This is a genomic window from Mesorhizobium sp. M0870 (genome assembly GCF_040319775.1).
Classification (GTDB): Bacteria; Pseudomonadota; Alphaproteobacteria; order Rhizobiales; family Rhizobiaceae; genus Mesorhizobium.
Window position 1 is genome coordinate 1 of sequence record NZ_JAMYOI010000008.1, and the last position, 115343, is coordinate 115343.

Sequence of the window (115343 nt, forward strand, 5' to 3'; positions counted from 1 at the left end):
GATTGCTCCGCAAGCCCGGCCTCGCCATGGGCGCGATACCGCGCGATCAACTTGTGACCACAGGTTCGGCCAATCCCGAAACGACAAAAAAGCGCACTGACATTGCTGCCATCCTGCACCGCAAACGCACAAACTCCAACTTCCCATCCATCACGCTGGTGTTCCCAAATGGCATCGCGAACCTCCCGGCGCAAAGCACGCCAAACTGTTCGCGATGTTCTCGCACACCTGTTCGCGATGTCTCCGGTCCAAACAGGGGGGAGATAGGCAGCTTCCGCGCTCCGCTCTCCTTGCATGGTGATTGGCGAAAGCCAAGGTGACGTCCGATCTCCCCCCTTGCGGGGGAGATGCCCGGTAGGGCAGAGGGGGGTGCTGTCCCGCCGACCTTTACTGGCTACGCCAGTCCCTTAAGCCGGTAAAGCGCCTCCAGCGCCTCGCGCGGCGTCATCTCGTCGGGATTGATCGCGCCGAGCGCGTCGCCGAGCGCATCGTTTTTCGCCGGCTTTGGCGCTTCGCGCTTCACCGCCACCGAAAACAGCGGCAGGTCATCCACCAGCCGGTTGGTCTTGCCGGAGACTTCGCCTTCTTCGAGCTGATGCAGCACTTCCTTAGCCCGGTCGACCACCGCCTCCGGCAGGCCGGCCAGCCGCGCCACCTGCACGCCGTAGGAGCGGTCGGCGGCACCCTTGCCGACCTCGTGCAGGAAGACGACGTCGTTTTCCCATTCCTTGACCCGCATGGTGACGTTGGAGAGCCGCGCCAGCTTGCCGGCCAGCGAGGTCATTTCGTGAAAGTGAGTAGCGAAGATCGCCCGGCAGCGGTTCTTCTCGTGCAGGTATTCGACCGCCGCCCAGGCGATCGACAGGCCGTCGAAAGTGGCGGTGCCGCGGCCGATCTCGTCGAGGATCACCAGCGCGCGTTCGCCGGCCTGGTTGAGGATCGCCGCCGTCTCGACCATCTCGACCATGAAGGTCGAGCGGCCGCGCGCCAGATCGTCCGAGGCGCCGACACGCGAGAACAGCCGGTCGACGACGCCGATATGGGCCGATGTCGCCGGCACGAACGAGCCGGTCTGGGCGAGGATGGCGATCAGTGCGTTCTGCCTGAGGAACGTCGACTTGCCGCCCATATTGGGGCCGGTCAGAAGCCAGATCGCGCCATTCTTGGCGCTGCCCTCCGGCGACAGGTCGCAATCATTGGCGACGAACGGGCCTTCGCCCGAACGGCGCAAGGCCTGCTCGACCACCGGATGCCGGCCCCCCAAAATGTCGAAAGCAAGGCTCGAATCCACCACCGGCCGGCACCAGGCTTCGCTTTCCGAGAGAAGCGCAAGTGCCGCCGAGACATCGAGCACGGCCAGCGCGTCCGCACCGGCGCGGATCTTCTCCGCTTCGCCGACCGCTTCCGCCGTCAGCGCGTCGAAGGCGGCAAGCTCGATGCTGAGCGCCCGGTCGGCGGCATTGGCGATCTTGGTCTCGAGTTCGGCAAGCTCGGTCGTGGTGAAGCGCATGGCGTTTGCCATGGTCTGGCGGTGGATGAAGCGCGCCTTGGCGCCGTCGCTGCCGGTCATGATCGCGTGGTGATTGGCGGTCACCTCGATGTAGTAGCCAAGCACATTGTTGTGGCGGATCTTCAGCGAGCGGATGCCGGTCTCGTCGATCAGCGAGCGCTCCAGCCCGGCGATCACTTTGCGCGACTCATCGCGCAGCGCCCGCATCTCGTCGAGATCGGCATGGTAGCCGCCGCGCACGAAGCCGCCGTCACGCTTGAGCAGCGGCAGCTCGTCGCCGAGCGCCTGCGTCAGATGCTGCGAAAGCGCTTGGGGCAGTGCATGGATGGCGGCGAGTGCGGCCGTCAATTCCTGCGGCAGGGCGGTCGCCGCGAAAATCTCGGCGATCGCGCCTGCCGCCTCGAAGGCGGCGCGCAGCGCGCCGAGGTCGCGCGGCCCGCCCCGGTTGAGCGCCAGCCTAGACAGCGCGCGCGGCATGTCGGCGACGCTCTTCAGGCTCGACCGCACCGCCTGGCAGAGCCGGGTCTCGGAACGGAAGAACGAAACCGAGTCCAGCCTGCCGCCGATCGCCACCGGGTCGGTCAGCGGCGCCATCAGCCGGTCGGCGAGCAGCCTTGCGCCGCCGCCGGTGACCGTGCGGTCGATCGCCTTGAACAGCGAGCCTTCGCGGCTGCCCGACAGCGTGCGTAAGAGTTCGAGATTGCCGCGTGTTGCCGGGTCGATGAACAGGGTCGATCCCTGCTCCTCGCGCTCCGGCCGCGACAGCGGCGGACGCTCGGCTTTCTGCGTCTTCTCGACATAGGCGATGGCGCCCGAGATCGCCGATAGCTCGGCGCGCGAAAAGGCGCCAAAGCTATCCGGCGTCGCCACATCGAAGAAACGGGCGATGCGTCCCGTGGCCGAGGCCGAATCAAACAGCGACGGCGGTTGCGGGCTGGCGACGCGGCCGAGCACGTCGAACACCGGCTTCAGCTCCGGATCATGGAACACCGGCTCGGCGACGATCAGCTCGCGCGGATCGACGCGGAAAATGTCGGCCAAAAGCCGGTCGGCGGTGGTGTCGGTGACGCGGAAGGCGCCGGTCGAGATGTCGATCCAGGCCAGCGCAAAGGAGTGGTCCGCTCCGCCTTTCACCCGCCCCAGCGCCATCAGGAAACTCGATTCCGACGGCGCCAGCAATTTGTCCTCGGTGATGGTGCCCGGTGTCACCAGCCGCACCACGTCGCGGCGCACCACCGATTTGCCGCCGCGTTTCTTGGCCTCGGCCGGATCCTCGATCTGTTCGCAGACGGCAACGCGGAAACCCTGGCCGATCAGCTTTTGCAGATAATCGTCGGCGGCATGCACCGGCACGCCGCACATCGGAATGTCGAGCCCTTGATACTTGCCGCGTTTGGTCAGCACGATGCCCAACGCCCGGCTCGCCTTCTCGGCATCGTCGAAGAACAGCTCGTAGAAATCGCCCATGCGATAGAACAGCAGCGAATCGGGGTTCGCCGCCTTGATCTCGATGAATTGCTCGATCATCGGCGTGGCGCCGGCGTGGGCGGTCGGCACCGGCGTCATCGCCTCGGGGGCGTCTGGCTCGTTCGGGCTGTGCATGTTCATGCGCGGCACGCTAGCAGATGTGATGATGCGGTTTAATGCCAGAGCTTCGAAAAACAGGGGACGACGGGACGGCAGCTTGTCCGCAATTGCCGATGCGGACGGCGATTCCAGCGCGCTGGCGGTTTACACGCGGCGGCGCGTGGTCTTAATTCGGTCCGACACAAAGCACCCGCTTCAACGAGGTGCTGCACCGGTGAGGAAATCAAGAACATCATGGCCAGGAAAACCGAGAACAACGGTCCGTCCGTCAGTGCGCAGGAAGCGCTCGAATTCCACGCCATGGGTCGCCCCGGCAAGCTGGAGGTCGTTGCCACCAAGCCGATGGCGACGCAACGCGACCTCAGCCTCGCCTATTCGCCTGGCGTCGCGGTTCCTGTTCTGGCCATCGCCGAAGACCCCTCGCGCGCCTTCGACTACACGACGCGCGGCAATATGGTCGCCGTCATCTCCAACGGCACCGCCATTCTCGGCCTTGGCAATCTCGGCGCGCTGGCCTCCAAGCCGGTGATGGAGGGCAAGGCGGTGCTGTTCAAGCGCTTCGCCGATGTCGATTCCATCGACCTCGAGGTCGATACCGAGGACGCCGACGAGTTCATCAACTGTGTGCGTTTCCTCGGGCCCTCTTTCGGCGGCATCAATCTCGAGGACATCAAGGCGCCGGAATGCTTCATCATCGAGCAGCGCCTGCGCGAATTGATGGACATCCCGGTCTTCCATGACGACCAGCACGGCACTGCGATCATCTCGGCCGCCGGCCTGATCAACGCGCTGGAAATCACCGGCCGCGACATGAAGACCACAAAAATGGTCTGCAACGGCGCCGGTGCAGCCGGCATCGCCTGTATCGAGCTGATGAAGGCGATGGGTTTTGCGCCGGAAAACATCACTTTGTGCGACACCAAGGGCGTGGTCTTTCAAGGCCGCACCGAAGGCATGAACCAGTGGAAGTCGGCGCATGCGGTCAAGACCGAGGCGCGCAGCCTCGCCGAGGCACTCGATGGCGCCGACGTCTTCCTCGGCCTCTCCGCCAAGGGCGCGCTGACCACCGCCATGGTGCAGTCGATGGCCAAGAACCCGATCATCTTCGCCATGGCCAATCCCGATCCGGAAATCACGCCGGAGGAGGTCGCCGAGATCCGCACCGACGCCATCATGGCCACCGGTCGTTCTGATTACCCCAACCAGGTCAACAACGTGCTCGGCTTTCCCTACATCTTCCGCGGCGCGCTGGATGTCAGGGCAACCACCATCAATGACGACATGAAGATCGCCGCCGCCCAGGCGCTGGCGGCATTGGCACGCCAGGATGTGCCCGACGACGTCGCCGCCGCCTATCAGGGCAACCGGCCGAAATTCGGCCCCAACTACATCATCCCGGTGCCGTTCGACCCGCGCCTGATCTCGGCCATCCCGATTGCGGTGGCCAAGGCGGCGATGGATTCCGGCGTCGCCCGCAAGCCGATCCTCGATCTCGACCGTTATGCGCAGGAGCTGTCGGCCCGCCGCGACCCGATCGCCTCGACCCTGCAGCGCATCTACGACCGCGTGCGGCGCCAGCCCAAGCGCATCGTCTTCGCCGAGGGCGAAGAGGAGCAGGTCATGCGCGCCGCCGTCTCCTATGTGAATCAGCGGCTCGGCACCGCCATCCTGCTCGGACGCGACGACGTCATCAAGGAAAACGCCAAGCACGCCGGCATCGACCTCAACAAGCAAGGCATCGAGATCATCAATGCAAGGCTGTCGCGCCGCAACGGCATCTACACCGACTATCTCTACGAGCGCATGCAGCGCAAAGGCTTCCTGTTCCGCGACTGCCAGCGGCTGATCAACAACGACCGCAACCATTTTGCCGCCTGCATGGTGGCGCTGGGCGACGCCGACGGCATCGTGACGGGCGTCACCCGCAACTATTCGACAGCACTCGACGACATCCGCCGCGTCATCGACGCCAAGCCCGGCCATCGCGTCATCGGCGTCTCGATCGTGCTGGCGCGGGGCAAGACCGTGCTGGTCGCCGACACCGCCGTGCACGATATGCCGAACGCCGAGCAGATCGCCGACATCGCCGAGGAGGCCGCAGGCTTTGCCCGCCGCATGGGTTATGAGCCGAGGCTCGCCATGCTCGCCTATTCGACCTTCGGCCATCCGCAGGGCGAGCGCTCCGAGCGCGTCCAGGAAGCGGTGCGCATCCTCGACAAGCGCCGCGTCGACTTCGAGTATGACGGCGAAATGGCCGCCGACGTCGCCCTCAACGCCCGCGCCATGGCGCAATATCCGTTCATAAGGCTGACCGGCCCGGCCAATGTGTTGATCATGCCGGCGTTCCACTCGGCCTCGATCTCGACCAAGATGCTGCAGGAACTCGGCGGCTCCACGGTCATCGGTCCTCTGCTGGTCGGCCTGAACAAGCCGGTTCAGATCGTGTCGCTCAACGCCAAGGACAGCGACATCGTCAACATGGCGGCGATCGCGGCGTATACGGCGGGGACTTGAGGGGCGAGCCTGAGCGGTGAGGTCGCGAGGCGTTCAGCGCGGCGCGAATACGCGCGCGGCCTCAACGACCTCGTCGACCTGATCCTGCCGAAGCAGGTCGACGGGAATGCGGCCGTCGAGCTGCGCCGAGGGCCGCGTCAGCCACAGCCATGCGAGCCTTGGATTGGTGATCAGCGACAGCACGTCGCGAATGCCTGCAACCGGCCGGCCGTCGACGAACTGCGCCAGCGGGAAGACATGTTTGCGGCCGCCCTTGCGCAAGGCGATGACCTCACCCCGTCTCTGCCAACGGTGCAGGGTCGAGCGGGCGATGCGCAAATGCTCTTCCAGATAGGTCGAGCCGGCGACGCGGCCCGCCCAGTCCTCGATCAGCATCGATTCGAGATCGTCGGACTTTGGCAGCGAGGGGGGCTCGACATCGGTCAACGGGGTCATCGGCGGATTGATCACGCCGGCAATACCGGCTTCGCTGCGGCGCGCGGCTTCCGCCGCCAGCGCGCGCACGAATTTCGAGGCCAGGCCGGGCAGGTCGGCATGGATGGCGTCGATGGCGCGCTGGTGCTTCGGCGACAGCAAGGTGACGGCGGACGCTATGCTGCCGGCGATCTTGCCGACCGAGACCATGGTTGGCTTGTTGATGGCCTCATCATAGTGGGCAAGCGCGCGTTCGACCTCCTCCGCGACCATCTCCGCGAAGTCGTCCTGCCTGAGGGCCTGGATCTGAAATCTGTTCATGCATCTGTCTTCCGGGCCGCGCTCCCCTCAGCTGCGGCCGATTGTTGAATCTCTAGAGCGGAAAGCGGAAATCGCGGCGGCAATGAATCCGGCCGCCCGACAGCATGCTGTCTAGCATTTCTTGACACCCCAACTGACTGAGGGCGCACCGAAATGTCAGTCGCGGGACGCCCAGATTGCGTGTAGGTGCGATGTATGACAGCCGCGCGACGGTGAGAAGCGGACGGCCAAGCTGCCGATCTCCCCCCTCGTGGGGGAGATGCCCGGCAGGGCAGAGGGGCGCGCGAAGGATCGCTACGGAACGATGTTTTGCGCCCGCGCTCCAGGTCCTTCTGACGACGTCAACGTCGCGCAAGAATCCAGGAATTCATGCCGTCTATTTCGGGGTCGGCGGCAGTGTAAAGCCTTGAAGATGCTGGCGGGACGGTGCCCCCCTCTGGCCTGCCGGCCATCTCCCCCACGAGGGGGGAGATCGGCAGCTTGATGGCTGCTAAAGCAACCCCGCCTGCTCAGCCTCTCGGCGCAGATTCTGCCGTGGCCTGGGGCCGATCTGCTGGATCACCAGTCCGGCCGCCAGTGAGCCAAGGTCGCCGCAGGTCTGCAGGTCGCGGCCTTGCGTGTAGCCATGCAGGAAGCCCGCGGCATAGAGATCGCCGGCGCCGGTCGTGTCGACCAGTTCCTTGATGGCGGTCGCCTTGATCACCACGGTTTCGTCGCCGCGTACGATCACCGAGCCTTTTTCCGAGCGGGTGACGGCGGCGATCCGGCAATCCTTGCGGATCTGGGCCAGCGCCTCGTCGAACGACGACGTCTGGTAGAGCGACTTGATCTCGTGGCTGTTGGCAAAGACGATATCGACCGTGCCCGAGCGCATCAGGTCGAGGAATTCGTCGCGGTAGCGGTCGACGCAAAACGAATCCGACAGTGTCATGGAGACTTCGCGGCCTGCCGCGTGCGCCAGCTTCGCCGTCTGGCGGATTGCCTCCTTGGCGCGCGGCGGGTCCCACAGATACCCTTCGAAATAGGTGACCTTGGCGCCAGACGCCTTGTCGGCTTCGACATCCTCAGGGCCAAGCTCGACGCAGGCGCCGAGATAGGTGTTCATCGAGCGCTCGCCGTCGGGCGTGACGAAGATCATCGAGCGCGCCGTCGGCGGCTCACCCTTGAGCGGCGTGGTGTCGAAGGCGACGCCCTGCGCATGGATGTCGTGGGCGTAGATTTCGCCGAGCGCATCGTTGGAGACCTTGCCGAAGAAGGCGGCGCGGCCGCCGAAGCTGGCGACACCGGCCGCCGTGTTGCCGGCACTGCCGCCGGACGCCTCGATCGCCGGACCCATGCGGCTGTAGAGCAGTTCGGCGCGTTGTGTGTCGATGAGGTTCATCGCGCCCTTGATGATGCCGTTGGTCTCGAGGAATTCCTCGTCGCACTGGGCGATGATGTCGACAATGGCATTGCCGATGCAAAGCACGTCATAATCCGGCATCAAAATCTCCGCCAAAACCCGAGCCGGCTTCTTGCCACGCCGGTCCGGCGCGGGTCTAGCGATTTGAAACCGGTTTGCCTAGGGCGTGAGACGCAACTTTGGCGGAACAGGCAAAAGGCGCATCAGCCGGGAGGCGCTATGACAATTCGACCGTGGCCGAAGCATTTCGTCGCCGCACCGCCTACAAGCCTGGTTCAGCCGATCCCGTTTCGAAGGCGAGCCAGCCCCATGTCTACAAAGAAGATCTCGACAAAGAACGAGCCTGCAAAGAACGACATGACCACCGACCTGACACTGCTCGTCGTGCTGGCAGTGCTCTGGGGCGCCTCCTACACCTTCATCAAGATCGGCGTCGAAACCATCCCGCCGGTCACCTTCATAGCCGCCCGCACCCTGATCGCCGGCGGTATCCTGTTCGCCATCATCCGCTGGCGCGGGCTCGCCATGCCGGGCGATGCGGCAAGCTGGCGCCGCTTTGCCTTCCAGGCATGCCTCAACAGCGTCATACCATTCACCCTGATCGCCGCCGCCGAGCGCTCGGTCGATGCAGGCCTCGCCACCATCCTGAACGCGACCTCACCGATCTTCACCTTCCTGTTCACCGCGCTCATCACCCGCCATGAGCCGGTCACGGTGCGCAAGCTGATTGGCGTCGGCGCCGGTATAGCTGGAATATGCCTGATCATCGGAACCCAGGCGCTTGATGGCATCGGTCACCAATTGTGGGCGCAGCTTGCCATCGTCGCAGCGACAATCTGCTATGCCGGTGCGGCCATTTTCGGCCGTGGCTTCAAGGGCCTCGACCCGATGCTGCCGGCCGCCGGATCGATGCTGTGCGGCGCAATCATCCTGGTGCCGCTCAGTCTTGTGTTCGACCAGCCGTGGACGCTGGCGCCGTCGACCGCATCGATCCTGGCCTTGCTCGGCCTGTCGGTGTTTTCGACCGCACTGGCTTTCGTCATCTATTTCCGCCTCATCCACACGCTGGGCTCGGTCGGCACCACTTCGCAGGCCTATCTGCGCGTGCCGATCGGCGTCGGCATCGGCGCCGTCTTCCTCGGTGAAAGCCTTGGTTCGACGGCATGGCTGGGCATGGCGTTTGTCGTGGCTGGGGTCGCTGCCATGGCCATCCCGGTTCGCAGGCCGGCGCTTGCGCGGTAGGCGCCCGCCGCTTGTGCTGGCGACCTGCACTGCTTATCTCGGGGGCGTCCGTCTTTCGGCGGTATCCGCTAACCCTTGGTTGAAGCACGGTGATTTTCGACGCTGCCCGCACTGCGGCCCTTGAGCTGCTCTCGCCTCCGTTTCGTGCCGTGTTCCTCAAGACGCTGGGCTTGACCCTGCTGGCGCTGGTGGCGCTGTGGTTCGGTCTGACCAGCCTTGTCGAGTGGCTGGCCCTGCCATGGTTGCAGACGCTGTTGCCCGGCATGCCGTCCTGGGCCGGCTGGCTGGGCGGCATCATCGCGGCAATAGCGCTTGCCTTCGGTATGGCGTTGCTCATCGCGCCGGTAACGGCTGTTGTCGCCGGCCTGTTCCTCGACGATATCGCCGAGGTGGTCGAGCGCACCGACTATCCCGGCGATCCATCCGGCCGCGCCATGCCAGCGCTGCGCTCGCTGGTGCTATCGATGCGATTTCTCGGCGTCGTCATTCTTGGCAACATCGTCGCCCTGCTGCTTCTCTTGGTGCCGGGCGTCAACATCGCCGCCTTCTTCATCGTCAACGGCTATCTGCTCGGGCGCGAGTTCTTCGAATTCGCTGCCATGCGCTTTCGCGACGAAGAAGAGGCCAGAGCCTTGCGCAGACACTATGCCGGCACGGTGTTTCTCGCCGGCCTGCTCATCGCTGCCTTCCTCGCCGTGCCGCTGCTCAATCTGGTGACGCCGCTCTTCGCCGCCGCCATGATGGTGCATCTGCACAAGGCGATTTCGGTGCGGGAAGTGGCTCGCTCCTCACGCGGCTGAGCATTTTCGTCAGCGCAACAGGAAACCGCGTCCCAGTTCGTCGTCGGCCTCGACAATGAACTCGGCCCGCCCGGAATAGTAGGCGCGGCCGCCGACGCGGGCGATGATCGCCTCGTGCGGGCCAGCCTTCGCCGTCCGCACCACGGACCCGGAAAAACGCGAGCCGGCGATGCTCTCGAACATGCGTGTCTGCCCGATCGCGATCTCGCCCTTGGCATGCATGGCCGCCAACCGCGCGGTCACGCCGGAGCCGGTCGGCGAGCGGTCGACCTCGGCCTCGGCGAAGACGCAGATGTTCTTAGTCACCTCGCTGGAAAACGCGTCGCGGCCATCGGTCAGGATGGTGCCGTAGAGGAAGGCAAGGTCGGCATGGTCGGGATGCGACAGCGGCAATTCGGCCTTGAGCCTGTCCGTCAGCGCGGTTGCCGCATCGACGAAATCGCGCACCCGGCTTCTGCCGAATTCAAGCCCGAATTGGTGACAATCGGCCAGCGCGTAGAAGGCGCCGCCATAGGCGACGTCGAAGCCGATCGTGCCATGACCCGCCAGCTCTATCGTCTGCCCGCCGGCGAACAGGAAGGCCGGCACGCTTTCGAACGACACCGCACCGGCCTTGCCGTCCCTGACCTCGACCGAGGCGACGACCAGCCCGCACGGCGCCTCGATATTGACTGTCGTGATTGGTTCCTGTTTCGCCACCAATCCCTCATCTACGGCGTAGCGGCCGAGCGCGACGATGGCGTGGCCGCACATCGTCGAGTAACCCTCATTGTGCATGAACAGCACGGCGAGGTCGGCGCCGGGCAGGTCCGGCTCGACCAGCAAGGCGCCATACATGTCGTAATGGCCGCGCGGCTCGAACATCAGGATTTTCCTGAGATGATCGAGATGGTCGCGCACATAGGCGCGCTTTTCTAGGATCGTGCCCTTGGGAATACCGGGATAGCCGCCGGTGACGATCCTGAGCGGCTCGCCGCCTGTATGCATGTCGACGACGGTCAGCGTCATGCGATGGGCCCCGTTCAAGCTGAAGACTTGCCGAAGAGGGCCTGCAATTTGCCGAACGGCATGGCGGCGCGGGTGAAGCCGAAGGTGCCGTCCTGCTGGATCTCGCGTGCCGCCGTTTCCAGCATGCCATAGGCGAAATTGGTCAGCCACGGCCCGAGCGAGATGCGCTTGACGCCGGCCATGGCGAGGTCGGCGATGGTGAAGCCAGGCTTTGCCATGACATTGACCGGCTTGCTGACCGCCGAGCAGAGCGTGCGGATCATCTCGACGTCGCCGATGCCTGGCGCATAGAGCACGTCGGCGCCGGCCTTCTCGAACGCCTGCAGCCGCTTGATGGTATCGTCGAGGTCGGACTTGCCCCACAGGAAATTCTCGGCCCGCGCCGTGAAGACGAAATCGCGCTTCAGCGCCCGCGCCGCCTCCACCGCCGCCGCAACGCGCTCGACAGCGTGCGCGAAATCATAGATTGGCTTGTCGGGGTCGCCGGTGTGGTCTTCGATCGAGCAGCCGGCAAGACCGGCCGCTTCGGCCGCGAAGATGGTTTCGGCGGCCTGCTCGGCGCTGTCGCCCTTGCCTTTCTCGAGGTCGGCCGAGACCGGCAGGCTGGTCGCCCCCGACACCTCGCGGCAATGGTGGATCATCTGGTCGAAGGTCACCGCGCCGTCCGGCAAGCCGCGCGAAAAGGCAAAGCCGGCGCTGGTTGTCGCCAGCGCCGTGAAGCCGAACGAGCCGAGCAGCTTCGTCGTGCCGATATCCCAGGGATTGGGCATGACGAAGGTCGAGGCATGCAGGTCGCGGAAGATCTTGCCCTTGTCCATGGTAGTACCCCCATATGCGGTGTGGCTAAGTGGATTTTATCCTGCCCCATTTGGCCGGGCAAACGAATGCGGTTGGTTCAGAAGCGTTTGGCGTTCTCTCCTGCCAATTTGTCCAGCGTGTCGGAATCCTTGATGTAGCGCGATGTCTTCTTGTCCCAGTGATAGATGACGGAAATCGCGTGGGACTCTGGTCGGGGCGGAGTGTCGTCGCAGCTTTCGCCGTTGAGCACCGTGGCATCGGTCACCGTCACTTTGATGGCAGCATAGGACTTCCCCTCCGCGATGGCCTGAAAAGCTACATCCTGCTTGCGGCTGTAGGCGCACAGGTTTTCGTCGAACGTATAGATCATGTCGATCAGTTCGAATTTGTCGTCGCGGACCATGATCAGCGGCGTGATCACATAGTTCTGGCTCGAGTTGAAATGCGCGCTCATGGTGATCAGGACGTCATCGTTGGCGCTGACCGAAAGCTTGCCCGGTTCGCGGAAGTAGGTGCCGCGGTCGAGCGCGACATTGACGGCGTCGAGCAATTTTGGCTTGGCCGTGACGTCGTAGAGCGCCAGCACCGCATAGCCTTCGGCGCTGTCGGGAGAGTCACCGAGGTCGAACAGCATGGCCAGCCGGTCCTTGCCGCCGGCCTTGATCGCAAGCACCGCGGCATTGGAAAAGCCCGAAGTTTCGGGCGGCGAACCGCCGCCGTCCGGTCGCTCGATATGTCGCATCTCGATCGGTAACCCGCCCCTGTAGAAGCCGTCCTGGTCCGCGGCGAGATCTGGAATGACCATCCTCGCGAGGTCGAGATAGGTGGCATCCGTGCGGCCGGGCAAAGCACTGCCGAGTTCCGGGAAGCCGACGGCTTGCGCGCCGGCCGCAGTCCACAAAAACGGCAGCAGCGTCAAGGTAAGGAAGAAGCGGAACAGGGCGGGTTTCATGCGTGGCCTCGAATTGGCGGGGCCAAGCTAGCACGGACGATCGAGGCGTACAGCCGCGGGCTGCAGATCAGCTTAGTGGATCGGCACCAGCCCGGCCAGTTCGCGCATGTCGTCGAACAGGATGCCGCCGGCCTGGATCAGGCCAGCGCGGTCGGAATAGGGATCGGCATGATAGGAAAACACCCGCATGCCGGCGGCGATCCCGGCCTGCGTGCCGGCGACGCTGTCCTCGATGACGATGCAGTCGGCGGGCGCGAAGCCCATGGTCTTGACCGCATGCAGGAACAGGTCCGGGAACGGCTTGCCACGGCTGACCATGGTCGAGGAAAACATCGCGTGTTCGAACAGCGGCAACAGCCCGGTCTGGCCGAGCGTGATGTGCATCTTCGACACTCGGGCCGAGGTGGCGACGCAATAGGCGATACCGGCTGAACGCACGGCTTCGACGAACTCGCGGACGTAGGGGATCGCTTCGACGCCGTGGGCAAACAGATCCGGCAGGCCGGCGTTCCAGCGATCGACGAAATCGACGCCGAGCCTGACGCTGGTCTCTGCTTCGATCTCTTTCTGCACCGACGCCATGCTGCGGCCGGAGAAATTCTTGCGGCAATATTCGAAGCTTGTCGGATAGCCGGCAGCGGTCAGCCATTCGGCGAGGCGCCGATTGGCGAGGTTCTCGGTGTCGACCAGGATCCCGTCGCAGTCGAAGATGACAAGTTTAGGCAGTTCAGGCATCAGGCGGTGCCGGTCGACCCGAACCCGCCCGCGCCGCGCGCCGTGCCGCCAGCTAGGTTGCGCTCTTCCACGGCGGCTTGCGTCACCGCGGCAAAAACGATCTGGGCGATGCGCATGCCGCGCGTCACCGCGAAGTCCTCGTCGCCGAGATTGATCAGCAGCACCTTCACCTCGCCGCGATAATCGCTGTCGATGGTGCCGGGCGTGTTGAGGACAGTCAGGCCGTGCTTGAAAGCAAGTCCGGAGCGCGGCCGCACCTGGCCCTCCATGCCTTCCGGAATTTCCAGGATCAGCCCGGTCGGCACCAAAGTACGCTTGCCAGGCAGGATCAGCAGCGGCCGGTCGTCGGGCACGGCGGCGCGCAGATCCATGCCGGCAGCACCGGTGCTTTCATAAGCAGGAAGGGGAAGTCCTTCAGCATGCGGCAACCTGACGAAGCCGACGGTCGGACCGATGACGGAGGGAGTTTGAAGGGCTGCGCGCATAAAATCGATCCTATCGGCGCGAACGGCGATTCGGTCAACTCGACTGTAATTCTATCAACGGCTTTCTTTTGGGCGGCACTGTGACCACCCAACGCTTCGTCATCCACGGGCGAAGCAAGGAGCGAAGCGACGCAGCGCAGAACATAGGATCCATGCCGCGACTTTAAAGCGTTGCTGCGGTGCAGAATTCTGCTCCGCTGCACTCCTCGGCCAAGGTCACGGCATGGATCCTCGGGTCTTCGCGACGGAACTTCGCTCCTGCTCCGCCCGTGGACGACGAAGTTGGGAGGCTTCAGCTAATCTACCTCAGTTCCATCGGAACGACGGTGGTCTCCTTGATCTCCTCCATCACGAAGGACGCGGACACATCCGACAGCGCCACCTTGGCGATCAGCCGCTGGTAGAGCCGGTCATAGGCCTTCACGTCGGCGACGCGGGCGCGCAAGACATAGTCGAGGTCGCCCGACATGCGGTAGACGCCGGTGATCTCGGGAAAGCCGGTCACTGCCGCGCGGAATTTCTGCAGCCACTCCGGGTCGTGGTTGGACGTGCGGATCAGGATGAAGACGGAAAGGCCAAGTCCGAGCTTTTCGGCATCGACCAGCGCCACGCGGCCGGTGATGACGCCATCCTCCTCCAGCCGCTTCACCCGGCGCCAGCAGGCATTGCGCGACAGCGCCACCCGTTCCGACAGCTGGTCGACCGACAGCGTGCCGTCGCGTTGCAATTCGGCAAGCAATTTCCGGTCAATTTCGTCGATTTCCAACGCCATGTGGGATGTTTGTCCCATCAACGGGTCAAATACAAGGATATTTTGAGACCGATGAACCGGCGAAGCGTGTCAGGATACTCATATCAGGAACTTCAAGCGCTGAAGGGGACCAGCATGTCGGTCGCAAGGATTTTCACCTCTCATCCGGCCAAGGTCGGCGAAACCTATTTCACTCATATGGCCTTTGCCGGCTGGTTCTCGTCGCGGCTGCTGATGGCGGCTGGCGCCGCGCTCGTTCACGCTTTCTTGCCATTTCTGTTTGAGACTACCGCCAGCCGAATCGTTCGTGAGCTTTACGAGCGGACGCACAACAGAGGCACACACGCGATCAAGGAGCCTGCGGCTCTTATGGATCGCGCCTAGAGGGCGACAGAAGCGATGTGCCGGTGGGCGGCCTATCTCGGTGAAGCAGTCTTTCTCGAAGACATGCTCACCGCGCCCTGTCACTCGCTGATCGCCCAGAGCCATTGCGCCCAGGAAGCGAAATCGCCGACCAATGGTGACGGTTTTGGCCTTGCCTGGTATGGCGACCGCCCGGAGCCGGGTCTCTACCGAGACATCCTGCCGGCATGGTCGGATCCCAATCTGAAGAGCCTGTGCCGGCAGATCAAATCCGGCCTGTTCCTCGCCCATGTGCGGGCGTCCACCGGCGGCGCCACCAGCCGCATGAATTGCCATCCGTTCATCTCCAGCTCTTGGTCGTTCATGCACAACGGCCAGATCGGCGGCTTCGAAAAAATCCGCCGCGCGCTGGAGAATTCGCTGTCCGACGCTGTCTTCGACCAGCGCGAAGGCACCACCGATTCCGAATTGTTTTTCCTGCTGATGATCGACGAGGGATTGACCGGCGATCCGCAAGGCGCCGTCTCCCGCGCCACCAGCCGCGTGCTCGAAGCCTCGCGCCGCGCCGGCCTCGAACCGGCGCTGAAACTCACCGCCGCCTTCTCCGACGGGCAGGCGCTGCATGCGGTGCGCTACGCCACCGACGCTCACGCACCGACGCTCTACACGTCTGTCCTGCGCAAGGGCGGCGGCCGCTGCATCGTTTCCGAGCCGTTCGACCGCGAGGGCGGCGACTGGCAGGCGATCCCGCCGTCGAATTTTGTGACGATCACTGGCGATGGCATGGTCATTCGCCCTTTCGCACCCGCATCGGCCAGGCTGGCACTGGCCGTCTAGTTGCAAAAGTGCGGCAACGCCGCGGGACAGCCCCCCCTCTGTCCTGCCGGACATCTCCCCCACACGGGGGGAGATTGGCACCTGCGACTGCCGCGCTATTCCTTGCAACGTCCGAGATTGGCGAAAGCTGTCGTGACATCCAATCTCCCCACCTGTGGGGGAGATGTCCGGCAGGACAGAGGGGGGCGCCGTAGAGTGCAGACTTGGACAGTCCAGTCTGCACAATTTCGATCAAACGCAGCCAATCCTCGAATGCTCAACTCCATTTGAAGCAGCGCCGCTGTCCGCCATCCGATCAGGCGAACGCGGCCAAGCCGGAGCATTGTCAATGGACCTCGTCTTTTCCTCAACCATCGAGCTGGCCACTGCCATCGCCGCGCGGAAGATCTCCGCCGTCGAGGCACTCGACGCGCATCTGGCGCAGATCGATGCGCACAACGATGCGGTCAACGCCGTCATCTCGCTCGACAGGGAAGGGGCTCGCGAGTGCGCCAAGAAGGCCGACGCGGCCCAGGCGCGCGGCGAGGCCCTCGGCCCGCTGCACGGCGTACCGTTCACGCTGAAGGACATGCACGATACATCCGGCATGAAGACCACGGTCGGCTTTCCGCCCTTTGCCGACTATGTCGCCAAACAGGACAGTCCGGTCGTCGCCCGCTTGCGTGCGGCTGGCGGCGTGCTGATGGCCAAGACCAATGTCGCGACCATGCTTTCGGACTGGCAGTCGAACAATCCGCTGTTTGGTCGCACCAGCAATCCCTGGAATCTCCAGCGCACGGCGGGCGGTTCCAGCGGCGGCGCGGCGGCTGCACTTTGCTCGGGGATGACGCCGTTCGATGTCGGCACCGACATGCAGGACTCAATCCGGCTGCCGGCCAGTTTCTGCGGTGTCTATGGCCTGAAGCCGACGGAGCACCGCGTCTCGCTGGCCGGCGTCTTTCCCGATCCCGGCGGTACTGCGCGCAGCGTGCGGCTGATGTCCTGCCTTGGGCCGCTGGCGCGCAGTGTGGAAGATTTGGCGCTGATCTATCAAATCATTGCCGGTCCTAATGGAAGCGACACCGATCTTGCGCCGGTGCCGGTCGAGGATATGCCAAGCCTCGACCTCAAGACATTGCGCATTGCCTTCGCGCCGTTCTTTCCCGGGTTTCCAGTGGCGGGCGACGTCAGCGCCGCGGTCGAAAGTCTCGCAAGGCAGTTACAATCCGCAGGAGCGGTCGTCGAAGAAGCAAAACTGCCGAAACTCGACCTGCATGACGATCTGGAGCAGGGCGGCGCGCTGATCGGCATGATGCTGGAGGCCGCTCAGCCTGAGCCGCCGGAGGAACCGACACCGGTCTCGCGCTGGTTCGAGGCACTCGCCCGCCGCGACAAATCCATTCTCGCCTGGGACCGGTTTTTCGAGGCCTACGACGCGTTGATCTGCCCGGTCGCCATGACCACCGCCTTCCCGCATTGCGAGCCGGGCACGCCGATCAAGGTCGACGGCAAGGAGCAGAGCTACTGGATGCTGCCGGCCTATGGCGCCGTGTTCAACTACAGCGGCCATCCAGCGCTTTCCATGCCGTGCGGACTGGACAGCACCGGCCTGCCGATCGGCCTGCAACTGGTCGGCAAACGCTGGTCGGAGTCACGGCTGCTCGGCATCGCCAAGGCAATCGAACCACTCACCGGCGGCTTTCGCCGTCCGCCCGCCTATTGAGCGAAGCGCGACAATCCATAAGGGGCAAGTAAGGGGTCGCGCTCGCCGTCGAGAATTTCCCTTGTGGCGAACAGGCTGACGGCCGGCGCCAGCGTGATGCCGGAATGCATAACGGCGACATAGACACCGTCCACGCCCTCGGCGCGGCTGATGATCGGAAAGCCGTCGATCGGCGTCGGCCGGTAGCCGACCGTGTGGAAATCGAGTTCCAACCCGTCGCTGTCGCGCAGCATGGCTTTCATGGCCGCAAACAGCGCGTGGGCGGTGGCTTCGGCATTCATACCCGGATCGGCGCCGCCAAAATCCGAGCCGGCGATGATGCGGCCTTCCGCCGTCTGGCGCATGTGCAGCCGCTCGGCCAGAACCAGACCGTTGAGCAGCTTTTTGTAAGGCCGTGAGTGGACGATCAGGCCGGGCGGCGTTTCGATCGGCAGGTTGATCCCGGCGGTCGCGGCGATCTCCGGCGAGCCGACGCCGGCCGCGACCACCACCTCGTCTGATGCAATCAATCCGTGCGAAGTGTCGACACCGGTGATCCTGCCGCCGGTCTGGACCAGGGCCGTCACCGTGCTGGAGATGGTCTTCGCGCCATGTCGCTTCGCGTCTGCCAATAGGGCATGGGCGGCGGCCACGGGCTCTGCGACACCTTCCTCAGCCACATGCAGGGCAAAGTCGGGAAGCTCGGCGAGATTGGGCTCGATGCGCGCGGCACCGGCGCGGTCGACGCGTTCGATGCCGTAGCCCCAGGCGGAATGCTCCGTGGCGTAGATTTCCATGTCGGTGGCCGACAGATCCCAGCACAGGCCACCGCACCAGCTGAGCGGCAGGCCGGGTAGGTCCTGCGCCAGCCGCGACCATTCGGCCATCGCGCGGGTGCGCAGCCGGAAATAGGGCTCCGGATTGCCCCAGCTGGCATTGATCCAGGCAAACGAGTTTGGGGTGGCGATTCCACCGACGGGGCTGTCGGAAATGACCGTGACCTGTGCTCCCGCCTTGCTCAGATGCCAGGCGATGGACGCGCCGATGATGCCGGCGCCGATGACGATCACTTGTTTCGCCGCAGTCATGTCTTGCTCCTCTGCCTCGCCATCCGGAGGGATGTTCATCCAGTGCCATCCCGGCAGCCGCTTGCCAACATCGCGCAGCGCAAAATATGCGGCAATGCACTGGCCGGAGCCACAGCACGACTGAGCTGTATGCTCTGATGGTGAGGCGGCGATCAGCAGCTTCCGAGCCGTCGGACCGGTCGACAGCCCGGCACTGCGCTGCTAGAAGCCCGGCCTGTCACACGGAAATCCCAGAGAATGCCCGAAGCAATAGAAGAAGAAGTGGCGCGCCGCCGCACCTTCGCGATCATCGCGCACCCGGACGCCGGCAAGACCACGCTCACCGAAAAGCTGCTGCTGTTCGGCGGCGCCATCCAGCTTGCCGGCGAGGTCAAGGCCAAGAAGGACAAGATTCAGACGCGGTCCGACTGGATGAAGATCGAGCGTGAGCGCGGCATCTCGGTCGTCACCTCGGTGATGACCTTCGAGTATGAAGACAATGTCTTCAACCTGCTCGACACGCCCGGCCACGAGGATTTCGCCGACGACACCTACCGCACGCTGTCGGCGGTCGACTCGGCGGTCATGGTCATCGATGCCGCCAAGGGCATCGAGCCGCGCACACTGAAGCTGTTCGAAGTCTGCCGGCTGCGCGACATTCCGATCATCACCTTCATCAACAAGATGGACCGCGAAAGCCGCGATCCGTTCGAGATTTTGGACGAGATCGAGCAGAAGCTGGCGCTGGATACTGCCCCCGTCACCTGGCCGATCGGCCGCGGCAAGAATTTTGCCGGCACCTATCATCTGGCGCTGAATGCCGTGCGCAGGGGCGACGCGGAGAAAGAACGCACGCCGGTTAATGGTCCCGATTCCAACCGCGTTGCTGGCCTTTTGCCAGAAAACGAACGCGAAGCCTTCATCGAGGAACTGGAGCTCGCGCGGGAAGCGTGCAGACCCCTTGATATAGAAGCCTTCCGAGAGGGCCATCTGACGCCGGTCTATTTCGGCTCGGCGCTGCGCAATTATGGCGTGCGCGACCTGATCGAGGCGCTTGGCGCTTTTGGACCGCCGCCGCGCGCGCAGGAGGCCGACACCCGCAAGGTCGAGGCAACCGAGGAGAAGATGACGTCCTTCGTCTTCAAGATCCAGGCCAACATGGATCCCAACCACCGCGACCGCATTGCCTTCGTCCGCGTCTGTTCGGGCAAGCTCGAGCGCGGCATGAAGGCCAAGCTGGTGCGTACGGGAAAGCCTATGTCGCTGTCGGCGCCGCAATTCTTCTTTGCCCGCACCCGCGTCACCGCCGACGAGGCGTTCGCCGGCGATGTCGTCGGCATTCCCAACCACGGCACGCTGCGTATTGGCGATACGCTGACCGAGGGCGAGGAAATCCTGTTCCGCGGCGTGCCGAATTTCGCACCGGAAATCCTGCGCCGCGTTCGCCTCGGCGACGCGATGAAAGCGAAAAAACTCAAGGAAGCGCTGCACCAGATGGCCGAAGAGGGCGTCGTGCAGCTGTTTTCGCCGGAGGACGGCTCGCCTGCCATCGTCGGCGTCGTCGGCGCCCTGCAGCTCGACGTGTTGAAGGAGCGGCTGAACTTCGAATACACGCTGCCGGTCGAATTCGAGATGTCTCGGTTTTCGGTCTGCCGCTGGATATCGGCCGACGACAAAGCCGAGACGCTTCGCTTCATCGAGGCGCATCGCGGCGACATCGCCCGCGACCTCGACAATGATCCAGTGTTCCTCGCCCAGCACGCTTTCTCGCTGAACTACGAAGCGGAACGCTGGAAGGCGATCAGATTTGCCACGATCAAGGACTATCAGGTCCGCGACAGAGCGGCGTAAGTCGCGCTTTTTCCTCCTCTCCGCTCACGGGGAGAAGGTGCCCGAAGGACGGATGAGGGGCGGCGCGACCTGGGGCTGATAGACTCCAACTTCCCCCGGCCCGTCGCAGGCTCCGGGCGTTCGAAGCTCGAAAAGCCAAGCATTTGGCTTTCCGTCCGCTACGCGGACCGCTTCTCACCCTCTGGCCGCTTCCTCGATCCTTGCGATGTCGATCTTGCTCATCTGCATCATCGCCGACATCACGCGGCCGGCCTTGGCCCGGTCCGGATCCAGCAGCAGGTGCGGCAGCTGCTCCGGCACAACTTGCCAGGAGACGCCGAATTTATCCTTCAGCCAGCTGCATTGCGACGGTTGGCCGCCACCTTCGATGAGCTTGTCCCAGAAGTCATCCACCTCTTCCTGCGTCTTGCAGTCGATCGACTGCGACATCGCCTCGGTGTGCTTGAACTGCGGTCCACCATTGAGCGCCTGGAACTGCACCCCGTCGAGTTCGAACGTGGTCACCAGCACCTTGCCTTCATCGGCGTGGCCTTCGGGCCAGCGCATTACGCTCAGCACCTTCGAATTCTTGAAGATGGAGACGTAGAAATTCATGGCCTCTTCGGCCTGGCCGTCGAACCACAGGCAGGTGGTGATCTTTTGCATGTCGTGCTCCTCGGGTTGTTTTGGTTGCGTTACGGCGAAACGGCTGACTCCGAACGCGGTGCCATTTCCATGCCGTCTGCCCAAGGACGGGCATGCAGTGCGCCATCCGACAGTGCCACGCATTTTTTTGAGAGAATCTGGCGCATTGCAAAATTGTGGCCAGACCGAGCTTGCGCGTCTATAACGCCTGCGGTCCGAATTCAGCTCCGCCGCGCCATGCCTGGCTGTGGCCAGCCACCAAGGAAAAAACATGCCTGCCTATCGCTCCCGCACCACCACCCATGGCCGCAACATGGCCGGCGCTCGCGGCCTCTGGCGCGCCACCGGCATGAAGGACAGCGATTTCGGCAAGCCGATCATCGCGGTGGTCAACTCCTTCACCCAGTTCGTGCCGGGCCATGTCCATCTGAAGGATCTCGGCCAGTTGGTCGCGCGCGAGATCGAGAAGGCCGGCGGCGTCGCCAAGGAATTCAACACCATCGCCGTCGACGACGGCATCGCCATGGGCCATGACGGCATGCTCTATTCGCTGCCGTCGCGCGAGCTGATCGCCGATTCCGTCGAATACATGGTCAACGCTCACTGTGCCGACGCCATGGTCTGCATCTCCAATTGCGACAAGATCACGCCCGGCATGCTGATGGCATCGTTGCGCCTCAACATCCCTACCGTCTTCGTTTCCGGCGGCCCGATGGAAGCCGGCAAGGTGGTGCTCGCCGGCAAGACGCAGGCTCTCGACCTGGTCGATGCCATGGTGGCGGCCGCCGACGACAGAATTTCCGACGAGGACGTCAAGGTCATCGAGCGCTCGGCCTGCCCGACCTGCGGCTCCTGCTCGGGCATGTTCACCGCCAATTCGATGAATTGCCTGACCGAGGCGCTTGGCCTTTCATTGCCCGGCAACGGCTCGACGCTGGCCACGCATGCCGACCGCAAGCGGCTGTTCGTCGAGGCCGGCCACCTGATCGTCGATCTCGCCCAGCGCTATTACGAGCAGGACGACGAAACCGCGCTGCCACGCAACATCGCCTCCAAAGGTGCGTTCGAGAACGCTATGACGCTCGACATCGCCATGGGCGGCTCGACCAACACCGTGCTGCACATTCTCGCCGCCGCGCATGAGGGCGAAATCGATTTCGATCAGGACGACATCGACGCGCTGTCGCGCAAGGTGCCGGTGCTGTGCAAGGTTGCTCCGGCCAAGTCCGACGTGCACATGGAAGACGTGCACCGCGCCGGCGGCATCATGGCCATCCTCGGCCAGCTCGACAATGCCGGCCTGCTCAACCGCGACCTGCCGACGGTGCACACGCGAACGCTGGGCGAAGCGCTCGACCATTGGGATATTTCTCGCACGACCAGCCAGAGTGTGCGCGATTTCTTCCTCGCCGCCCCTGGTGGCGTGCCGACACAGGTCGCTTTCAGCCAGGACCGCCGCTGGGACGAACTCGATCTCGACCGCGAGAAAGGCGTCATCCGCTCGACCGAACATCCCTTTTCCAAGGATGGCGGCCTCGCCGTGCTGAAAGGCAATCTGGCGCTCGACGGCTGCATCGTGAAGACGGCCGGCGTCGATGAATCGATCCTGAAGTTCACCGGCCCGGCCCGCGTGTTCGAAAGCCAGGATTCCAGCGTCAAGGCGATCCTGTCGAACGAGATCAAGGCCGGCGATGTGGTCGTCATCCGCTATGAAGGGCCGCGCGGCGGCCCAGGCATGCAGGAAATGCTTTATCCAACCAGCTATCTGAAGTCGAAAGGGCTCGGCAAGGCCTGCGCTCTGGTCACCGACGGCCGCTTCTCCGGCGGCACCTCGGGCCTGTCGATCGGCCACGCATCGCCGGAAGCCGCCGAAGGCGGGCTGATCGGGCTCGTGCAGGAGGGCGATACGATCGAGATCGACATCCCCAACCGCAGCATCCGCCTGGCTGTCGACGATGCCGAACTGGCAGCGCGCCGTGCTGCTATGGAGGCCAGGGGCGCCCTGGCCTGGAAGCCCGAGGAAAAGCGCAAGCGCAAGGTGACGACCGCCTTGCGCGCCTATGCCGCGATGGCGACCAGCGCGGCCAAGGGCGCGGTCAGGTTTGTGCCGGAATAAGGTTCGCGCCCAGGCCCCCTCATCCGGCCGCTACGCGGCCACCTTCTCCCCGCAGGGGAGAAGAGGCTGGCGCCGGCGCTGACGATCTCTTCTCCCCTCGGGGAGAAGGTGGCCCGAAGGGCCGGATAAGGGGGGCTGGCTCCAACATCCGGAACACCATCACGGCATCAACTGATACTCATAAAGCTTCTGGTAAAGCCCGCCCTGCTTGAGCAAGGTCTTGTGCGGGCCGCTTTCCACCACCTTGCCGGCTTCGAGCACCACGATCGTGTCTGCCTGGTGCACGGTTGACAGACGGTGCGCGATAACGACCGTCGTGCGGCCTTCCGTCAATTGCTGCAGCGCGTCTCGGAACAGTGCTTCCGATTCGGCATCGAGCGCGCTGGTCGCTTCGTCCAGAAGCAGGATCTCGGCATTGCGCAGCATGGCGCGTGCGATCGAGATCCGTTGGCGTTGGCCGCCCGACAGCAGGCCGCCATTCTCGCCGACATCCGTCTCGTAGCCTTTCGCCTGCGCGCTGATGAAGTCATGGGCGTTGGCCGCCTTGGCGGCGGCGATCACCTCTTCGTCGGTCGCACCCTCGCGCCCAAGCCGGATGTTGTGCATGATGGTGCCGGCAAACAGGAACGTGTCCTGGCTGACATAGGCGATCTTTTCCCGCAGCGATGCGAGCGTCGCATGGGAAATATCCTGACCATCGAACAGCACCTTGCCGCTCTTCGGGTCGTACATGCGCATGATCAGGTTTAGAATCGTCGACTTGCCGCCGCCGGAAGGCCCGACCAGCGCCGTCATCTTGCCGGGCGCAAGCGTCAGATCGAACCTGTCCAGCACCGGCGGCCCGTTCTGATAAGCGAAGTCGACGGCGTCGAACCGGATCTCGCCCGGTCCGGCCAGAAGCGGCTTCGCGTCCGGCTTCTCGACCAGAGTCAGCGGCTGGTCGGCGAGCTCGAACATCATGCGCACGCCGACAATGCCGCTTTCCAGCGATATGCGCACGCGCGCAAGGCGCTTTGCCGGCTCATAGGCGAACAGGAGCGCCCCGATGAAGGCCATGATGTTTCCAGGCATCTGGCCGCCTTGCAAGACCAGGAAGCCGCTGACGAAGATGGCCCCGGCAATTGCCAGTCCGGCCAGCGTCTCCATCACCGGGCTTGTCGCAGCCTCCAGCGTCGCGATGTTGTTGGCCCGGTTCTCGACGTCCGACACGGCCTTGTACATGCGGTTGCGCATTGCGCCTTCGAGGTTGAAGGATTTGACGACGCGCACGCCGATTGCCGTTTCCTGCATCACCTGCACGATCTGGCCGACCGAGCGAAACTCCATCGCGGCGAACTTGCGAACACGTTTGAGGATGCGGTTGACCCCGTAGATAGCCAAGGGGCCGACGACAAAGCAGATTATGGACAAGGCTGGCTGCTGCCAGACCATGACTCCTACCAGGACAACCAGCGACAACAGGTCGCGCACATAGGACGTGACAACGAGGTCGAGCACGTTGCGCGCAGCCTGCGCATTGTTGGTCATGCGTGTGATCAGGTCGGACGACGAGGTCGAATGGTAGAATTCGATGCCTTGCGCCAGGATGCGGTCGTAGATCTTGCGCTGGCGATCGGCGATAATGGCGTTGCCGACCCGGCTCATGAAATAAGCCTGGATGAAGTTGGCGAGACCCTTGAGAATGAAGATCGTGGCGACCCCCGCCGCAATCAGGTTGACGCGGTCAATCCGCTTGAAGACCACGAATTCGTCGGTGATCTCTTTGAGAATCCAGGCGCTGGCGCCGGTCGTGGCGGCCACCACAAGCATCGACAAGATCGCGGCGCCGTAGCCAAACCTGTGCTGGTAAAAGGATTCCCGGATCAACCTCGCAACGAGGCGCTGGTTTTCCGTCGAGCGGAAGAAACGAAACAAACGGCGGATCCTTGAAACCGGGACAACGAAGGCGGCTTATAGAGGGAGTTGCGGCCGGATGGAACCATCCGCGGCCGCTGCGGACAAACCGCTGTTGCAAGCGGCATCGACGGGATGCGATTTTCAGCCTCGGCTATATCAGATGATTCTTTTGACGGGATGACGACAGATGGATTTCGACCTTATCGTTCGCGGCGGCACGCTGCCTGATGGCAGGGTTGCCGACATAGGCATCAGCGGTGAGACGATCGCAGCGATCGAGCCCGTTATGCAGGGTTCCGCGCGAACCGAGATCGACGCCCGTGGCAATCTGGTCTCGCCGCCCTTCGTCGATCCGCATTTCCACATGGACGCGACGCTCTCATACGGCATTCCGCGCATCAACGCGTCGGGTACGCTGCTCGAAGGCATTTCGCTATGGGGCGAGTTGAAGCCGCTTTTGACGCATGAGGCGGTGCGTGATCGCGCATTGGCCTATTGCGACTGGGCGGTGTCGATGGGCCTGCTCGCAATCCGCACCCATGTCGATGTCTGCGATGACAGGCTGCTGGCGGTCGAGGCGCTGCTCGAGGTCAAGAAGACGGTCGCCCCCTATATCGACCTGCAACTGGTCGCCTTCCCGCAGGACGGGTTCTACCGCTCGCCGACGGCACGTGAGAACACCATCCGCGCATTGGACATGGGCGTCGACATTGTCGGCGGCATCCCCCATTTCGAGCGCACCATGGCCGACGGCACGCGTTCGGTAACGGAGCTGTGCGAGATCGCGGCCAAACGCGGCCTGATGGTCGACCTGCATTGCGACGAGACCGACGACCCGCTGTCGCGTCACATCGAACAGCTTGCCTATGAGACGCAGCGCCTTGGTCTGCAAAACAGGGTGGCCGGCTCGCATCTCACATCGATGCATTCGATGGACAATTACTACGTCTCGAAGCTGCTGCCGCTGATCGCCGAGGCCGGCGTCTCGGTCATTCCCAATCCGCTGATCAACATCATGCTGCAGGGCCGCCACGACACCTTCCCGAAGCGCCGCGGCCTGACTCGGGTCAAGGAGATGCTGGCGCTCGGCATTCGCGTCGGCTGGGGCCAGGATTGCGTGCTCGATCCCTGGTATTCGCTTGGCACCGCCGACATGCTCGATGTCGCCTTCATGGGTCTGCACGTTGCTCAGATGTCGAGCCCGGCCGAGATGGCGCGCTGCTTCGACATGGTCACCAACGTCAATGCCGCGATCATGGGCCTCGATCATCTCGGCCTGGCGGTCGGCAAGCGCGCCAGCCTTGTCGTCCTCGATGCCGGCAATCCGGTCGAAGCCCTGCGCTTGCGCGCCGAGCGCCTGTGCGTCATCGCCAGGGGCAAGGTGGTGGCGGAGCGGACGAAGCAGGAAACCAGGCTGTCCATCGACGGAAGGCCGGGAATGGTGAACCGGCGGCACATATCCAGCTAGATACAGCCGATTCCTGGCGCTGGTCTTACCCATTGCCCGAATTCTCCTCGTCAAAGCCGCCGCTTCCGTCTACGACGCGGCTTACCAGGGAGGAATCGGGATCGGCATGACGCAGCCCGTGGCGCAGAATTCGACGATCAGGAATGTGCTTCTGGCCGGCATTCTGCTGATGCTGGCCGGCGACTTCCTGTTTGCGCTGAACGACGCCATGGGCAAGTGGCTGGTCGCCAGCTTCTCCGTCGGTCAGGTGGTGCTGATCCGCTCCATCGGCGCCTTTTTCGTGCTTGGCCCGATGATTGCCCATCAAGGCACGGCCAAGCTGTTTCGCATGGAGCGCTTGGAGCTGCAGCTGCTGCGCGTTGTCATGACCACGCTCGACACCGCGCTCTTTTATGCCGCCGTGGTCTATCTGCCGCTTGCCGATGTCATGAGTTTCTACATGGCCGGGCCGATCTACGTTGCGGCGCTCTCGCACCTCTTGCTTGGCGAAAAGGTCGGTTGGCGCCGCTGGATGGCGATCCTGCTCGGCTTCTGCGGCGTTTTGATCATGCTGAAACCGTCCTCGGCGGCGTTCTCGCTGTCGTCGGGCTTTGCGCTGGTGGGCAGCATCTCCTTCGCCTTCGCCATCATCCTCAACCGCCGGCTGCGCGGCACCAGCGACACCAATCTGGTGACATGGCAGACTATCGGCACGCTGCTGGTCGGGGGTGTGCTGACCATCGGCGCCTGGCAGACGCCGTCGGCGCTCGATCTCGGCGCCATGCTGCTGCTCGGCATCGTCTCCTGCGGCGCGCATCTGATGATCACCAGGGCGCTCAAGCTGGCGCCGGCTTCGACATTGGCGCCGCTGCACTACACGCTGCTGCTGTGGGCGGTGGTGTTCGGACTGGCATTCTTCGGCGACGTGCCAGGCCCGCGCATACTGATCGGCTCGGGCATCGTCGTTCTGGCCGGCCTGTTCATCTTCCACCGCCAGAAAGTGGTCGAGACTGCGGTGCCGCCCGAAAACGTGCCGAAGGGCGTGAATTAGTAGGCTCAGCCCTGACGTATCGCCGCCAGGTGCCGTGAAAACTCCGTCGTCTCCATCAGCGCCTTGCAGCGCGCGAACCGACCGTCGGCATAGGCGCGAAAATCATCGACCGGATTGTTGTTGGCGAGCTGGATCAGCCCCCACAGCGTCCACAACAGGTCGCACATCGCCTTGTAGATGACGATGCGGCCGCGCTCCGCCGGCTTGGCCTCGCCGCCGAAATAGGCGCGCATCATCTCCTCATCCTGCCCCGTGTCGAATTTGCCTTCCACGCTGAGGTCGCCAAGGTCCCAGAGTGGGTCATTCATGCCCGAATACTCCCAGTCGACGATCCACATCCGCTCGCCGGTATCGAGAAAGTTCTCGCACAGCGGATCGCAGTGGCAGGCAACGAGCGGCAGCGGATAGGCGGCCAGCGCCGAGCGCACGCTCTCGGCGTCGCGCACCACGTCATGATAACCGGCGGGCAGGGCGACCTCCTTGGTGGACAGCACCTTGAGGTAATCGTCGATCATCGCGAACAATTCGAAGCGGAAGGGAAACACCGCGCCTGAATCGTGCAGCTTGCGAAAGGCCTCGCCGGCGCGGGCCGGACTGCCCGGACGTGTCCGGAATTTCTCCGGCGACATCGTTTCGGCGCCGGCGATGTAGCGTGTCACCATCACCCCGGTGCCGGGGTCGACATGCAGCACCTCGGGACTGACCCCTGCCTTTGCCGCTTCGCGTGCAGCCACTGCTTCGTTGGCCCGGTTGATGTATTCCTCGGTGCCCTTGCCGGGAATGCGCAGGCAGAAGTCGCCGGCCTTGAAGACGAGGTTGGTGAGGCCGCCCAGCCGTTCCAGCGGCCCGCTGTAGCCGGCCAGCATGGGAATGGCGTCCAGTGCCGCACGCGCCTCGTCAGTCACCATGCCTGCGCCCCCACGCCGTTATTTGTCGCAGCGACGGTTCCACAATTTTCGCGCTTTGGCTATCATCACTGCGAGATCAAAAATTGGCGGACTGGATAAAAGTGGCGGACAGCAAACATCATGGCGCGCTCGGCGCGGCCTACGCGGCAAAGCGGCCCGAAGAGGTGGCCGCACTCTATGATCGCTGGTCGGAAACCTATGACGCCGACATGTCGGCCGCCGGCTATCGCCATCCGACGATCTGCCTTGCCTTGCTGGCCCGCCATCTGCCGCGCGGTTCAGCACCGCTGCTCGATGCCGGGGCCGGCACCGGGCTCATCGGCGAATGGCTTGATATTGCTGGTTACCCGCAAGTCGAGGCACTCGATATTTCACAAGGCATGCTGGATCAGGCGGCCCGCAAGGGCGTCTATTCCGCGCTCCATTGCCTGGCGCTCGGCGGTCATCTGCCCTTTGCCGATGATGCCTATGCCGGGATCATCTCGGCCGGCGTCTTCACCTCGGGCCATGTCGGCGTCGAGGGGCTGGACGAGCTAATCCGCATCTGCCGCCCGGGCGGCGTGATCGTGCTGACGGTCAAGAACACGCTGTGGGATGCCGGCTTTGCCACGCGTGTCGGCGAGATCGAGGCGCAAGGCCTCGTCACCCGCGTCGAGGAAACGCGCCCTTACGTCTCCATGCCGGGCGAAGCCGACACCGTGCCCAGCCGCGGTCTCGCACTGCGCGTGACCTGACCTACGCTTTGACCCTGGCGCCTGCCGGGTCGTACATCGGCTCGAGATGGATCTTGGCCGGTGTCCTCTCCATCGCAACCACCAGTTCATAGTCGCCCGAGACCAGAAAATCGTCGCTCACCCCGTCGGCGTTGCGCACATAGCCGTAGCCGATGGTCTTGCCCAGCGTGTAGCCATAACCACCGCTGCTGAGATAACCGACCGGATCGCCATTGCGCAGTATGGTTTCGCGACCGAGCAGCACGATCTCGGGGTCGTCGACCGTGAAGCCGGCAAAGCGTTTCTTCAGTGCCGCGCCGCTGGTCTTCTCCAGCGCGCGCCGTCCAACGAAATCGGTGTTCTTGCGCAGCTTGACCGCCCAACCGAGCCCGGCTTCCTGCGGCGTGTCGTTGGGGGTGATGTCGGAGCCCCAGGCGCGATAGCCTTTTTCCAGCCTTAGCGATTCCAGCGCCCGATAGCCGACCGGGCGGATGTCATGCTTCTCGCCTGCCGCCAGCAGCGCGTCGAAGACTTCGCCGGTGGCCGCGATCGGCACATGCAGTTCCCAGCCGAGTTCGCCGACATAGGTGACGCGCAGCGCCCGAACCGTGTGGCCGGCGATGGCAATCTCATGCACATGGCCGAACGGGAAGCCGGCATTCGACACGTCGGTTCCGGTCGCCGCCGAGAGCACGTCGCGCGCCCGAGGACCCATCAGCGACAGCGTGCCGAAATCCTCGGTGACGTCGACAAGCCTGGCGTCGAGCCCTTCGCCGATATGACCGCTGATCCATGAGAAATCATGCGTGCGGAAACCTGTGCCGGTGACGATGTAGAATTTCTCCTCGGCCAGCCTCGCCACAGTGAGATCAGCCTCGATACCGCCGCGCGTGTTGAGAAGCTGCGTGTAGGTCAGCCGGCCGACCGGTTTGCTGACGTCGTTGGCGCAGATCCAGTCCAGCGCCTTCAGCGCATCGGGCCCGCTCAACTCGTATTTGGCGAAGGAGGATTGATCGAATATGCCAACCTTTTCGCGCACATGACGGTGTTCGTCGCCGACCGCCGCGAACCAGTTCTGCTGGCCCATCGAATAGATGTCCTGCGGCTCGACGCCTTCGGGCGCGAACCAGTTCGGCCGCTCCCAGCCGAGCTTCGAGCCGAACACAGCATTATGCTGTTTCAGCCTGTCGTAGAGCGGCGAGAGGATACGGGGCCTCCCGCTGGCATACTCCTCATGCGGGAAGCCGATCGTATAGTGCTTGCCATAGGCCTCCAGCGTGCGGTCGCGGACCCACTGACGGTCGCGGTGCAGGTTGGAAAAGCGCCTGATGTCGACCACCCAAAGGTCGAGCGGCGCTTCGCCGTCGACCACCCACTGCGCCAGCACCCAGCCGGCGCCGCCGCCCGAGGCGATGCCGAAGGCGTTGAAGCCGGCGCCGACGAACATGTTGGCACATTCGGGCGCTGTGCCGAGAATGAAATTGCCGTCCGGCGTAAAACTCTCCGGCCCGTTGATCATCTGCTTGACGCCGACGGTTTCCAGCGCCGGCACGCGCGCGATCGCTTGGCTCATGTGCTGCTCGAAATGGTCGTAGTCGTCGTCGAACAGCCTGAACTCCCAATCATTGGGTACGTCGCCGCCGGGGAGACCAGTCGCCCAGGCCTGCGGGTTCGGCTCATAGCCGCCCATCACCAGCCCGCCGACTTCCTCCTTGAAATAGGTGCGTCGGTCAGGGTCGCGGATGGTCGGCGCGTCGGTCGCCAGACCGTCGATCTTCTCGGTGATGATGTACTGGTGCTTCACCGGCTGAAGCGGCACGTTGATGCCGGCCATGGCCCCCACTTGCCGCGCCCATTGGCCCGCACAGTTGACCACCTTGTCGCAGGCGATGTCGCCCTTGCTGGTCTTCACCGCCGTGATGCGGCCGTCCTTCATTTCGAAGCCGGTGACACGGACATCCTCGAACAGTTTGGCGCCATGCATGCGCGCGCCCTTGGCCAGCGACTGCGTGATGTCGGAGGGGCTCGCCTGGCCATCGGTCGGCAGCCAGGAGGCGCCGACGAGATCGCCGGTCTCCAGCAGCGGCCACATTCTTTTCACCTCGTCCGGCGACAGCAATTGCATGTCCATGCCGAAGCTTTTTGCTGTTGTCGCCAGCCTTTTGTACTCCGTCCAGCGGTCGGCATTGGTGGCGAGCCTGAGGCAGCCGGTCATCTTCCAGCCGGTGGCGAGACCGGTCTCGGCCTCCAGTCCCTTGTAGAGGTCGACGGAGTATTTCAGCACGCGGGTGATAGACGCCGACGAGCGCAATTGCCCGACAAGGCCGGCGGCATGCCAGGTCGAACCCGAGGTCAGCTTGCCCTGCTCCAGCAGCACCACGTCAGCCTTATGGTCGCGCGCCAGATGATAGGCCGTCGAACAGCCGATGATGCCGCCGCCGATGACGACGATGGCGGCCTGGCTCGGCAATGTCATGATTTCTGTATCCCGTATTTTGTCCGGTAGTTTTCCAGTGCCGCGTCGAGCCGGACGAGGTTTTCCTCGGTGTAGGCGACGTAGTCGATGCCTGGCGCGTCGAGATAGAGCTCGGAGACCATGCTCCACATCGCCTCGCGCAGCAGCGAGGCGCATTGCATGGCCGCGTGCGAACGGCGGATCGCATCGTCCGGCTCCTTCATGAAGTAGGCTGTCAGGAAGGCGAAGGATTCCTCGTCGCTCATGCCGGCGTTGGAGGCGGCGCCTGCGAGGTCGAACATCGCCGTGTTGAAACCGGCATATTCGAAGTCGATCAGCCACAGCCTGTTGCCGTCATCGAGAATGTTGGCCGGCAGCAGATCATTGTGGCCAAAAACGATCGGCAGCAGCTTCTGCGCGCGCTCCAGTTCGTCGGCCAGCGTCAGCAGATGCGGCAAGTCGCTGCGCTTGCGGCTGCCGCCTTCTTCAAGCGTGCGCGCATAGTCGCGAATGACATGGAACACCCAAAACATGAAGCCGGCGCCGGAGACGTGATTGGGCATTTCCCGGTGGAAGGCGCGCATCAGAGCCGCGACGCGGCCGAGATTGGCGCGCACGTCTTCCGCCAGATAGGTTTTCGCACCGAGAAATTCCGTTACCAGTATGCCCGGTTCGGCATGGCGGACGGCTGGCGCGAAACCGGCGGCATGCGCCGCCCGAGCGGTCATAACCTCGCGCTCGCGAAAGACATGGTGGAACGGATAGTCCTTGCCGAAGCGCACGACATGTCGTCCGGCCGCGTCCGTGACCACATAATTCGCGTTGCTCAGGCCGCCGGGCAGCGGTGCGATCTCGATGCCACCGGTCCAGCAGGGCAGGGCGCGGATGCGATCTTCGGCGGTCACGGAACATCCCTGGTTTGCTGGGCTTCGACAAGGCGCCGTGAACAGCGCAACGATGGCGGGAGAAACGTAAATAATCTCGTCGGTGCGGGACGCCAGGATCGGTATCCCGCACCGCACCGACGAGCCCCTTGGCCAGGTTTTTGAGCCCGGCATCCGCCCCCGCGGATCTGAAAATTCCTTGAACAGGCACTCCAAACAGCCTGATCACTGAGTTGCGGCTCTGCCCCAGTCGCAGATCTGAAGCCCGTTAATGTCTTTGATTTCACGCCAGGGCTGCCCGCTTGTCAATAAAAAGGTGTGAACCTTTTTTGGGTATTTTGCCCGAAAGCATAAGGTAGTTCCTTTAAAAGCATGTGAATTACCTTAAAATCGGTCAAGAGCATCAGTTCGGGAAACCAGATGGCCCAGTCCAAACGACACGGCGAGATCCTGCGTCTCGTGCAGGAAGAGGGCACCGTCACCATCGCCAGTCTGGCCGACCGGCTGGGCGTGTCGCTGGAGACGGTGCGCCGCGACGTCAAGCCACTGACTGGTGATGGCTCTGTCCTCAAGATGCATGGCGCCATCGGCCTGCCGTCGATGATCGGCGAAGCGCCGTTCGAGCGGCGTATGCGTGAGAACGCCGACGCCAAGCGCGTCATTGCCCGCATGGTCGCCGCCACCATACGCGACGGCGAATCGATCATGCTCGACACCGGCACGACGACCTCATTCCTTGCGCGTGAACTGCTTGGCCACCGGCGCCTGACGGTCGTCACCAATTCCTCGGATATTGCCCGCACGCTGGCCACCATCAACGGCAACAAGGTCTATATGGCGGGCGGCGAGCTGCGCAGCGATTCCGGCGCTGCTTTCGGCGCCTCGGCAATCGATTTTGTCAGTCGTTTTTCGGTCAGCCACGCCATCATTTCCACCGGCGGCGTCGACGCGGTGATGGGCGTCATGGATTTTGATCTGGATGAAGCCGAGTTCGCCCGCATGGTGCTGTCGCGCGGCCAGCGGTCCCTGGTCATCACCGATCACTCGAAATTCGGCCGTCTTGGTCTGGTCCAGGTCTGCGGCTTCGACAGCTTTTCCGAACTCGCCACCGATCGCTCGCCGCCGCACGACCTGGCCGCCGCCCTTGCGCAGGCCGGCGCGCGGCTTAGCATCGCCGACGAGGAAGCCGGGTTTTAGCTAAACACCAGCGACTGGTGGGCGCAGACGCCCGCAAAGGTGCCAGCCGATACCGCAAAGGCGATGTTGTGCATCGAACGTGCCGCGTCGCCGGCGGCGTAGACGCCGGGCACGGTCGTCTGCTGCCTGTCATCGACGGTGATTATCGGACCGAGAAGGCCTTCGGTGAAGCCGCAGCCGAGCTGTTCGGCCAGCGGGCTGGCCATGGTGTTGCGCGGTGCGGTGAACATCGCCCTGACGCCGGCCTTTCGGCTATCGTCGAGGTGGACGATCAACCCGCCGGAGCCGTCTTCCCGCAGCTCGGCAACGCTGGTGGGCTCAAACCGCACCTTTCGGCTCTCCAGCGCGCGCATCTGCTCTGTGTCAGGCTCGAACAGGCCGTTGCCGAACAGCGTGACATCGCCCCAATCGGCGATCAATTGCGCCTGATGCAGGGACATCGGGCCGGTTGCGAGCACGCCGAGCGGCCCGCCGGAAACCTCGTAGCCGTGGCAATAGGGGCAGTGCAGCACTTTTCTGCCCCAGAGCTCGGCAAGACCGGCAACCTCCGGCAGGATATCGCGCACCCCGGTGGCCAGCACCAGCCGTGTGGCGCCGAATGTCTCGCCGCCGTCGGTGGCGATTTCGAAATCGCTGCTGTCAGCAGCAACGGCCTTGTCCGCACGCCTGTCGACAACCCTGGCTGTCGGATAGGCCAGCAGCTGCCGCCTTGCGTCATCCAGGATTGCGCCGGGCGCGCGCCCGTCATGTCCGAGGAAGCCGTGCGAATGCTCGGCAAAGCGGTTGCGCGGCTGGCCGGCGTCGATCACCAGCACCTTGCGTCCTGCGCGCGCCACCTGGATGGCGGCGGACAGGCCGGCAAAGCTGCCGCCGACGACGGCAAGATCATACTGCATGGCTGGAGACTCCAATGAGGTCAAAACGGCGGCGGAAATCGGCGGTCAGGTCGGCCAGCGTGATGCGGCTCAGTTTCTCCGCCAGCAGCTTTTCGGCGGCGATGCGAAAATCGTCGAGCACGGCGATCACCGCCTGCTCGACGAGGCAGCCGGGGCTTTCCGGCTCGGTGCTGAACGGCAGCAGCGTCTCGCCAAGCGCTGCGCTGATCTCGGCCAGGGAGATTTTCTCGGGCGCCCGTCCGAGCAGCCAGCCGCCACCGTGCCCGCGTGACGAGGTGACGATGCCGGCATCGCGCAAGCCTGCGATGGTGCGGCGGACCACGACCGGATTGGTGTGGATGAAGGTGGCAAGCTGCTCGGAGGTCAGCGCCTGTTCGGGCTTCTCGGCCATGTGGACGAGAATGTGCAAGGTCGAGGACAGTCGGCTGTTGCGCTTCATGTAACTTAGTTAGTTACGATTGGCGAAGGCGTCAAGTGTTCGCCGGTTGCCACTTCCCAGCATCGCGTCCGCCGTGTTTAGTCCGGCCATGGCTTTCACCATCCGCCAGTTGCAGTTCTTCATCGCAGTCGCCGAGCAAGGCACGGTCTCGGGCGCCGCGCAGAACCTGTCAATCTCGCAATCGTCGGTCACCGAAGCGATCAAGGAGCTCGAAAGCGATCTCGGCGTCGAACTGTTCGAACGCCATCCGCGTGGCCTCAACATCACCCACAAGGGCCACCAGTTCCTGCGCCACGCGACGAAGATTCTCGCGGACGTTTCCGACGCGCGCCGCTCTTTCTCGGGCGAGCAGACGGTGGCGGCCGGCCGGCTGCAGCTCGGCGTCACCTCACTGGTCGCCGGCTATGTGCTGTCGGATCTGCTCGCCCGCTACCGCCGCGCCTATCCCGGCGTCGAGGTCTCTGCCATCGAGGACAATGGCGATTATCTCGAACACCTCCTGATCGGCGGCAAGCTCGACATTGCCGTCATGGTCACCTCCAATTTGCGCGACCGCACCGCGTTGCAGTCGGAAATCCTCGAAGTCTCGGCCTATCGGCTGTGGCTGCCGCTCGGTCATCCGCTCGTCGGCGCCGACATCATCGGCATTGGCGACATTGCCTCCGAAACGCTGATCATGCTGACCGTCGACGAGATCGAGGAGAATACCGGCAAGCTGCTGACGGCGATCGGCGCCAAGCCGCATGTCGCCTTCCGCACCCGTTCCGTGGAGGCCGTGCGCAGTCTGGTCGCCACCGGCGCCGGTGTGGCGCTGCTGCCCGACCTCGTCTACCGGCCCTGGTCGCTGGAAGGCGACCGCATCGAATCGCGCGATATTTCCGGCTCCTTGCCGGTGGTCCAGGTCGGCATGGTCTGGCGGCGCGGCTCCGGTCTGCCGCAGGCGGCGCGCGATTTCATCGGCCTTGCCCAGTCGCAACGGACGGTCCGCCAGCGTCCCTGAGAGATCGGCTGCCCACCTATCGGAAAAACCGATATCGCCCTTCTGATAAATGAATTTGCGAAACCGGAATTTTCGAAGCACTTTCGGTTAGGGACCAAAGCCGCCATCAGAGCGGCATCAAGCCCAACGGACGAACTGACAGTTTTCAGTCCGCGCGTGACCCCTAGCGAAGACCGAAACCGGCTTTCAGGGTCAGGCGCCTAAATGGGAGATCGACAATGAATTCATTCCTGAAGTCATGCACTGCTCTGACGGTTGCGCTGACCTTTTCCGGTCAGGCCGTCGCCCAGGTCAAGGAACTTGGCAAGGGCGAAGGTCAGGTCAACATCGTTGCCTGGCCGGGCTATATCGAGCGCGGCGAAACCGACAAGGGTTATGACTGGGTGACCTCCTTCGAGAAGGAGACCGGCTGCAAGGTCAACGTCAAGACCGCCAACACCTCCGATGAAATGGTCTCGCTGATGAATGAGGGCGGCTTCGACCTCGTCACCGCTTCAGGCGATGCCTCGCTGCGCCTCGTTGCCGGCAAGCGCGTGCAGCCGATCAACACCGATCTCATCCCGAGCTGGAAGACGGTCGACGAGCGCCTCAAGGACGCGCCGTGGTTCACCGTCGGCGGCGCCCATTACGGCGTTCCTTACCAGTGGGGCCCGAACGTCCTCATGTACAACACCGACGTGTTCAAGGAGGCTCCCAAGAGCTGGAACATCGTCTTCGAGGAAATGAAGCTGCCTGACGGCAAGTCCAACAAGGGCCGCGTCCAAGCCTATGACGGGCCGATCCACATCGCGGATGCCGCCAACTATCTGATGTTCCACAAGCCGGAACTCGGCATCAAGGACCCCTACGAACTGAACGAGGATCAGTACAAGGCTGCGCTGGAATTGCTGCGCGTCCAGCGCACGCTGGTCGGCCGCTATTGGCACGACGCCGCCATTCAGGTCGACGATTTCCAGAACGAAGGCGTCGTCGCTTCCGGCTCGTGGCCGTATCAGGTCAACACGCTGGTCGCCGCCAAGAAGCCGGTCGCGTCCACCATCCCGGAGGAGGGCGCCACCGGTTGGGCCGACACCACGATGATGGAAGCCGATTCGGCCAACCCAAACTGCGCCTATATGTGGATGGAACATTCGCTGTCGCCCAAGGTGCAGGGCGATGTCTCGGCCTGGTTCGGTTCGCTGCCCGTCGTGCCCGCCGCCTGCAAGGGCAACGAGCTTTTGACCGACGAAGGCTGCAAGACCAACGGCTACGAGAATTTCGACAAGATCAAGTTCTGGAAGACGCCGGTGTCGAAATGCACCACCCAGAACGACCAGTGCGTGCCCTACTACCGCTGGGTGTCGGACTATATCGGCGTCATCGGCGGGCGGTGATTTTTCTTACCCTCCCTCTCGTGGGGAGGGTCGACGCATAGCGTCGGGGTGGGGTCGGCTCGGCGTTTTTCGAGGCACCCCCACCCGCGGCTTCGCCGCGACCTCTCCATAAGGGGGGGGTAGGACGTCGCGCGACATCAGCACACCAAACCGGCAACGGACTGACAGCCCATGACCTCCGCCGTCTCCTTCCAGAAAGCCTCGCGCCATTTCGGCAGCGTGCGCGCCGTCGACGCGGTCGATCTCGATATCGCGCCGGGGGAATTCTTCGCCATGCTCGGGCCGTCCGGTTCCGGCAAGACCACTTGCCTGCGCCTCATCGCCGGCTTCGAGCAGCCGACATCGGGCTCGATCTCGATCTTCGGCGAACGCGCCGAGGGCGTTCCGCCCTATCGCCGCAACGTCAACACCGTGTTTCAGGACTATGCGCTGTTCCCGCATCTGAACGTGCTCGACAACGTCGCCTACGGGCTGATGGTCAAGGGCGTCGGCAAGGCTCAGCGGCACAAGGCGGCGGAAGAGGCGCTGTCACTGGTGCGGCTGCCCGGCTATGGCGCCCGCCGCCCCGGCCAGCTTTCCGGCGGCCAGCGCCAGCGCGTCGCGCTCGCCCGTGCGCTGGTCAACCAGCCAAAGGTGCTGCTGCTCGACGAGCCGCTCGGCGCGCTCGACCTCAAATTGCGCGAGAACATGCAGGAGGAGCTGAAGTCGCTGCAGAAGGCGCTCGGCATCACCTTCGTCTTCGTCACCCACGACCAGGGCGAAGCACTGTCGATGGCCGACCGCGTCGCCGTTTTCAACGACGGCAAGATCATGCAGATCGGCACGCCGGAGGATATCTACCAGCGGCCGAAGACGCGTTTTGTTGCCGATTTTGTCGGCTCATCGAATGTACTGCCACCGGATTTCGTCGAGCGTTATTCCGGCCAGCATCGCTGGGGGAGTCTCCGCCCTGAATCCATTCGCGTCGGCCGCGCGGCCAGCGGGGGCACAAGTGGTGAAGGCGTGTCCGCCCGCCTCGTCTCGACCAACTATCTCGGCGCCACGACAAAACTGGCGCTCGACGCCGACGGCCTTCGACTGCACGCCATCGTGCCGGCCGGCACGGCCTTGCCTGGGGAAGGCGAGGCGGTCGTGCTGACTTTTAACCGCGAGCACCTGCATCTGATGGACGAGCCGGCATGATGAAGGTTTGCGCATTGCACCCCCCTCTGTCCTGCCGGACATCTCCCCCGCAAGGGGGGAGATTGGCTGTTACCACTGGCTTCGCCAGCTTCCAACGCTGCAGAGCCGGTGAGGCGGACAAGCTGCTGATCTCCCCCCTTGCGGGGGAGATGTCCGGCAGGACAGAGGGGGGTGTGAAGGATCTCGGCCTCTCATACATCCTCCATGAGTACAGAGCTCCATCATGACGACCGCCGCGCTCAGCTCCAATCCCGCGCCCGCCATCCTGCCGGGCAGCGGCGGCCTGCGTGGCGCGCTGTCGGACCTTTTCTGGCGCAAGCCGAAGGTCCTGCTGTTGCTCATGCTGCTGCCGCCGGTGCTTTGGCTGGGCATCGTCTATATCGGCTCGCTGTTTGCGCTCCTGGCGCAGAGCTTTTTCTCCATCGACGAGTTTTCCGGTCTCATCAACCGTGAGTTCACGCTCAAGACCTATGGTGACCTGTTCCAGGCCGCCAATCTCGATATCATCCTGCGCACGGTGACGATGGCGGCTCTGGTCACGCTGGCCTCGGCCGTCATCGCTTTCCCCATCGCCTACTACGCGGCGCGCTATGCGCGCGGTCGCTGGAAGGCCTTGTTCTATCTCGGCATCATGCTGCCGCTGTGGTCGAGCTATCTGGTCAAGATCTACGCCTGGAAGCTCATCCTGGCCAAGGAAGGCATCCTCACCTGGCTCCTCGCCAAGCTGCATTTGTTGTGGGTGCTCGACGCCTGGCTGTCGCTGCCGATCGTCGGCGGCAATTCGCTGTCGGTATCGTTCACCGGCACCTTCATCGTCTTCGTCTATGTCTGGTTACCGTTCATGATCCTGCCGGTACAGGCGGCGCTCGAGCGCGTGCCCGGCAATCTCGTCGAGGCCTCGTCTGATCTCGGCGCCTCTCCGGGACAGACCTTCCGCAACGTGCTGTTCCCGCTGGCGCTGCCGGGCATCGTCGCCGGTTCGATCTTCACCTTCTCGCTTACGCTGGGCGACTACATCATCCCGCAGATCATCGGTACCTCGCGGCTGTTCATCGGCCAGGCGGTCTATTCGCAGCAAGGCACGGCCGGCAACATCCCGCTCGCCGCCGCCTTCACCGTGGTGCCGATCGTCATCATGGGCTTCTACCTCTGGGGCGCCAAGCGCATGGGGGCCTTCGATGCGCTCTGATGGTTCCCAGTCGGCGCCGCTCGGCCTGAAGATCGCCGCCGCCTGCGGCCTGCTGTTCCTGCATCTGCCGATCCTGCTGATCTTCGTCTATGCCTTCACCACCGAGGAGAAGAGCTTTGTCTGGCCACCCCCCGGCCTGACGACGCAATGGTTCGCCGTCACCTGGAACCGGCCGGATGTCTGGCAGGCATTGTCGCTGTCGGTCAGGGTTGCCGCGATCTCGACGGCGATCGCGCTCGTCCTCGGCACGCTCTGTTCGGCGGCGGTTTCGCGGACAAAATTCTTCGGCCGCGAAACCATCTCGCTGCTGGTCATCCTGCCGATCGCGCTGCCCGGCATCATCACCGGCATCGCGCTGCGCTCGGCCTTTTCGCTCGCCGACATTCCGTTCTCGTTCTGGACGATCGTGCTCGGCCACGCCACCTTCTGCGTCGTCGTCGTCTACAACAATGCCGTCGCCCGCTTTCGCCGCACCTCCGGATCGATGATCGAGGCGTCGATGGATCTCGGCGCCGACGGTTTTCAGACCTTCCGACATGTCGTGCTGCCCAACATTGCCACGGCGCTGCTTGCCGGCGGCATGCTGGCCTTCGCGCTGTCCTTCGACGAGGTCATCGTCACCACCTTCACCGCCGGCCAGCAGCAGACATTGCCGATCTGGATGCTGGAAGAGCTGATCCGTCCGCGCCAGCGCCCGGTGACCAATGTCGTCGCCATGGTCGTGGTGCTGGTGACGCTGCTGCCCATCCTTGCCGCCCATTACCTCACCCGCGACGGCGACCAGATTGCGGGCAGTGGAAAATGAAATCAGCGAATAGGGAGTGACGAATAGCGAATAGGGAAGATCGACAGTCAAACCCTACTCGCTATTCGCTACTCGCTACTCGCTCCTGTTAAGGAGAAACCTTATGGACACCCAGATGCTGATCGGCTCGAGATTCGAGAAGGGCACCGAGACCGAGGAACCGATCCTCAATCCAAAGACCGGGGCGACCATCCTCAGCCTGCCCGAGGCCAGCCAGGCACAGATTGAGGCGGCGATCACTGCCGCCGAACAAGCGTTCGTCTTGTGGTCGCGCACCACGCCGGCGCAGCGCTCCGGCTATTTGCTGAAGATCGCCGACCGCATCGAGGCCGATGCCAAGGAATTCGCCACGCTCGAGGCGCTCAATTGCGGCAAGCCGATCAACGCCGTGCTCAATGATGAAATCCCGGCCATCGTCGACTGCTACCGCTTCTTCGCCGGTGCCGTCCGTTCGATGCCCGGCGTCGTCGCCGGCGAATACATTCCCGGCCATACTTCGATGGTCCGCCGCGACGCCATCGGCATCGTCGCTTCCATCGCGCCGTGGAACTATCCGCTGATGATGATGGCCTGGAAGTTGGCGCCGGCAATCGCCGGCGGCAACACCGTCGTCTTCAAGCCTTCCGAGCAGACACCGCTGACGGCGCTGAAGCTGGCAAAAATCCTTGCGGAAATCCTGCCGGAAGGCGTGGTCAATGTCGTGCTCGGCCGCGGCGACAGCGTCGGCAACACGCTGATCAACCATCCCAAGGTCAACATGATCTCGATCACCGGCGATGTCGCCACCGGCAAGAAAGTGCTGCAGGCGGCCGCCAAGTCGGTCAAGCGCACGCATCTCGAGCTCGGCGGCAAGGCGCCGGTCATCGTCTTCGACGACGCCGATCTTGGCGCCGTGGTCAACGGCCTGCGCGCCTTCGGCTATTACAATGCCGGCCAGGACTGCACCGCCGCCTGCCGTATCTACGCCGGCAGGAAGATCTATGACAAACTCGTCGCCGATCTCTCCTCGGCCGTCTCGACCATCAAGTACAATCGTCCCGACGACACCGAAAACGAGATCGGCCCACTCATCTCCCGCCGCCAGCGCGACCGCGTCTCCAGCTTCGTCGAGCGCGCCTCGGAACTGAACCACATCGAGATCACCACCGGCGGCAAGCCGGGCGAGGGTTCCGGCTTCTACTACCAGCCGACAGTCGTTGCCGGCGCGCTGCAGGAAGACGAAATCGTGCGCCGCGAAGTGTTCGGCCCGGTCGTCTCGGTTACTCGTTTTTCGGAGGTCGACGAGGCGGTGAACTGGGCCAATGACAGCGACTACGGCCTGGCGTCCTCGGTATGGACCAAGGATGTCTCGCGCGCCATGGCGACGGCCGCCCGCCTGCAATATGGCTGCACATGGATCAACACCCACTTCATGCTGACCAACGAGATGCCGCATGGCGGGCTGAAGCAGTCCGGCTACGGCAAGGACATGTCGCTCTATGCGCTGGAGGACTACACCGCCGTGCGGCATGTGATGGTGGCGCATGGTTGAGAAGTGGTCCGCGTAGCAAACGAAAAGCCAATTGCTTGGCTTTTCGAGCTTCGAACGCCCTGCGCCTGCGAAGGGCCGGGCGTGGCTATTTTCTCTTCTCCCCGTTCACGGGGAGAAGAGTCGCTACTCCACAACGCGATAAATATTCCATAGGCTGGTGCCCGACACGACATAGGGCTCGATCTCCTTGCCCCATTTCGCGTGCGCGTCGATCTTGCCGATCTTGGCGAAGAACGCCTCCAACTGGGCCAGGCTTTCGACCTGGTGATGGGACTCGACGGTCGCCTCCCGCGCGCCGATAGAACCGGTCATGATCTGGAACTCCAGCTCGGCGAGGCCGACCTGCGAGCCGATCTCGCGTTCCCATTTCTTCAACAGGTCGAGCACGGTCTGCTTGTGTCCGAATTTGGCGTCGATCTGCCATCTGGCGCTGAACATCGTCTTCTCCTCCAGCTTTGCGGCCCAGGCCGCGGTTGATCCACCGGCTGTTGCCTACTCGTCCCAGGCCTGCACGACGGTCTGCCTTGCGATCCGCCCGTCCTTCAGCTCCAGCATCGCCGCGCAGAACACCTTGGTGCCGTCCGGATAGGCGCAGGCCTGGGTGAAGGCGAGACTGTCGCCGTCGGCGATGGTGGTATCGACCTTGTGGGTCATCGCGCGGCTGCAGATGTCGTCCCAGAATGTGGTGATCGCGGCGCGTCCGCGGATCTCGCGCGGCTTGCTCGGCGGGTTGTTGCGGTCGATCACCCGCACCAGCGCGTCTTCGGCATAAAAGCTCGACAGCATCTTGCCGTCACGGGTTTCGATGGCCTTCTTGATCGCCGCGCCATCCACTGTTTGGGTCTTGGTCAGCATGTCATTCTCCATTGGCCCGTCTTCCGGGCGGTTGATGGTCGAAGTGCTGCCCGGCGCTTGTCGCCAGGCAGTGGTTTTTACTGCGACTTCGCCTTGACGGCCGCGAACACGTCGTCGGCCTGCTTCTTGAAGGTCGTCAGATCGACCTGGCTGCCGTTGAGCATCGTCGACCAGTGGCGCACGATCGCGGACATCGCCACCGCCTCCTTGATCTCCTCGTCGCTGGCGCCGTTGAGCCTGGCCGCCTCGGTGTGGAAATAGATGCAATACTGGCACGGGATTTGTGCTGCGACGGCGAGGCCCAGCAGTTCCTTGGTCTTGCCGTCAAGCGCCGTCTTCGGGTTGAGCTGCACGCCCTTGATCTCGGCCCAGGCGCCGGCGACGGCCACATCCGGCAACGTCTTGAACATGTCCGGCACCGAGCCGAGCGTCGCCTCAATGTCCTTGTAGGTCGCCGCCGCGGACGCATCCTCGGCCTTTGCCGGAGCGATGGCGAACAGCGCTCCAATGCCTGCCGCTATCACAAGCGATTTGAGTGTTTGGTTCGACGTCAGCATTTCCTCCTCCGTTCGCAGCACCTTTCCGGCGACATCCGCCTGGCCTGCATGGGAGAATTGATAGCGCCTAGCCGCCCTTGGCCGCTTCGCCCGAAAGCGCCATGGCTCTCATGGCCCGTGCGGGCCAGGGTGCCTGACTGAGAACGCCGCCGCCGCCGCCCGCGACGGCAGGTCCAGCTTGAGCAGTATGTTGGCGACATGGCGCTTGACCGTGTGTTCGCTCAGCCTCAATTCGGCGGCGATCGCGGCATTGCTCTTGCCGTCGGCGACGAGGCTCACCACCTCGGTTTCGCGCGCCGTCAATGCGGCAGGCTCGGCAGCCTTGGGTTTGGGCCGGCAGGCGGGTTCCAGGTGTTGTTCGGACGTCGCATGGACCAGCGCCAACGGCTCCTCCAACTCGTCGACGCTGATGCGCCCGGCGTCGGTGAAATGCAGGCCCGACCCAGCCGCTAGATCGGCGATCAGACGCGACGCGATAATGTCGCCGCGGCCGGCATGGGCGGCTAGTTGCATCGCCACCCGCGCCGTCATCCCAACGGGCGGACCGCGCACTTCGATCTCGCCGACATGCGCCCCTTGCGCGCTTGCCACGCCGATTTCCTGCGCCGCCTCGCGCAGCGCCGCCGCGCAGCGAATGGCGCGTGCCGGGCCATCGAAGCGCGAAATCATCAACTCGCCCTGCAGGCCCACAGAGCGCCCGCCATGGCGCCCGACCAGCAGCTGCCAGGTTTCCTGAAAGCGTTGGCTGCGTTCGCTCCACATGCGGTCGCCGAGCCGCGCCGTGTCGTAGATGCGTGTCACCAGCAGCGCCGCCAGCACACGGTCCACTTCGCCTACGGCGCGCTCGCCGGTCAGGAATTCCTCGATCAAGTCGGCCACCCCATCGACATCGCCGGTCCAGATCGGATGATCGCGTCCCGGAATCTCGACGAGCCGGGCATCGGGAATCTTTTGCGCAAGGAAGCGGCTGGCATCGGGGTCGACCCGCGCATCGTTGCGGCGATGTATCACAAGCGTCGGCGCGCTGATCACGCTCAGGATATGGCGGATGTCGACGTCGGCGTTCATGCGCCACAGCGCCGCCGCCGAAGTCGGGCTCGCCGATAATCGTTCGAAACGTGCCCACCACTGAGCGAAATGCGCGTCGTCGACCCGGCTCGGCGCGAAATGGGGCAGCGTGGCGCCGGTGCCCCAGGCTGTCTCCGCCATCTCGATGAAAGCGTCGAGGCGTTCGCGCGACATCACCCATTTGTGGAAATGCGCATAGCCGCCATAGAGCGCCAGAGCTCGCGTCCGCTCCGGATAGGTGGCGGCGAACAGCATCGCCATCGGCGCGCCTTCGGAGGAGCCGAGCAGGGCTGCACGGCCGCTGCCGGCGGCGTCCATAACCGCGCGCACATCGTCCATCCGCATTTCGAGACTGGGCAGGTTATGCGCGTCGACGCGGTCGGAAAGACCGGTGCCGCGCTTGTCGAACAGGATCAGCCGCGAGAATGCCGAAAGCCGCTTCAAGAGCCTGGTATAGCCCTCGTCTTCCCAGTGCAGGTCGAGGTTGGAAATGAAACCCGGCACGAAGACGAGATCGAACGATCCCTGCCCGACCACCTGATAGGCGATCCGCACATCGCCGCTACGGGCGTATCGCGTCTCGATCGGCCTCACGAGATTTCCACCCCGGCCTGACGATTTCTGGTCGTCAAACCATAGCAGAACAGCGCAGATTGCCGCAGCTAAACTTTAGCGATGGAGAATATAAGCCGGCGCGGCTTGGCGACTATTCCTGCGAGGCGGCGACATCGGCAGGGGAGGGCTCGAGTCCGAGTTTGAGGTCGGCCGCAGCCGGCGTGATCGGCCGCCTGATCCTGGCGGAGGCGGCCACCACCAACTCGTTGAAGTTCCCGGTGCCGTCGTCCAGCATTTCGAAGAACTGCCGCCGCATCCTCGGCTCCCAGAACTTGTTGATGTGCTCGGCGACGCCGGCAATGCCTTCCTCGCGCGGCTTGGAATGGAAGAAATCGGCGATCTGGTTTGCCATGCGCACCAGCTTGTCGGCGGTGCTCATAATGTGTTCTTCGTCATGCGACATGCTTGGCAACTCCGCAAACCACCCGGTCGGGGTGGGTGAAAATATCAAAATCGTCGCCGCGAACCAGCGCCACCAGCGTCATGCCGGCCTCTTGCGCCGTGCGGATGGCAAGTGCGGTCGGCGCCGAGACGGCGATGATGAAGGCCGAGCCGATAGAAGCCGTCTTCTGCACCATTTCAACCGAAACCCTGGATGTCACCACGACAGCACCGGATGCGCCGTCGATGCGGGCTTTGGCCAGCGCGCCGGCCAGCTTGTCGAGCGCATTGTGACGGCCGACATCTTCGCGCGCCATGACGATGCCCTTGCCAGGTACATAGAAGCCGGCGGCGTGCACGGCTCCGGTCTCGGTGTGCAGCGGCTGCACTTTCGACAGAAGCTTGACCGAACGGACAATGTCGTCGGCATCAAGCGTAAGCTTTGAAGCACCAACCGCATCGACCGAGCGCATTGCTTCCTCGATCGATTCGATGCCGCAGAGCCCGCAGCCGACCGGGCCGGCGAGCCTTCGCCGCCGCGCTTCAAAACGAGTGTTGGCTCGGTCCTTCAGCCGGATCTGGATGTCGATGCCGGCGCCATGGTCCTCGACCTCGATCGCTTCGATCTCATCCGGTAACGAGATGATGCCTTCGGTCAGCGAGAAGCCGAGCGCGAAATCCTCGAAGTCGGCCGGGCTCGCCATCATCACGGCGTGGGTGGTGCCGGCAAAGGAGAACGCCACCGGCGTCTCTTCCGGCACCATGCGGTCGGCAGCAGCCGTGCCGCTGGCGCGATGCGCCAAGCGGGAAATTTGGCTGAGAGGCTGGCGGGTACGCATCAGGTTCGCTTCATCCAAACAGGCGCCAATTCGGGAACATCATGGGCAATGGCTTCAAACGCCTCGTAGTGTCCGTTGCCCATTATCTTGCCGACGATGCTCCGAAGCTTTTCGAAATCCTCTTTGGCAGCATGTCCCTGAATATCACTTAGGAAGCGATCCAGATCGGCGCCTTGCTTCTCACAAAGGCGAAGGAGCATTTCGTAGGCTTCCTTTCGAGTCACCTTTGTTCCTCCGTCATTGCAACGTCGCCCTCATTTTATCGAAAGCGAGGTTCCCAAAAGCTATTCCGCCGCTTCCAGCTTCGCGATGCGCCGGCTCTGCTTGGCCTGCTCGTCATAGTCGCGCTGCCATTCCGACGGTCCGTTGGAGGCGCCGACCTGCACCGCCGTCACCTTGTATTCCGGACAGTTCGTCGCCCAGTCCGAGAAGTCGGTGGTGATGACGTTGGCCTGCGTGTCCGGATGGTGGAACGTCGTGTAGACCACACCGGGCGACACCCGGTCGGTGATCAGCGCGCGCAGCGTCGTTTCGCCCGAGCGGCTCGTCAGCCGGACCCAGTCGCCGTCGCGCAAGCCGCGGTTCTCGGCATCGTGCGGGTGGATCTCTAGCCGGTCCTCCGAGTGCCACATGCTGTTGTCGGTGCGCCTGGTCTGCGCGCCGACATTGTACTGCGACAGGATGCGGCCGGTGGTGAGCAGCAGCGGGAAGCGCGGCCCCGTCCTTTCGTCCGTCGCCACATATTCGGTCCGGATGAACTTGCCCTTGCCGCGCACGAACGCATCGATGTGCATGATCGGGGTGCCGAGCGGCGCCTTCTCGTTGCAGGGCCATTGCACGGATCCTACGCGGTCGAGCAACTCGAAGGAGACGCCGGCAAAGCTCGGCGTCGTCATCGCGATCTCGTCCATGATCTCCGAGGGATGCTGATAGTTCCAGTCCAGCCCGATCGCGCGGGCAAGCTCCTGCGTCGCCTCCCAATCGGCGTAGCGCGCCTTCGGCTCAAGAACCTTGCGCACCATGTTGATGCGGCGCTCGGCGTTGGTGAAGGTGCCGTCCTTCTCCAGGAAAGTCGAGCCCGGCAGGAAGACATGCGCATAGTTTGCGGTCTCGTTGAGGAACAGGTCGTGCACGACGACGCATTCCATCGCGGCAAGGCCGGCGGCGACATGCTTGGTGTCGGGATCGGACTGCAGAATGTCTTCGCCCTGGATGTAGATGCCCTTGAAGCTGCCGTCGACGGCGGCGTCCAGCATGTTGGGGATGCGCAGGCCGGGTTCGTCGTCCAGCTTCACGCCCCACAAGGTCTCATAGATATCGCGCACGGCTTCGCCGGAGATGTGGCGGTAGCCGGGCAGTTCGTGCGGGAAGGAGCCCATGTCGCAGGAGCCCTGCACGTTGTTCTGGCCGCGCAGCGGGTTCACGCCGACGCCGGGCCGGCCGATATTGCCGGTGGCCATGGCGAGATTGGCGATTGCCATCACAGTGGTCGAACCCTGGCTGTGTTCCGTCACGCCGAGGCCGTAATAGATCGCGCCGTTGCCGCCGGTGGCGTAGAGACGCGCAGCACCGCGGATCAGCTCGGGATCGACGCCGGACAATTTGCCGACGGTTTCGGGGCTGTTTTCCGGCAAGGCGACGAACGATGCCCAATCCTGGAACTCCGTCCAGTCGCAGCGTTCGCGGATGAAGGCTTCGTCGAACAGGCCCTCGGTGACGATCACATGCGCCAGCGCCGTCAGCACGGCCACATTGGTGCCGGGCTTCAGCGGCAGGTGGTAATCCGCTTCGATATGGGCCGACTTGACCATCTCGGTGCGGCGCGGATCGAGCACGATCAGCTTGGCGCCCTGGCGCAGCCGCTTCTTCAGCCGCGAGGCGAACACCGGGTGGGCGGAAGCCGGATTGGCGCCGATGATGACGGCGACGTCGGTGAAGTCGACGGAATCGAAATCCTGCGTGCCAGCGGAGGTGCCATAGGTCTGGCCGAGCCCGTAGCCCGTCGGCGAATGGCAGACTCGTGCGCAGGTGTCGACATTGTTGTTGCGGAAACCTTGCCGCACCATCTTCTGGACTAGGTAAGTTTCCTCATTGGTGCAGCGCGAGGAGGTTATGCCGCCGATCGAGGTGCGTCCATACTGGTACTGGATGCGGCGGAATTCCTTGGCCGTATGGGCGATCGCCTCTTCCCAACTCACCTCGCGCCACGGGTCGGTGACCTTTTCCCGGATCATCGGCGACAGGACGCGGTCCTTGTGGGTGGCATAGCCATAGGCGAAACGGCCCTTGACGCAGGAATGGCCGTGGTTCGCCTTGCCCTCCTTATAGGGCATCATGCGAACGACTTCGTCACCCTTCACCTCGGCCTTGAATGAGCAGCCGACGCCGCAATAGGCACAGGTGGTGACGGCGGAGCGCTCCGGCAGGCCCTTGGCAAGCACCGTCTTCTCACGCAGCGCATCGGTTGGACAGGCCTGGACGCAGGCGCCGCAGGACACGCATTCCGAATCGATGAACGCCTCGTGCATCCCCGCCGAAACCCGGGATTCGAAGCCTCGTCCCTCGATGGTCAGCGCGAAGGTGCCCTGCACCTCTTCGCAGGCCCGCACGCAGCGCGAGCAGACGATGCATTGCGAGGCATCATAGGTGAAATAGGGGTTGGACTCGTCGCGGGCGATGTAGTCGACCGCCAGCGAGCCATGGCCGGGCGCCACGCCACCTTCCGGCTTGACGTGGTTGCGACCTTCGATGCCGTAGCGGTTCTCGATCAGGCCGATCGACTTCGCCACTGCATCGAACTCGCTGGCGCCGGTTCCGGCCTGTTCGTTCCAGCCGGTCGGATGGTCGGAGACGTAGAGTTCCATGACGCCTCGGCGAATGGCGTCGAGCCGCTCGGTCTGCGTGCGCACGATCATGCCTTCGCCGACGGGCGTCGTGCAGGACGCCGGCGTGCCGCCACGTCCTTCGATCTCGACAAGGCAGACACGGCACGACCCGAAGGAGTCCAGCATGTCGGTGGCGCAAAGCTTCGGGATCTCGACCCCGCCCTCCATGGCCGCACGCATGATCGAGGTGCCTTCCGGCACGGTGATGCTGCGCCCGTCGACGTTCAGCGTGACCTGCTTCTGCGCCTTCGATTGGGGGGTTCCGTAGTCGATCTCTTCGACGAGGGAGGGGAAGTCGGCCTTGATGTTCATCTGCCAGCTCCTATTCGGCAGCCACGCGCACGGGCGCTGGCTTGAAGTCGTCGGGGAAATGGGTGATCGAGCTCATCACGGGATAGGGCGTGAAGCCGCCCAGCGCGCAGAGCGAACCAAACTTCATCGTGTTGCAGAGATCGGTGACCAGAGCGAGGTTCTTCTCCGGCTCAATGCCCGCAACTATTCTGTCGATGGTCTCAACCCCGCGCGTCGAGCCGATGCGGCAGGGCGTGCATTTGCCACAGCTTTCGATGGCGCAGAACTCCATGGCGAAGCGCGCCTGTTTCAGCATGTCGGCGGTGTCGTCGAACACCACGATGCCGGCATGGCCGATCAGCCCGTCCTTGGCGGCGAAGGCTTCATAATCGAATGGCGTGTCGAACAGCGCGCGCGGGAAATAGGCGCCGAGCGGCCCGCCGACCTGCACGGCCTTGACGGGGCGCCCCGTGGCCGTGCCGCCGCCGATCTCGTCGACGATCTCGCCCAGCGTCATGCCGAAAGCGGCTTCGAACAGACCGGCATATTTGACGTTGCCGGCGATCTGGATCGGGATCGTGCCGCGCGAGCGGCCCATGCCGAAATCCTTGTAGTAGGCCGCACCCTTGTCCATGATGACAGGCACCGAGGCCAGCGAGATGACGTTGTTGATCACCGTCGGCTTGCCGAACAGCCCTTTGTGAGCCGGCAGCGGTGGCTTTGCCCGAACCATGCCGCGCTTGCCCTCGAGCGAATCGAGCAGCGCCGTCTCCTCGCCGCAGACATAGGCGCCGGCGCCGACCCGGATCTCCATGTCGAAAGCGTAGGGTGAGCCCAGCACGCTGGCGCCAAGAACGCCAGCCTTGCGGGCGATCTCGACGGCCTTGTTCATCATCGCCACCGCATGCGGATATTCCGAGCGGACATAGACGAAGCCCTTCGTCGCGCCCGTGGCTATACCGGCGATCGTCATGCCTTCGATCAGCACGAAGGGATCGCCCTCCATGATCATGCGATCGGCGAAGGTGCCCGAATCGCCTTCGTCGGCGTTGCAGACGATGTATTTGCGGTCGCCTGCGGCATCGAGCACCGTTTTCCACTTGATGCCGGTCGGGAAGCCGGCGCCGCCGCGCCCGCGCAGGCCCGACTCGGTAACCTGGGCGACGATGGCGGCAGGCGTCAGCGCCAGCGCGTTCGTCAGTCCGTTCAACCCGCCATGCTTCTTGTAGGATTCGAGCGAAAGCGGATCCGTGACGCCGCAGCGCGCGAAGGTCAGCCGCGTCTGCTTGGCCAGGAAGGGGATCTTGTCCGGCGTGCCCAGCCAGCGTTTGTGGTGGCCGCCGGTGAGAAAGCCGCCGTCGAACAGGCCTTTGACGTCGGATGGTTTGACCGGCCCATAGGCGACGCGGCCATTGGCTGTCGCGACTTCGACCATAGGCTCGAGGAAATAGGCGCCGCGCGAACCGTTACGCACGATCTTGGCTTCGATGCCGCGCTCGGCGAGTTCGCCGGCGATCGCCTTGGCGACCTTTTCGGCGCCCAGCGCCAGCGCACCGGAATCGCCTGGAATGTAGATACGCGGGATCATGAGCGCACCTCTGCAACGATCTCGTCGAGCTTCTCGTCATCGAGCCGCCCGATCACCTCGCCATCCAGCATTGCGGCGGGCGAACAGGCGCACAGGCCCAGACAATAGACCGGCTCCAGCGTCACCGAACCGTCGCGGGTCGTCTCATGGAAGCCGATGCCCAGCAATTGCTTCAGCTTGGCGGCGATGGCGTCCGAACCCATCGACTGGCAGGATTCCGCCTGGCAGAGCTTCAGCACATGGCGGCCTGCCGGGTGGCTGCGGTAATCGTGATAAAAGCTGACGACGCCGTACACCTCGGCCCTGGAAATGTTCAGCGCCTCGGCGATGACCGGCAGCGCATCCTTGGGCACATGGCCGAACTCTTCCTGGATGCCGTGAAGGATCGGCAGCAATGGGCCTTCGAGGCCCTTCATCTCCTGGATGATCGCGGCCGTGCGCGACGTAATCTCGGTACTTGCAGGCTGCATTGTCATGCAGCGCCCTCCCTATAGTAGCGACCCATGCATATCGGCCAAAAGCATCAAGCTGTTTTGGAACAACGACATGCGCGTGCCGCTTTATCGCTAAGTGCTTAAGAAACCAGAGAAAACCTCTGAAATCAATAAAGCGGTTTCGTTGTACGATAGAAATTTTCTATCGTTCCGTTTGACTAACCCTGTCTAGCGGAACGGTTGGCATGGAAATCGTCCGCCAGCGCCATTGCCTCGTCCAGCAGCGCCGAGACCAAAGGTGTGTGCGGTTCGCGCGGTGTCGCCACCAGGCCGACCGTGTGGCTGGCATCTGGCTCGATGATCGGAATGGCCCGGATCGGCTCGGCAAAGCCGAATGTTTCCGCAAGGTTGAGCGGCATGATCGACGACCATTTGCCGGTGCGGATGTGCGAAAACAGCACGATCATCGAATTGGATTCCAGCGTCGGTCGCACCTGCACGCCGGCTTCGGCCAGATGCTGATCGATGATGCGGCGGTTCTGCATGTCCGGCGTCAACAGACACAGCGGCAGGCTCGAGAGCTCCGCCCATGTCACTTTGTCGCGGTCGGAATAGGGATTCCCCATCGCGGTGATCAGTTGGTAGCGCTCGTCATAGAGCGGCACGCTGGTCACCCGCCCCAGCGGCTCGTTGTCGAGATAGGTGATCCCGGCATCGATGTCGAAATTGCCGAGCAGCGACAGCACCTCGATCGAGGTCCGCGACAGCACCGAAAAGGTGACGCCGGGATGCTTTTCGCGAAACGGCGTCGTCAGCCGCGGCAGCATGGCGAGCGCCGTCGGGATGGCGGCGATGCGGATACGGCCCGAAAGTCCGTGGCGCGCTGCGCGCATTTCCTCGCGCATGGTTCTGGTGTCGCCGACGATGCGGCGTGCCCACACCAGCACCTGTTTTCCCTCCGGCGTCAGCCCCTGGAAGCGTGAGCCGCGCAGAACCAGCATGACGCCAAGCTGGCCTTCCAACTGCTTGATGCCGGCCGAGAGCGTCGGTTGGGTGACGCCGCATACCTCCGCCGCCCGGCCGAAATGCTCCTCCCTGGCGAGCGCGATGAAGAATTCCAGCTTGTCGATCATGCGATCTTTCCGGTCGTTCGCTGCAAGGTCGGGGAAATTGTGCTCTACCGCAAGCACCACGCACAAATGCCCGGCATCCACACCTTTAAGCCGGCTACCTGTTTCCCGCGGCGCAATGCGGCGCTATGTGGATGAAACTGGGAGATCGACCATGCTGGGCTGGTTCCGCAAGCTTTTGCCGCGCGAAGATCGCTTCTTCGAACTGTTCGAACGACATTCGCGCACCGTGGTCGGCGGCGCCGAGGCGCTGGAGCAGCTTCTCCAGGGCAGGGATATCGACCTCTGGTGCCAGAAAATCATCGATCTCGAAGATGAGGCCGACCACATCACCGCGGAAGTCCTGCTGGCGGTGCGGCGCTCCTTCATCACGCCTTTCGATCGCGGCGACATCAAGGACCTGATCCAGTCGATGGATGATGCCATCGACATGATGCACAAGACGGTCAAGACGGTGAAGCTGTTCGAGCGCAAGGAGTTCGATCCGCTGATGCAGGAAATGGGTGGCGTCATCGTCGCCGCCGCCAAGCTTGTGGCTGAGGCGATCCCGCTGCTCAACAAGGTCGCGACGCATACTGTGCGCCTCAACGCCATCGCCGAGGAGGTCATGCGCGTCGAAAGCCGGGCCGACGACCTGCACGAGCAAGGGCTGAAGGATCTCTTCAGGAAGCACGGCAGCAGCGATCCGATGGCCTACATGATCGGCTCAGAGATTTATGGCCAACTGGAAAAGGTGGTCGACCGCTTCGAGGACGTCGCCAACGAGATCAGCGGCATCGTCATTGAGAATGTCTAGGTGATGGAAGCAACCATCGCCTTTCCGGTACTGGTCGGCCTCGTCGGCGTTGCGCTGTTCTTCGACTTTCTCAATGGCCTGCACGATGCCGCCAATTCCATCGCCACCATCGTTTCCACCCGCGTGCTGCGGCCACAATACGCGGTATTGTGGGCGGCTTTCTTCAACTTCATCGCCTTCATGTTCTTCGGCCTCCACGTCGCCGAGACAGTGGGCAAGGGTATCGTCGACGTCAGCATCGTCACCCCGGCGGTGATCTTTGCAGCCCTCGTCGGCGCCATCGTCTGGAACATCGTCACCTGGATCGCCGGCATCCCTTCGAGCAGCTCGCACGCGCTGATCGGCGGCCTGGTCGGCGCCGGTGTGGCAAAGGCAGGCGTGGGCGCCATCGTCTGGACAGGGCTTGGCAAGACGGTTGCGGCAATCGTCGTGTCGCCGGCGACCGGCTTTGTCCTGGCTCTTGTCCTGATCCTTGCCGTTTCCTGGCTCTTCGTGCGCCAGACGCCGTTTGCGGTCGACAGCACCTTTCGCGTCATGCAGTTCTTTTCCGCCTCGCTCTATTCGCTCGGGCACGGCGGCAACGACGCCCAGAAAACCATGGGCATCATCGCCGTGCTGCTCTATTCGCAAGGCATGCTCGGCGAAGAATTCTACGTGCCGCTGTGGGTCGTGCTCACCTGTCAGACGGCGCTGGCGCTCGGTACGTTGTTCGGCGGCTGGCGCATCGTCCACACCATGGGCTCGAAGATCACCCGGCTGAACCCGATGCAGGGCTTTTGCGCCGAGACCGGTGGGGCGATCACGCTGTTTGCCGCGACCTGGCTCGGCGTTCCCGTATCGACCACGCACACCATCACCGGCGCCATCATCGGCGTCGGCGCCGCCCGCCGCGTCTCGGCCGTGCGCTGGGGCATTGCCGGCAACATCGTCATTGCCTGGATCGTCACCTTGCCGGCCACCGCTTTGATTTCGGCGCTCACCTACCTCGCGGTTGGCCTGGCGAGGTGACATCTACCTGTCCACAAGGTTCAGGATGTTGCCGTCTGGATCCTTGAACCAGGCGACCTTCATTCCGTAACCGACGTGGATATCGCCCTCCAGCGTCAAGCCCGGCATCTGATAGTGCTCGAAGGCGACGCCCTTCGACTTCAGCGCCTTGACGATGTTGCCGATCTCGTCGCCAACCATCCAGGTCACCGCTGTCGCCTTGTTGGTTCCGGCAAATTGGGAATGATAGACGTTGAGGGTGGTATCGCCACTTTTGTAGACGATCAGTTCGCCGCCCTCATCGTGCACCTGTTGCAGGCCAAGCGTTCCCTCGTAGAAAGCCTTGGCCTTTGCCAGGTCGCTTACCGCCAGATTTGCCGTTGCGTTGCTGTTTGCGAGCATGATCGCCTCCTTCTCTGATTGTCGGTCGCGTGCTGGTCACCGAAATAGGTCGCCGCGATCGTTTGACGACTGTCGCTTGACCTGATTGTTGGCCGCATCGGCGCTCGATTATCTGGAAGACGTTTGGAGCGGATGAAATCCGACAGGACCCGCCGCTTTTTCAGGCACGCCAAGACAGCCATTGCTCCACGGCTTGGTTCTGTCCGGAAACTGCATTATCTCAGGTGCAAGCTGCATCTCAGGCGCAAGCTGCGTAAGGAAAAACTGCCATGTCCGTCACCAAGGAAATTGTCACCGAGCGTCTGAAGACGGTCAACGGGCCGGATTTCACCGGCAACATCGTCGACCTCGGCATGGTTTCGGAGATTTTCATCGCCGACGGGAAGGTCTTCTTCTCGATTACCGTTCCCGCCGCTCGTGCCCAGGAAATGGAGCCGCTGCGCGCCGCCGCCGAGCGTGTCGTCAAGGCAATCCCCGGGATCGCCGGCGCGGTCGTCGCGCTGACGGCCGAAAAGAAGGGCGGCGGCATGGAGGCGCCGGTTCCGTCGCGCCCCGCACCGAGGCCCGTTCCGCCGGCTGCGCCCGCTGCCGCCGCGCCGCGTGCGGCTCCGCACGCGCCCGCCTCGCACAGTTCGGGCAAGCGTGGCGTGCCCGGTATCGAGGCAATCATCGCGGTTGCGTCCGGCAAGGGCGGCGTCGGCAAGTCGACCACTGCCGTCAATATCGCGCTCGGCCTCGCCGCCAACGGCCTGCGCGTCGGCGTGCTGGATGCCGACATCTACGGACCGTCCATGCCCAGGCTGCTCAACATCCACGGACGGCCGCAGACCGTCGACGGCAAGATCTTGAAACCGATGGAGAATTACGGCCTGAAGGTGATGTCGATGGGTTTCCTCGTCGACGAGGAAACGCCGATGATCTGGCGCGGCCCGATGGTGATGTCGGCGCTGACGCAGATGCTGCGCGAGGTCGAATGGGGCCGTCTCGACGTGCTCGTCGTCGACATGCCGCCCGGTACCGGCGACGCGCAACTGACCATGGCCCAGCAGGTGCCGCTGGCCGGCGCTGTCATCGTCTCGACGCCCCAGGATCTGGCCCTGATCGACGCGCGAAAAGGCCTCAACATGTTCAAGAAGGTCGACGTGCCGTTGCTCGGCATCGTCGAGAACATGAGCTATTTCATCGCCCCGGACACCGGCAAGCGCTACGATATCTTCGGTCATGGCGGCGCGCGCCGCGAGGCCGAGCGTCTCGGCGTCACCTTCCTTGGCGAAGTGCCGCTCGAGATGGGCATTCGCGAAAGCTCGGATGCCGGCACGCCGGTTGTCGTCTCGAAGCCCGACGGCGCCGAGGCGAAAATCTATCGCGACATCGCTTCGAAGGTCTGGGACCGGGTCAATGAAGAGCGTGGCGCGGCGGCAGCGGCGGTGCCGAGTATTGTGTTCGAGTGATGCCCGCTTGAGGGCTCAGCCGCCGACCTTTTCGCCGAACGACGAAAAAAACTGTCCGGCCAGTTTCTTCGAGGTCGATTCGATCAGGCGGCTGCCGAGCTGGGCGATCTTGCCGCCGACATCGGCCTTGGCCGCGTAGTTCAATACCGTGGCGTCAGGTCCATCTGCCGTCAGCGTCACGTCGGCGCCACCCTTGGCGAAGCCGGCAATGCCGCCCTTGCCTTCGCCCTGGATGGTGTAGGAGTGCGGCGGCTTCAGGTTCTTCAGCGTCACTTCGCCGTTGAATGTCGCCTTGATCGGTCCGATCTTCACCACCACGGTTGCCGCCATCTCGGTCGGCGACTTCATCTCCAGGCTCTGGCAGCCGGGAATGGTCGCCTTCAAGACCTCGGGATCGTTCAGCGCTTCCCACACTTTTTGCAGCGGTGCGGCAATGCGCTCCTCGCCTTCGATCACCAAAGCCATGAAAACCTCCCGGACAAGACTGTCGGAACCCGTAACGCACGGCTTGGTGCGTGTCTATCGCACCAAAGTCCGGTTGCGACCGCACGCCCTCTTGCCTGCTCCCGCGCGTTGCCATATCGATTTGTCTTACAAATACGGAGACCATGATGGCAGGCGCCCCCACCCACAAGAAAAAATTTCGCTCGCAGGAGTGGTTCGACAATCCCGACAATCCGGGCATGACGGCGCTCTATCTCGAGCGCTATCTCAATTACGGCCTGACGCGCGCCGAACTGATGTCCGGCAAGCCGCTGATCGGCATCGCACAGACCGGCTCGGATCTGTCGCCTTGCAACCGTCACCATATCGAACTCGCCAAGCGTGTGCGCGAAGGCATCGTCTCGATGGGCGGCATTCCTTTCGAATTCCCCTGCCATCCGATCCAGGAGACCGGCAAGCGCCCCACCGCGGCACTTGACCGCAACCTTGCCTATCTCAGCCTTGTCGAAGTGCTCTACGGCTATCCGCTCGATGGCGTCGTGCTCACCATCGGTTGCGACAAGACGACGCCGGCGCTGCTGATGGCGGCGGCCACCGTCAACATCCCGGCGATCGCGCTGTCGGTCGGGCCGATGCTCAATGGCTGGCACAAGGGCAAGCGCACCGGCTCCGGCACCATCGTCTGGGAATCGCGCCAGCGCCTGTCGGCCGGCGAGATCGATTATGACGAGTTCATGGACATCGTCGCCTCGTCGGCGCCGTCCACCGGTTATTGCAACACCATGGGCACCGCCACCACGATGAACTCGCTGGCCGAAGCGCTTGGCATGCAGTTGCCGGGCTCGGCCGCGATTCCCGCGCCCTACCGCGAGCGCGGCCAGATTTCCTATGAGACCGGAAAGCGCATCGTCGAGATGGTGCATGAGGATCTGAAGCCGTCCGACATCATGACGAGAGAAGCTTTCGAGAACGCTATCGTCGTCAATTCGGCCATTGGCGGCTCGACCAACGCGCCGATCCATCTCAACGCCATCGCGCGCCACCTCGGAGTCAAGCTCGACAATGACGACTGGCAGACGGTCGGCCTCAATGTGCCGCTACTGGTCAATTTGCAGCCGACGGGCGAATACCTTGGCGAGGACTACCACCATGCCGGCGGCGTGCCGGCGGTCATCGCCGAACTGATGAAGGGCGGGCTGTTGCCGCATCCCGGCGCGCGCACCGTCAACGGCAAGTCGATCGGTGAGAATAGCGAGGGCGTCGCCAACGAAAATCCCGACGTCATCCGCTCTGTCGCCAAGCCGCTGAAGGCCAATGCCGGCTTCATCAATCTTCGGGGCAATCTGTTCGATTCGGCGATCATGAAGACCAGCGGCATCTCGCCGGAATTCCGCGAACGCTATCTCTCCAACCCCAAGGATCCCGAGGCTTTCGAAGGCAACGCCATGGTTTTCGATGGGCCGGAGGATTACCACGCCCGCATCGACGACCCGGCGCAAGGCATCGACGAACACACCATCCTGTTCATGCGCGGCGCCGGCCCGGTCGGCTATCCCGGCGGTGCCGAGGTCGTCAACATGCAGCCGCCGGCCTATCTCATCAAGAAGGGCATCCACGCGCTCGCTTGCATCGGTGACGGCCGCCAGTCGGGCACGTCGGGTTCGCCGTCGATCCTCAACGCCTCGCCGGAAGCCGCGATCGGCGGCGGACTGGCGCTGCTCAAGACGGGCGACCGGGTCCGCATCGACTTGCGCAAGGGCACGGCCGACATCCTCGTCACCGACGACGAGATCACCCGGCGCCGCGCCGAGTTGCAGAACAATGGCGGCTTCCACTATCCCAAGCACCAGACGCCCTGGCAGGAGATCCAGCGCGGCATGGTCGCGCAGTTCTCGGAGGGAATGGTGCTGAAGCCGGCGGTGAAATACCAGGATGTCGCGCACACCAGCGGTGTCCCCAGAGACAATCACTGATTGCTCCGGGGACAATCACTGATTGCTCCGGGGACAATCATTGATTCTGGATCGACGGATGGCGGCTTGATCAAATCAAGCCGCCGTCGGTTTTCCGGTCAGCGTGTTGCCGGGTAGGTCGAGAACGGTCACCGTCCTTGACAAGCGCGCCCAACAAATCCACCATCATGACAAGGGGTGCATCGCGACGACCCCGTGAGGCGTCAGCCCAACGTTCGCGTCCAAGCTTCTCTTCCAGGAGGTGGACGCCATGCCGTCAACAACCGCTATCACTGTATCGCAACTGTCCCGGCTCATCGGTCTGCCGGGCGCGCCTGTCATTATCGATGTTCGCATCGATGACGATTTCGACGCCGACCCGCGCCTGTTGCCGGCTTCGTGCCGGCGCGATTTCAAAACCGTTTCGACCTGGGCGGCCGCATTCGCCGGCAAGCCGGTGGCCGTCGTATGCCAGAAGGGGCAAAAGCTCTCGCAAGGCGTCGTTGCATGGCTGCGCCATGAGGGGATATCAGCCGAATCCCTTGAAAGCGGGTTTGAGGCCTGGCGCGATGCCGGGGGACTTCTGGTCCGCACCGCCAAAATGCCGCCGCGCAATGAAAAGGGCGCCACCGTCTGGGTGACGCGATCGCGCCCGAAGGTCGACCGCATCGCTTGCCCATGGCTGATCCGGCGTTTCCTCGACCCCGACGCGGTGTTCCTGTTTGTCGAGCCCGCTGAAGTATTGGCTGTTGCCGACCGCTTTCAGGCCGTGCCGTTCGACATCGACAATGTGTTCTGGAGCCATCGTGGCGAACGCTGCACCTTCGACACGATGATCGAGGAGTTCGGGTTGGAATCCGAGGCGCTCGATCGCCTCGCCGTAATCGTGCGCGCGGCCGACACCGCAAGCCTCGACTTGGTGCCCCAGGCGGCCGGTTTTCTGGCTGCCTCGCTGGGTCTGTCGCGTATGTACCGCGACGATCTGGAACAACTGGAAGCAGGCATGCTGCTCTACGACGCGTTCTTCCGCTGGTGTCGCGACGCCACCGAAGAAACGCACAACTGGCCCGCTGCGGGTAAGCCGTCATGACCATTCTTGTCCCCGACAACAAGGCGGTGGCCGTCGAGCCGCCGGCTGCGCCGACCTTCGCGGAAGCCACGAAGGTCTGGGCGAGGATCGGATTGCTCAGCTTCGGCGGACCTGCCGGGCAGATCGCGCTGATGCACAAGGAGCTGGTCGAGGACCGGCGCTGGATCGGTGAACAGCGCTTCCTGCACGCGTTGAACTACTGCATGTTGCTGCCTGGCCCGGAAGCCCAGCAACTCGCCATCTATGTCGGCTGGCTGCTGCACAGGACGATCGGCGGCCTTGTCGCCGGCATCCTGTTCGTCGTGCCGGGCGCGCTGGTCATGCTCGTCTTGAGCAGCCTTTACATGCTCTACGGCGACATGCCACTCGTCGCGGCGCTGTTTTTCGGGGTGAAGGCGGCGGTGCTTGCCATCGTCATCGAGGCGGTGATCCGGATCGGACGGCGCGCCCTCAAGAACCGGGTCATGGTGTCGATCGCGGTCGCGGCGTTCATCGCCATCTATGCGTTGAATGTGCCGTTTCCGCTCATCGTCTTGTTCGCCGGCCTGACGGGATGGCTGGGGGATCGCATTGCTCCCGGCCTGTTTTCCGGCTCGGCCCATGGCAAGGACGATGTTGCCGACTTCAAGGGAGCGGTCGACCTGATGTTCGAACGCGGCGAACTCGCCCATGTCAAACCGACCAAATGGCATGCGCCGCGCACCGTCGCCATCTGGCTGCCGCTCTGGCTCGGGCCTGTTCTTTTGATCTGGTGGTTCACCGGCTCTGCAAGCGTCTGGACCGAGATAGGCCGGTTCTTCAGTCTCATGGCTGTCGTCACCTTCGGTGGCGCCTATGCGGTGCTTGCCTATGTCGCGCAGGCAGCCGTCCAGTCCTTCGGCTGGCTGGCCCCTGGTGAAATGGTTGATGGCCTTGGGCTTGCCGAAACGACGCCGGGGCCGCTCATCCTGGTGCTGCAGTTCGTCGGCTTCATCGCCGCGTTCCGCCACTCCGGCTCGCTGGACCCGTTGCTTGCCGGATCGCTGGGGGCGTTGCTCACCCTGTGGGTGACGTTCACGCCCTGCTTTTTCTGGATATTCCTCGGGGCGCCCTACATCGAGGCGTTGCGCGGCAACAAGGCACTGTCGGCCGCACTGGGCGCGATCACCGCCGCAATTGTCGGGGTGATTATGAATCTGGCCCTATGGTTTGGCTTGCACGTCATCTTCCGTGAGGTGCATGCGACGGGTCTTGGCATGAATGTGCCGGTGCTTTCGTCGATCGACTGGCGTGCGGCCTTGCTTTCGGGTGCCGCCATGATCGCCATCCTGAAGCTGAAGATCGGCATGCTGCCGACACTCGCGCTATCCGCCCTTGCAGGGGTCTTGCTGGCGGCGGCTGGTTAGATAGCACCGCCTTTGTAATTCGCTTGCCCACCACCTAAGTGGGCTGGAACGGAAGGAAACATCATGGCCGGACGGCGCTCTTCCCTCGGCTTCCTCGGAATGTTCGGCCGCTCGGGCGACTTGAGGCAGCTCGACGATGCATTGCGCGGCGCGGATCTGCATCCAGCCCTTGTGCCGGAGGGCGTGAAGCTTACCCTGGTCAATCTCATGAAGGATCGCTGGCCCGACGAGCCGCCACGGGGTACCTATGCGTCGGTGGCACAATTATGCAGCTATTGCATCGCGGGTCCCGAAACCTTCGAGCAAGCCAATGGCCATCAGCGGACGCTGGAAGCCGAGCGCCGCATCGAGGCGGCGCTTGAAACCGGCGACAGCCTCGACGCGCAGATCGTGCTGATGACACTGCATGCCAAGCTCATCAACCCCGAAGTCGTCGACCGATACGGGCTCAGCGCGGAATGACGCGAAAGGCAAGATCTGCCTGATCCTCCTAAGGCAGCCGAACCGTTCAGGCCCGGCTGATCTCCTCGAGATACCAGCCGATGTAGCGCAGTTCGTTGTATTCCATCGGCGCGATAGGTCCGGGCACGAAATAGTGCGAGCGCACGCCGCGCGCGGTGTGCTCGATGATCTTCTTGTCTTCGTCGGTGGTGACCTTCCATAGCCAGGTCAGCTTCTCCAGATCGTAATCCTGACCCTCGACCGCGTCGCCGCGCACCAGCCAGATCAGTTCCATCTCGCATGTACCAGCCGTTTTCGGGATGAATCGGTAGATCATGCCGTGATCGGGATAGCAGACGAGAAAGGTCGTGCCGCCGAGATGGATGGAAGTGACGCCACCGTCATAGTCGGTGAAGCGGCCCATCAGCGGGGCCACCGGAGAGCCGTCCTGGCTGCCGCTCGAAACGCCGTCATAGAGCGCGTAGCGGAAGGTGTCGATTGCTTCCTGACCGGCCGCCGAGTTCTGCCAGCGGTTGGCGCTGCCGATCTCGATGCCGAGCGCGCAGGTGCGCTGCTCCATCGCCGCATTGAGCTGCTCGATCATCTCGGCCGGTTTTTCCAGCGCATGCGTCTGCGAATATTCCGGATGCGCCGGTCCGCAATGGTAGCATTCGACATAGTTCTCGACGGCGAGCTTCCAGTTGGCGTCGAGCGGATAGGACTGACGATACGCCACCTTGGCGTCGCCCCAGCCATATTGGCCGCAACTCGTGCGCAGCGACTGTTCGATCGGATCGAAATCGAGCGGCGTCTCGGCGAAGGAAATGAAGACCAGCCCGGAGGCGACGCGGACATGAAGCTTCTTCAGCCCGTGCGCCGAGCGGTCGAAATCCTTCGGCATCAGGCGGGCAGCGCGCAATGAGCCGTCATTGGAATAGCTCCAGGCGTGGTAGGGGCACACGAACATCTTCGCGTTGCCCTTTTCCTTGGTGCAGACCTCGGCGCCGCGGTGGCGGCAGACATTGAGCATGGCATGCACGGTGCCATCCATGCCGCGTGTCAGGATGACCGCCTCGTCGCCCAGTTTGAACAGCTCGAAATCGCCCGGGTTCGCGATGACGCTGGCATGGGCCAGGCAGTGCCAGTGGCGGCGAAAGACACGTTCCATGTCGCGCTCGAAGATTGCCTGGTCATGATAGAAGGCACGCACCAGGCCGTGACCTGGCCGATGAGATGCCACCAGCCGATCGATCGCGTCGCCGTCTGTGTGGGCTTGCTGGATAGGATGCACACTCATTTGTCGTTCTGCCCGATGGTTGATCCTGGGTGGTGGCTGCATGGCTGCACGAACTCGTCTCCGGTCAGCCGCCCATTTGCGTGCGCGGCAGGTGGATCAGGTTGCCGAAACGGGCACGCAATCTGTCGTCGACCTGTTTTGGCACATGGCGCGGAAATCGTTCGGCAAGAATGCGTTTCTTCTCGGTGATCGCACGCAGCAATATATCAGGCCGGCCCTTTTCGTTCCATTCCTTCGGCGAGGAACGATCGCCGAGGGCGGGATAGAAGTGCTCGGTCTGCATCAGCTTGAGCGTTTGTTCGTTGTCGAGATAGTGGCCCGGACCCTTGAGGCAGACCTCGGCGATGCTGTCGATCGACAGGGCCTCGTCGGTCACGTCGATGCCACGCGCGCAGCCCAGGCAATGACCGAGCATGTCGTTGTCGATGACCAGGCTCTCCAGGCAGAAGCCGAGCAGCGAGGCATGCATGCCGGCCGCCTCGTAGACGAGGTTGAGGCCGGAGAGGCCGGCCATCACATTGGTGATGCCTTTTTCGTAGCCGGACTGAATATCGGGCAATTTCGAATCAGTCATGCCGGCGGCGGAGCCGCCGGGCAGGTCGTAGAATTGCGCCATCTGGGCACAGGCCGCCGTTGCCACCGACTGCTCGGCCGACCCGCCCGCCATGGCGCCGGTGCGCAGGTCCGACATGAACGGCCAGGCGCCGAAGATCGCCGGATGGCCGGGCTTGAGCGCGTTGACATAGACCAGGCCGGCCAGCACTTCGGCCACCGCCTGCACGACGGCGCCGGCCATCGCCGCGGGTGCCGTGGTGCCGGACTGGCCGGTCGACAGCAGCAGGATCGGGATGCCGCCTTCAACGCAGGCCTCAAGCACGCCGCAGGCATCCTCGGCGAATTTCATCGGCGGCACGACGAATGAGTTGGAGTTGGAAACGAATGGCCGGGCGCGGAAATTCTCCTCGCCGCCGGCGATGGCGTACAGCATTTCAAGCGCAGGCTTCACGTTCTCACGCACGGTGAAGGATGTTCCGACGTGCTTCGATGTTCCCATCACACAGGCATAAAGCGTGTTGAAATCCATCTCGAGCGGATCGGCGATGTCGCGCGCCACCATCGGCCGCTGGAAGAAATGGATGTTGTCCAGCCCATCGACGATGCGGGCGGCATCATAAATATCCTGCAGCTTGGACTCGCGGTACTCGCGCTTTTCGATATCCACCAGGTGCACGGCGATGCCTGCCGTGCCGTAGTGCACGCGCTTGCCCTGGACCACCATGTCGTGCCTGGGGGCCTGGCCATGAAGTGTGAAATGTCGTGCCGCCCGCTTGATGGTGTCGAGCACGAGCGCGCGCGGAAAGCGGACCCGGCCATCGTCGCCATGGACCGCCCCCACCTTGGTCAGTACCTTTATGCAGGAAGGAATGGCGTTGGCGAAACCCACTGTCTCCAGAAGCGTCAGCACGCCTTCGTGGATACGCTCGCGGTCATCCCCGCGCAGCGGCCCGTAGCCGCCGCCCTCGATGGCCTTGTGCTGTGGTCTGGTATCCTCCACTAGGGGAGATGATCGCATGGCATGTCCTGTTTCGCGAAGACCGGAGCGTTGTGGACGACGGTTCGCCGGCGTGTCCTGCTGTTCGACAGCCACTGGCATGGAAGCACTCCACCTTCGTCGGCAGGAACTCGTGGCGGTTGGTCCACCATCGGCCTGCTTCTTCCCCTGACGCCGACTATGCCGCCGGCACTGGCCCATCCTATGGGCCAGCTGGCCCAGTTCCATGTGCCAGAACTAAAATACCGGAGCCGCTGCGAGCGGCTCCGGTCACGAGAGATCAACGATGGATCAGGCGGCTGCGGGTCTGCGTCCGGCGGCCGTGGCCAGTTCGCGAATGCCTGGCTCGATGTGCTGCAGTGCGATCGACGAGATGCCCAGCCGCATGAAACGCGAAGGCTTTTCAGTGCGATCGAAGAAACGGTCGCCTGGCTCGATGATGACGCTGCGCGAGGCCGCTGCCTCGGCCAGCCCGCGCGAATCGGTGCCGCGCGGCCCTTCGAGCCACAGCGACGTGCCGCCGGCCGAATCGGTCGAGCGCCATTCCGGCAGGAAGGCGGAAATCGCATGGACCAGCCGCTTGCGCCGTTCGTCGAAGGCCGACGACAGCCGCCGCACCAGCGCCTCGTGGTGGCCGAGCGACAGGAACAGCGCGACGGCGCGCTGGTTGTTCGCCGGCGGATGACGCAGCATGAAGCGGCGCAGCGCCCTGAGTTCCGCGATCAGTCCCGCGGACGCCACGATGTAGCCGAGCCGCAGGCCGGGAGCCAGCGTCTTGGACATCGAGCCGACATAGACCACGCGGCCGGAGCGATCGAGGCTCTTCAGCGCTTGCTGCGGTGCCTCGTCGAGAAGCTGGCTGTCATAGCCATCCTCGATGATGATCTGGTTGTAGCGGTTGGCTCGCGCCAGAAGATCCTGCCGCCGCTCAGCCGACAACGGCACCATGGTCGGGCAATGATGGCTGGGCGTGACGAAGACGAAGCCGGAATCATTGGGAATAGAAGCGGTTACGATGCCGGACTGGTCGACCGGCACCGGCTGTATCTCCGCGCCCGCAAGGCGGAAGATCGAGCGGGCGTCGGGGTAGCCGGGGTCCTCCATCGCCACCTTGGAGCCTTTGGACATCAGCAGCGTCGCCAGCATGTAGAGCGCGTTCTGGGCGCCCAACGTGACGATGATCTCGTCGGGATTGGCGAAGATGCCGCGCCGGGGCAGGAGCCGCGCCTGGATCTGCTCGATCAGCAGCGGATCGTCACGGTCGACCATGTCGGACGCCCAGTTGCGGATTTCCAACACCGCCAGCGCCATGCGGTTGCACTCGCGCCATTCGGCGGTAGGGAACAGCGCCGGATCGAACTGGCCGTAGACGAAGGGGTAGGACGACTTGATCCAGTTCTCGTGCTTGGCCGGCGGCGGCATGTCGCTGGCGAAGATCTTGCGGCGTGCCTTCCAGTCGATCTCGTTGGCCTGGTCGGGCGCCTTCTGGTGCGGCTTGGCCGGTGTCGCCAGCACATCGGGATTGACGAAATGTCCACGCCGCTCGCGCGCCACCAGGAAACCCTGGTCGACGAGCTGCTGGAACGCCAGCACCACGGTTCCGCGCGCCACGCCAAGTTTTTCGGCCAGGATCCGGCAGGAAGGAAGCGGCATCGAAGCGGCGATCTGGCGGTCCAGAATGGCGGCCACGATGGCTTGGCGGATCTGCGCTTGCAGGGTTTGGCCGGATTCAGCCGAAATCCGGAACAGGCCGGACCATATCGCCGTGTCGTTTCGCTGTGGCATGGGAGATTTCCTCGATGGCCAGCCTTTTTCGCTTGGCTGGACCAGCCGAACGTAACCGTGGCACAAGGGGTTGCGCCAATCAATTTTTCTGATCGTTGGGATTTATGCCAGTGATCCTTCACGCCATTTTGATGCTGCGCCGCGGCATAGTTGCGTGACTCTGTGCGTCATCGCTGCGCATTGAAACGGGTGGAGTTCGGCCCGATAGATTGTCGCGACGACACGCGCCGGAAACATCCGGTCCGTAATGATGGCTCGAGGTCTCGGAGTTTGGCAGTGGATCAATCGTCCTTTCAAAAACAGCTCGCCGCCTTGCGCGATCACCGCGCTGCAGCGCCCGCCAGCATGCGCCAGGCCTTCGCCGCCGATCCCAAGCGGTTCGTGGAATTCTCCGCCACCGATGGCGATCTGCTGCTCGACTGGTCGAAATGCGCGGTCGATGCGACCGCCATGGAACTGCTGGAAAAGCTCGCCCTGGCCGCCGATCTCGAAGCTCGTCGCGCCGCCATGTTCGCCGGCAAGAAGATCAACGTCACCGAGGACCGTGCCGTGCTGCACACGGCGCTGCGCAACCTGACCGGCAAGGGCGTCACCGTCGATGGCCAGGATGTCAAGGCTGACGTCATCGCCGTGCTCGACGCCATGGGCGCCTTTGCCGATGCCGTGCGCTCCGGCAAGGCGGCCGGCGCCACCGGCAAGAAGATCACCGACATCGTCAACATCGGCATCGGCGGTTCCGATCTCGGCCCGGCCATGGCGACGCTGGCGCTGGCGCCCTATCATGACGGGCCGCGCGCGCATTACGTTTCCAACATCGACGGCGCCCATATCCACGACACGCTGAAGGGGCTGTCCGCCGAGACCACGCTTTTCATCATCGCTTCCAAGACCTTCACCACCGTCGAGACGATGACCAATGCGCAGACGGCGCGCGACTGGGTGCAGAAGGCGCTCGGCAAGGAAGCGGTCGGCAAGCACTTCGCCGCCGTGTCCACTGCGCTCGATCTGGTCGCCAAGTTCGGCATCGCGCCCGATCGCGTCTTCGGCTTCTGGGATTGGGTCGGCGGCCGCTATTCGCTCTGGGGCGCCATCGGCCTGCCGGTGATGATCGCTGTCGGCCCGCGGAATTTTCGCGCCTTCCTCGATGGCGCGCATGAGATGGACGAGCATTTCCGTACCGCACCGGTGCAGGAGAACCTGCCGGCGCTGCTGGGGCTGGTCGGCTGGTGGCATCGCGTCATCTGCGGTTACCCGGCGCGCGCCGTCATCCCTTACGACCAGCGCCTGTCCAGATTGCCCGCCTATCTGCAGCAGCTCGACATGGAATCGAACGGCAAGAGCGTCACCCTCGAAGGCACGGCGGCAACGACGCCGACCGGACCGCTTGTCTGGGGCGAACCCGGCACCAACGGCCAGCATGCCTTCTTCCAGCTGCTGCACCAAGGCACCGATTTCATCCCGGTCGAGTTCCTCGCCGCGGCCGTCGGCCACGAGCCCGATCTCAAGCACCAGCACGATCTGCTGCTCGCCAACTGCCTGGCGCAGTCGGAAGCGCTGATGAAGGGCCGCACGCTGGACGAAGCCCGCGCCCAGATGCTGGCCAAGGGCATGAAGCCGGCCGAGGTCGACAAGATAGCCCCGCACCGCGTCTTCTCCGGCAATCGCCCCTCGGTGACCATCCTTTACCGCAAACTCGACCCGCGCACCTTCGGCCGGCTGATCGCGCTCTACGAGCACCGCGTCTTCGTCGAGGGCACGCTGTTCAACATCAACTCCTTCGACCAGTGGGGCGTCGAACTCGGCAAGGAACTGGCCACCGGCCTTCTGCCTGTCGTAGAGGGCAAGGAAAGTGCCGCCAAGCGGGACGCATCGACCGCAGGCCTTGTGGGATTCATCCACCATTTGCGTGGCTCGGAGTGAAAAGCTTGGCAGACATCAAGGGAATATTGTTCGACAAGGACGGCACGCTTGTCGACTTCAACGCCACCTGGCTCGGCGTTGCCGACTTCATGGCCATGGATGCGTCCGAAGGCGATCGCTGGAAAGCCGACAGGCTGCTGGCCGCCGCCGGCTTCGATTTCGCCAACAAGCGCTTTAAGCCTGACTCGATATTTGCCTCCGGCACCAATCTCGACGTCGTCGAATTGTGGTTTCCGCGCCTCTCCAACGAGGATCAGATGCTGGCGGTCGCCCGCTTCAACGAGATCACCTCGGTGCAAGGCTCGGCGATGGCCGTGGCGCTGCCGGGCATCGTCGACACGCTGACGGCACTGCACAGGAAGTCCTACCGGCTTGGCGTCGCCACCAACGATTCGACCAGCGGCGCGGAAAAGACGCTTGTCACGCTCGGCGTCGCCCAATTGTTCGACGCGGCCTATGGCTACGACGCGGTGGCCAATCCGAAGCCGGCGCCCGACACGATCCTGGCCTTCAGCGATCTCACCGGCCTCAGGCCGGCGGAAATCGCCATGGTCGGCGACAACCGCCACGACCTCGAAATGGCGCGTGCCGGCGGCTGCGGGCTGGCGGTCGGCGTGCTCTCCGGCACCGGAACCCGCGAATCGCTGGCCGGCATTGCCGACGCCATCCTGGATTCCGTTGCCGATCTGCCGGATTTTCTCTCGGCGCGGGTCAAGGAGACGATCTGATCCCGTCGGTAGACGCGGCCGCCTCGTCAGCCTTCGAAGCGAAAGACGCCGCTTGGCTGCAGCGCGCTGTCTTTCGCCTGGCCGAAATCCGGCACCTTATGTTCGGCGAGCAGGCGCAGCCGTGATCGTGGCAGATAGGCGCGGCTAGGATCGCCGACCAGGACCTCGATGCCGGCATTCAGGCAGCGTTCGAAAAAAGGCATGACGCGGTCGGCGACGCCTTGGCTGTAGAAGACATCGCCTGCAAGCACGAGGTCGACGGCCGGCGGCGGACCCCTGGTGATGTCGTCTCCGATCACGGTGATGGCGACACCGTTGGCCGCCGCGTTTAGAGCGAGCGCGGCAACGCCGTTGCGGTCGATCTCTGCGGCGATGACTTCGCGTGCCCCAGCCTTGGCGGCGGCAATGCCGACAAGACCCGAACCGGCGCCGAGGTCGAGCACGCGGCGGCCGGCTACCGTTTGCGGATGATCCAGTATGTGGCGCGCAATCACCGCGCCGCCGGCCCACACATAAGCCCAGTAAGGCGGCTGCGGCTCGGGTCCATCGTTGTCCGCCTCGATCGTGTCGTCATCGTCGCCAGCGCTTTGGTGCGGATCTATGAGCCGTCTCAGGCCACTGGCCGGATGCGGTGTATAAAGCTGGATCTCAGGCACCGACGGCACCGGGGCGAGGCGCATGTTCGTTCTGATGAATTCTGCCGGGTCAGGACGGCAAGGTGCATTTACGGCATCCGCGCCGCCGGCTGCAATCATTCGCGCAGTGCTCGCCGCAGGATCTTGCCGACCGGCGTCTTCGGCAACTCGGTCCTGAATTCTATGTATTTGGGCCGCTTGTAGCCGGTCAGGTTCTCGCGGCAGAAGGCGGTGAGCGTCTCCGCGGTCAGCGCCGGATCCTTCTTGACCACGAACAGTTTCGGCACCTCGCCCGAATGCTCGTCCGGCACGCCGACCGCCGCCACTTCGAGCACGCCCGGATGCATCGCCACGACTTCCTCGAGCTCGTTCGGATAGACATTGAAGCCCGAAACCAGGATCATGTCCTTCTTGCGGTCGACGATCTTGGTGTAGCCGCGCTCGTCCATGAAGCCCATGTCGCCGGATTTGAAGTAGCCATCCTTGGTCATCACCTTGGCGGTCTCATCGGGCCGGTTCCAGTAGCCCGCCATCACTTGCGGTCCTCGGATGCAGACCTCGCCGACCTCGCCGAGCGGCAAATTGTTGCCGTCGTCGTCGCGGATGGCGATCTCGGTCGAGGGCAGCGGCAAGCCGATGGTGCCGGTGAAGTCGCCGGCGGTGAACTTGTTGGCGGTGGCCACCGGCGAGGTTTCCGAGAGGCCGTAGCCTTCGGTGACCGAACAACCAGTCAGCGTCTTCCAGCGTTCGGCGACGCCCTTCTGCACCGCCATGCCGCCGCCCAGCGTCAGCACCAGCGGCTTGAAGTCGAGCTTGCGGAAATCCTCATTGTTGAGCAGCGCGTTGAACAGCGTGTTGAGGCCGGGAAAGATGTGCACCGGATATTTCTGCAATTCCTTGACGAAGCCGGGAATGTCGCGCGGATTGGGAATGAGCACATTGCGGGCGCCTTGCTGCATGCCCATCAGCGCGTTCACGGTCAGCGCGAAAATATGATAGAGCGGCAGCGCGCAGATAAAGTTGGGGTGCGCCGGTTTCGGCTTGATCGTGTAGGCGTCCTCCATCCACTGCGCGTTCTGCGCGACGTTGGCGAGCACGTTTCTGTGCAGCAGTGTGGCGCCCTTCGACACGCCCGTGGTGCCGCCCGTATATTGCAGGAAGGCGACATCGTCGGCTTCCACCTTGGCCGGCTTGAAGCCCATGCCGGCGCCGGCCTTCATGGCGGCATTGAACTTGACATGGCCGGGCAAGGACCATGCCGGCACCATCTTCTTCACGCGGCGCACGACGAAATTGACGATCGTGCCCTTCAGGCCGCCAAGCATGTCGCCCATCGCGGCGACCACCACATGCTTGACCGCGGTCCTGGCGATCACCGCCTGCAAGGTGTTGGCGAAGTTTTCCAGGATGACGATGGCTTGCGCACCGGAATCCTTCAACTGGTGTTCGAGTTCGCGCGGCGTGTAGAGCGGATTGATGTTCACCACCACATAACCCGCTCGCAAGATCGCCATCATCGCCACCGGATATTGCAGCACGTTCGGCATCATCAGCGCGACGCGCGCGCCTTTCTGCAGGCCCTTCGATTGCAGGTAGGCGCCGAAGGCCGCCGACAGCCGCTCGACATCGGTGTAGCTGATGGACTTGTCCATGCAGGTGAAGGCCGGCTGCGCGGAAAACTGCTTGCAGGCGGCGACGAGGAAATCGCCGATCGAGCTGTAGGGCAGGGCGCCGATCTCGGCCTGCACGTTTTTCGGATAGCTCTTGAGCCACGGCTTTTCCGGCAAGCCGGCGGCCAGCGCCGTCAGCGTTTTCGGCAATCGGTTGGCGGTGGCGTCGGCCGGCCTTGCCGCCGGTGGGGTCTTCATCGCCGCGGCGGCTTTCGACGCCGGCCTGGCAGCGGGCTTTGCCGCCCCCGCTTTATTTCCCGACGCCGTCTTTCCGGCCGCAGCCTTGGCCGGGGCTTTCACCACTGGCCTTGTGCTTGCCCTTACGGGCGCCGCGGCCGCCTTCGGCGTGGCGGCTTTGGAAACGGGTGCTTTCGGCTTGGCAGTACCGGCTGCTTTCGACGGCGCCTTGGCTCCCGCTTTCACCGGCGCCGTCGTCCTTGATGCTTTTGCCAACCGTTCCTCCCTGGACAAGTCTTGTTCATCCGCGCCGCGCTCGCCCCTGAATTGACAAGGACGCCCTCCGCTGCGGCCGCTACACCCTATGTATTGCCTCCGTTGGTGACCGTGCAAGTCTTGCCCTTGCGGCAACATGGCGAAAGATTTGCCGTCGAAAGTCTTTGCCGCCGCCAGCGCTCCCAGGCGGTGTCCTGGCGTATCCCTCGGCCGCTCGGAAGCGCCGGGAACATTTATATCGTCAGCTTGGCGATCAATAAAAAAATTCGGTTGTTAATAATCTCGTGAATGGAAGAAACTGCTAATTTTTTCTGCAATTTGGCAAAATAGCGGATTTTTTTCCTGCTTCCCGCGGGGTAAGCAAACGGGGTGTTCCAAAGCCGGAAAAACGGTGCTTATATGCGCGCTTCGCGAGCCTGATAGAGGGGCTTGGAAGAACATCAGGGAGTGCTCAATGAATAAGAAGCTGACTTTTGCAGCCGCGTTGCTGGCTGCAAGCGTCCTGAGCGGCATGGCCAATGCGAAAACTCTGGTCTACTGCGCGGAAGCTTCGCCGGAAGGTTTCGATCCGGCGCCGTATACCGCAGGCCAGACGTTCGACGCGTCATCGCGCACCGTCTTCAACCGCCTTGTCGAATTCGATCACGGCAAGACGACGACCTCGCCGGGCCTGGCCGAGAGCTGGACGATCTCCGACGATGGCAAGGAATATGTCTTCAAGCTGCGCAAGGGCGTCAAGTTCGCCGCAACCGACTATTTCACCCCGACGCGCGACTTCAACGCCGACGACGTGGTGTTCTCGTTCGAACGCCAGGTCGACAAGAACGGCCCCTGGTTCCAGTACATTCCGGGCATTGCCTACCAGTATTACAATGACCAGTTCGGCGACAACATTACCAAGGTCGAGAAGGTCGATGACCTGACGGTGAAGTTCACCCTCAAGGAGCCGGCGATCACCTTCATTCCGACGCTGGGCATGGATTTCGCCTCGGTCGTCTCCAAGGAATATGCCGACAAGCTGCAGGCCGACAAGACGCCTGAGCTGTTCAACCAGAAGCCGATCGGCACCGGCCCGTTCATCTTCGTCGACTACCAGACCGACGCCGCCATCCGCTACAAGGCCAACCCGGACTATTGGGGCGGCAAGCAGAAGATCGACGATCTGGTCTTCGCCATCACCACCGATCCGGCGGTGCGCGCGCAGAAGCTCAAGGCCGGCGAATGCAACATCATGTCGTACCCGGCACCGGCCGACATCGCCGGCCTGCAGGCCGATGCGAACCTGAAGGTCGAGGAGCAGGAAGGCCTCAATGTCGGCGCGCTGATGTACAACACCCAGCAGAAGCCGTTCGACGACGTGCGCGTCCGCAAGGCGCTCAACATGGCCATCAACAAGAAGGCCATCATCGATGCCGTCTTCCAGGGCGCCGGCCAGGTGGCGATCAATCCGATCCCGCCGACCATGTGGTCCTACAACAAGGAAGTGAAGGACGATCCTTACGATCCGGATGCAGCCAAGAAGCTGCTTGAAGAAGCCGGCGTCAAGGACCTCAAGATGAACGTCTGGGCCATGCCGGTGTCGCGCCCCTACATGCCGAATGCGCGCCGTACCGCCGAACTGATCCAGGCGGATTTCGCCAAGGTCGGCGTCACCGTCGAGATCGTCAGCTACGATTGGGGTGAATACCTCAAGCGCGCTTCCGCGGTCGATCACGACGGCGCTGTCATCGTCGGCTGGACCGGCGACAATGGCGATCCGGACAACTTCCTCGGCGTGCTCCTGAGCTGCGCTTCCGTCGGTTCGAACAACCGCGCGGAATGGTGCAACAAGGACTTCGATGCGCTCATCAACAAGGCCAAGACCGTTTCGGACCAGGCCGAGCGCACCAAGCTCTATGAACAGGCACAGGTCATCTTCAAGGAACAGGCACCCTGGGCGACGCTCGCTCACTCCAAGGTGTTCATGCCGATGCAGAAGACCGTCACCGGCTTTGCGATGGATCCGCTCGGTATCCACCGCTTCGACGGCGTCGATATCGCCGAATAAGGTTGCGAAACGGGGGCGCCACCATGTGACGCCCCCACTCGCCCGCCATGCTGCGTTATATCCTCGGCAAGCTCGCCCTCATCATCCCGACCTTCATCGGGATAACCATCCTCGCCTTTGGCTTCGTGCGCATCCTGCCCGGTGATCCGGTGCTGGTGCTTGCGGGCGAACGCGGCCTGTCGCCCGAACGTCACTCGGCGCTCATGCACCAGTTCGGTTTCGACCTGCCGATATGGCAACAATACCTGACCTATCTGACGAACATCCTCGGCGGTGATTTCGGCACCTCGTTTTCCACCAAGACGCCGGTGCTCAGGGATTTCCTGGTGCGCTTCCCGGCAACGGTCGAACTCGCCATCTTCGCCATGATCTTTGCCGTTGTCCTGGGTGTCGCCGCCGGCATCTTCGCCGCCATCCGCCGCGGCTCCTGGTTCGATCAGCTGACCATGGGCACGGCGCTGGCGGGCTATTCCATGCCGATCTTCTGGTGGGGTCTGCTGCTGATCATCGTGTTCTCCGGCACGCTGCACTGGACGCCGGTTTCCGGCCGCATCGACCTTCTCTATTTCTTCAAGCCGGTGACCGGCTTCATGACCATCGATTCGCTGATCTCGGGGCAGAAGGGCGCGTTCCGCTCGGCACTGTCGCACCTCGTCCTGCCCACGATTGTGCTCGGCACTATCCCGCTCGCAGTCATCGCCAGGCAGACGCGCTCGGCGATGCTCGAAGTGCTGGGTGAGGACTATGTGCGGACCGCGCGCGCCAAGGGCCTGGCGCCGCGCCGCGTCATCGGGCTGCATGCCTTTCGCAACGCGCTGATCCCGGTCGTCACCACCATCGGTCTGCAGGTCGGCACGCTTTTGACCGGCGCCATCCTGACCGAGAGCATCTTCTCCTGGCCCGGCATCGGCAAATGGATGATCGACGCCATTTCCAAGCGCGACTATTTCACCGTGCAGGGCGGGTTGCTTTTGATCGCGCTGATCGTCATGTCGGTCAACCTCATCGTCGACGTGCTCTACGCCGTCATCAACCCACGCATCCGGGCCAACTGACATGAGCAACGAAGGCCCAGCCACCATCGAAGCCGCCACCGTCGTCAAGCCACAGGATGCCAGGCTGCAGATGTTCGGCGAGTTCTGGCACTACTTCTCCGTCAACAAGGGCGCGGTGATCGGGCTCTTCGTCTTTGCGCTGCTGATCCTGATCGCCATCTTCGCGCCGTTGCTGGCGCCGCATTCGCCGGACGATCAGTTCCGCGACTTCTTCCTGACGCCGCCGGCCTGGCAGGAGGGCGGCAACGCGCAGTTCCTGCTCGGCACCGACGCTGTCGGCCGCGATATGCTGTCGCGCCTGATCTACGGCTCGCGGTTCTCGCTCGCCATCGGCTTCGTCGTCGTCACGTCAGCGCTGATTTCAGGCGTCATTCTCGGCCTGCTCGCCGGCTACTGCCGAGGCTGGGTCGACACGCTGATCATGCGCATCATGGACATCATTCTGGCCTTCCCGTCGCTGCTGCTGGCCCTGGTGCTGGTCGCGGTGCTTGGCCCTGGCCTCGTCAACGCCATGATCGCCATCGCCTTCGTGCTGCAGCCGCATTTCGCCCGGCTCACCCGCGCCGCCGTGATGGCCGAGAAGACCCGCGAATATGTCGTCTCGGCCAAGGTCGCCGGGGCCAGCCATCTCAGGCTGATGCTGGTCACCATCCTGCCCAACTGCATCGCGCCGCTGATCGTGCAGGCGACGCTGTCCTTCTCCAACGCCATTCTCGAGGCAGCCGCCCTTGGCTTCCTCGGCATGGGCGCGCAGCCGCCGACGCCGGAATGGGGAACGATGCTGGCCGAAGCGCGCGAGTTCATCCTGCGTGCCTGGTGGGTGGTTACTTTCCCGGGTCTCGCCATCCTGATCACCGTCTTCGCCATCAACCTGATCGGCGACGGCCTGCGCGACGCGCTCGACCCCAAGCTGAAGAGGTCGTGAGCATGCCTCTGCTCGAGATCAAGAACCTCACCGTTTCCTTCGACACCGCGGCCGGACCGTTCATGGCCGTGCAAGGCATCGACCTCTCGATCGAGCCGCGCGAAGTGCTGGCGATCGTCGGCGAGTCCGGTTCCGGCAAGTCGGTGGCGATGCTCGCGGTAATGGGCCTGTTGCCCAACACCGCAACCGTCAAGGCAGACCGCATGGCCTTCGACGGCGTCGATCTCCTGAAGCTCAGCCCGTCCGAACGCCGCAAGATCGTCGGCAAGGACATCTCGATGATCTTCCAGGAGCCGATCGCCAGCCTCAATCCGTGCTTCACCGTCGGCTTCCAGATCGAGGAGGTGCTGCGCTTCCATATGGGTATGGATCGCGCTCAGCGGCGCGCGCGGGCCATCGAGTTGATGAAGCTGGTCGGCATCGCCGATCCGGAAGAACGGCTTAGCTCGTTTCCGCACCAGATGTCGGGCGGCCAATGCCAGCGCGTCATGATCGCCATCGCCATCGCCTGCAATCCGAAGCTGCTGATCGCCGACGAGCCGACGACGGCGCTCGACGTCACCATCCAGAAGCAGATCCTCGATCTGCTGGTTTCGCTGCAGGCCAAATACGGTATGGGCCTGATCATGATCACCCACAATATGGGCGTGGTGGCCGAGACCGCCGACCGTGTCATCGTCCAGTACAAGGGCCGCAAGATGGAAGAGGCCGACGTGCTGTCGCTGTTTGAATCGCCGAAGAGCAATTACACGCGGGCGCTTTTGTCGGCGCTGCCGGAGAACGCCGTCGGCGACCGGCTGCCTACCGTTTCCGACATGATGTTCGAGCCGGCGCCTTCGGCAGTTGGAGCCGCCTGATGAGCACCACGGTCCTCGAAGGCAAGAACATCGTCCGCGACTACCATATCGGTGGTGGCCTGTTCACCGGGCCGCGCACAGTGCACGCGGTCAAGGGCGTCTCGTTCAAGGTCGACAAGGGCAAGACGCTGGCCATCGTCGGCGAAAGCGGCTGCGGCAAGTCCACGCTCGCCCGCATCATCACGCTGATCGATCCGGCGACGTCAGGCGACCTGTTCATCGACGGCAACAAGGTCGACATCGCCAAGGGCGGATTGACCAAAGAGATGCGCCGCAAGGTGCAGATCGTCTTCCAGAACCCCTATGGATCGCTCAATCCGCGCCAGAAGATCGGCGACGTGCTGGGCGAGCCCCTGCTGATCAACACCGACAAGCCGGCGGCCGAGCGGCGCGACCTGGCGATGAAGATGCTGAAGAAGGTCGGCCTCGGTCACGAGCACTACAACCGCTACCCGCACATGTTCTCGGGCGGCCAGCGCCAGCGCATTGCCATTGCCCGTGCGCTGATGCTCAACCCAAGCCTGCTGGTGCTGGACGAGCCGGTCTCGGCGCTCGATCTTTCCGTGCAGGCACAGGTGCTCAACCTGCTCGCCGACCTGCAGGACGAGTTCCAGCTGACCTATGTCTTCATCAGCCACGATCTGTCCGTAGTGCGCTACATCGCCGACGATGTGATGGTGATGTATTTCGGCGAAGCGGTCGAATACGGCTCGCGCGACGAGGTCTTCGCCGACCCCAAGCACAGCTACACCAGGACGCTGTTCGCGGCGACCCCGCGCGCCGACGTCGCCTCGATCAAGGCGAGGCTAGCGAAGAAGAAAGCCGCCTGACGCCGCGGCGTCAGGCCGTAGCAATTCAGCTCGCTCAAGACAGCTTGGCGATGATGCTGCGTAGCGCTTCGCCGAAGCGCCGGACTTCCTCGACTGTGTTGTAGTGGACCAGTGAGGCGCGGATGGCGCCGCTGTCCATCGATAGGTTGAGGCGCTTCATCAGCCGCGGCGCATACATGTGGCCGTCGCGGATGCCGATCTGCATCTCGGCCATCTCTTCGACGATCCGCTGCGGCGACAGTGTGCCGATGTTGAAGCAGAACGTCGGCACGCGTTCGGTGATGCGGGCCTCGTCTGCGACGCCATAGATGGTCGCGCCGCAACCTTTCAGCACCGCAAGCATCTCGCGCGCCAGCACCAATTCGTAGTCGCGGATGGCGCCCATGCCGGCAACGATGTTGTCGCGCCGCGAGCGGTTGTTGGAGGGTGCGAGATTGCGGCCGATCAGTTCCAGGTACTGCACGGCGGCATCCATGCCGGAGACGTTCTCGTAGATGAACGTGCCTGCCTCGACCTTGTAGGGCGGCTCGTTGGGGATGAAATCCTCGCGGAAGGTCGGCAGCCGTTTCAGCGTTTCGAAACGACCCCAGAGGAAGCCCATATGCGGCGAGAAATTCTTGTAGCCGGAGCAGACGAGATAGTCGCAGTCCCAGGCCTGCACGTCGATCAGCCCGTGCGGTCCGTAATGCACGCAGTCGAGGAACACTTCGGCGCCGGCCGCGTGCGCGATCTTGGCCACCGCGGCGACATCGACGATCGAGCCGATCGAGTGCGCGGTGACCGTGCAGGCGACGAGACGGGTGCGGTCGGAAACCAGCGGGCGCAGATCGTCGACATGCAGATTACCGTCCTCGCGCATCCGCCACCATTTGAATTTCGCACCGGCGGATTCCAGCGCCAGCCAGGTCGCGATGTTGGCGTCGTGGTCCATGTCGGTGATGACGATCTCGTCACGCTCCTGAAGCATCTGACCGATACCGAGGCTGATCAGGCGGATGAACGAGGTGGCGTTCATGCCGAAGCAGATTTCCGCCGGGCTATAGGCGTTGATGAGCAGCGCTACGCTTGTCCGAGCATCGGCGACCGACTGGTCGACGGTGACGCTGCGGCCATAGCGGCCGCCGCGCTGCACATTGTGCGAAACCAGATGGTTGGTCACCGCGTCGAGCACGCTTTGCGGGATCTGCGCGCCGGCGGCGTTGTCCAAAAAGATGAAGTCGCCAGCCCGCTGCAAGGCTGGAAACATGGCGCGGATGGCGTCGACGGGGAACGCGGTGGCGTTTGCATTGTCGGTTTGATGCTTGTTCACGGGCAGGCTCCTGCAAAAGGACTTGGGCGGGGATCAGGTAGCGGAGGTCAGCGCTTTTTTTCGGTCTTGAAGCGCTCTTCAAGCAGGCTGACGAGGCGGACCATCGGCCAGAGGAAGATGAGATAGACCAGCGCTGCGCCGATCAGCGGCGAGGGGTTGGCGTAGAGCGACTGCGCGTTGGTCGCCTCCTTCAAGAGTTCCGGCAGCGCCACGGTGGAGGCGAGCGAGGTGTCCTTGAACATCGAGACGCAGTTGCTGGTCATCGGCGGGATGACGACGCGGATCGCCTGCGGCAGCACCACCTTGCGCAAGGTCAAGAGGAAAGGCAGGCCAAGCGCCTGCGACGCCTCGAACTGGCCGCGCGGAATGCTCTCGATGCCGGAGCGGAACACTTCGGCCGAGTAGGCCGACATGATGAAGGCGAACGCCGTCACGGCGGAGGCCCAGGACGACAGGCGGATGCCGAGGAAGGGCAGCGCATAGTAGATCAGGATCAGCACGACCAGCACCGGCAGGGCGCGGAAGATGTCGGTGTAGCCGACCGCAAGCCACCGCAGCGGCTTCGGCGCGTAAAGCCTCACCAGGCTGATCACCAGGCCGATCGGGATGCCGATGCCGATGCTCAAGATGCCGAGCAGCAGCGTGTTCAGGAAGCCGCGCAACAGCGCCGGCAGGCTGGACATGATGACATCGGGGTTGAAGAAGGTATCCAGCAGCGACATGGGAGCGTTCCCGAACCCGAGAGCAAAGAGTGCTCACGTTAAAATCAATTGGCCTCGCCGACGGCGAGGTGATCTGCGGCAGAAGCCGGCGCCAGAGCGTGAAATGAATCGTGCCGGCCTGGAAAGCCGGCACGATGTCAGCGCAGCTTTCAGCTCAGGCCTTCGGCAGCGGCATTTCCTTCATGGTCGAAGAGTCGGTGGGCGCGTCGCTGCCGAACCACTTCTTGTGGATGGCGGCCAGCGTGCCGTCCTTCTTCATCGCGCTGAGCGCGTCGTTCAGCTTGCCGAGCAGCGGGTGGTCCTTGGTCATCATCAGGCCGTATTGCTCACCGGTCTTGATGCGCTCCTTGACCACCAGGTCCTTCATTTTGGTGAAGGAATATTCCATGCCCGGAATGTCGCTGACTGCCGCATCGACGCGGCCGGCGCTGAGGTCGAGCAGCAGGTTCTGCTGCGTGTCGTAACCCTTCACGTCGCTGAAGCCGCCGGCTTCCTGATGCGCCTTGACCCAGGTTTCGCCGGTCGAGCCGGACAGCACGCCGACGATCTTGCCCTTGAGGTCGGCCTCGGCCTTGATCGGGCTGTCGGCATTGGTGGCGATGCCCATGTCGGAGTCGTAATAGGGCTGCGTGAACGACTGCGACTTCAGCCGCTCCGCCGTGATGGTGATCGACGAGATAGCGACGTCGATGCGCTTCGAGGTGGTGGCGGCAAACAGCGCCTGGAAGCCGAGATCGGCGATGTCGGTGGTCATGCCGATGCGCTTGGCGGCTTCATTGACGATGTCGACTTCAAAGCCTTCGAAGGTGCCGCTCTCGTTCTTGTATTCGAACGGCGGGTTGGTCGGGTAGGCGCCGACATTGAGCACATCGGCGGCATAGGCGGTGGCGGGGCCGGCGGCGATGCCGACGGCGGCGGCAAGAAGAAGCAATTTGCGACGCGTGAAGCTCATTTGTGTTCCCTCTGTTGTTGATCGGGCGGGTTGCTCCCGCACGGTTTTTTGCCGCCCCGCTTCACGCAGGACGTCAATTCATGGCAGCGACCATGCGGTCATGGTTGGCGACGTTTTGTGTTGCAGATCGCGGATCTGCGCGCGCACTTCATCGAAGGCATGGCGCGCATTGGATGATGACTGGGGCAGTATGAACGACAAGAACTGAGACTCCCACCCGGAGCACCCACGATGGACTGGCCGGCACGATGGACGGGTCTGCACGACGGACTGGCCGGCAAGCCCGTCCGGCACGGCAATCGCCATCGACTCTGGAATGCTTATCCAAAGTGCGGCGCTTTTCAAGGCGAAAGTTTTAAGCTTAAAAAGCTGCAGTGTCCGTTGCGTGGGGGACACGGTGCGGCCCGCTGGAACCGATACCCGCGAGCGATGGCGACGCGAAGCTATTTCAGGCTTGAAATATCTCCGCGCGGGCCTAGCGTGTGCTCTCTCGGCGGGAGGTCGCGACATGAACAAACCACACCCCTTGCACGGCCCGAACAGATTGAAGCTGGGGGTCTTTTCGACCAATGCCGATGGCGGGCTGGCCATAACCGATGTGCCTGAACGCTGGACGGCAAGCTGGCAGGACAATCTGACCGCAGCCCAGATCGCCGACCGTGCCGGGCTGGAGTTCATGCTGCCGATCGCCCGCTGGCGCGGTTTTGGCGGCCGCAACAAGGTGCGGGAATGGTCGTTCGAGACCTTCACCTGGGCGGCGGCGCTTGCCATGGCCACCGAGCAGATCGGCCTGTTCATGACCGTGCATGTGCCGCTGGTGCATCCGCTCTATGCCGCCAAGGCGCTGGCGACGGTCGACCATATCAGCCAGGGTCGCGCCGGCTTGAACATCGTCTGCGGCTGGAATCCGAAGGAATTCGGCATGTTCGGCACGCCTTTGGTCGAGAAGGGCTACGACCAGGCGGCGGAATGGATCGAAATCCTCGAAAAGCTTTATGCCTCGCCCGACCCGCTCGACTATGAGGGCACCTATTACCGCCTCAAGGAGGCCGTCAGCCGTCCGGCCAGTCTGCAGGTGCCGCGCCCGGTGACCATGAACGCCGCTTTCGGCGGGCCCGGCCGCGATTTCGCCGCCGCGAGATGTGACTATCTGTTCACCACCTTTTCCGAGATGGGCGATGCCGGCAAACATGTCGCCGACATCAGCGAGCGGGCCGACAAGGTGGGCCGTGATGTCGGCGTCTACACCGTGGCGCATGTCGTCTGCCGCCCGACGATGGAAGAGGCGCAGGCATATTACACGCGCTATGCGGTCGATATGGCCGACCACGACGCCGTCGATGCCCACATGGCCGGCAAGAAGGAATTCTCGCAGTCGCACGACCCGCACGCCTATGACCGCTACCGGCAGCGTTTCGCCGGCGGCGCCGGCACCTACCCGCTGATCGGAACGCCGGAAACGATCGCCGCCGACATGGCCGCCATTGCCGGGCACGGCTACCAGGGCATCGCGCTGTCCTTCGTCAATTACACCAGGGAGTTGCCCTATTTCTGCGATCACGTGCTGCCGATTTTGCGGAAGGCGGGGCTTCGCGCATAGTAGTGGTGATCAGTTGCGGTGGATCATCGCGGATATTCGGAATTAGCGGAAGCCCTCCCCAACGTCGTCATCCCTGGGCGAAGCAGGAGCGCAGCTCCGTCGCGGAGACCCTGGGATCCATGCCGCGACTTCGGCCGTGGAGTGTGCAGCGGTGCAGAATTCTGGACCGTGGTGACGCTTTGGAGTCCCGGCATGGATCCTCGGGTCTGCGCCGCGTCGCTTCGCTCCTTGCTTCGCCCGTGGATGACGAAGTAATGGGCGTTTACTCCGGACGAACGAATTCCCTATTCCGGAATAACGGCAGTCGCCTGGATCTCCACCTTGGCCCGGTCTTCGACCAGCGCCACCACCTGCATGGCGGCCATTGCCGGAAAATGCCGGCCGATGACCGCGCGATAGGCCTCGCCGATGCCCCTGAGGTTGGCTAGGTATTCGGCCTTGTCGGTAAAATACCAGGTCATCGAGGTGATGTGCTGCGGTCCGGCACCGGCCTCGGCCAGCACCGCCACGATGTTCTGAAGCGTTTGCCGCACCTGGCCGACAAAATCGTCGGTCTCGAACTGGCATTGCCCGTTCCAGCCGACCTGTCCGCCGACGAAGACGAGCTGCCCGCGCGCGGCGACGCCATTGGCGTAGCCGACAGGTTTTGCCCAGCCTTCGGGCTGCAGAATCCTGTGCATTCAAAACCTCCCGGTATTCCAAAACCCAATTTTCAAAATCGAACGCTCGTCAAAATCTCTGCCGTCAGGCCGCGCCCATCACCTGCCGCGCGATCACCACCTTCTGCACGTCGGAGGCACCCTCGTAGATGCGCAGCGCGCGGATCTCGCGATACAGGCTTTCGATGATGTGGCCCTTGCGGACACCGTCGCCGCCATGCAGCTGCACAGCCTTGTCGATCACCTCTTGCGCCTTGTCGGTGGCAAACAGCTTGGCCATCGCCGCCTCGCGTGTGACCCGCGCGGCCCCCATGTCCTTGGTCCACGCAGCGCGGTAGACCAGAAGCGCCGCCGCATCGACGTCGAGCGCCATATCGGCGATATGCCCCTGCACCATCTGCAATTCGGCCATCGGGGCGCCGAACAGTTTGCGCTCCGCCACGCGTTTGATGCTCTCGTCCAGTGCGCGGCGGGCAAAGCCAAGCGCCGCCGCGCCGACGGTCGAACGGAACACGTCGAGCACCGACATGGCGATGCGGAAGCCATCGCCCGGTTTGCCGATCAGTGCGGCGGCCGGCAGGCGGACCTGGTCGAAAGACAGCCGCGCCAGCGGATGCGGCGCGATTACTTCCAGCCGTTCGGCGATGCCAAGGCCCCTGGCGTCGCCAGGCACGAGGAAGGCGGAAAGCCCCTTGGCGCCCGGCGCCTCGCCGGTGCGGGCAAAGACGACATAGAGGTCGGCGATGCCGCCATTGGAGATCCACGTCTTCTCGCCGGACAAGACGTAGCTGTCGCCGTCGCGGATCGCCGTCATCTCCGTGTTGGCCACATCCGATCCCGAGCGCGGCTCCGACAGGGCAAAGGCTGATATCGCCTTGCCGGCGCGCGTCTTCGAAAGCCATTGCTGTTGTTCCGGCGTGCCGAACAGGCTGAGCGCGCCGGTGCCGAGCCCCTGCATGGCGAAGGCGAAGTCGGCGAGCCCGTCATGGCGCGCGAGCGTCTCGCGCGTGATGCACAAAGTGCGGACGTCGAGGGGGCCAGGATTGTCCGTGTCGAGCGCCGTCGGCTTCAGCCAGCCGTCCCTGCCGAGCTTGCTGACCAGCTCGCGGCAGGCGGCGTCGACATCATGGTGATCGACTGGCAGGTTTTTAGCGCACCATGCCTCGAGGCGCTCGGCAAGCTGGCGGTGGTGGTCTTCGAAGAACGGCCAGGAGAGGAAGGAACGGTCAGGCATGGGCGCCTCCTTCCGCGCAGCGATCCTTCACACCCCCCTCTGCCCTGCCGGGCATCTCCCCCGCAAGGGGGGAGATCGGACGTTGTTTTGGCTTTCGCCAATCTCCAAAATTGCAGTATGGGCGCTGCCAACGAAACCGCTGATCTCCCCCCTTGCGGGGGAGATGCCCGGCAGGGCAGAGGGGGGTGCCTGGGCGCAAACCTGTCATCCTCAATCCCCCTCGAACACCGGCTTTTCCTTGGCCACGAACGCCTTGTAGGCGCGCTCGAAGTCGCGGGTCTGCATGCAGATCGCTTGCGCCTGCGCTTCCGCCTCGATCGCCTGGTCGAGACCCATCGACCATTCCTGGTTGAGCTGCGTCTTGGTGATGCCGTGCGCAAAGGTCGGGCCGGAGACGATGCGCGCCGCCATATCGAGCGCGTCGGCCTCCAGCGAGGCGGCATCGACCAGCCGGTTGTAGAAACCCCAGCGTTCGCCTTCCGCCGCCGTCATGGTGCGGCCGGTGTAGAGCAGTTCGGCGGCGCGGCCCTGGCCGATGATGCGCGGCAGGATCGCGCAGGCGCCCATGTCGCAGCCGGCGAGGCCGACGCGGGTGAACAGGAACGCGGTCTTGGCTTTCGGCGTGGCGATGCGGATATCGGAGCTCATCGCAATGATGGCGCCGGCGCCGACCGCGACGCCGTCGACCGCCGCAATGATCGGCTTGCCGCAATTCAGCATCGCCTTGACGAAATCGCCGGTCATGCGGGTGAAGGCGAGAAGCTGCTTCATGTCCATCTTGACCAGCGGGCCGATGATGTCGTGGACATCGCCGCCGGAGCAGAAATTGCCGCCATTGGACAGGAACACCACGGCGTCGACGTCATCGGCATAGACGAGGTCGCGGAATGTGTCGCGGAGTTCCGCATAGCTGTCGAAGGTCAGCGGGTTCTTGCGCTCGGGCCGGTCGAGCCGGATCTTTGCGATCCTGCCCTCGACCTCCCAGAGGAAATGCTTCGGCTTGCGTCCGGCCATTGCGGTCATTCGCGTCCCTCCCAGTTGCTGCGGAACGAGGTCAGCATGCCGGTCAGCCGGCGCGCGTCGTCCTCGCTGACCTTGCCCAGCAATTCACCGATCCAGCCTTCATGCGCCGCGGCGATGGTGGCGAAGGCCTGCGTGCCTTCCTCGGTCAGCCGCACCATCGACGTGCGGCGGTCGCCATTGCGCCTCGCGCGGGCGACAAGTCCTTCCGAAACCAGCCGGTCGACGATGCCCGTGACATTGCCGTTGGAGACCAGCAGGAAACGCGACAGGTCGCTCATCAGCATGCCTTCCGGCGCGCGATAGAGGGCGGCCATCACGTCGAAGCGCGGCAGCGTGGTGTTGAACTCCTTCTTCAGCCGCTCGCGCAACTCGGCCTCGATCGTGCGTGAGGCGCGCAGCAGCCTGATCCACAGACGCAAGCGGTCCTTGCCGGGTCCCGACGGCGCGGGCAGGGGGCCGGCTACCATGTTTCGCCTCCTGAGATGGAAATCGCCTGTCCCGTTATCGACTGGGCGGCGTCGCCGCAGAGCCACAGCACAGCCGCGGCGACCTCATCCGGCTGGATGAAGCGGCCTTGCGGGTTGGTCGAGGCGAGGCTTGACCGCGCTTGCTCGACCGAGCGGCCGGTCTTCTCGATGATGCGCTGGATGGACTCTTCCAGCATTTCGGTTTCCACAAAGCCTGGGCACACCGCGTTGACGGTGACGCCGGATTTCACTGTTTCGGCGGCAAGAGCCCGCATCAGGCCGATGACGCCATGCTTGGCGGCGACGTAAGACGCGACGTAGGCGTAGCCTTTCAGGCCGGCGGTCGAGGCGATGAAAACAATTCGTCCCGTTTTCCGCGCGGCCATGCCGGCCAGCGCCGGCTTCACCGTCAGGAAGGCGCCGGTCAAATTGACGTCGAGTGTTCGCTGCCAGTCGGTAAGGGTGGTTTTGTGCGCCGGGGCGCTGCCGGCCATGCCGGCATTGGCGACGACGATGTCGAAGGGGCCACGCGCGGCTTGCGCCCTCTCGTAGAGCGCCGCCATTGCCGCCTCGTCGGTGACATCGGCGACAATGCCGAAGATGCGGTCGTTCTCGCCGGCCACCTCAGTGAGCTCCGGTTCCCGGCGGCCGCAGATGGTCACGTCGATGCCGGCAGCAGCCAGCGCCAGCGCGATGGCCCGGCCGACGCCGGAGCCGCCGCCTGTGACCAGCGCATGCTTGCCCGCGATCATGCGCCAATCCTCGAAACCTGGCGCCAAGTACCCCCACCCCTAACCCTCCGCACAAGGGGGAGGGAGAAGGCAGCGGCAGCACCCATCCGTTGTAAACTTCTGCGGTTCCAGAGCCGACGGTGACTTGGTCCCCCTCCCCCTTGTGGGGAGGGGTTAGGGGTGGGGGTATAGCGCTGACGTGGCAAACGAAAAACACTCATACTTTCAGCCCCGCTGCGGCGTCGCGCTCGGCCAGCCGGTAGAGCTGGTCGCGTCCGGGCAGATAGGGGTCCGGCCATTTGACACCGCGGTCGCCGAGCGTCACCGCCGCATGCAGCGTCCAGTAGGGATCGGCGAGATGCGGCCGTGCCAGCGCCACCAGATCGGCGCGGCCGGCCATCAGGATCGAGTTGACATGGTCCGGCTCGTAGATGTTGCCGACCGCCATGGTGGCCATGCCGACCTCGTTGCGGATGCGGTCGGAAAACGGCGTCTGGAACATGCGGCCATAGACCGGCTTCGCCAGTGCCGAGGTCTGGCCGGCCGAGACGTCGCAAATGTCGACGCCGGCCTCATGCAGCAGCCGGGCGATCTCGACCGCATCGGCTGGCGTCACACCTTCGATGCCGACCCAGTCATTGGCCGAAATGCGCATCGAGATCGGTTTTTCCGCCGGCCAGGCGGCGCGCACCGCGCGGAAGATTTCGAGGGGATAGCGCATGCGGTTTTCCAGCGAACCGCCATAGGCATCCGTGCGCCGGTTGGTGACCGGCGTGATGAAGGATGACAGGAGATAGCCGTGCGCGGCATGGATCTCGAGCATGTCGAAGCCGCAGCGATCGGCCATCTCGGCCGAGGCCACGAATTCGTCGCACACTTTGTCCATGTCGGCACGGTCCATCGCCCTCGGCACCTGATTCTGCGGCGACCACGCGACGGCCGAGGCCGCCATCACCAGCCAGTTACCCGATACCAGCGGCACGTCGGTGCCCTCCCAGCCGAGCCGGGTCGAACCCTTGGCGCCGGAATGACCGATCTGGGCACAGATCTTCGCCTCGGTCTCGGTGTGGACGAAATCGACCAGCCGCGTCCACGCCACTTCATGTTCGGGCGCATAGAATCCGGGACAGCCCGGCGTGATGCGGCCTTCGGGACTGACGCAGGTCATCTCGATATAGATGAGCCCGGCGCCGCCCTTGGCCCGCTCGGCATAATGGGTGAAATGCCAATCGGTCGGGCAGCCGTCGACGGCCTTGTACTGCGCCATCGGCGAGACGACGACACGGTTCTGCAGCACCATATCGCGCAGCTTGAACGGCGCGAACATCGGCGCGCGGCGCATGCCGCCGGCACCCGCCTGGCGCTGGAACCATTCCTCCGCCCCGCCCAGCCATTCGGCATCGCGCAGCCGCAAATTCTCGTGGCTGATGCGTTGCGAGCGGGTCAGCAGCGAATAGTTGAACTGCACCGGATCGAGGCCGAGATAGCGCTCGACCTCCTCGAACCATTCCAGCGAATTGCGCGCCGCCGATTGCAGCTTCAGCACCTCGGTGCGGCGAGCATCCTCATATCTACGAAACGCCGCGTCGAGGTCCGGCTCGGACTCGACATATTCGGCCAGCGCCACGGCGCTTTCCAAGGCGAGTTTAGTGCCGGAGCCGATCGAGAAATGGGCTGACGCGGCCGCATCGCCCATCAGCGCCAGATTCTTGTAGGACCAGCGCTCGCACAGCACGCGCGGAAAATTGATCCAGGCGGAACCACGGATATGGTTGGCATTGGTCATCAGCGCGTGGCCGCCGAGATGTTTTTCGAAGATCCGCTCACAAACGGCGATCGATTCCTGCTGCGACATCGCGCCGAAGCCGAAAGCAGTCCAGGTCTGTTCGCTGCACTCGACGATGAAGGTCGCGGTGTCGCTGTCGAACTGGTAGGCGTGCGCCCACACCCAGCCATGCTCGGTCTTCTCGAAGATAAAGGTGAAGGCGTCGTCGAACTTCTGGTTGGTGCCGAGCCAGACGAACTTGCATTTGCGAGTGTCGATGTCGGGCTTGAAGATGTCGACGAAACTGTTGCGCGCCCTGGAGTTCAGGCCGTCGGCCGCGACGACCAGATCATGCGTCTCCATGTAGGGCTTGGGATCTGCAATGTCGGTCTCGAACATCAGCTTGACGCCGAGTTCGCGCGCCCGGCGCTGCAGCAGGACCAGCAGCCGCTTGCGGCCGATGCCGCAGAAACCGTGCCCTGACGAGACCGTGCGCACGCCGTCATGGATGACGGCGATGTCGTCCCAGTAGGCAAAGTGCTTCTTGATCCAGACGGCGCTGACCGGGTCGTTTTTCGACAGATTGTCGAGCGTCTCGGCCGAAAGCACGACGCCCCAGCCGAACGTGTCGTCGGCGCGGTTGCGCTCGAACACCGTCACATCGTGCGCGGCGTCCCTCAGCTTCATCGAAATGGCAAAGTAGAGGCCGGCTGGTCCGCCGCCGAGAACCGCAACCTTCATGTCTGCGATCTCCTCTTCGCTTGCTGGAGTTCAGTATCGCGCCGGCGACAAGATATTTCAAGCTTAAAGTTTTATATCAAAACGATTGTCCTGACATGGCGAAAGCGCGCCTGCGTGTCATCACGCAAGCGCGCTGCCGGATCAATTTTCCGGGTTCTTCGGGCTCCACAGCACCGTCTCGGCGTCCTTCTCATAGGCCATTCCGTCGGGATAACTGATCGCTTCCAGTTGCAGCCCCCACGGCGCCTGGAAATAGAGGATGGTCTGGCCGGCGGCCGGCCCTTCCTTGACCGGCAGCGGCCCCATCCGCGTCTTGACGCCCTTGCCTTCGAGATAGGCTTTGGCGGCAGCGACGTCGTCGACATAGAAGGCTATGTGGAAGCCGCCAATGTCGCTGTTCTTCGGCGTCAGGTCCTTCTGGTCCGGTGCTGTGTATTTGAACAGCTCTATGTTCGATCCATAGCCGCAGCGGACCATGGTGACCTCTTCGATCACCGCCTTCGGGTCGACGCCCAGGAGATCCTGCATGAAGGTGCCCTTGTCGTCGGCGAACGGACCGAACGACATCGCCTTCTTGCAGCCGACCACTTCGGTGAAGAAGTCGACCGCTTGCTTCATGTCGGGAACGGTGATGCCGGTGTGGTCGTGGCCGCGCATGCCTGGGATCGAATCCGCCGAGGCCATGCCGGCGCTGCCGAGCATCGCGGCGGCCACCGTTGCAATTGCGATTGTGGTCTTCATGTCAGTCCTCTCCATTTGGCGGGACTTGGGTCTTTGTGGTCGCACGTCCGAGGCCCGCTCTTCGGCGTGCGTATGCATTCATGTCGGCGCCTTGGCGGCGGCGGGGATGTCCAGCCAGCCAGCATCGATCTCGGGCAGCGGAATGGCCGCGATGAGATCGCGCGTGTAGGCCTGCTGCGGCTTGTCGAACAAGGCGTCGGTGGCGCTCGCTTCGACGATCATGCCTTCGCGCATGACAATCACTTGCCGGCACAGCCGCCGAATAACAGACAGATCGTGGCTGATGAAAGCGACGGTCAGCCCCATCTCCGCCGCCAGCTTTTCCAGCAGGGTCAGGATCTGCGCTTGCGTCGATACGTCGAGGCCGGAGACGATCTCGTCGGCCAGCACGAATTTCGGCGACAGCGCCAGAGCGCGCGCAATGCCGACGCGCTGGCGCTGGCCGCCCGACAGTTCGTGGCGGTAGCGGCTGGCAAAACTCTGCGGCAGGCCGACACGCTGCAGCGCCTCGGCGACGCGTGCCTTCAGATTGTCGCCAAGGCCGTTCTGTTTCAGCGGCGCGGCGATGATGCTGGCAATGGTGCGGCGCGGGTTGAGCGACGACATCGGATCCTGGAAGATCATCTGCAGATTGCGGCGCAGCGGCCGCAGTTCGGCTTCCGGCAGATGGGTGATGTCGCGGCCGTCGAAAGTGATGCTGCCTGCGCTGGGTTCCAGCAGGCGTACCAAAGCGCGGCCGAGCGTTGATTTTCCCGATCCGGATTCGCCGACGATGCCGGTCACCGAGCCCTTGGGCAGGTCGAAGTCCAGGCCCTTCAGGATTTCGACCAATGGCGCGCGGCCGATCAGTGGCTTGCGCGTCATGTCGGGCAGCGCGACCTTCAGCCCGCGCACGGAGAACAGTGGCTCAGCCATGCGGCCGCCTCCAGGCTTGGTCGGCGGCAGCGATCTCCGAAGCAAGCCCGGCCAGAACCGCCTCGTCCACCGGCTTCAGCGAGGCGAAAGGATCGGTGTAGCGTGGCGTCGCCGCCATCAGCGCTCGTGTATAGGGGTGCTGCGGCGCGGCGAAGAGCGCTGCGGTCTCGGCCTCCTCCACCACCTTGCCGGCATAGAGCACCGATACCTTCTGGCTGATCTTGGCGACGACGCCGAGGTCATGGGTGACGAACAGGATCGCCGTGCCGTGCTCGCGCTGCAACTGCACGATCAGCCGCAGGATCTGTTTTTGTACGGTCACATCGAGAGCCGTGGTCGGCTCGTCGGCGACGATCAGCCTTGGCTCCGCGGCGAAGGCGGCGGCGATCAGCACGCGCTGGCGCATGCCGCCTGACAGTTCGTGCGGATAGCTTTTCAGCACACGGTCGGGATCGCGGATTTGCACCTCGTCCAGCAATTGCCGAATGCGGGTATCGGCCCTCTCGCCACTCCAGCCGAGGATGCGCACCAGCCGGTCAGTCATCTGCGAGCCGACGCGGCGCGACGGGTTAAGCGCTGTCAGCGGGTCCTGCGGGATCAGCGCCGTGCGTGCCCCGATCAGCGTGCGCCGTGCCTTGGGCGGAAGCTTGCCGAGGTCTTCGCCTTCAAGCCGCATGTCGCCTTCGACAATGCGCACACTCGAAGGCAGGACGCCGAGCACCGCCTTGCCGATCATCGTCTTGCCGGCGCCGCTTTCGCCGACCAGCGCGCGGACTTCACCGGGCTGGACCGCAAGCGACACCGATCGCAGCACGCGCTGGCCGTTGGGCAGCACCGCGCTCAGATCCCTGATGTCGAGACAGCCGCTCATCGCAGCACCGGATCGAAACGCGTCTTCAGCGCCTCGCCGAACTGGCTGAACGACAGCACGGTCAGGATCAGCGTGATCAGCGGGAACACCAGCACCCACCAGGCCTGATGGATCGACAGCCGGCCCTCGGCGATGATGCCGCCCCAGGTCGGATCGTCGGTCGAAATCGACAGATTGACGAAGGACAGGATCGCCTCGACGATGACGGCGATGCCCATTTCCAGCGACAGCAATGCGACGATCGACGGCACCACATTGGGCAGCACTTCGCGCAGCATGATGCCGATGCGGCCATAGCCGGCGATGCGGGCGTTCTCGACATAGTCCATGCGCGACTGACCCATCGTCTCGGCACGGATCACCCGGCAAAAACGCGTCCAGTCGATGATGGCGATGGCCAGGATGACGGAACTCAAGCCCGTGCCAAGCACCGCCACGAGCAATATGGCGAACAGCACCGGCGGAAACGCCATCCAGACATCGACGACGCGCGAGATGATGCGGTCGGCCCAACCGCCGAAATAGCCTGCGATCAGGCCGAGGGTCGAACCGACCAGGCACGCAGCGATGGCTGCGGAAAAGGCGACGATGAAGGCGATGCGGCCGCCGAAGATCAGCCTCGACAACAGATCGCGGCCGAGGCTGTCGGTGCCGAGCCAATAGCCGGGTTCGGCGCCATTCATCCAGAATGGCGGCAGCCGTTCCAGCATCAAATCCTGCGCCAGTGGGTCCTGCGGCCCGACCAGCGGTGCGAAGATCGCGGCCAGCAGCGCCAGCAGCAGCCAGCCGCCGGCAAGCCACAAACGTGGCGACACACCTCGCCTTTGAGCACGACCCTCATCCATGGCGTAGCCTCGGATTGAGCAGCGCGTACATCATGTCGACGCTGAGGTTGATCAGCACGAACAGCAGCGCGAAGACCAGCACGATGCCTTGAATCAAAGGCAGGTCGCGGTTGATGACGGCGTCGATCGCCATGTTGCCGAGGCCTTCATAAGAAAACAGCCGTTCGACGATGACCGTGCCGCCAATGAGAAAGGTGAACTGCACACCGACCAGCGTCAGCGTTGGTAGCGCGGCGTTCTTCAGCGCCTCGCGCAGGATGACCTGCGTTTCCGAGAACCCCTTCACCCGAGCCAGCACGACATAGTCGAGGTCGAGCACTTCCTTCAGCGACTGTTTCAACAGCTGCGAGATGATTGCCGCCAGCGGCAGCGCCAGCGCCACCGCCGGCATCAGCATGTGCTTCAGGAGGTCCCAGGTCAGGTCGAGGCGCAGGCGCAACAGGCTCTCGAACAGATAGAACTGGGTGACGAAAGGCAGGTCGAGCTGCGGCGACACCCGGCCGGAAATGTCGAAGATCGGCACCAGCACGCCGAACAGCAGGATCAGCACCAGGCCCCACAGGAAGTCGGGAATGGAGAGCGCCGCGCCGCTGGCGATGTCGATGCCGGCCTCGACCGCCGTGCCGCGCTCGCGCGCGCCGATGATTGCCGTCGTGCCGCCGAGCGCCACCGCTATGATGAGCGCGACGATGGCAAGCTCCAGCGTCGCCGGCAGCCGGTTGAAGACGAGACCCAGCACATCCTGCCGCAGCGAGATCGAGGTGCCGAAATCGCCCCTGGCGACGCCCGACAGCCAAATGAAGAATTGTTGCACGATGGTCTTGTCGAGCCCATAGAGCGCCCGCAGCCGGGCGAGGTCGGCATCCGTCGCGCCGGGCGGCAGCATCATGGCGATAGGATCGCCGGGCGCGACGCGGATCACGACAAAGACGACGACGGCCACGCCGAACAGCGTGATCAGCATCGTCAGCAGACGGATCAGGAATCTTTGTAGGAGCATTCCGGCGTAGGCCTACTGCGTTCGGTGGCTGATGGAACGAACAGCCCCCTCATCCGGCCGCTTCGCGGCCACCTTCTCCCCGAGGGGAGAAGAGGTCGCCGACGGCTGAGCCAAGTCTCTTCTCCCCAGCGGGGAGAAGGTGGCCCGAAGGGCCGGATGAGAGGGCCTGCGTCGTTAAAGAAGACACGCTACCTCACGACAGCGTGCCTTCCCATATCGGTCAGGCCGGGGTCATCAGGGCCGGCAGCAGCGCGCCGGACACATGCTGCACCACATTGACGCCCTTGGCATGCACGATCGGCTGCGCATACTGCATCAGCGGCAGCACATAGGCCTGCTCGGCGATGTATTTGTCGACCGCCTTCCAGCCGGCGATGCGCTTGGCCTCGTCCTTTTCGCCCCACAGCGGATTGATCATGTCGATCAAATCCTGGCTGTCCCACACCGAATGCGGGCTCGGGCCGTACATGGCAAAGCCGGTCGAGGTGGTCGGATCGCCGATGGCATTGCCCCAATTGTAGAAGGCCGCCGGCGCCAGCTTGTCGGCGGCGCGCAGTTCGTAGTGCTTGGCGATCTCGTAGACTTCGATCGTCGCCTCGATGCCAACCTTGCGCCACATGCCGACGATCGCCTGGACCATCTCATAGTCCTTGGGTTTGAAGCCCTTGGTCGTCTGGATGGTGAACTTGACCGGCTTTTCCGGCGAATAGCCGGAAGCGGCCAGCAATTCCTTGGCCTTTTCCGGATTGTGCTCGACCTTGATCGACGCGTCGTAGGATGCGTATTCCGGCGTTTCCAGCGTATCGATCGGCTGGCCGTAGCCGCGCAGCAGGCGATCGACCAGCAGCTTCTTGTCGACGGCCATCACGGCGGCCTGGCGGACGTTCTTGTCCAGCATCGCCTCGATGTCGTTGAAGAAGATCATGCCGATGTCGGAAACGTTCTTGCACGAGCCGGCCAGCCCGTCCTTGGCGATCAGCCGGTCATACTCCTCATAGGGGATTTCGAGCGTCACCTGCGAGGAGCCGGATTCGATCTCGGCGACGCGGCTTGCCGCATCGGCGACGAACTTGATTGTCACATTCTCGAAGGCCGGCTTGCCGCCCCAATAGTTCGGGTTTGCCTTGAGCCGCAGGAAGGCGTTGCGCTCGAACTTTTCCACCATGTAGGGGCCGGTGCCGATCGGCGCCTTCTCGAAACCTTCGGCGCCGACCTTTTCGTAGTAGGCTTTCGGCATGATGTAGCCGGTCAGGAACGACATCCATTTGAAATAGACCGGGTCGAACTGCACGACGTCGCCGGTGATCTTGTTGCCGTCGATCTTGAAATTGTTGACGTTCTTCCAGACGAACTGGATAGGGTTGCCGGTCTTTTCGTCGCCTGCCCGCTGCAGCGACCAGACAACGTCCTCTGGCGTGAACGGCGAGCCGTCATGCCAGGTCACGCCTTCGCGCACCGTCATCGTGATCTTGGTGCGGTCGTCGTTCCAGCCCCATTCGGTCAGCAGGCCCGGCGCGAAGGACAAATCGGGCTTCTGCGGAATGAACTGGTCGAACACCGACTGGTAGAGGCCCTGGATCGTCGGGTTGACGGCCGAAGGGCCGGTGGTCGGATCCCAGGACGGCAAGTTGACATTGTAGGCGATGGTCAGTTCGCCGGCGGCTGCCTTGGCGATCTGCGGCAGGCCGACAGCGGCCACCCCGAGTGCCGCGGCGCTGTATCCCAGCAATTCCCGTCTGTTGATTGTCATGGTCGTTCCCCTTGTTGGTTTTGTTTCTGCGCGGCGTCTTCAGGCCATTGGTTCAGGCTTCTTGGGCAGCAGCGCCTTGCCCCTCGTAGCCTCAAGGAAATCTCCGGCTCCTACCTCCCGCCAAGCTGTTGTGCGAGCATGAAGCCCGACGCCGCACCTGTGCCGGCGCCCGGCCATGTCGCGGCTCCGGTGAGGTGCAGATGCGCCACCGGCGTGTTCCAGCCGGCATAGCCGCGCGCAGGGCGGAACAAGAAATTCTGCGCCAGATGATGGCTGCCGCAGACCTGGTCGCCACCGACGAGGTTCGGGTTCTCGCGCTCGAGATCGATGGGCGAGAAGACGGCGCGGCCGAGGATCTTGTTGCGCAGGCCGGGCGCATAGGTCTCGATGATGTCGAGGACACGCTCGGCGTAGGCGTCCTTCACCTCGTCCCAATGCGCGGGTGCGATCTTGCCGGCGGCATCGCCTGTGATTTCGGCGGGCAGCATGCGCACCTGCACCCACAGCACATGCTTTCCCTGAGGCGCTCGCGAGGGGTCGATCGCCGTCGGCTGGCCGACCACCAGCGTCGGCTCGTCCGGCAGCATGCCCGCCATCGCCTGCTGATAGGTGCGCGACATGGCGTCGAGCGACGGCGACAGATGCACATAGGCGAACTGCCGCAACTCGGCTCCGGCGCGCCATTCGGGCAAATCGTCGAGCGCCAGATGGATCATCATCGTGCCCGGCGCGTGGCGGAACTTTTGCATCGCCGTGTCGAAGCCGGCGTTACCCGAACCATTGGGCAGCAGCTTGCCGGTCAGCGCCTTGGGCGCGACGCCGGCAATGACCGCTTTGGCGGCGGTATGCGTCTCGCCCGAAGCGAGCCGGACGCCGGTCGCCTTGCCGGCGGAAACGGTGATCTCGGCCACTTCGGCGCCGGTGACAATCTTGCCGCCGGCGGAGGTCACCATGCCCGACAGGGCGCGGATGATGGTGTCGGCGCCGCCTTTGCCCAGCACCATGCCAAAGCTCTGGTTGGCCATTGATTCCAGATAGGGGAACACCGCACCCCCGGCGATGTCGGGCGCGAAGTCGAGATGCATGCCCCAGGTGGCGAGCGTTGCCCTGATATGCAGCGACTGGAAATTTTCCTCCAGCCAGGCGCGGGGCGAGGACAACAGCAGCCGGCCTGTATCGAGCGCCCCAGACATGCCCTTCTTGCGCCACAGGTTCCACGCGATGCCGGCAAGCGCGCGGGCGCTCATCGGCGAGCCCAGCAGCCGGAACAGATGTTCGGCCTCCGCCGGGAAGGCGGCGACCAGCCTGCGCCATGTCGTGGCGTCAGTGGCGGAGAAGGCGGCCATGCGCGCAGCGGTCTTTTCCATATCGTTGCTGACGCCGAACCAGCGTCCGTCCGGGAATGCGCTGGCAAAACAGTCGGCAACGGGCGCGAACTCCAGCCCCTGCGCTTTCAATTCATTTGCATATTTCCGGTGGAAGGCCGAGCCGGCGAACAGGCTCACATTCATCGCGCCGAAATCGTGGCGGAAGCCGGGAAGGGTGAATTCGCGCGTCTGGACGGCGCCGCCGATCGCTGCGTTGCGGTCGAATATCCCGGTTTTCCAGCCTTTGAGCGCCAAATGCGCGGCGCATGCCAGACTGTTGTGGCCGGCCCCGACAAAGATGGCGTCGAACTCGCTCACGCCTCGTCCCCATTTCCTTTATGCTTAAAGATAATTGCAGATGCATATGTTTTCGTCTAGTAGGATATTAAGGGCCGAGACGAGCCTTGATCATCACACGAAAGAGGGAACTTCAGACCATGGACACCCAAAAACTCCTCGGCGAAGTCGCCAGCCAGCTTCTTTCAGGCGCCATCAAGGTGGTCGACCTGTCGGCGCCACTCGGGCCGGACACGCCATTGATCAAGCTGCCGCCGGAATTGGCCGTCGACACGCCGAAGGTCGAGATCCACAACATCTCCCGTTACGACAAGAACGGTCCGTGGTGGGCCTGGAACTGGCTGAAGCTCGGCGAGCATTCGGGCACGCATTTCGATGCGCCGCAGCACTGGATCTCCGGCAAGGATTATCCGGACGGTGCCACCGACACCATTCCGGCGCAGAACTTCGTCGGCCCGGTCAATGTCATCGACTGCTCGAAGGAAGCCGCCGCCGACCCTGATTTCCTGCTCACTGTCGACCACATCAAGGCATGGGAAGCCAAGCATGGCGCGATCAATGCCGGCGAATGGGTGGTGATGCGCACCGACTGGTACAAGCGCAACGGCTCGGAAGCCGAGTTCCTCAACGCCAACGAGACCGGCCCGCACACGCCCGGCCCGACGGCCGAAGCCATCCAGTTCCTGATCAGCAAGGACATCAAGGGCTGGGGCTCGGAGACGATCGGCACGGATGCCGGCAAAGCCGGCGGCATGGAGCCGCCATTCCCGGCGCACACGCTGATGCACAAGGCCAACCGCTACGGTCTTGCCAGCCTTTGCAACCTCGACCAGCTGCCGCCGAAGGGCGCTATCCTGATCGCGGCGCCGCTGAAGATCGAACACGGCACCGGCAGCCCGATCCGCGCGCTGGCGCTGGTGTCGAAGGGCTAAGCGAAAGCGTTTGCCGTGACCCAGCCGGATCACATCATCGTCGGCAGCGGCATCAACGCGCTGGTCTGCGCGGCGATGCTCGGCGGCAAAGGGGCGCGTGTGCTCGTCCTGGAGCGCAACGACCGCATTGGCGGTTGCATGCGCACCGAGGAGATCACCGCGCCCGGCTTCATCCATGATGTGATGGCGACGACCTTCGTGCTGTTCATCACCTCGCCGGCCTTTGCGGCGCTGGGCGCCGACCTTGCACGGCACGGGCTGGAGTTCTGCCACACGGGCACGCCGACCGGCGTGCTGCGGCCGGACGGCAGCCACGCCGTGCTGCGCACCGACCGCGCTGCCAACGTCGCGGCCCTCAATGCGATCGCGGCAGGCGACGGTGACCGGCACGCGGATGATGTCGGCGGCATCGAGCGCAATGCCGGCCTGCTGTTCGGCTTGCTCGGCGGCAGCCTGTGGTCCTATCCGACCGCCAAGCTGCTGGCCGGCGATGGCTGGCGGCGCGGCCCGCGCGGTCTTGCCGCCTTTCTCGGCGAGGCACTGGTGCCGGCGCGCGGCTGGCTGGAAAACACCTACCGGTCCGAAACCATCCGCGCGCTGTGGGCGCCCTGGGTGCTGCATGCCGGGCTCGGCCCCGAAGACGCCTTTTCCGGCCAGATCGCCAGGGTTATCGCCTTCGCGCTTGAGGCGGCGGGCGCGCCGATCGTCAAGGGCGGGGCAAAAAACCTGCTGGCGGCCTTCGAGGCTTTGATCCGGGAACGCGGCGGCGACATCCGCACCGGCGCCGATGTCGCTTCGATCGTTCAAAGCAATGGCCGCGCGACCGGCGTGCGACTGGCCTCGGGCGAGACAATCACGGCCAACAAGGGCGTCATCTGCTCGGTTACACCGACGCAGCTCTATGGCAGGCTGCTTGGCGCGGATGCACCCAAAGCCGATGTCGAGGCGACGCAGAAATACCGATACGGCAAGGGCAATTTCCAGATCCATTATGCTCTGAGCAAGCCGCCCGCATGGCGGGGCGAAGGCCTGGACAAGGTGGCGCTGCTGCATCTGACGCCGGGACTGGATGGCGTCTCGAAAGCCTGCAACGAGGCGGCGCGCGGCATGCTGCCGGAGGTGCCGACCATCTGTGTCGGCCAGCCGCATGCGCTCGATCCGTCGCGCTGCCCCGAAGGCAAGGCGATCCTGTGGCTGCAACTGCCCGAGGCGCCTCGCCACATCAAGGGTGACGCAGCCGGCAAGCTGCAGGCACCGGCAGACGGGCAGTGGACCGTTGCGCTACGCGAAGCCTATGCCGATCGCGCCGAGGCCATCCTCGCCGGCCACATTGAGGGCTTCAAGGCCAGCGTGATCGCGCGCCGTGCCTATTCGCCGGCCGATCTCGAGGCGATGAACATCAATCTCGTCGGCGGCGACCCCTATGGCGGTTCCTCGACCATCGACCAGTCGTTCCTGTGGCGGCCGTTCAAGAGCAGCCGCAACCATCAGACCGGCATCAAGGGCCTCTACCATATCGGCGCCTCGACCCATCCGGGTGCCGGCCTTGGCGGCGGCTCCGGCTTTCTCCTTGCGGGGAGGCTGTGATGGAAGAGAAGGTCACTGAGAAGCGCCAGCGCATTTCGACCCTGGGGCAGATCGGCCTGCAGCAATTCGCGCCCTATCTGATGAACCGCATCATGGGCCGCTATAACGCCACCTTGCGCGACGATTTCCGCAAGCAGGGCCTGACCATTCCGCAGGTGCGCACGCTGGCCGTGCTGTCGGTCACCGACGGCATCACCGTCAACGATCTCTCGGTCTATACGGTCATCGAGCAGTCGACCTTGAGCCGGACGCTCGACTCGCTGGAGGGCCAGGGCCTGGTACGACGCGAACAGGGCGTCACCGACAGCCGCATCCGCCACGTGTTCCTGACCGACGACGGCCGCGCCGAGTTCGCGCGCGCCTGGCCGGCCATGCATGACGCGTTCGAGGCGATGTTCGACGATATCGACGACGCCGAATATTCCGCACTTATCGCCACGCTTTTGAAGATGCTGAAGAACATTCGCAAGCACGACATCTAGACCTACGCGTCGCCAAACCCCGGGCGGTACCGGAAGGAGAAAAAATGGCCGAACGCTCTTTTGCCAAGGAAGTCGAAAAGCTTCGGCTGGGTGCCGGCGAGGAATTTGCCGGCGAAGGCATCCTCGCCATCACTAAAGCGCTGCTGCAATGCGGCGTCGGCTATGTCGGCGGCTACCAGGGCGCGCCGATCAGCCATCTGATGGACGTGCTGGCCGACGCACAGGACATTCTGGGCGAACTCGGCGTGCACTTCGAAGCCAGCGCTTCCGAAGCCACCGCCACCGCCATGCTGGCCGCCTCGGTGCATTACCCGATCCGCGGTGCGGCGACCTTCAAGTCGACGGTCGGCACCAATGTCGCCTCCGATGCGCTGGCCAACCTCGCCTCCGGCGGCGTCACCGGCGGCGCGCTGATCATTGTCGGCGAGGACTATGGCGAAGGCTCCTCGATCATGCAGGAACGCAGTCATGCCTTCGCCATGAAAAGCCAGGTCTGGCTGCTCGACCCGCGCCCCAACCTGCCGTCGATTGTCAAGGCGGTGGAGGACGGTTTCGAACTGTCGGAGATTTCCAACACGCCGGTCATGCTGCAGGTTCGCATCCGCTGCTGCCACGTCCACGGCCATTTCATCGCCAAGGACAATAAGCGGCCGCCGATGACGGTCGCCGATGCGCTTGACGCGCCGCGCCGCGACACCGGCCGCATCGTTTTGCCGCCCGCTTCCTTCCTGCATGAGAAGGAGAAGGTGCAGAAGCGCTGGCCGGCGGCGGTCGATTTCATCCGCAAGAACAAGATCAACGAATTCTTCGGGTCGGATCATGGCTCGGTCGGCATCGTCATGCAGGGCGGCATGTACAATTCGGTCATCCGCGCGCTGCAGCGGCTAGGCCTTGCCGACACTTATGGCGACACCGACGTGCCGCTCTATGTGCTCAACGCCGTCTATCCCTTGATTGATGACGAGTTCCTGTCCTTCTGCGAGGGCAAGCAGTCGGTGCTGGTCGTCGAGGAAGGCCAGCCCAACTACATTGAACAGGCCTTCGCTTCGATGCTGCACAAGGCCGGTCGCGGCACCAGGCTGGTCGGCAAGGAGCATTTGCCGATGGCCGGCGAATACACCGGCCAGGTCATGCTCGACGGCATCGGCGCCTTCCTGCGCGCCGAGGCGCCGCATCTGCTGCCCGGCGAAGTGCGGGCGCCCAACAAGGTCGGCGATGGCGTCGACGCAGCCGACCTGATCAATGTCGTGCCGGGCCGTCCGCCGGGCTTCTGCATCGGCTGCCCGGAACGGCCGATCTTTGCCGCGACCAAGCTGGTCGAGCAGGAGCTCGGAAAGCATCACATCGCCTCCGACATCGGTTGCCACCTGTTCTCGATCATGCCGCCCTTCGAGCTCGGAGCCACCACCATGGGCTATGGGCTGGGGCCGGCCTCGGCCTCGGCGTTCAATTCGCCGGATGCCAAGCGCCGCTCCATCTCCTTTGTCGGCGATGGCGGCTTCTGGCACAACGGCCTGACCTCCTCGATTGGCAACGCGGTGTTCAACAAGAACGACGGCGTCATCGTCATCGTCGACAATTTCTATTCGGCGGCCACCGGCGGGCAGGACATTCTGTCGTCCCGCGCCGGCAACAAGACTAAGTCGACCAAGCATCCGATCACCGAGGCGGTGAAAGGCATGGGCGTCAAATGGCTGCGCCATGTCGACCGCACCTATGACGTCACCAAGATGCAGGACACGCTGCGCGAGGCGCTGACGACGGACGAGAAGGGGCCGAAGGTCATCGTCGCCTCGTCCGAATGCATGCTCAACCGGCAGCGCCGCGAAAAGCCGCTGGTCGACAAGGCGATCAAGGGCGGCGAGCGTGTGGTGAAGCCGAAGTTCGGCGTCGATGAGGACATCTGCACCGGCGACCATGCCTGCATGCGGCTGTCCGGCTGCCCGTCGCTGTCGGTGAAGTCGCTCGACGACCCGTTGCGCGACGATCCGGTGGCGCATATCGACCAGAGCTGCGTCGGCTGCGGCAATTGCGGCGAGGTCGCCGATGCGGCGGTGCTGTGCCCGTCCTTCTATCGCGCCGACGTCGTGCACAATCCGAGCCGCTGGGATCGCTTCCTGGAAGCCGCGCGCCGTGCCACCATCAGCCTGTTGCAGCGCCGCCGCGAAAGCCGGCACCTGACCTTCGCCGATGCTTGACGCCGTCCCCCCACTTCGCGCCCGCGCCGGTGCTCAGGATAGCGAGCGTGTCATCAAGCTCGCCGTGCTGGCGGTCGGCGGCCAGGGCGGTGGCGTGCTCGCCGACTGGATCACCGATGTCGCCGAGCGCAACGGCTTTGTTGCGCAATCGACCTCGGTCGCCGGCGTCGCCCAGCGTACTGGCGCCACCATTTACTATGTGGAGATGGCCCGCGACACCGGCCGGCTGCCGGTCTTCGCGCTGTCGCCGTCGCAGGGCGACGTCGACATCCTGATCGCCGCCGAATTGATGGAAGCCGGCCGTGCCATCATTCGCGGCTTCGTCACGCCCGAGCGGACCACGCTGATCGCCTCCTCGCACCGCATCGCCGCCGTGTCGGAAAAGATCGAGCCGGGCGATGGCCGGGCCTCGTCCTCCAAGGTTCATGCGACGGCGGAAGCAGCATCGAAGCGCTTCATCGCTTTCGACATGGAAAAGATCGCCGCCGACAATGGTTCGATGATCTCGGCCAGCCTGCTTGGCGCGCTGGCGGGGTCCGATGCGCTGCCCTTCACCCGCGAGAGCTACGAACAGGCGATCGGTGCCGGCGGCCGGGGCGTCAAGGCCAGCCTCGCTGCCTTCGGCGCTGCGTTTGACCGCGCGCGCGGCACGGCAGCACCGGCGCCGAAGCCGGCCGAGCCCGCGATAGTCGAATCTGCCCTGGGCACAGGACAGGTGAGTGGCCCGCAAAACCTGCTGCAGGGCTGGCAGACCTTGGCTGCCCGCATCGACCTGTTGCCGGTGGCCGTACGCGACATGGCACTTCGGGGCTTGAGAAAGGTCGTCGACTATCAGGACATCGCTTACGGGCGCGAGTATCTCGACTGGCTGGACCAGGCCGTCGCGCTGGACGGGCCGAACCGCGGCTATGGCCTGTCCATCGCTGCCGCAAAGCATCTGGCCAACGCCCTATGCTACGACGACATGATCCGCGTTGCCGATCTCAAGACGCGCTCGACGCGTGACAAACGCGTGCGCCGCGAGATCGGCGTCAAGGACGGCTCGATCCTGCAGGTCACCGAATATTTCCATCCGCGCATCGAGGAGTTCTGCGGCACGCTGCCGGCGGGACTGGGCAGCTACATCGAAAGCCGGCCGAAGCTCGCCGCCTTTCTCGACCGCCGCATCAATCATGGCCGCCGCATCCGCACCGACAGTTTTGCCGGCTTTGCAGCACTGTGGTTCATCGGCGGCCTGCGCCGTTGGCGCCGTAGTCTGCTGCGCCACAAGGTCGAGGTCGCGCATCTTGATCGCTGGTACGCGCTGGCGCTCGACCATGTGCCTAGGGATTATGCGCTGGCGGTCGAAATCCTCAACTGCCGCCGCCTGATCAAGGGCTACAGCGACACCCATGTCCGTGCGCAATCGAAATTCGACCGGGTGCTGTCGGCGCTCGATCTGGTCAAGGGCCGCACGGACGCCGCCGACTGGATCCGCCGCCTGCGCGAGATGGCGCTGAAAGACGAGAAGGGCGACATGCTGGATGGTGCGCTGAAGACGGTGGCGACGCTGGGACCGGATAAAATCGACTGAATATCTAGCGGGCGTCTACCGATTGGAGCGGCGCCAGCGAACGCAACGGCACCGCCTCCGGGAACAGATGCAGCAGCCCTGAATCGACGCGCCGGCGCAGATGCGCGTCCACTTCTGCCCTGTCCTTGCAGCCATGGAACCTGCCGCCGCAATGGTCGCGCAGGCGCACGAGATCGGCCATGACAGGCGACATCGGCAGGCCCGCCGCGTCGAGCAGGCTTGCACTGAGAAAGCCGACGTCGAGCGGCGCCAGGTCAGGCATCGGATGGCGCAAAGGATGGTTGAAGGTGGTGAGCGTGTAGAAGGTGCGGTAGGCAAGCGAGCCAGGGGTCGCCAAGGCGTCGTCCCCGGCGATCGCGTCGACGAACGGCTTGGTCGCCGACGACTGGTGATCGCCGAACTCGAGCACCACGGCGCCGCGTTCACCGGCATCCGCTTCCCTCTTGTCGAGGAAATGCTGGAAATCGCCGCGCGCTACCGCCATCCGGCGCAGATACTCATTGGCCTGGAAATCGCCCGAGAAAGGCTCGCCCTCGACCTTCAACTCGGGCTCCATCCGCCCCTCATAGGGGGAGTGCGGAAACATGGTCTGGATTTCGAGGAACAGCGGCCGGCCGTCTTCCTTGCGGTGCCTGGCGATGAATGCCTCGGCCGCCTGGTAATAAAAGATATCGCGCAGGTGGTAGAAGGGCGCGGCGATGTCCTTGATGTCGAGCACGGTCTCGAAACCGATCGATTTCAGGAACGGCCCTTCATTGACGAACGAAAAGTCCATCGGCGTCATCACGACAGTTCGATAGCCGCAGCGCGCCAGCACCTCCGGCAAGGCGCCGGCGACCTTGTCCTGCAGGGTGATGGTCAGATAGGGGCTTCGCCAGCCGAAATCGGTGGCCGACAGGCCGGTCATCAGCGACAGATTGGTGATCCAGGTGCCGCCGCCAAATGTCTCGACCTGCATCGGATGCGGCGTGCCGGCCCCCGGTGCGAACCTCTGCAGGAATCCCGCGCCATTGCCGACCTGCGGAAAATAGCCGGGATCGGATTGGCTTTCGCTGAGCACGAAAAAGACGTCGGGAAGATCAGCCCGGTCGCCGCAATCGACCGTGTCGGCAAAAGGCTGCTGCGGCGCGACGGCTTGCAGCCGCTTTTCGAAGCCCGATTCAACAACGAGGTTGTGCAAATCCAGCAGCGAGACGAAGAAGGCCGACATGTGCCGGCCCTGCATGTAGTAGAAATAGCGGTCCTTCGAGGCCTCGGCCGGAAAGGTCAGCGGCACCAGGACGACGAGCGCCGACATCACCAGAACGCGTGCCGACACCGACCAGCCGATTTTTCGATCGATCCGGAACAGAAGGATCGCAGCCCCGATGCCGAGCACCAGGGCAACAACGACCGGCGCGATCAGATGGAGGTAGGAGCCGAGCAGGAAGCGGTACACTTCCGGATCCTTCGACACGAAGACCGTGTCGTAGAAGTGCAGCGAAAACCCCTTCATCCTGAATTTAATCGCTGACACCACTGTGATGAAAGCGATGCCCATCCAGGCGAGATAGACGGAAAAGACAAGGCGCCCCGAAGCCAGGAAGAGAAGTCCGGCAAGGGCAGCCACCAGCGCCAGCGAGAACGGCACCGACAGCCATTCGTGCTCGGCCCGTCCGGCGGCGAAGACACCGGCTAAGCTGACCACGACCAGCGTCAGCGGATGACAGAGCACCCGCCCAAGGATTTGAAGCTGAGCCACAGATTTTCCCATGAATATGCCTGAGCATAGTTTCGGGAAACTCTTCGATTATTTGCGGGCTGAGAACAAATCTATAGTGAATTTAACCTTAATTCCGGGGATCGCGCTGTCCGCAACGGCGGGACCAGGTTTCACAAGCGCCTGGCCCTACCGTGCTTCGATCAGTAGTGGTGCCAGCGATGCCAGCGATGGTGCGGATGCCAGACGTGGACCGGAGCGTGCCAGTAGTGGTAGCGCGGGCGCACGATGACGACGCCGCTCGGCACGCAACGTCCCCATCTGTTCGGATGCCAGCCGATGCCGCAGCCCCAGCGGACATGCTCGACCGATGCCTGGGCGGCCGGCTGGGCAACGGACACGATGGGCATTGCGCTGGACGCGGTGGCTGTCACGACCGTTCCGCTGAGGGCCAGCATAGCGGCTGCTGCGTAGTTTTTCAGGCGACTCATAATTGGACTCCGAGTGCTTTCGAGTTTGAAGATGGCCGCCCTGCATGGTGCGATCGGGCAGGCTTGTCCCTTCGCATCGTTAAACGGCGTCTCCGGCCTTTTCCGTCGGTCGTCATGGCGATTTTTTCGGCGCAACGGCGGCGCGGCGTTCCATATGGCGCAGCAATGCCTGTGCCAGCACGCTCCGGTTTTCGTGTGACGTGTTCGCCGCGAAGTCGACAATGGCCTGTTCAAGCCGGCTGCGCACCGTCACATCGGCATTGCGTGCCCGCTCCAGCGCGGCGGACAAGGCGGCCTTGTCCATGACAGGCTGCTGCAACAGGTCCGCTGCCTCCTGCCTCGCCTGCTGGCCATCTAGAATGATCTGCCGGGACTCCACGCGAACCTGGCGCAGCGCCAGGCGGAACGCCTTGCGGTCCTGGTTGGGAAGCTGTCGGCCAGCCGATTCCAGCGAGACACCCGATTTGGCATTTCTCAGCCAGACCGCACCGCCGGCAAATGCGCCTGCAAGAAAGACGTTCAGCACCACGGAAGCAATGACCAGGCCACGGATCCAGCGGGGGCTCATAGGTTTTCCTCACCGTTCTCGGCATCGGGGCCGGCATCGCCAAACGCCGTCACATTGGCATCCAGCACATAATGGTCCGGCTGGACCTCCGGCGTGACGATGGTCACCAGGGCCAGTCCTGCCACGGCACCGGCCAGACCAATACCGGCAAGTCCAAGTCCCAGCCACCAGAACCACTGACGCCGGCGCTGGACGAGGTGCCGGCCGGCAGCCTGCAGAATGCTGCTGTGCAGCGCCTTGTCCGTGGCGTCGACGCGGTAGCTGTCGAGCAGCGCGTCAAGTGCCCCGGCCTGCCTCAAGATGGCCTTGCCCGCGCCGCTCGCGGCAAAGACCGTGCCGGCCATTCGCTCAGCCTCGGGCCATCGCCGCAAGTCGCCGCCATAGGCCTGTGCCAAGGCGGCAAAGCGCCTGGCATCCATTTCGTTTCTGGACCCTTCAGCCATGTGTCTCCTCCTTGCCCGTCGGCGCCGAGCGCCAGGCGGCACCAGCAAGGCGCAATGGCCGTAGTGCGTTGGTGCTTGCCCGGTGCTTACTCATCGGCGCCATCCCCCGTCAGGATCGCCTGCAGCGACCGCCGGCCGCGCGCAAGCAGGCTCTCCAGGGCATCGACGCTGATCTGCAAGGTCGCTGCCGCCTCGATATTGGACATCTCCTGATAGTAGACCAGAACGATCGCTTCGCGCTGGCGCGGCGCTATGGCTTGCAGTGCCCGTTCGACCCGAAGCGCGTCCTCTTGGCGAGGGGCGTCGGGAAGTGCCGCAGGGTCGACCACGTCCGGCAGGTCGCCGGTCACCCATTCGCGCCTGCGACGCAGCCGGTCGTAGCAAAGGTTGAGCGTCACCCGGTGGATCCAGCTGTCGAAGCGCGCATTGCCGCGCCGCCAGCTCGCGGCATGGCGCCAGATCCGCACGAAGGTTTCCTGCGCGACATCCTCGGCCTCCGCCGCATCGCCGAGCATGCGCACGGCAAGCGCCAGGATACGCGGCAGCTTGCGCGCGACGAGCGTTTGCACGGCTGCGGGCTCGCCGGCGCCAACACGGCGAACCAGCTCCTCGTCCGGATCCGCAGCCATCAGTCGGCGCACTCCCGATGTTCATCGCGCGTCATTGCCTCTTGGTCATTGTTCCTGCTTGGGAGCGGTTTTGTGGCCCGGCAGTTCGTCGGCCGTTAAAATGCCGTCGGCATTCTTGTCCAGCCGGGCGAAGCGCTTGGCGAAGAATGCATCGAGTTCGGCGCGATCGATGAAGCCGTCATGGTTGGAATCGATCCGCGCGAAGGATTTGGCGGCGTCGCCTTTGGCGTTGCGCTTCGTCTGAAAGGCGTCCCATTCCAGCAGGCTGATCTTGCCGTCGCCATCCGTGTCGGCCGCCATGATCGCCTTTTCGCGCCGCTTCTGGAATTTGGCCAGCGTGATGTCGGACCTGGTCCCCGAAGCGCCTGGCGCGGCAAGTGGCGCGGCCGTTGACGGTGCAGGCGGCGTCGCTGCCTGGGCGAAAGCCGCAACGGTCTGCAAACTCAAGGCAACGACTGATATCGAACGACTGATCATGTTGTGCGTCTCCAGGTTGGCGCGACGCAGACGGCTTGTGCCGCCATCGCGCTTCAACCGTTAAACGCCGCGACCCGGAAAATCCGTCGGTCGCGCGTGCTGATCCGTTCAAGCCCGGACAACAGAGGGTGCCCATCCCGATCTGATCGGGATGGAAGAAACTCTAGTCCGACTGGTCGGCCGCAATCAGTTGTTCGGGCTTGAACCCGGCATGTTGCGGGGTCCACACCTCGCCCTCGCGATTGAACCAGTGGCACAGATACATGCCCGAGGCTGCGCCATCGCTGATCGTCATCCTGGGGCCTCCGGATTTCAGCCTGACGACGTCTCCGGTCTTGAAATTGTTGGGCATTTTTTGACCTCCCATGCTGAGGCCATGAGTTTCACACCAAACCGGGGTCTCGACAATGGCAGATCTGCCAGGCCGGCGTCGCAGTCCTTTGCACCAGCTGCGAAGGGGCAGACGACAAAACGGAGGAGGAATGGTGCCGCTTGCGTGACTCGAACACGCGACCCCCGCATTACGAATGCGGTGCTCTACCAACTGAGCTAAAGCGGCCCGGGAAGCCAAGGCCTCCAAGATGCGGCGGTGATAGACGCAACCGGGCGCGAATTCAAGATGCGACTTGGCAATTCCTGCGTCGGCGTCATGGCACCCTCGAAAGCCGGCCGCCGCCGCCTTGTCCGCGAGTCAATCGCCAAGGGAATACGGCGCACGGTGCGTGCGCTCCCTGTGCGCGAAAATCGGCGAAGCATGCTGATTTTGTTGCCGGAACAGCGCCGGAATGGACTTTGCACACCTCTGCGAGGCAGAATACGCCGCTCGCCCGTTGATTGATTGGTCGCCTGCGGCTAACGATCACGGCAAGGTTGGCAAAGACAGAGGGACCTGCTTGGACGCGATCGAAAAAGCGATCCGGAACGCCTTGGAGAAAGGCAATGCCGAGGACCGCGCGTTCCGCGAGAGGGTCTATCGCTCGGCTTTTGCCGCGCTCGATCGCGCGCTCCAGGCCAATCCCGGTGTGACCGTTGAGGTCGCCATCAAGCGCCGCAAGGCAATCCAGGCGAAAATCACCGAAATCGAATCCGAGTTCCTGCCGGCGGTGCCGGATGCCGGCCCGCAGGGCGATGCACCGGCGGTCGAACTCGGAGCGGACCCGGCGCCCGCGGTCGAAACCGGCCGACAGGCATCGTCCCCCGATGTCGTCGTCGACGGACCCGTGCAATCCGCTGCCGATGCGCCGCGCTCCCGCGTCCTGCCCGTCGTTCCCGATATCATGCCGGACGCCACGCTTCCCGATGCTCCGGCCATCGACATGTCGGTTCCGGCCTCGGCCGGTGCGACGACGGAAGTGGCGCCCGACCGCGATGAACGGCGCATAAGGGGACGTCGCCTGCCGCTGACCGCCATCTTCCTGACCGTGACACTGCTCGCCGCGGTTGGCATCGGCCTGTTCTTCGCCGTGCAGACCGGCGTGTTCAAGACATCCGCGCAACTCGACACCGCCCCGCCGCAGGCGCCGCCGACCGTCGAGGACGACGATTTCACACCGGCCGACGGCGGTCCGGCAAAACCCGGCGCCGCGGACCAGGCGCGCGACTGGATCAATGTGTTTTCGCCGGCCGATGCATCCCATGTCAGCGCGCCGTCTGACGCCAGGGCCGAGGTGATGAAGGACGATACCGGTTCGTTCCTGCGCATCCGTTCCGGCGCGTCCGGTTCGGCGATCAGTTTCGACGTCGGACAAGGCGTGCTGGAGAAGCTCGCCGGCAAACATGCCGTGTTCGACATCATTGCCCGCTCCGAAGAAGGCAAGGAGACGCAGATTTCGGTCGACTGCAATTTCGGCGAACTCGGCGACTGCGGCCGCAAGCGCTATGCGGTCGGCCAGCAGCAGAACGAATATCTGTTCGATGTGCAGTTTCCGGACAAGCATCCGGGCTCGGCCGGCACCATTGCCATCAATTCCGACTTCGACAAGCAGGGTAAGGCCGCGGACATCTACGAAATCCGCGTTTCGATCGAGCCGTAAGAGCGCTGAACGGCTAGCGGTCGAGCAGCGCCTGCAGCGTCTCGATGCGGTCGGCCTCGTTGGCCGGCTTGTCCCAGCGCAGCCGCGAAATGCGGGGAAAGCGCATGGCGACGCCGGATTTGTGCCGGGTCGAGCGGTTCAGCCCTTCGAAGGCGACTTCCAGCACCAGGCCGTTGTCGCGGTCGGCCCGCACCGAACGCACCGGCCCGAAACGCTCGATCGTGTTGTCGCGGACATATTTGTCGATCTGCTTCAGCTCCGCATCGGTGAAGCCGAAATAGGCCTTGCCGACCGGCACCAGTTCCTCCTCGCCTTCGGCACCTGTCCAGACACCGAACGTATAGTCGGAATAGAAGCTCGAGCGTTTGCCGTGGCCGCGCTGGGCATACATCAGCACGGCGTCCACCGTGTGCGGATCGCGTTTCCATTTGAACCATGGACCTTTCGGCCGGCCGGCGACATAGGCTGAGTCCCAGCGCTTCAGCATGACGCCTTCGATGATCGGATGCGGCGGCACCCGGCGCAGTTCCTCCAGCGTTTGCCAATCCGTGAAGTCGACGAATGGCGAAATATCGAAACGGCTCGGGTCGAGCGTTCCGACAAACGCTTCCAGCCGGCCGCGCCGCTCGCGAAACGACAGCGCGCGCAGATCCTCGCCGCCGACCTGGAGCAGATCGTAGCAGCGCATGAAGGCCGGGTATTGCTGCTGCATCTTCGGTGTCACCGTCTTGCGGTTCAGCCGCTGCTGCAGATCCGAGAACGTTCCCGTCGCCTGCCGGGGATCGCCGACAAGCAGTTCGCCGTCCAGCGTTGCGGAAAAATGCATGGCATCGGCGAGGTCCGGAAAGGCACCCGAAACGTCATCGCCGGTGCGCGAATAGAGCCGGCGGATGCCGCCCTCGGCCACCGCCTGGACACGGATGCCGTCCCATTTCCATTCTGCGGCATAATCCGCCGGATCGAGCTTTTCGAGATCGCCTTCACTGAGCGGGTTCGACAGCATTACCGGGCGAAACAATGCCAACGCCGTGTTCCTGGGCTTTTCGGCCTTGCCCTCCAGCCACGCGAACAGCGCTGTGTAAGGCGGTGACAGCCCGTGCCAGAGCTCCTCGATCTCGGCCACTTCGACCTTGCCGAAATCGGCCAGCGCCTGTTTGGCCAGCCGCGCCGATACGCCGATGCGCAGCCCGCCGGTGACCAATTTGATGATGGCAAAGCGCGCCGAGGTGCCGGCGCTGTCGAGCAGCCCGGCCAGTACCTTCGGCCCGTCGGAGCGGCTCGCCGCCTGCAGTCTGGCCACGACCTCGCCAAGCGTCGGCTCGCGGTTCGGAAGGTTTCCGGGCGTTTGCGGCCAGACCAGCGACACCGTTTCGGCGAGATCGCCGACATAGTCGTAGGAATAGCCGAACAGCACCGGATCCATGCGCTCGGTGACCAGCATGCGCAGCATCGCCGGCTTGACCGCGGCAATGTGGAGATCGCCGGTGATGGCAGCCAGCGCCAGCCCGCGATCGGGATCCTCCACGGCTCGGAAATAGTCGGTCAGCAAGGTCAGCTTGCCATTGCGCGACGGCGTCAGCACCAGGCGGTCGAGAAGCTCGGCGAAGCGGTTCATGGTGACACTACTGGATGGGCTTGGCACTTCGGCACACCCCCCTCTGTCCTGCCGGACATCTCCCCCGCAAGGGGGGAGATTGACAGCTTCGATGCCAGCACTCTCCTTGCGCGGTTGGTGATTAGCGAAAGCGGCGGTGACATCTGATCTCCCCCCTTGCGGGGGAGATGGCCGGCAGGCCAGAGGGGGGTGTGAAGGATCGCGGCGCCGGTGATTGGTGGATCAGCAACTAGCATCAATCGCCCTCGTCCTCGTACCCTACCAGGTGCAGTGGTCGCGCCGCGATGCCTTCGAGCTCGCACCAGCGCACCAGCGCTTCCTCGCGGCCATGCGTCACCCAGATTTCCTCGGCTCCGGTCTCCCTAATGGTGGCGGTCAGCTCATCCCAGTCGGCATGGTCCGAGATGATCAGCGGCAGTTCGACGCCGCCTTGCTTGGCGCGCTGGCGAATGCGCATCCAGCCTGACGCGAAGCACGAGATCGGATCGGGAAAGCGCCGCGCCCAGCGGTCGGCGAAGGCCGATGGCGGGCCGACGACGATGGCGCCGGTAAAATCATCCTTGCCCCCGCTTTCGACGGTTGCCGGCTCCAGTTGCCCAAGGTCTATGCCTTGGCTCTGGTAATACTCACTGAGTTTGGCCAGCGCGCCATGGATGTAGAGCGGCCTGTCGTAGCCGGCGTCGCGCAACAGCCGCATCACCCTTTGCGCCTTGCCCAGCGCATAGGCGCCGACCAGATGCGAGCGCTCGGGGAACTGCGCTGCCGATTTCAGCAGGCGGGCGATCTCTTCGGTATCGGGGGGATGGCGAAACACCGGCAGGCCGAAGGTCGCTTCGGTGATGAACACATCGCACTGGATCGGCTCGAATGGCGCGCAGGTCGCGTCTCTCTGCCGCTTGTAGTCGCCGGAAGCGACGATGCGCGTGCCCTGATGCTCGACCGCTATCTGCGCCGAGCCCAGCACATGGCCGGCTGGATGGAAGCTGACGCTGATGCCATTGAGTGCAATCGTCTCGCCGAGCTGTGCCGCTTGCGTCGCGCCAGCGAAATTCTCGCCGTAGCGCAGGCCCATAATGTCGAGCGTCTGCCGCGTCGCCAGCACCGAGCGGTGGTCGGAACGTGCGTGATCGGAATGGCCATGCGTGATCAGTGCCCGGTTGACCGGCCGGACCGGGTCGATGAAGAAATCGCCCGGCGGGCAATAGAGGCCCTCGGGCCGGGGATGAAGCAGGTCGCTGGGGCGCATGATCCCCAAGATAGGATATAATTCCGCGGCGGGAAGCCTGTTGTAACTCACTGCTGACTCCCGCATAGAGCACCGCCGGCTCGATCCGCCGGCAGGACCCATCGCCATGAAACCGCTTCAAGCCTCGTCCGGCGACTTAAACGCCGATCGTCGTGCCGATTATGCCGAGATGCTGCACGCGGATGGCGATCACGCAGCAGCGGCGGAATTGCTGCTCGGCGCGCTGGAAATGACACCGCAATGGGCCATGGGCTGGTTTCGCCTCGGTGAGATGCAGCAGGCGGCGGGCGCGGCGGATCTGGCTGCACAGGCCTGGACGATGTCGCTGCAGCTCGATCCATCGGATCGTCAAGGCGCTGCACTGAACCTGCAATTGATCGGCAAGGCGCCGGCGCTCGACGCGCTCCCCAGCGCCTTCGTCGAGACACTGTTCGACCATTATGCCGAGAGCTTCGACGAGTCCCTGGTCGGCAGGCTGGGGTACCGGCTGCCTGAGATGCTCGACCAAGCCATTCGAGCGGCAAGGCCGGGCCGCTTCGCGCTGGCGCTCGATCTTGGCTGCGGCACCGGCCTGACGGGACAGAGGCTGCGGCCGATCGCCGACCGGCTGGAGGGATATGACATTTCGGCCAGGATGCTGAGAAAGGCGCGGACCAAGGGCGTCTACGATTTCCTCGATAAGGCCGATCTGCGGGATTTTCCCTATGCCGGTCCGAAAGCCGATCTGGTGACGGTGGCCGATGTTTTCATCTATGTCGGCGCGTTGGGCGGCGTGGTGAAGACGATTGCCGGGCTGCTGGCCACGGATGGCCTGTTCGCATTTTCCGTGGAGACGCTGGCTGGCGACGGCGATTTCATGCTGCTGCCGTCGCGCCGCTATGCGCATGCGCAACACTATGTGCGCGAGGTCCTGGCCGCCAACGGGCTTTCGGTCCTGTCACTGGAACCAACCGTGATCCGGCAGGATCGCGGGGAACACGTCAACGGGCTGATCGTTGTGGCCGGGGCTCCGAACTCAGCCTAGCAAAGACCTGGCGACAGCCAGTTCGGCGGTGTCCGCCGTTTTGCCGGGCAGCGCGATAGGAATTTTTTCTTGACATCCTGCCCTCAGCTATGATACATTTTCGCCCATGGTGCTGATTTGTGCCAGTCACCCGCCGCACAGGCGGTTTTTCGTTTGATGCTCCGTCAGCCACGCGCCGGCCAAGGCTCCGAAGGAACCCTTTGCCCCGAACTCGCAGCCCTGCCGTTGTGGCAGGCAAGCTGCCGGCGAAGGGGTCTATCGCCACCTCGCAAACATTCTTGCTGTGAAAAAGTCCGATTTGCATGCGCGACTGATATTTGCGATCTGCTCGCATCAGGGTGGGATATCAGGAGGAGCATAGTCGATGCGCTGGAACATGATGATCTTGGCCTCTTGCCTGCTGACCGCCGGCTGCGTCGGCGGCACTTCGATGTCGGAACAGCAGGATGCGAACGTCCAGTCCTCCCTGCAATATGACAACGTGCCCTGCGACCAGTTGCTGGCGCAGCGCAACGGCTTGGCGCAGCAATACAACCTTCCGACGAAGGCCAAGCCGACCTTCTCCAATCCGGCGATGGGCTTCGGCCCGTTCACGCCTGACATGCGCTCCAAGGCCAAACGCGATACCGACAAGGCGAGCGGCGAGATCGATGCCATGAACCGGTCGATCGATCGCCGCGAATGCGGCCAGCCGGACAAGCAGAAGAAACTCGCCCTGCCTGGCTAAAGATCCGAGGCCGCCACGGGTTGAGAATCGCAGGCAACAAACCACCTCGTAGGGCACGATCGGATGCATCTCTCGGAGCTAGGGGACCGCATATGTATCTTGGGGCCGTCCAACAGCGGCAAGTCGACCCTTGCCGCTGCGATTGCCCGCAAACGTGATCTGGCGACTATTCATCTAGATCAACTCTTCCATCTCCCGAACACGGATTGGGAAGCGCGCCCAAGGGACGAATTCATTGCTTTGCATGACGCCGCTATCGCCGGCGAGCGTTGGGTGATGGATGGAAATTATTCGGTTTGCATGCCCCAACGCTTTCTGCGAGCGACGGGATTGATCTTGTTGGATATATCGACGCCGACAAGCCTGCTGCGCTATATCAGGCGAACACTGTTTGAGATTGAGCGGCGCGGTGCCTAGGAGGGCGGGCACGACAGCATCAAATGGGATATGATCCACCATATCACCGTGGCCACACCGAAAAATCGCAACCGGTACCGGGCAATGTTCGAACAACTCGATCTGCCAAAGGTCCAGTTGTCGTCACTGCGGGCAATCAAGAAATGCTTCCGGGAGTGGGACCTGGCCCGATGAGGCTGTCCTGGTTAATACCCTGCCTCGCGGTCCACCAGATTGTCGAGCTTTTCGCCGCGCTCGAAGGCGTCCATCTGGCGCAGCATAATCGGCGCCAAATGGACAGGGTCGGAGGTCGCCGCCGCGTGCGGCGTCACGAACACTTTTGGATGCCCCCACAGCGGACTGGTCTTCGGCAGCGGTTCGACCTCGAACACGTCGAGGCTTGCCTCCTTCAATGTGCCGTCATCCAGTGCCCGCAAAATGTCGGCATCCTTCTGCAGGCGGCCGCGTCCGGCATTGATCAGCACAGAGCCGCCGAGGCCGTTGCGTTTGCGCAATTCCTTCAGCACGCCATAGTTGATGATGCCCTTTGTCTCCGGCGTCAGCGGCAAAAGCACGACCAGGATGTCGGTTGCCTTGAGGAAGGGGATCAGCCCGGCTTCGCCGGAATAGGTCGCGACGCCTTCCATGGCCTTGTCGGTGCGCGACCAGCCATTGACGGCAAAGCCGAGCGACAAAAGCACCGAGGCCGCGGCGCGGCCGAGACTGCCGAGGCCCATGATGCCAACCGAAATGTCACCGGCAGGCCTCTGCTGCGGCTCGTGCCAGATCTTCTTCGGCTGCTGCGACCGGTAGAGCAGGCCCTGGCGGTGATGGTCGAGAACCCGCCAGACGACATATTCGGTCA

General features: G+C 63.6%; 103 protein-coding genes, 1 tRNA gene and 1 pseudogene (1 of these 105 running past the window's edge). 43 read left to right on the top strand and 62 right to left on the bottom strand.

From position 1 onward, the window contains the following. Positions 1–320, top strand: a 320-nt coding sequence (locus tag NKH97_RS11765) for a hypothetical protein (protein ID WP_352796903.1), incomplete at its 5' end; no start/stop codon positions are given. Between the two features lie 74 nt (positions 321–394). On the opposite strand, the gene mutS is transcribed toward NKH97_RS11765, so the two are convergent. Then, complete coding sequence (gene mutS / locus NKH97_RS11770; RefSeq protein WP_352610820.1) at positions 395–3118, bottom strand: DNA mismatch repair protein MutS; 2724 nt, start codon at positions 3116–3118, stop codon at positions 395–397. Between the two features lie 213 nt (positions 3119–3331). Here mutS and NKH97_RS11775 point away from each other — a divergent pair, with 213 nt between their 5' ends. Further along, a complete protein-coding gene (locus NKH97_RS11775; protein WP_023811643.1) occupies positions 3332–5611 on the top strand; it encodes an NADP-dependent malic enzyme in 2280 nt (759 codons plus the stop codon). Between the two features lie 33 nt (positions 5612–5644). Here the strand turns inward: NKH97_RS11775 and NKH97_RS11780 are convergent, their stop codons facing one another. Together NKH97_RS11780 and NKH97_RS11785 are read right to left on the bottom strand one after the other, a co-directional pair. After that, the gene (locus NKH97_RS11780) at positions 5645–6346 is read right to left on the bottom strand and encodes an antitoxin Xre/MbcA/ParS-like domain-containing protein (RefSeq protein WP_128304819.1); all 702 of its coding nucleotides are present in this window, start codon (positions 6344–6346) and stop codon (positions 5645–5647) included. A 490-nt stretch (positions 6347–6836) separates the two neighbouring features. Then, positions 6837–7829: an adenosine kinase gene (locus NKH97_RS11785; protein WP_027039710.1), complete on the bottom strand. Its 993-nt coding sequence runs from the start codon at positions 7827–7829 to the stop codon at positions 6837–6839. 228 nt (positions 7830–8057) lie between these two features. Between NKH97_RS11785 and NKH97_RS11790 the strand changes: the two genes are divergently transcribed. Together NKH97_RS11790 and NKH97_RS11795 are read left to right on the top strand one after the other, a co-directional pair. Beyond that, positions 8058–8990 carry a DMT family transporter gene (locus NKH97_RS11790; RefSeq protein ID WP_352439729.1) on the top strand — a complete coding sequence of 311 codons (933 nt, stop codon included), beginning with the start codon at positions 8058–8060 and terminating at the stop codon, positions 8988–8990. Positions 8991–9079: 89 nt separating this feature from the next. Then, entirely contained in the window at positions 9080–9790 is a 711-nt protein-coding gene (locus NKH97_RS11795) for a sulfate transporter family protein (protein ID WP_352439728.1), read from the top strand. A 9-nt stretch (positions 9791–9799) separates the two neighbouring features. On the opposite strand, the gene NKH97_RS11800 is transcribed toward NKH97_RS11795, so the two are convergent. From NKH97_RS11800 to NKH97_RS11825, 6 genes are all read right to left on the bottom strand, one after another. After that, positions 9800–10798, bottom strand: a complete 999-nt coding sequence (locus NKH97_RS11800) for a proline racemase family protein (RefSeq protein ID WP_352439727.1) — start codon at positions 10796–10798, stop codon at positions 9800–9802. Positions 10799–10812: 14 nt separating this feature from the next. Continuing rightward, a complete protein-coding gene (locus tag NKH97_RS11805) occupies positions 10813–11616 on the bottom strand; it encodes an isocitrate lyase/PEP mutase family protein (RefSeq protein ID WP_352439726.1) in 804 nt (267 codons plus the stop codon). A 77-nt stretch (positions 11617–11693) separates the two neighbouring features. Next, the gene (locus NKH97_RS11810) at positions 11694–12548 is read right to left on the bottom strand and encodes a hypothetical protein (protein ID WP_352439725.1); all 855 of its coding nucleotides are present in this window, start codon (positions 12546–12548) and stop codon (positions 11694–11696) included. 72 nt (positions 12549–12620) lie between these two features. Continuing rightward, positions 12621–13283 carry an HAD family hydrolase gene (locus NKH97_RS11815; RefSeq protein ID WP_128304824.1) on the bottom strand — a complete coding sequence of 221 codons (663 nt, stop codon included), beginning with the start codon at positions 13281–13283 and terminating at the stop codon, positions 12621–12623. Further along, a complete protein-coding gene (dut, locus tag NKH97_RS11820) occupies positions 13283–13768 on the bottom strand; it encodes a dUTP diphosphatase (protein ID WP_128304825.1) in 486 nt (161 codons plus the stop codon). The genes NKH97_RS11815 and dut overlap by 1 nt, the downstream gene beginning before the upstream one ends. A 301-nt stretch (positions 13769–14069) precedes the next feature. After that, positions 14070–14540: an Lrp/AsnC family transcriptional regulator gene (locus NKH97_RS11825; RefSeq protein WP_023811653.1), complete on the bottom strand. Its 471-nt coding sequence runs from the start codon at positions 14538–14540 to the stop codon at positions 14070–14072. A gap of 114 nt (positions 14541–14654) precedes the next feature. On the opposite strand from NKH97_RS11825, the gene NKH97_RS11830 reads away from it, so the two are divergent. The 3 genes from NKH97_RS11830 (at position 14655) to NKH97_RS11840 (ending at position 17421) form a co-directional block, all read left to right on the top strand. Next, positions 14655–14903, top strand: coding sequence for a DUF6356 family protein (locus NKH97_RS11830; RefSeq protein ID WP_023811654.1), 249 nt, complete (start codon positions 14655–14657; stop codon positions 14901–14903). A gap of 15 nt (positions 14904–14918) precedes the next feature. Continuing rightward, positions 14919–15719: a class II glutamine amidotransferase gene (locus NKH97_RS11835; RefSeq protein ID WP_352439724.1), complete on the top strand. Its 801-nt coding sequence runs from the start codon at positions 14919–14921 to the stop codon at positions 15717–15719. 328 nt (positions 15720–16047) lie between these two features. Then, complete coding sequence (locus tag NKH97_RS11840; protein ID WP_023811656.1) at positions 16048–17421, top strand: amidase; 1374 nt, start codon at positions 16048–16050, stop codon at positions 17419–17421. Here NKH97_RS11840 and NKH97_RS11845 read toward each other — a convergent pair. After that, on the bottom strand, positions 17415–18488 hold the full coding sequence (locus NKH97_RS11845) for an NAD(P)/FAD-dependent oxidoreductase (RefSeq protein WP_352439723.1): 1074 nt from the start codon (positions 18486–18488) through the stop codon (positions 17415–17417). The two genes, NKH97_RS11840 and NKH97_RS11845, sit on opposite strands and share 7 nt — an antisense overlap. A gap of 237 nt (positions 18489–18725) precedes the next feature. Here NKH97_RS11845 and NKH97_RS11850 point away from each other — a divergent pair, with 237 nt between their 5' ends. After that, positions 18726–20318, top strand: coding sequence for a peptide chain release factor 3 (locus NKH97_RS11850; protein ID WP_352439722.1), 1593 nt, complete (start codon positions 18726–18728; stop codon positions 20316–20318). Positions 20319–20492: 174 nt separating this feature from the next. On the opposite strand, the gene NKH97_RS11855 is transcribed toward NKH97_RS11850, so the two are convergent. Further along, a complete protein-coding gene (locus NKH97_RS11855; protein ID WP_352439721.1) occupies positions 20493–20963 on the bottom strand; it encodes a VOC family protein in 471 nt (156 codons plus the stop codon). Positions 20964–21213: 250 nt separating this feature from the next. Here NKH97_RS11855 and ilvD point away from each other — a divergent pair, with 250 nt between their 5' ends. Further along, on the top strand, positions 21214–23058 hold the full coding sequence (gene ilvD / locus NKH97_RS11860) for a dihydroxy-acid dehydratase (protein ID WP_023811662.1): 1845 nt from the start codon (positions 21214–21216) through the stop codon (positions 23056–23058). A 159-nt stretch (positions 23059–23217) separates the two neighbouring features. Here the strand turns inward: ilvD and NKH97_RS11865 are convergent, their stop codons facing one another. Further along, positions 23218–24972 (bottom strand): ABC transporter ATP-binding protein, encoded by a 1755-nt coding sequence (locus NKH97_RS11865; RefSeq protein WP_352439720.1) that lies wholly within the window; start codon positions 24970–24972, stop codon positions 23218–23220. 169 nt (positions 24973–25141) lie between these two features. Between NKH97_RS11865 and NKH97_RS11870 the strand changes: the two genes are divergently transcribed. Then, positions 25142–26422, top strand: coding sequence for an amidohydrolase family protein (locus NKH97_RS11870; protein ID WP_352439719.1), 1281 nt, complete (start codon positions 25142–25144; stop codon positions 26420–26422). A 106-nt stretch (positions 26423–26528) separates the two neighbouring features. After that, positions 26529–27452, top strand: a complete 924-nt coding sequence (locus NKH97_RS11875; RefSeq protein ID WP_023811665.1) for a DMT family transporter — start codon at positions 26529–26531, stop codon at positions 27450–27452. Between the two features lie 5 nt (positions 27453–27457). Here the strand turns inward: NKH97_RS11875 and NKH97_RS11880 are convergent, their stop codons facing one another. Further along, complete coding sequence (locus tag NKH97_RS11880) at positions 27458–28360, bottom strand: phosphotransferase family protein (RefSeq protein ID WP_023811666.1); 903 nt, start codon at positions 28358–28360, stop codon at positions 27458–27460. 101 nt (positions 28361–28461) lie between these two features. Here NKH97_RS11880 and NKH97_RS11885 point away from each other — a divergent pair, with 101 nt between their 5' ends. Continuing rightward, the gene (locus NKH97_RS11885; protein ID WP_164893001.1) at positions 28462–29094 is read left to right on the top strand and encodes a class I SAM-dependent DNA methyltransferase; all 633 of its coding nucleotides are present in this window, start codon (positions 28462–28464) and stop codon (positions 29092–29094) included. Between the two features lies 1 nt (position 29095). On the opposite strand, the gene NKH97_RS11890 is transcribed toward NKH97_RS11885, so the two are convergent. Both NKH97_RS11890 and NKH97_RS11895 read right to left on the bottom strand, forming a co-directional pair. Next, entirely contained in the window at positions 29096–31549 is a 2454-nt protein-coding gene (locus NKH97_RS11890) for a GcvT family protein (protein ID WP_352796919.1), read from the bottom strand. Then, on the bottom strand, positions 31546–32433 hold the full coding sequence (locus tag NKH97_RS11895; protein WP_023811669.1) for a phosphotransferase family protein: 888 nt from the start codon (positions 32431–32433) through the stop codon (positions 31546–31548). Before NKH97_RS11895 ends, NKH97_RS11890 begins: the two co-directional genes overlap by 4 nt. Before the next feature lie 399 nt (positions 32434–32832). On the opposite strand from NKH97_RS11895, the gene NKH97_RS11900 reads away from it, so the two are divergent. After that, positions 32833–33609 (top strand): DeoR/GlpR family DNA-binding transcription regulator, encoded by a 777-nt coding sequence (locus NKH97_RS11900; protein ID WP_023811670.1) that lies wholly within the window; start codon positions 32833–32835, stop codon positions 33607–33609. Here the strand turns inward: NKH97_RS11900 and NKH97_RS11905 are convergent. Then, positions 33606–34505: an NAD(P)/FAD-dependent oxidoreductase gene (locus NKH97_RS11905; protein WP_128304832.1), complete on the bottom strand. Its 900-nt coding sequence runs from the start codon at positions 34503–34505 to the stop codon at positions 33606–33608. The genes NKH97_RS11900 and NKH97_RS11905 overlap by 4 nt on opposite strands. After that, complete coding sequence (locus tag NKH97_RS11910; protein WP_128304833.1) at positions 34495–34944, bottom strand: RrF2 family transcriptional regulator; 450 nt, start codon at positions 34942–34944, stop codon at positions 34495–34497. Before NKH97_RS11910 ends, NKH97_RS11905 begins: the two co-directional genes overlap by 11 nt. An 88-nt stretch (positions 34945–35032) precedes the next feature. On the opposite strand from NKH97_RS11910, the gene NKH97_RS11915 reads away from it, so the two are divergent. From NKH97_RS11915 to NKH97_RS11940, 6 genes are all read left to right on the top strand, one after another. Further along, positions 35033–35944 carry a LysR family transcriptional regulator gene (locus tag NKH97_RS11915; RefSeq protein ID WP_023811673.1) on the top strand — a complete coding sequence of 304 codons (912 nt, stop codon included), beginning with the start codon at positions 35033–35035 and terminating at the stop codon, positions 35942–35944. A gap of 218 nt (positions 35945–36162) precedes the next feature. Continuing rightward, complete coding sequence (locus NKH97_RS11920; RefSeq protein WP_023811674.1) at positions 36163–37317, top strand: ABC transporter substrate-binding protein; 1155 nt, start codon at positions 36163–36165, stop codon at positions 37315–37317. A gap of 171 nt (positions 37318–37488) precedes the next feature. After that, positions 37489–38499, top strand: a complete 1011-nt coding sequence (locus NKH97_RS11925) for an ABC transporter ATP-binding protein (protein ID WP_352796926.1) — start codon at positions 37489–37491, stop codon at positions 38497–38499. A gap of 223 nt (positions 38500–38722) precedes the next feature. Beyond that, on the top strand, positions 38723–39688 hold the full coding sequence (locus NKH97_RS11930) for an ABC transporter permease (protein ID WP_023811677.1): 966 nt from the start codon (positions 38723–38725) through the stop codon (positions 39686–39688). Beyond that, positions 39678–40493, top strand: a complete 816-nt coding sequence (locus NKH97_RS11935; RefSeq protein WP_352610813.1) for an ABC transporter permease — start codon at positions 39678–39680, stop codon at positions 40491–40493. Before NKH97_RS11930 ends, NKH97_RS11935 begins: the two co-directional genes overlap by 11 nt. 103 nt (positions 40494–40596) lie before the next feature. Further along, positions 40597–42024, top strand: coding sequence for a gamma-aminobutyraldehyde dehydrogenase (locus tag NKH97_RS11940; RefSeq protein WP_352439716.1), 1428 nt, complete (start codon positions 40597–40599; stop codon positions 42022–42024). 123 nt (positions 42025–42147) lie between these two features. Here the strand turns inward: NKH97_RS11940 and NKH97_RS11945 are convergent, their stop codons facing one another. The 11 genes from NKH97_RS11945 to NKH97_RS11995 form a co-directional block, all read right to left on the bottom strand. Continuing rightward, positions 42148–42462 carry a hypothetical protein gene (locus NKH97_RS11945; protein ID WP_127290045.1) on the bottom strand — a complete coding sequence of 105 codons (315 nt, stop codon included), beginning with the start codon at positions 42460–42462 and terminating at the stop codon, positions 42148–42150. 54 nt (positions 42463–42516) lie between these two features. Beyond that, positions 42517–42879: a nuclear transport factor 2 family protein gene (locus tag NKH97_RS11950; protein ID WP_352610811.1), complete on the bottom strand. Its 363-nt coding sequence runs from the start codon at positions 42877–42879 to the stop codon at positions 42517–42519. Positions 42880–42956: 77 nt separating this feature from the next. Then, complete coding sequence (locus NKH97_RS11955) at positions 42957–43436, bottom strand: carboxymuconolactone decarboxylase family protein (RefSeq protein ID WP_023811682.1); 480 nt, start codon at positions 43434–43436, stop codon at positions 42957–42959. Between the two features lie 108 nt (positions 43437–43544). Continuing rightward, positions 43545–45098 (bottom strand): alpha/beta fold hydrolase, encoded by a 1554-nt coding sequence (locus NKH97_RS11960; RefSeq protein ID WP_352610809.1) that lies wholly within the window; start codon positions 45096–45098, stop codon positions 43545–43547. A gap of 112 nt (positions 45099–45210) precedes the next feature. Continuing rightward, positions 45211–45522: a formate dehydrogenase subunit delta gene (locus tag NKH97_RS11965; RefSeq protein ID WP_352610808.1), complete on the bottom strand. Its 312-nt coding sequence runs from the start codon at positions 45520–45522 to the stop codon at positions 45211–45213. Next, the gene (fdhD, locus tag NKH97_RS11970) at positions 45512–46339 is read right to left on the bottom strand and encodes a formate dehydrogenase accessory sulfurtransferase FdhD (RefSeq protein WP_128304839.1); all 828 of its coding nucleotides are present in this window, start codon (positions 46337–46339) and stop codon (positions 45512–45514) included. Before fdhD ends, NKH97_RS11965 begins: the two co-directional genes overlap by 11 nt. Next, positions 46339–46539 (bottom strand): thioredoxin domain-containing protein, encoded by a 201-nt coding sequence (locus NKH97_RS11975; RefSeq protein WP_155930580.1) that lies wholly within the window; start codon positions 46537–46539, stop codon positions 46339–46341. The genes fdhD and NKH97_RS11975 overlap by 1 nt, the downstream gene beginning before the upstream one ends. An 84-nt stretch (positions 46540–46623) precedes the next feature. Then, a complete protein-coding gene (gene fdhF / locus NKH97_RS11980; RefSeq protein ID WP_352610807.1) occupies positions 46624–49536 on the bottom strand; it encodes a formate dehydrogenase subunit alpha in 2913 nt (970 codons plus the stop codon). 10 nt (positions 49537–49546) lie between these two features. Beyond that, on the bottom strand, positions 49547–51103 hold the full coding sequence (locus tag NKH97_RS11985) for a formate dehydrogenase beta subunit (protein WP_352751783.1): 1557 nt from the start codon (positions 51101–51103) through the stop codon (positions 49547–49549). Next, entirely contained in the window at positions 51100–51579 is a 480-nt protein-coding gene (locus NKH97_RS11990; RefSeq protein WP_352439709.1) for a formate dehydrogenase subunit gamma, read from the bottom strand. The genes NKH97_RS11985 and NKH97_RS11990 overlap by 4 nt, the downstream gene beginning before the upstream one ends. Positions 51580–51755: 176 nt before the next feature. After that, entirely contained in the window at positions 51756–52670 is a 915-nt protein-coding gene (locus NKH97_RS11995) for a LysR family transcriptional regulator (protein ID WP_352439708.1), read from the bottom strand. 151 nt (positions 52671–52821) lie between these two features. Here NKH97_RS11995 and NKH97_RS12000 point away from each other — a divergent pair, with 151 nt between their 5' ends. Continuing rightward, the gene (locus tag NKH97_RS12000) at positions 52822–53463 is read left to right on the top strand and encodes a DUF47 family protein (protein WP_352439707.1); all 642 of its coding nucleotides are present in this window, start codon (positions 52822–52824) and stop codon (positions 53461–53463) included. Positions 53464–53466: 3 nt separating this feature from the next. Next, entirely contained in the window at positions 53467–54471 is a 1005-nt protein-coding gene (locus NKH97_RS12005) for an inorganic phosphate transporter (protein WP_352439799.1), read from the top strand. Between the two features lie 3 nt (positions 54472–54474). Here NKH97_RS12005 and NKH97_RS12010 read toward each other — a convergent pair whose 3' ends face one another. Next, the gene (locus NKH97_RS12010; RefSeq protein ID WP_352796937.1) at positions 54475–54852 is read right to left on the bottom strand and encodes a VOC family protein; all 378 of its coding nucleotides are present in this window, start codon (positions 54850–54852) and stop codon (positions 54475–54477) included. 269 nt (positions 54853–55121) lie between these two features. Between NKH97_RS12010 and NKH97_RS12015 the strand changes: the two genes are divergently transcribed. Then, positions 55122–56303 carry an Mrp/NBP35 family ATP-binding protein gene (locus NKH97_RS12015; RefSeq protein WP_352439705.1) on the top strand — a complete coding sequence of 394 codons (1182 nt, stop codon included), beginning with the start codon at positions 55122–55124 and terminating at the stop codon, positions 56301–56303. A gap of 15 nt (positions 56304–56318) precedes the next feature. Here the strand turns inward: NKH97_RS12015 and NKH97_RS12020 are convergent, their stop codons facing one another. Then, positions 56319–56768: an SRPBCC family protein gene (locus NKH97_RS12020; protein ID WP_023811497.1), complete on the bottom strand. Its 450-nt coding sequence runs from the start codon at positions 56766–56768 to the stop codon at positions 56319–56321. 146 nt (positions 56769–56914) lie between these two features. Here NKH97_RS12020 and NKH97_RS12025 point away from each other — a divergent pair, with 146 nt between their 5' ends. The 4 genes from NKH97_RS12025 to NKH97_RS12040 all read left to right on the top strand — a co-directional run bounded on the left by NKH97_RS12025 (position 56915) and on the right by NKH97_RS12040 (position 61636). Beyond that, entirely contained in the window at positions 56915–58720 is a 1806-nt protein-coding gene (locus NKH97_RS12025; protein WP_023811496.1) for an IlvD/Edd family dehydratase, read from the top strand. Between the two features lie 250 nt (positions 58721–58970). Next, entirely contained in the window at positions 58971–59789 is an 819-nt protein-coding gene (locus NKH97_RS12030; protein ID WP_127290063.1) for a chromate resistance protein ChrB domain-containing protein, read from the top strand. Next, positions 59786–61174 carry a chromate efflux transporter gene (chrA, locus tag NKH97_RS12035; protein ID WP_352439703.1) on the top strand — a complete coding sequence of 463 codons (1389 nt, stop codon included), beginning with the start codon at positions 59786–59788 and terminating at the stop codon, positions 61172–61174. Before NKH97_RS12030 ends, chrA begins: the two co-directional genes overlap by 4 nt. A gap of 63 nt (positions 61175–61237) precedes the next feature. Beyond that, positions 61238–61636 (top strand): hypothetical protein, encoded by a 399-nt coding sequence (locus tag NKH97_RS12040; protein ID WP_023811493.1) that lies wholly within the window; start codon positions 61238–61240, stop codon positions 61634–61636. A 46-nt stretch (positions 61637–61682) separates the two neighbouring features. Here the strand turns inward: NKH97_RS12040 and NKH97_RS12045 are convergent, their stop codons facing one another. The 3 genes from NKH97_RS12045 to pdxR form a co-directional block, all read right to left on the bottom strand. Then, the gene (locus tag NKH97_RS12045) at positions 61683–62912 is read right to left on the bottom strand and encodes an aromatic ring-hydroxylating oxygenase subunit alpha (protein ID WP_023811492.1); all 1230 of its coding nucleotides are present in this window, start codon (positions 62910–62912) and stop codon (positions 61683–61685) included. 64 nt (positions 62913–62976) lie between these two features. After that, positions 62977–64566, bottom strand: coding sequence for a trimethylamine methyltransferase family protein (locus tag NKH97_RS12050; RefSeq protein ID WP_352439702.1), 1590 nt, complete (start codon positions 64564–64566; stop codon positions 62977–62979). 189 nt (positions 64567–64755) lie between these two features. Further along, positions 64756–66249, bottom strand: coding sequence for a MocR-like pyridoxine biosynthesis transcription factor PdxR (gene pdxR / locus NKH97_RS12055; RefSeq protein ID WP_023811490.1), 1494 nt, complete (start codon positions 66247–66249; stop codon positions 64756–64758). A gap of 270 nt (positions 66250–66519) precedes the next feature. Here pdxR and pgi point away from each other — a divergent pair, with 270 nt between their 5' ends. Together pgi and NKH97_RS12065 are read left to right on the top strand one after the other, a co-directional pair. Next, the gene (pgi, locus tag NKH97_RS12060; RefSeq protein ID WP_502895826.1) at positions 66520–68169 is read left to right on the top strand and encodes a glucose-6-phosphate isomerase; all 1650 of its coding nucleotides are present in this window, start codon (positions 66520–66522) and stop codon (positions 68167–68169) included. Between the two features lie 5 nt (positions 68170–68174). Next, positions 68175–68897 carry an HAD family hydrolase gene (locus NKH97_RS12065; protein ID WP_128304850.1) on the top strand — a complete coding sequence of 241 codons (723 nt, stop codon included), beginning with the start codon at positions 68175–68177 and terminating at the stop codon, positions 68895–68897. 26 nt (positions 68898–68923) lie between these two features. Here the strand turns inward: NKH97_RS12065 and NKH97_RS12070 are convergent, their stop codons facing one another. Next, positions 68924–69652, bottom strand: a complete 729-nt coding sequence (locus NKH97_RS12070) for a class I SAM-dependent methyltransferase (protein WP_352751794.1) — start codon at positions 69650–69652, stop codon at positions 68924–68926. Beyond that, on the bottom strand, positions 69649–71655 hold the full coding sequence (locus NKH97_RS12075) for a long-chain fatty acid--CoA ligase (protein ID WP_352796948.1): 2007 nt from the start codon (positions 71653–71655) through the stop codon (positions 69649–69651). Before NKH97_RS12075 ends, NKH97_RS12070 begins: the two co-directional genes overlap by 4 nt. Before the next feature lie 454 nt (positions 71656–72109). Here NKH97_RS12075 and NKH97_RS12080 point away from each other — a divergent pair, with 454 nt between their 5' ends. The 5 genes from NKH97_RS12080 to NKH97_RS12100 all read left to right on the top strand — a co-directional run bounded on the left by NKH97_RS12080 (position 72110) and on the right by NKH97_RS12100 (position 77369). Then, positions 72110–73702 (top strand): ABC transporter substrate-binding protein, encoded by a 1593-nt coding sequence (locus tag NKH97_RS12080; RefSeq protein WP_023811486.1) that lies wholly within the window; start codon positions 72110–72112, stop codon positions 73700–73702. 47 nt (positions 73703–73749) lie between these two features. Continuing rightward, the gene (locus NKH97_RS12085; protein WP_352729068.1) at positions 73750–74757 is read left to right on the top strand and encodes an ABC transporter permease subunit; all 1008 of its coding nucleotides are present in this window, start codon (positions 73750–73752) and stop codon (positions 74755–74757) included. A 70-nt stretch (positions 74758–74827) separates the two neighbouring features. After that, positions 74828–75682 carry an ABC transporter permease subunit gene (locus tag NKH97_RS12090; protein ID WP_224618710.1) on the top strand — a complete coding sequence of 285 codons (855 nt, stop codon included), beginning with the start codon at positions 74828–74830 and terminating at the stop codon, positions 75680–75682. A gap of 2 nt (positions 75683–75684) precedes the next feature. Continuing rightward, positions 75685–76539, top strand: coding sequence for an ABC transporter ATP-binding protein (locus NKH97_RS12095; protein ID WP_023811484.1), 855 nt, complete (start codon positions 75685–75687; stop codon positions 76537–76539). Further along, a complete protein-coding gene (locus NKH97_RS12100; RefSeq protein ID WP_023811483.1) occupies positions 76539–77369 on the top strand; it encodes a dipeptide ABC transporter ATP-binding protein in 831 nt (276 codons plus the stop codon). Before NKH97_RS12095 ends, NKH97_RS12100 begins: the two co-directional genes overlap by 1 nt. A 34-nt stretch (positions 77370–77403) precedes the next feature. Here the strand turns inward: NKH97_RS12100 and NKH97_RS12105 are convergent, their stop codons facing one another. The 3 genes from NKH97_RS12105 to NKH97_RS12115 form a co-directional block, all read right to left on the bottom strand. Then, complete coding sequence (locus NKH97_RS12105; protein WP_352796954.1) at positions 77404–78678, bottom strand: cysteine desulfurase-like protein; 1275 nt, start codon at positions 78676–78678, stop codon at positions 77404–77406. 47 nt (positions 78679–78725) lie between these two features. Continuing rightward, a complete protein-coding gene (locus tag NKH97_RS12110) occupies positions 78726–79400 on the bottom strand; it encodes an amino acid ABC transporter permease (RefSeq protein ID WP_126067529.1) in 675 nt (224 codons plus the stop codon). Positions 79401–79554: 154 nt separating this feature from the next. Next, positions 79555–80352: an ABC transporter substrate-binding protein gene (locus NKH97_RS12115; protein ID WP_352796958.1), complete on the bottom strand. Its 798-nt coding sequence runs from the start codon at positions 80350–80352 to the stop codon at positions 79555–79557. A gap of 508 nt (positions 80353–80860) precedes the next feature. Between NKH97_RS12115 and NKH97_RS12120 the strand changes: the two genes are divergently transcribed. Beyond that, the gene (locus NKH97_RS12120; RefSeq protein ID WP_352796961.1) at positions 80861–81952 is read left to right on the top strand and encodes an LLM class flavin-dependent oxidoreductase; all 1092 of its coding nucleotides are present in this window, start codon (positions 80861–80863) and stop codon (positions 81950–81952) included. Positions 81953–82236: 284 nt separating this feature from the next. Here the strand turns inward: NKH97_RS12120 and NKH97_RS12125 are convergent, their stop codons facing one another. The 13 genes from NKH97_RS12125 to NKH97_RS12185 all read right to left on the bottom strand — a co-directional run bounded on the left by NKH97_RS12125 (position 82237) and on the right by NKH97_RS12185 (position 96379). Beyond that, on the bottom strand, positions 82237–82632 hold the full coding sequence (locus NKH97_RS12125) for a RidA family protein (RefSeq protein WP_352796964.1): 396 nt from the start codon (positions 82630–82632) through the stop codon (positions 82237–82239). Between the two features lie 64 nt (positions 82633–82696). Continuing rightward, positions 82697–83845 (bottom strand): acyl-CoA dehydrogenase family protein, encoded by a 1149-nt coding sequence (locus NKH97_RS12130; protein WP_352796967.1) that lies wholly within the window; start codon positions 83843–83845, stop codon positions 82697–82699. A gap of 210 nt (positions 83846–84055) precedes the next feature. Then, positions 84056–84868, bottom strand: coding sequence for an enoyl-CoA hydratase family protein (locus NKH97_RS12135; protein WP_352796970.1), 813 nt, complete (start codon positions 84866–84868; stop codon positions 84056–84058). Continuing rightward, positions 84865–85335, bottom strand: coding sequence for a MarR family winged helix-turn-helix transcriptional regulator (locus NKH97_RS12140; RefSeq protein WP_023811475.1), 471 nt, complete (start codon positions 85333–85335; stop codon positions 84865–84867). The genes NKH97_RS12135 and NKH97_RS12140 overlap by 4 nt, the downstream gene beginning before the upstream one ends. Continuing rightward, entirely contained in the window at positions 85329–86087 is a 759-nt protein-coding gene (locus NKH97_RS12145; RefSeq protein WP_352439695.1) for an SDR family NAD(P)-dependent oxidoreductase, read from the bottom strand. The genes NKH97_RS12140 and NKH97_RS12145 overlap by 7 nt, the downstream gene beginning before the upstream one ends. A 196-nt stretch (positions 86088–86283) precedes the next feature. Continuing rightward, positions 86284–88572: a bifunctional salicylyl-CoA 5-hydroxylase/oxidoreductase gene (locus tag NKH97_RS12150; RefSeq protein WP_352796975.1), complete on the bottom strand. Its 2289-nt coding sequence runs from the start codon at positions 88570–88572 to the stop codon at positions 86284–86286. Positions 88573–88713: 141 nt separating this feature from the next. After that, positions 88714–89313, bottom strand: coding sequence for a VOC family protein (locus tag NKH97_RS12155; protein WP_352796978.1), 600 nt, complete (start codon positions 89311–89313; stop codon positions 88714–88716). Between the two features lie 78 nt (positions 89314–89391). Then, positions 89392–90228 (bottom strand): ATP-binding cassette domain-containing protein, encoded by an 837-nt coding sequence (locus NKH97_RS12160; RefSeq protein ID WP_352796981.1) that lies wholly within the window; start codon positions 90226–90228, stop codon positions 89392–89394. After that, positions 90221–91099 (bottom strand): ABC transporter ATP-binding protein, encoded by an 879-nt coding sequence (locus NKH97_RS12165; protein ID WP_352439691.1) that lies wholly within the window; start codon positions 91097–91099, stop codon positions 90221–90223. Before NKH97_RS12165 ends, NKH97_RS12160 begins: the two co-directional genes overlap by 8 nt. Continuing rightward, entirely contained in the window at positions 91096–91944 is an 849-nt protein-coding gene (locus NKH97_RS12170) for an ABC transporter permease (protein WP_352439690.1), read from the bottom strand. The genes NKH97_RS12165 and NKH97_RS12170 overlap by 4 nt, the downstream gene beginning before the upstream one ends. After that, positions 91937–92944, bottom strand: a complete 1008-nt coding sequence (locus NKH97_RS12175) for an ABC transporter permease (RefSeq protein WP_023811468.1) — start codon at positions 92942–92944, stop codon at positions 91937–91939. The genes NKH97_RS12170 and NKH97_RS12175 overlap by 8 nt, the downstream gene beginning before the upstream one ends. 220 nt (positions 92945–93164) lie before the next feature. Then, positions 93165–94694 carry an ABC transporter substrate-binding protein gene (locus NKH97_RS12180; protein WP_023811467.1) on the bottom strand — a complete coding sequence of 510 codons (1530 nt, stop codon included), beginning with the start codon at positions 94692–94694 and terminating at the stop codon, positions 93165–93167. 110 nt (positions 94695–94804) lie between these two features. Beyond that, the gene (locus NKH97_RS12185; RefSeq protein WP_352439689.1) at positions 94805–96379 is read right to left on the bottom strand and encodes a phytoene desaturase family protein; all 1575 of its coding nucleotides are present in this window, start codon (positions 96377–96379) and stop codon (positions 94805–94807) included. 119 nt (positions 96380–96498) lie between these two features. Here NKH97_RS12185 and NKH97_RS12190 point away from each other — a divergent pair, with 119 nt between their 5' ends. The 5 genes from NKH97_RS12190 to NKH97_RS12210 are packed head-to-tail and all read left to right on the top strand — an operon-like array spanning position 96499 to position 103130. Beyond that, positions 96499–97290: a cyclase family protein gene (locus tag NKH97_RS12190; RefSeq protein WP_128305660.1), complete on the top strand. Its 792-nt coding sequence runs from the start codon at positions 96499–96501 to the stop codon at positions 97288–97290. A gap of 15 nt (positions 97291–97305) precedes the next feature. Beyond that, positions 97306–98877 carry a phytoene desaturase family protein gene (locus tag NKH97_RS12195; protein ID WP_352773466.1) on the top strand — a complete coding sequence of 524 codons (1572 nt, stop codon included), beginning with the start codon at positions 97306–97308 and terminating at the stop codon, positions 98875–98877. Continuing rightward, positions 98877–99359 carry a MarR family winged helix-turn-helix transcriptional regulator gene (locus NKH97_RS12200; protein ID WP_023811464.1) on the top strand — a complete coding sequence of 161 codons (483 nt, stop codon included), beginning with the start codon at positions 98877–98879 and terminating at the stop codon, positions 99357–99359. Before NKH97_RS12195 ends, NKH97_RS12200 begins: the two co-directional genes overlap by 1 nt. Positions 99360–99403: 44 nt before the next feature. Continuing rightward, the gene (locus NKH97_RS12205) at positions 99404–101557 is read left to right on the top strand and encodes a thiamine pyrophosphate-dependent enzyme (protein WP_352796988.1); all 2154 of its coding nucleotides are present in this window, start codon (positions 99404–99406) and stop codon (positions 101555–101557) included. Beyond that, on the top strand, positions 101550–103130 hold the full coding sequence (locus tag NKH97_RS12210; RefSeq protein WP_352796990.1) for an indolepyruvate oxidoreductase subunit beta family protein: 1581 nt from the start codon (positions 101550–101552) through the stop codon (positions 103128–103130). Before NKH97_RS12205 ends, NKH97_RS12210 begins: the two co-directional genes overlap by 8 nt. Before the next feature lie 4 nt (positions 103131–103134). On the opposite strand, the gene NKH97_RS12215 is transcribed toward NKH97_RS12210, so the two are convergent. From NKH97_RS12215 to NKH97_RS12250, 8 genes are all read right to left on the bottom strand, one after another. After that, positions 103135–104871, bottom strand: coding sequence for a sulfatase-like hydrolase/transferase (locus NKH97_RS12215; RefSeq protein ID WP_352796993.1), 1737 nt, complete (start codon positions 104869–104871; stop codon positions 103135–103137). Positions 104872–105032: 161 nt separating this feature from the next. After that, positions 105033–105320 carry a GCG_CRPN prefix-to-repeats domain-containing protein gene (locus NKH97_RS12220; protein ID WP_023811460.1) on the bottom strand — a complete coding sequence of 96 codons (288 nt, stop codon included), beginning with the start codon at positions 105318–105320 and terminating at the stop codon, positions 105033–105035. A gap of 112 nt (positions 105321–105432) precedes the next feature. After that, on the bottom strand, positions 105433–105888 hold the full coding sequence (locus tag NKH97_RS12225; protein WP_352610780.1) for a periplasmic heavy metal sensor: 456 nt from the start codon (positions 105886–105888) through the stop codon (positions 105433–105435). After that, positions 105885–106331, bottom strand: coding sequence for a hypothetical protein (locus NKH97_RS12230; protein WP_352610779.1), 447 nt, complete (start codon positions 106329–106331; stop codon positions 105885–105887). Before NKH97_RS12230 ends, NKH97_RS12225 begins: the two co-directional genes overlap by 4 nt. Before the next feature lie 86 nt (positions 106332–106417). Then, positions 106418–106960, bottom strand: coding sequence for an RNA polymerase sigma factor (locus NKH97_RS12235; protein WP_023811457.1), 543 nt, complete (start codon positions 106958–106960; stop codon positions 106418–106420). Positions 106961–107005: 45 nt separating this feature from the next. Next, entirely contained in the window at positions 107006–107437 is a 432-nt protein-coding gene (locus tag NKH97_RS12240) for an EF-hand domain-containing protein (RefSeq protein WP_352773453.1), read from the bottom strand. 163 nt (positions 107438–107600) lie between these two features. Beyond that, positions 107601–107789 (bottom strand): YodC family protein, encoded by a 189-nt coding sequence (locus tag NKH97_RS12245; protein WP_023811455.1) that lies wholly within the window; start codon positions 107787–107789, stop codon positions 107601–107603. Positions 107790–107920: 131 nt separating this feature from the next. Beyond that, positions 107921–107996 (bottom strand) — tRNA-Thr (locus NKH97_RS12250). Positions 107997–108330: 334 nt separating this feature from the next. Between NKH97_RS12250 and NKH97_RS12255 the strand changes: the two genes are divergently transcribed. Continuing rightward, positions 108331–109470: a hypothetical protein gene (locus tag NKH97_RS12255; RefSeq protein WP_352773451.1), complete on the top strand. Its 1140-nt coding sequence runs from the start codon at positions 108331–108333 to the stop codon at positions 109468–109470. A 13-nt stretch (positions 109471–109483) separates the two neighbouring features. On the opposite strand, the gene NKH97_RS12260 is transcribed toward NKH97_RS12255, so the two are convergent. Then, complete coding sequence (locus NKH97_RS12260) at positions 109484–111085, bottom strand: cisplatin damage response ATP-dependent DNA ligase (RefSeq protein ID WP_023811452.1); 1602 nt, start codon at positions 111083–111085, stop codon at positions 109484–109486. Between the two features lie 235 nt (positions 111086–111320). After that, positions 111321–112331 (bottom strand): ligase-associated DNA damage response exonuclease, encoded by a 1011-nt coding sequence (locus tag NKH97_RS12265; protein WP_352797002.1) that lies wholly within the window; start codon positions 112329–112331, stop codon positions 111321–111323. A gap of 106 nt (positions 112332–112437) precedes the next feature. On the opposite strand from NKH97_RS12265, the gene NKH97_RS12270 reads away from it, so the two are divergent. From NKH97_RS12270 to NKH97_RS12280, 3 genes and pseudogenes are all read left to right on the top strand, one after another. Then, positions 112438–113355, top strand: coding sequence for a class I SAM-dependent DNA methyltransferase (locus NKH97_RS12270; RefSeq protein WP_023811450.1), 918 nt, complete (start codon positions 112438–112440; stop codon positions 113353–113355). 364 nt (positions 113356–113719) lie between these two features. Then, positions 113720–114082: a hypothetical protein gene (locus tag NKH97_RS12275; protein ID WP_023811449.1), complete on the top strand. Its 363-nt coding sequence runs from the start codon at positions 113720–113722 to the stop codon at positions 114080–114082. 63 nt (positions 114083–114145) lie between these two features. Beyond that, positions 114146–114673: pseudogene (locus NKH97_RS12280) on the top strand (P-loop NTPase family protein). Positions 114674–114684: 11 nt separating this feature from the next. On the opposite strand, the gene NKH97_RS12285 reads toward NKH97_RS12280, so the two are convergent. Continuing rightward, positions 114685–115343: the 3' portion of a 2-hydroxyacid dehydrogenase gene (locus NKH97_RS12285; protein WP_023811448.1), read on the bottom strand. Its footprint extends 283 nt past the window's final position; the window shows 659 of its 942 coding nt (coding positions 284–942); its start codon lies beyond the right edge, outside the window; the stop codon is at positions 114685–114687.

Bases quoted from the DNA above. Each gene is read 5' to 3' on its own strand.
- NKH97_RS12245 (WP_023811455.1), bottom strand. From the start codon at position 107,789: ATGCCCAACAATTTCAAGACCGGAGACGTCGTCAGGCTGAAATCCGGA.
- NKH97_RS12000 (WP_352439707.1), top strand. From the start codon at position 52,822: ATGCTGGGCTGGTTCCGCAAGCTTTTGCCGCGCGAAGATCGCTTCTTC.
- NKH97_RS11935 (WP_352610813.1), top strand. From the start codon at position 39,678: ATGCGCTCTGATGGTTCCCAGTCGGCGCCGCTCGGCCTGAAGATCGCC.
- NKH97_RS12045 (WP_023811492.1), bottom strand. From the start codon at position 62,912: ATGAGTGTGCATCCTATCCAGCAAGCCCACACAGACGGCGACGCGATC.
- NKH97_RS12100 (WP_023811483.1), top strand. From the start codon at position 76,539: ATGAGCACCACGGTCCTCGAAGGCAAGAACATCGTCCGCGACTACCAT.
- NKH97_RS12020 (WP_023811497.1), bottom strand. From the start codon at position 56,768: ATGGCTTTGGTGATCGAAGGCGAGGAGCGCATTGCCGCACCGCTGCAA.
- NKH97_RS12155 (WP_352796978.1), bottom strand. From the start codon at position 89,313: ATGAAGACCACAATCGCAATTGCAACGGTGGCCGCCGCGATGCTCGGC.
- NKH97_RS12225 (WP_352610780.1), bottom strand. From the start codon at position 105,888: ATGAGCCCCCGCTGGATCCGTGGCCTGGTCATTGCTTCCGTGGTGCTG.
- NKH97_RS11835 (WP_352439724.1), top strand. From the start codon at position 14,919: ATGTGCCGGTGGGCGGCCTATCTCGGTGAAGCAGTCTTTCTCGAAGAC.
- NKH97_RS11875 (WP_023811665.1), top strand. From the start codon at position 26,529: ATGACGCAGCCCGTGGCGCAGAATTCGACGATCAGGAATGTGCTTCTG.
- NKH97_RS12270 (WP_023811450.1), top strand. From the start codon at position 112,438: ATGAAACCGCTTCAAGCCTCGTCCGGCGACTTAAACGCCGATCGTCGT.
- NKH97_RS12265 (WP_352797002.1), bottom strand. From the start codon at position 112,331: ATGCGCCCCAGCGACCTGCTTCATCCCCGGCCCGAGGGCCTCTATTGC.
- NKH97_RS12210 (WP_352796990.1), top strand. From the start codon at position 101,550: ATGCTTGACGCCGTCCCCCCACTTCGCGCCCGCGCCGGTGCTCAGGAT.
- NKH97_RS12030 (WP_127290063.1), top strand. From the start codon at position 58,971: ATGCCGTCAACAACCGCTATCACTGTATCGCAACTGTCCCGGCTCATC.
- NKH97_RS12230 (WP_352610779.1), bottom strand. From the start codon at position 106,331: ATGGCTGAAGGGTCCAGAAACGAAATGGATGCCAGGCGCTTTGCCGCC.
- NKH97_RS12050 (WP_352439702.1), bottom strand. From the start codon at position 64,566: ATGCCAGTGGCTGTCGAACAGCAGGACACGCCGGCGAACCGTCGTCCA.
- NKH97_RS12115 (WP_352796958.1), bottom strand. From the start codon at position 80,352: ATGAGCTTCACGCGTCGCAAATTGCTTCTTCTTGCCGCCGCCGTCGGC.
- NKH97_RS12095 (WP_023811484.1), top strand. From the start codon at position 75,685: ATGCCTCTGCTCGAGATCAAGAACCTCACCGTTTCCTTCGACACCGCG.
- NKH97_RS11940 (WP_352439716.1), top strand. From the start codon at position 40,597: ATGGACACCCAGATGCTGATCGGCTCGAGATTCGAGAAGGGCACCGAG.
- NKH97_RS11810 (WP_352439725.1), bottom strand. From the start codon at position 12,548: ATGAAACCCGCCCTGTTCCGCTTCTTCCTTACCTTGACGCTGCTGCCG.
- NKH97_RS12165 (WP_352439691.1), bottom strand. From the start codon at position 91,099: ATGAGCGGCTGTCTCGACATCAGGGATCTGAGCGCGGTGCTGCCCAAC.
- NKH97_RS11900 (WP_023811670.1), top strand. From the start codon at position 32,833: ATGGCCCAGTCCAAACGACACGGCGAGATCCTGCGTCTCGTGCAGGAA.
- NKH97_RS11905 (WP_128304832.1), bottom strand. From the start codon at position 34,505: ATGCAGTATGATCTTGCCGTCGTCGGCGGCAGCTTTGCCGGCCTGTCC.
- NKH97_RS11945 (WP_127290045.1), bottom strand. From the start codon at position 42,462: ATGTTCAGCGCCAGATGGCAGATCGACGCCAAATTCGGACACAAGCAG.
- NKH97_RS11955 (WP_023811682.1), bottom strand. From the start codon at position 43,436: ATGCTGACGTCGAACCAAACACTCAAATCGCTTGTGATAGCGGCAGGC.
- NKH97_RS11990 (WP_352439709.1), bottom strand. From the start codon at position 51,579: ATGACAATGCAGCCTGCAAGTACCGAGATTACGTCGCGCACGGCCGCG.
- NKH97_RS12145 (WP_352439695.1), bottom strand. From the start codon at position 86,087: ATGATCGCGGGCAAGCATGCGCTGGTCACAGGCGGCGGCTCCGGCGTC.
- NKH97_RS12140 (WP_023811475.1), bottom strand. From the start codon at position 85,335: ATGGTAGCCGGCCCCCTGCCCGCGCCGTCGGGACCCGGCAAGGACCGC.
- NKH97_RS12090 (WP_224618710.1), top strand. From the start codon at position 74,828: ATGTTCGGCGAGTTCTGGCACTACTTCTCCGTCAACAAGGGCGCGGTG.
- NKH97_RS11825 (WP_023811653.1), bottom strand. From the start codon at position 14,540: ATGGCGTTGGAAATCGACGAAATTGACCGGAAATTGCTTGCCGAATTG.
- NKH97_RS11930 (WP_023811677.1), top strand. From the start codon at position 38,723: ATGACGACCGCCGCGCTCAGCTCCAATCCCGCGCCCGCCATCCTGCCG.
- NKH97_RS11840 (WP_023811656.1), top strand. From the start codon at position 16,048: ATGGACCTCGTCTTTTCCTCAACCATCGAGCTGGCCACTGCCATCGCC.
- NKH97_RS12190 (WP_128305660.1), top strand. From the start codon at position 96,499: ATGGACACCCAAAAACTCCTCGGCGAAGTCGCCAGCCAGCTTCTTTCA.
- fdhD (WP_128304839.1), bottom strand. From the start codon at position 46,339: ATGCGTACCCGCCAGCCTCTCAGCCAAATTTCCCGCTTGGCGCATCGC.
- NKH97_RS12200 (WP_023811464.1), top strand. From the start codon at position 98,877: ATGGAAGAGAAGGTCACTGAGAAGCGCCAGCGCATTTCGACCCTGGGG.
- NKH97_RS12235 (WP_023811457.1), bottom strand. From the start codon at position 106,960: ATGGCTGCGGATCCGGACGAGGAGCTGGTTCGCCGTGTTGGCGCCGGC.
- NKH97_RS12080 (WP_023811486.1), top strand. From the start codon at position 72,110: ATGAATAAGAAGCTGACTTTTGCAGCCGCGTTGCTGGCTGCAAGCGTC.
- NKH97_RS12135 (WP_352796970.1), bottom strand. From the start codon at position 84,868: ATGACCGCAATGGCCGGACGCAAGCCGAAGCATTTCCTCTGGGAGGTC.
- NKH97_RS11775 (WP_023811643.1), top strand. From the start codon at position 3,332: ATGGCCAGGAAAACCGAGAACAACGGTCCGTCCGTCAGTGCGCAGGAA.
- NKH97_RS12130 (WP_352796967.1), bottom strand. From the start codon at position 83,845: ATGCCTGACCGTTCCTTCCTCTCCTGGCCGTTCTTCGAAGACCACCAC.
- dut (WP_128304825.1), bottom strand. From the start codon at position 13,768: ATGCGCGCAGCCCTTCAAACTCCCTCCGTCATCGGTCCGACCGTCGGC.
- NKH97_RS11880 (WP_023811666.1), bottom strand. From the start codon at position 28,360: ATGGTGACTGACGAGGCGCGTGCGGCACTGGACGCCATTCCCATGCTG.
- NKH97_RS11780 (WP_128304819.1), bottom strand. From the start codon at position 6,346: ATGAACAGATTTCAGATCCAGGCCCTCAGGCAGGACGACTTCGCGGAG.
- NKH97_RS12085 (WP_352729068.1), top strand. From the start codon at position 73,750: ATGCTGCGTTATATCCTCGGCAAGCTCGCCCTCATCATCCCGACCTTC.
- NKH97_RS11995 (WP_352439708.1), bottom strand. From the start codon at position 52,670: ATGATCGACAAGCTGGAATTCTTCATCGCGCTCGCCAGGGAGGAGCAT.
- NKH97_RS12005 (WP_352439799.1), top strand. From the start codon at position 53,467: ATGGAAGCAACCATCGCCTTTCCGGTACTGGTCGGCCTCGTCGGCGTT.
- NKH97_RS11965 (WP_352610808.1), bottom strand. From the start codon at position 45,522: ATGTCGCATGACGAAGAACACATTATGAGCACCGCCGACAAGCTGGTG.
- NKH97_RS12205 (WP_352796988.1), top strand. From the start codon at position 99,404: ATGGCCGAACGCTCTTTTGCCAAGGAAGTCGAAAAGCTTCGGCTGGGT.
- NKH97_RS11855 (WP_352439721.1), bottom strand. From the start codon at position 20,963: ATGCAAAAGATCACCACCTGCCTGTGGTTCGACGGCCAGGCCGAAGAG.
- NKH97_RS12170 (WP_352439690.1), bottom strand. From the start codon at position 91,944: ATGGATGAGGGTCGTGCTCAAAGGCGAGGTGTGTCGCCACGTTTGTGG.
- NKH97_RS11890 (WP_352796919.1), bottom strand. From the start codon at position 31,549: ATGACATTGCCGAGCCAGGCCGCCATCGTCGTCATCGGCGGCGGCATC.
- NKH97_RS11920 (WP_023811674.1), top strand. From the start codon at position 36,163: ATGAATTCATTCCTGAAGTCATGCACTGCTCTGACGGTTGCGCTGACC.
- NKH97_RS12010 (WP_352796937.1), bottom strand. From the start codon at position 54,852: ATGCTCGCAAACAGCAACGCAACGGCAAATCTGGCGGTAAGCGACCTG.
- ilvD (WP_023811662.1), top strand. From the start codon at position 21,214: ATGCCTGCCTATCGCTCCCGCACCACCACCCATGGCCGCAACATGGCC.
- NKH97_RS12070 (WP_352751794.1), bottom strand. From the start codon at position 69,652: ATGATTGCAGCCGGCGGCGCGGATGCCGTAAATGCACCTTGCCGTCCT.
- NKH97_RS11950 (WP_352610811.1), bottom strand. From the start codon at position 42,879: ATGCTGACCAAGACCCAAACAGTGGATGGCGCGGCGATCAAGAAGGCC.
- NKH97_RS11785 (WP_027039710.1), bottom strand. From the start codon at position 7,829: ATGCCGGATTATGACGTGCTTTGCATCGGCAATGCCATTGTCGACATC.
- NKH97_RS12260 (WP_023811452.1), bottom strand. From the start codon at position 111,085: ATGAACCGCTTCGCCGAGCTTCTCGACCGCCTGGTGCTGACGCCGTCG.
- chrA (WP_352439703.1), top strand. From the start codon at position 59,786: ATGACCATTCTTGTCCCCGACAACAAGGCGGTGGCCGTCGAGCCGCCG.
- NKH97_RS11975 (WP_155930580.1), bottom strand. From the start codon at position 46,539: ATGCTCCTTCGCCTTTGTGAGAAGCAAGGCGCCGATCTGGATCGCTTC.
- NKH97_RS11790 (WP_352439729.1), top strand. From the start codon at position 8,058: ATGTCTACAAAGAAGATCTCGACAAAGAACGAGCCTGCAAAGAACGAC.
- NKH97_RS12125 (WP_352796964.1), bottom strand. From the start codon at position 82,632: ATGCACAGGATTCTGCAGCCCGAAGGCTGGGCAAAACCTGTCGGCTAC.
- NKH97_RS12015 (WP_352439705.1), top strand. From the start codon at position 55,122: ATGTCCGTCACCAAGGAAATTGTCACCGAGCGTCTGAAGACGGTCAAC.
- NKH97_RS12040 (WP_023811493.1), top strand. From the start codon at position 61,238: ATGGCCGGACGGCGCTCTTCCCTCGGCTTCCTCGGAATGTTCGGCCGC.
- NKH97_RS12220 (WP_023811460.1), bottom strand. From the start codon at position 105,320: ATGAGTCGCCTGAAAAACTACGCAGCAGCCGCTATGCTGGCCCTCAGC.
- mutS (WP_352610820.1), bottom strand. From the start codon at position 3,118: ATGAACATGCACAGCCCGAACGAGCCAGACGCCCCCGAGGCGATGACG.
- NKH97_RS12275 (WP_023811449.1), top strand. From the start codon at position 113,720: ATGCGCTGGAACATGATGATCTTGGCCTCTTGCCTGCTGACCGCCGGC.
- NKH97_RS11815 (WP_128304824.1), bottom strand. From the start codon at position 13,283: ATGCCTGAACTGCCTAAACTTGTCATCTTCGACTGCGACGGGATCCTG.
- pdxR (WP_023811490.1), bottom strand. From the start codon at position 66,249: ATGCCACAGCGAAACGACACGGCGATATGGTCCGGCCTGTTCCGGATT.
- NKH97_RS11985 (WP_352751783.1), bottom strand. From the start codon at position 51,103: ATGATCCCGCGTATCTACATTCCAGGCGATTCCGGTGCGCTGGCGCTG.
- NKH97_RS11925 (WP_352796926.1), top strand. From the start codon at position 37,489: ATGACCTCCGCCGTCTCCTTCCAGAAAGCCTCGCGCCATTTCGGCAGC.
- NKH97_RS11910 (WP_128304833.1), bottom strand. From the start codon at position 34,944: ATGAAGCGCAACAGCCGACTGTCCTCGACCTTGCACATTCTCGTCCAC.
- NKH97_RS11830 (WP_023811654.1), top strand. From the start codon at position 14,655: ATGTCGGTCGCAAGGATTTTCACCTCTCATCCGGCCAAGGTCGGCGAA.
- NKH97_RS12110 (WP_126067529.1), bottom strand. From the start codon at position 79,400: ATGTCGCTGCTGGATACCTTCTTCAACCCCGATGTCATCATGTCCAGC.
- NKH97_RS11915 (WP_023811673.1), top strand. From the start codon at position 35,033: ATGGCTTTCACCATCCGCCAGTTGCAGTTCTTCATCGCAGTCGCCGAG.
- NKH97_RS11870 (WP_352439719.1), top strand. From the start codon at position 25,142: ATGGATTTCGACCTTATCGTTCGCGGCGGCACGCTGCCTGATGGCAGG.
- NKH97_RS12160 (WP_352796981.1), bottom strand. From the start codon at position 90,228: ATGGCTGAGCCACTGTTCTCCGTGCGCGGGCTGAAGGTCGCGCTGCCC.
- NKH97_RS12175 (WP_023811468.1), bottom strand. From the start codon at position 92,944: ATGCTCCTACAAAGATTCCTGATCCGTCTGCTGACGATGCTGATCACG.
- NKH97_RS12240 (WP_352773453.1), bottom strand. From the start codon at position 107,437: ATGATCAGTCGTTCGATATCAGTCGTTGCCTTGAGTTTGCAGACCGTT.
- NKH97_RS11800 (WP_352439727.1), bottom strand. From the start codon at position 10,798: ATGACGCTGACCGTCGTCGACATGCATACAGGCGGCGAGCCGCTCAGG.
- NKH97_RS12180 (WP_023811467.1), bottom strand. From the start codon at position 94,694: ATGACAATCAACAGACGGGAATTGCTGGGATACAGCGCCGCGGCACTC.
- NKH97_RS11850 (WP_352439722.1), top strand. From the start codon at position 18,726: ATGCCCGAAGCAATAGAAGAAGAAGTGGCGCGCCGCCGCACCTTCGCG.
- NKH97_RS11805 (WP_352439726.1), bottom strand. From the start codon at position 11,616: ATGGACAAGGGCAAGATCTTCCGCGACCTGCATGCCTCGACCTTCGTC.
- fdhF (WP_352610807.1), bottom strand. From the start codon at position 49,536: ATGAACATCAAGGCCGACTTCCCCTCCCTCGTCGAAGAGATCGACTAC.
- NKH97_RS12120 (WP_352796961.1), top strand. From the start codon at position 80,861: ATGAACAAACCACACCCCTTGCACGGCCCGAACAGATTGAAGCTGGGG.
- NKH97_RS12025 (WP_023811496.1), top strand. From the start codon at position 56,915: ATGGCAGGCGCCCCCACCCACAAGAAAAAATTTCGCTCGCAGGAGTGG.
- NKH97_RS12150 (WP_352796975.1), bottom strand. From the start codon at position 88,572: ATGAAGGTTGCGGTTCTCGGCGGCGGACCAGCCGGCCTCTACTTTGCC.
- NKH97_RS11845 (WP_352439723.1), bottom strand. From the start codon at position 18,488: ATGACTGCGGCGAAACAAGTGATCGTCATCGGCGCCGGCATCATCGGC.